The organism is Xanthomonas sp. NCPPB 2586 (genome assembly GCF_041475775.2).
GTDB classification, from domain to species: Bacteria; Pseudomonadota; Gammaproteobacteria; order Xanthomonadales; family Xanthomonadaceae; genus Xanthomonas; species Xanthomonas campestris.
In genome coordinates, this window is the sequence record NZ_CM192981.1 from 1,095,201 (window position 1) to 1,210,543 (window position 115,343).

General features: G+C 65.3%; 83 protein-coding genes, 1 tRNA gene, 1 other RNA gene and 9 pseudogenes (2 of these 94 cut by a window edge). 54 read left to right on the plus strand and 40 right to left on the minus strand.

Going from position 1 to position 115,343, the window contains the following annotated elements:
• Positions 1–2,208 carry the 5' portion of a penicillin-binding protein 1A gene (locus tag ACCQ09_RS04630; RefSeq protein ID WP_040940735.1) on the minus strand. The gene continues 228 nt to the left of window position 1, outside the view, so only the first 2,208 of its 2,436 coding nucleotides appear in the window; it begins with the start codon at positions 2,206–2,208; its stop codon lies beyond the left edge, outside the window.
• 215 nt (positions 2,209–2,423) lie between these two features.
• On the opposite strand from ACCQ09_RS04630, the gene ACCQ09_RS04635 reads away from it, so the two are divergent.
• The 13 genes from ACCQ09_RS04635 (at position 2,424) to tkt (ending at position 18,594) form a co-directional block, all read left to right on the plus strand.
• Entirely contained in the window at positions 2,424–3,482 is a 1,059-nt protein-coding gene (locus tag ACCQ09_RS04635) for a pilus assembly protein PilM (RefSeq protein WP_016944654.1), read from the plus strand.
• A complete protein-coding gene (locus ACCQ09_RS04640) occupies positions 3,482–4,261 on the plus strand; it encodes a PilN domain-containing protein (RefSeq protein ID WP_012437501.1) in 780 nt (259 codons plus the stop codon). Before ACCQ09_RS04635 ends, ACCQ09_RS04640 begins: the two co-directional genes overlap by 1 nt.
• Entirely contained in the window at positions 4,258–4,923 is a 666-nt protein-coding gene (locus ACCQ09_RS04645) for a type IV pilus inner membrane component PilO (protein WP_011038333.1), read from the plus strand. The genes ACCQ09_RS04640 and ACCQ09_RS04645 overlap by 4 nt, the downstream gene beginning before the upstream one ends.
• Positions 4,920–5,453: a pilus assembly protein PilP gene (locus ACCQ09_RS04650; protein WP_011038332.1), complete on the plus strand. Its 534-nt coding sequence runs from the start codon at positions 4,920–4,922 to the stop codon at positions 5,451–5,453. Before ACCQ09_RS04645 ends, ACCQ09_RS04650 begins: the two co-directional genes overlap by 4 nt.
• A 19-nt stretch (positions 5,454–5,472) precedes the next feature.
• The gene (locus ACCQ09_RS04655; protein ID WP_012437503.1) at positions 5,473–7,353 is read left to right on the plus strand and encodes a type IV pilus secretin PilQ; all 1,881 of its coding nucleotides are present in this window, start codon (positions 5,473–5,475) and stop codon (positions 7,351–7,353) included.
• A gap of 152 nt (positions 7,354–7,505) precedes the next feature.
• Positions 7,506–8,525 (plus strand): AAA family ATPase, encoded by a 1,020-nt coding sequence (locus ACCQ09_RS04660; RefSeq protein WP_040940737.1) that lies wholly within the window; start codon positions 7,506–7,508, stop codon positions 8,523–8,525.
• A gap of 20 nt (positions 8,526–8,545) precedes the next feature.
• Entirely contained in the window at positions 8,546–9,517 is a 972-nt protein-coding gene (locus ACCQ09_RS04665) for a DUF58 domain-containing protein (protein WP_040940738.1), read from the plus strand.
• Positions 9,514–9,969 carry a DUF4381 domain-containing protein gene (locus ACCQ09_RS04670; RefSeq protein WP_012437505.1) on the plus strand — a complete coding sequence of 152 codons (456 nt, stop codon included), beginning with the start codon at positions 9,514–9,516 and terminating at the stop codon, positions 9,967–9,969. Before ACCQ09_RS04665 ends, ACCQ09_RS04670 begins: the two co-directional genes overlap by 4 nt.
• Positions 9,966–10,973, plus strand: a complete 1,008-nt coding sequence (locus tag ACCQ09_RS04675) for a vWA domain-containing protein (RefSeq protein WP_012437506.1) — start codon at positions 9,966–9,968, stop codon at positions 10,971–10,973. Before ACCQ09_RS04670 ends, ACCQ09_RS04675 begins: the two co-directional genes overlap by 4 nt.
• Positions 10,964–12,778: a VWA domain-containing protein gene (locus ACCQ09_RS04680; protein ID WP_228427705.1), complete on the plus strand. Its 1,815-nt coding sequence runs from the start codon at positions 10,964–10,966 to the stop codon at positions 12,776–12,778. The genes ACCQ09_RS04675 and ACCQ09_RS04680 overlap by 10 nt, the downstream gene beginning before the upstream one ends.
• On the plus strand, positions 12,775–14,514 hold the full coding sequence (locus tag ACCQ09_RS04685) for a BatD family protein (protein WP_228427703.1): 1,740 nt from the start codon (positions 12,775–12,777) through the stop codon (positions 14,512–14,514). Before ACCQ09_RS04680 ends, ACCQ09_RS04685 begins: the two co-directional genes overlap by 4 nt.
• A 560-nt stretch (positions 14,515–15,074) precedes the next feature.
• On the plus strand, positions 15,075–16,355 hold the full coding sequence (locus tag ACCQ09_RS04690) for a dicarboxylate/amino acid:cation symporter (RefSeq protein WP_170873886.1): 1,281 nt from the start codon (positions 15,075–15,077) through the stop codon (positions 16,353–16,355).
• A 238-nt stretch (positions 16,356–16,593) separates the two neighbouring features.
• On the plus strand, positions 16,594–18,594 hold the full coding sequence (gene tkt, locus ACCQ09_RS04695; RefSeq protein WP_011038323.1) for a transketolase: 2,001 nt from the start codon (positions 16,594–16,596) through the stop codon (positions 18,592–18,594).
• Positions 18,595–18,903: 309 nt separating this feature from the next.
• On the opposite strand, the gene ACCQ09_RS04700 is transcribed toward tkt, so the two are convergent.
• Positions 18,904–19,899, minus strand: a complete 996-nt coding sequence (locus ACCQ09_RS04700) for an alpha/beta fold hydrolase (RefSeq protein WP_011038322.1) — start codon at positions 19,897–19,899, stop codon at positions 18,904–18,906.
• A gap of 593 nt (positions 19,900–20,492) precedes the next feature.
• Between ACCQ09_RS04700 and fhuE the strand changes: the two are divergent.
• A pseudogene (gene fhuE, locus ACCQ09_RS04705) lies at positions 20,493–22,688 on the plus strand (ferric-rhodotorulic acid/ferric-coprogen receptor FhuE).
• Positions 22,689–22,981: 293 nt separating this feature from the next.
• Here fhuE and ACCQ09_RS04710 read toward each other — a convergent pair.
• Positions 22,982–23,893, minus strand: a complete 912-nt coding sequence (locus ACCQ09_RS04710; protein WP_052844646.1) for a LysR family transcriptional regulator — start codon at positions 23,891–23,893, stop codon at positions 22,982–22,984.
• A gap of 103 nt (positions 23,894–23,996) precedes the next feature.
• On the opposite strand from ACCQ09_RS04710, the pseudogene ACCQ09_RS04715 reads away from it, so the two are divergent.
• Positions 23,997–24,759 (plus strand): annotated as a pseudogene (locus ACCQ09_RS04715) (SDR family NAD(P)-dependent oxidoreductase).
• Positions 24,760–25,083: 324 nt separating this feature from the next.
• Here the strand turns inward: ACCQ09_RS04715 and ACCQ09_RS04720 are convergent.
• The 5 genes and pseudogenes from ACCQ09_RS04720 to ACCQ09_RS04740 all read right to left on the minus strand — a co-directional run bounded on the left by ACCQ09_RS04720 (position 25,084) and on the right by ACCQ09_RS04740 (position 33,208).
• The gene (locus ACCQ09_RS04720) at positions 25,084–25,818 is read right to left on the minus strand and encodes a M23 family metallopeptidase (RefSeq protein ID WP_040940743.1); all 735 of its coding nucleotides are present in this window, start codon (positions 25,816–25,818) and stop codon (positions 25,084–25,086) included.
• Positions 25,819–25,821: 3 nt separating this feature from the next.
• Positions 25,822–26,796 (minus strand): L,D-transpeptidase family protein, encoded by a 975-nt coding sequence (locus ACCQ09_RS04725; RefSeq protein WP_040940744.1) that lies wholly within the window; start codon positions 26,794–26,796, stop codon positions 25,822–25,824.
• Positions 26,797–27,098: 302 nt separating this feature from the next.
• A pseudogene (locus ACCQ09_RS04730) lies at positions 27,099–29,813 on the minus strand (TonB-dependent receptor).
• Positions 29,814–29,946: 133 nt separating this feature from the next.
• The gene (locus tag ACCQ09_RS04735; RefSeq protein ID WP_040940745.1) at positions 29,947–31,125 is read right to left on the minus strand and encodes a phosphatidylinositol-specific phospholipase C1-like protein; all 1,179 of its coding nucleotides are present in this window, start codon (positions 31,123–31,125) and stop codon (positions 29,947–29,949) included.
• Positions 31,126–31,258: 133 nt separating this feature from the next.
• On the minus strand, positions 31,259–33,208 hold the full coding sequence (locus ACCQ09_RS04740; RefSeq protein WP_040940746.1) for an acetyl-CoA hydrolase/transferase C-terminal domain-containing protein: 1,950 nt from the start codon (positions 33,206–33,208) through the stop codon (positions 31,259–31,261).
• Between the two features lie 130 nt (positions 33,209–33,338).
• Between ACCQ09_RS04740 and ACCQ09_RS04745 the strand changes: the two genes are divergently transcribed.
• The 3 genes from ACCQ09_RS04745 to ACCQ09_RS04755 are packed head-to-tail and all read left to right on the plus strand — an operon-like array spanning position 33,339 to position 35,583.
• Entirely contained in the window at positions 33,339–33,704 is a 366-nt protein-coding gene (locus ACCQ09_RS04745) for a BlaI/MecI/CopY family transcriptional regulator (protein ID WP_040940747.1), read from the plus strand.
• Positions 33,694–34,995, plus strand: a complete 1,302-nt coding sequence (locus ACCQ09_RS04750; protein WP_040940748.1) for a TonB family protein — start codon at positions 33,694–33,696, stop codon at positions 34,993–34,995. Before ACCQ09_RS04745 ends, ACCQ09_RS04750 begins: the two co-directional genes overlap by 11 nt.
• A gap of 3 nt (positions 34,996–34,998) precedes the next feature.
• On the plus strand, positions 34,999–35,583 hold the full coding sequence (locus ACCQ09_RS04755; RefSeq protein WP_040940749.1) for a hypothetical protein: 585 nt from the start codon (positions 34,999–35,001) through the stop codon (positions 35,581–35,583).
• Between the two features lie 21 nt (positions 35,584–35,604).
• On the opposite strand, the gene ACCQ09_RS04760 is transcribed toward ACCQ09_RS04755, so the two are convergent.
• The 10 genes from ACCQ09_RS04760 to ACCQ09_RS04805 form a co-directional block, all read right to left on the minus strand.
• Positions 35,605–36,162, minus strand: coding sequence for a flavin reductase family protein (locus tag ACCQ09_RS04760; protein WP_040940750.1), 558 nt, complete (start codon positions 36,160–36,162; stop codon positions 35,605–35,607).
• Between the two features lie 48 nt (positions 36,163–36,210).
• The gene (locus ACCQ09_RS04765) at positions 36,211–36,825 is read right to left on the minus strand and encodes a molybdenum ABC transporter ATP-binding protein (RefSeq protein WP_040940751.1); all 615 of its coding nucleotides are present in this window, start codon (positions 36,823–36,825) and stop codon (positions 36,211–36,213) included.
• On the minus strand, positions 36,825–37,511 hold the full coding sequence (modB, locus tag ACCQ09_RS04770) for a molybdate ABC transporter permease subunit (RefSeq protein ID WP_197708549.1): 687 nt from the start codon (positions 37,509–37,511) through the stop codon (positions 36,825–36,827). Before modB ends, ACCQ09_RS04765 begins: the two co-directional genes overlap by 1 nt.
• A 16-nt stretch (positions 37,512–37,527) precedes the next feature.
• On the minus strand, positions 37,528–38,304 hold the full coding sequence (modA, locus tag ACCQ09_RS04775) for a molybdate ABC transporter substrate-binding protein (protein ID WP_011269537.1): 777 nt from the start codon (positions 38,302–38,304) through the stop codon (positions 37,528–37,530).
• A gap of 269 nt (positions 38,305–38,573) precedes the next feature.
• The gene (locus ACCQ09_RS04780; RefSeq protein ID WP_040940753.1) at positions 38,574–39,386 is read right to left on the minus strand and encodes an MBL fold metallo-hydrolase; all 813 of its coding nucleotides are present in this window, start codon (positions 39,384–39,386) and stop codon (positions 38,574–38,576) included.
• Between the two features lie 13 nt (positions 39,387–39,399).
• A complete protein-coding gene (locus ACCQ09_RS04785) occupies positions 39,400–40,212 on the minus strand; it encodes a S1/P1 nuclease (protein WP_040940754.1) in 813 nt (270 codons plus the stop codon).
• A 92-nt stretch (positions 40,213–40,304) separates the two neighbouring features.
• Positions 40,305–40,379, minus strand: a non-coding RNA gene (locus tag ACCQ09_RS04790) — sX9 sRNA.
• 61 nt (positions 40,380–40,440) lie between these two features.
• Entirely contained in the window at positions 40,441–41,055 is a 615-nt protein-coding gene (locus ACCQ09_RS04795) for an OmpW/AlkL family protein (protein WP_011038302.1), read from the minus strand.
• 119 nt (positions 41,056–41,174) lie between these two features.
• Positions 41,175–41,798, minus strand: a complete 624-nt coding sequence (locus tag ACCQ09_RS04800; RefSeq protein WP_014508785.1) for an OmpW/AlkL family protein — start codon at positions 41,796–41,798, stop codon at positions 41,175–41,177.
• 218 nt (positions 41,799–42,016) lie between these two features.
• Complete coding sequence (locus ACCQ09_RS04805) at positions 42,017–42,535, minus strand: SgcJ/EcaC family oxidoreductase (protein WP_047676997.1); 519 nt, start codon at positions 42,533–42,535, stop codon at positions 42,017–42,019.
• Between the two features lie 530 nt (positions 42,536–43,065).
• Here ACCQ09_RS04805 and gap point away from each other — a divergent pair.
• Both gap and ACCQ09_RS04815 read left to right on the plus strand, forming a co-directional pair.
• Positions 43,066–44,067: a type I glyceraldehyde-3-phosphate dehydrogenase gene (gene gap, locus ACCQ09_RS04810; protein WP_011038299.1), complete on the plus strand. Its 1,002-nt coding sequence runs from the start codon at positions 43,066–43,068 to the stop codon at positions 44,065–44,067.
• 211 nt (positions 44,068–44,278) lie between these two features.
• A complete protein-coding gene (locus ACCQ09_RS04815) occupies positions 44,279–44,749 on the plus strand; it encodes a hypothetical protein (protein WP_011038298.1) in 471 nt (156 codons plus the stop codon).
• A gap of 376 nt (positions 44,750–45,125) precedes the next feature.
• Here the strand turns inward: ACCQ09_RS04815 and ACCQ09_RS04820 are convergent, their stop codons facing one another.
• Positions 45,126–45,419: a hypothetical protein gene (locus tag ACCQ09_RS04820; protein WP_228427804.1), complete on the minus strand. Its 294-nt coding sequence runs from the start codon at positions 45,417–45,419 to the stop codon at positions 45,126–45,128.
• Between ACCQ09_RS04820 and ACCQ09_RS04825 the strand changes: the two are divergent.
• The 7 genes and pseudogenes from ACCQ09_RS04825 to ACCQ09_RS04855 all read left to right on the plus strand — a co-directional run.
• Positions 45,418–45,502: pseudogene (locus ACCQ09_RS04825) on the plus strand (hypothetical protein); the annotation flags it as partial. The gene ACCQ09_RS04820 and the pseudogene ACCQ09_RS04825 overlap by 2 nt on opposite strands.
• 63 nt (positions 45,503–45,565) lie before the next feature.
• A pseudogene (locus ACCQ09_RS04830) lies at positions 45,566–45,796 on the plus strand (DUF2339 domain-containing protein); the annotation flags it as partial.
• On the plus strand, positions 45,796–47,160 hold the full coding sequence (locus tag ACCQ09_RS04835; protein ID WP_228427797.1) for a DUF3999 domain-containing protein: 1,365 nt from the start codon (positions 45,796–45,798) through the stop codon (positions 47,158–47,160). The pseudogene ACCQ09_RS04830 and the gene ACCQ09_RS04835, both read left to right, overlap by 1 nt.
• A gap of 313 nt (positions 47,161–47,473) precedes the next feature.
• Positions 47,474–48,649 (plus strand): phosphoglycerate kinase, encoded by a 1,176-nt coding sequence (locus tag ACCQ09_RS04840; protein ID WP_040940758.1) that lies wholly within the window; start codon positions 47,474–47,476, stop codon positions 48,647–48,649.
• Positions 48,646–49,278: pseudogene (locus ACCQ09_RS04845) on the plus strand (HAD family hydrolase); the annotation flags it as partial. The gene ACCQ09_RS04840 and the pseudogene ACCQ09_RS04845, both read left to right, overlap by 4 nt.
• Positions 49,279–49,490: 212 nt before the next feature.
• Entirely contained in the window at positions 49,491–50,957 is a 1,467-nt protein-coding gene (gene pyk / locus ACCQ09_RS04850; RefSeq protein WP_011038293.1) for a pyruvate kinase, read from the plus strand.
• Between the two features lie 464 nt (positions 50,958–51,421).
• A complete protein-coding gene (locus tag ACCQ09_RS04855) occupies positions 51,422–52,426 on the plus strand; it encodes a class I fructose-bisphosphate aldolase (protein WP_012437525.1) in 1,005 nt (334 codons plus the stop codon).
• A gap of 423 nt (positions 52,427–52,849) precedes the next feature.
• On the opposite strand, the gene ACCQ09_RS04860 is transcribed toward ACCQ09_RS04855, so the two are convergent.
• From ACCQ09_RS04860 to cobA, 4 genes are all read right to left on the minus strand, one after another.
• Positions 52,850–53,389, minus strand: coding sequence for an O-acetyl-ADP-ribose deacetylase (locus ACCQ09_RS04860; protein ID WP_012437526.1), 540 nt, complete (start codon positions 53,387–53,389; stop codon positions 52,850–52,852).
• Between the two features lie 506 nt (positions 53,390–53,895).
• Complete coding sequence (locus ACCQ09_RS04865) at positions 53,896–54,402, minus strand: methyltransferase family protein (protein WP_115540914.1); 507 nt, start codon at positions 54,400–54,402, stop codon at positions 53,896–53,898.
• Positions 54,403–54,564: 162 nt separating this feature from the next.
• Positions 54,565–55,524 carry a cysteine synthase A gene (cysK, locus tag ACCQ09_RS04870; protein ID WP_076037085.1) on the minus strand — a complete coding sequence of 320 codons (960 nt, stop codon included), beginning with the start codon at positions 55,522–55,524 and terminating at the stop codon, positions 54,565–54,567.
• 16 nt (positions 55,525–55,540) lie between these two features.
• Positions 55,541–56,752 carry a uroporphyrinogen-III C-methyltransferase gene (gene cobA / locus ACCQ09_RS04875; protein WP_228427701.1) on the minus strand — a complete coding sequence of 404 codons (1,212 nt, stop codon included), beginning with the start codon at positions 56,750–56,752 and terminating at the stop codon, positions 55,541–55,543.
• Positions 56,753–56,915: 163 nt separating this feature from the next.
• Here cobA and ACCQ09_RS04880 point away from each other — a divergent pair, with 163 nt between their 5' ends.
• Positions 56,916–57,896 (plus strand): LysR family transcriptional regulator, encoded by a 981-nt coding sequence (locus ACCQ09_RS04880; protein WP_040940759.1) that lies wholly within the window; start codon positions 56,916–56,918, stop codon positions 57,894–57,896.
• Positions 57,897–57,990: 94 nt separating this feature from the next.
• Entirely contained in the window at positions 57,991–58,272 is a 282-nt protein-coding gene (locus tag ACCQ09_RS04885) for a hypothetical protein (protein ID WP_040940760.1), read from the plus strand.
• Positions 58,273–58,777: 505 nt separating this feature from the next.
• Here ACCQ09_RS04885 and ACCQ09_RS04890 read toward each other — a convergent pair.
• Positions 58,778–59,974 carry a GAF domain-containing sensor histidine kinase gene (locus ACCQ09_RS04890; protein ID WP_029628869.1) on the minus strand — a complete coding sequence of 399 codons (1,197 nt, stop codon included), beginning with the start codon at positions 59,972–59,974 and terminating at the stop codon, positions 58,778–58,780.
• Between the two features lie 179 nt (positions 59,975–60,153).
• Between ACCQ09_RS04890 and ACCQ09_RS04895 the strand changes: the two genes are divergently transcribed.
• The 3 genes from ACCQ09_RS04895 (at position 60,154) to ACCQ09_RS04905 (ending at position 64,372) form a co-directional block, all read left to right on the plus strand.
• Positions 60,154–60,591 (plus strand): DUF2946 family protein, encoded by a 438-nt coding sequence (locus ACCQ09_RS04895; RefSeq protein WP_019237325.1) that lies wholly within the window; start codon positions 60,154–60,156, stop codon positions 60,589–60,591.
• Positions 60,592–60,797: 206 nt separating this feature from the next.
• Complete coding sequence (locus ACCQ09_RS04900; protein WP_040940761.1) at positions 60,798–62,801, plus strand: TonB-dependent receptor; 2,004 nt, start codon at positions 60,798–60,800, stop codon at positions 62,799–62,801.
• A complete protein-coding gene (locus ACCQ09_RS04905) occupies positions 62,801–64,372 on the plus strand; it encodes a PepSY-associated TM helix domain-containing protein (RefSeq protein WP_052844648.1) in 1,572 nt (523 codons plus the stop codon). Before ACCQ09_RS04900 ends, ACCQ09_RS04905 begins: the two co-directional genes overlap by 1 nt.
• 30 nt (positions 64,373–64,402) lie before the next feature.
• On the opposite strand, the gene ACCQ09_RS04910 is transcribed toward ACCQ09_RS04905, so the two are convergent.
• The 3 genes from ACCQ09_RS04910 to ACCQ09_RS04920 form a co-directional block, all read right to left on the minus strand.
• The gene (locus tag ACCQ09_RS04910) at positions 64,403–65,128 is read right to left on the minus strand and encodes a phosphoadenylyl-sulfate reductase (RefSeq protein WP_011038282.1); all 726 of its coding nucleotides are present in this window, start codon (positions 65,126–65,128) and stop codon (positions 64,403–64,405) included.
• Complete coding sequence (cysI, locus tag ACCQ09_RS04915) at positions 65,125–66,831, minus strand: assimilatory sulfite reductase (NADPH) hemoprotein subunit (protein ID WP_040940763.1); 1,707 nt, start codon at positions 66,829–66,831, stop codon at positions 65,125–65,127. Before cysI ends, ACCQ09_RS04910 begins: the two co-directional genes overlap by 4 nt.
• 108 nt (positions 66,832–66,939) lie before the next feature.
• Positions 66,940–68,787: an assimilatory sulfite reductase (NADPH) flavoprotein subunit gene (locus ACCQ09_RS04920; RefSeq protein WP_228427699.1), complete on the minus strand. Its 1,848-nt coding sequence runs from the start codon at positions 68,785–68,787 to the stop codon at positions 66,940–66,942.
• Positions 68,788–68,965: 178 nt separating this feature from the next.
• Here ACCQ09_RS04920 and cysD point away from each other — a divergent pair, with 178 nt between their 5' ends.
• From cysD to ACCQ09_RS04965, 9 genes are all read left to right on the plus strand, one after another.
• Complete coding sequence (gene cysD / locus ACCQ09_RS04925) at positions 68,966–69,874, plus strand: sulfate adenylyltransferase subunit CysD (protein ID WP_011038279.1); 909 nt, start codon at positions 68,966–68,968, stop codon at positions 69,872–69,874.
• A gap of 59 nt (positions 69,875–69,933) precedes the next feature.
• Positions 69,934–71,850 carry a sulfate adenylyltransferase subunit CysN gene (gene cysN, locus ACCQ09_RS04930; protein WP_197708527.1) on the plus strand — a complete coding sequence of 639 codons (1,917 nt, stop codon included), beginning with the start codon at positions 69,934–69,936 and terminating at the stop codon, positions 71,848–71,850.
• A 262-nt stretch (positions 71,851–72,112) separates the two neighbouring features.
• A complete protein-coding gene (locus ACCQ09_RS04935; protein ID WP_040940766.1) occupies positions 72,113–73,198 on the plus strand; it encodes an efflux RND transporter periplasmic adaptor subunit in 1,086 nt (361 codons plus the stop codon).
• Positions 73,195–76,320 (plus strand): efflux RND transporter permease subunit, encoded by a 3,126-nt coding sequence (locus ACCQ09_RS04940; RefSeq protein ID WP_228427697.1) that lies wholly within the window; start codon positions 73,195–73,197, stop codon positions 76,318–76,320. The genes ACCQ09_RS04935 and ACCQ09_RS04940 overlap by 4 nt, the downstream gene beginning before the upstream one ends.
• 398 nt (positions 76,321–76,718) lie before the next feature.
• Positions 76,719–79,394 carry a M1 family metallopeptidase gene (locus ACCQ09_RS04945; RefSeq protein WP_040940767.1) on the plus strand — a complete coding sequence of 892 codons (2,676 nt, stop codon included), beginning with the start codon at positions 76,719–76,721 and terminating at the stop codon, positions 79,392–79,394.
• A gap of 60 nt (positions 79,395–79,454) precedes the next feature.
• Positions 79,455–79,988 (plus strand): GNAT family N-acetyltransferase, encoded by a 534-nt coding sequence (locus tag ACCQ09_RS04950; RefSeq protein WP_040940768.1) that lies wholly within the window; start codon positions 79,455–79,457, stop codon positions 79,986–79,988.
• 102 nt (positions 79,989–80,090) lie between these two features.
• Positions 80,091–81,584, plus strand: a complete 1,494-nt coding sequence (locus ACCQ09_RS04955; RefSeq protein ID WP_011038273.1) for an alanine/glycine:cation symporter family protein — start codon at positions 80,091–80,093, stop codon at positions 81,582–81,584.
• Positions 81,581–82,483: a TrmH family RNA methyltransferase gene (locus tag ACCQ09_RS04960; RefSeq protein ID WP_042594946.1), complete on the plus strand. Its 903-nt coding sequence runs from the start codon at positions 81,581–81,583 to the stop codon at positions 82,481–82,483. The genes ACCQ09_RS04955 and ACCQ09_RS04960 overlap by 4 nt, the downstream gene beginning before the upstream one ends.
• A 20-nt stretch (positions 82,484–82,503) precedes the next feature.
• Entirely contained in the window at positions 82,504–83,994 is a 1,491-nt protein-coding gene (locus tag ACCQ09_RS04965) for a carboxylesterase/lipase family protein (protein ID WP_372386284.1), read from the plus strand.
• Between the two features lie 413 nt (positions 83,995–84,407).
• Here the strand turns inward: ACCQ09_RS04965 and ACCQ09_RS04970 are convergent, their stop codons facing one another.
• Positions 84,408–86,372 (minus strand): glycoside hydrolase family 97 protein, encoded by a 1,965-nt coding sequence (locus ACCQ09_RS04970; RefSeq protein ID WP_040940772.1) that lies wholly within the window; start codon positions 86,370–86,372, stop codon positions 84,408–84,410.
• A gap of 172 nt (positions 86,373–86,544) precedes the next feature.
• Between ACCQ09_RS04970 and ACCQ09_RS04975 the strand changes: the two genes are divergently transcribed.
• The 3 genes and pseudogenes from ACCQ09_RS04975 to ACCQ09_RS04985 all read left to right on the plus strand — a co-directional run bounded on the left by ACCQ09_RS04975 (position 86,545) and on the right by ACCQ09_RS04985 (position 95,461).
• Complete coding sequence (locus ACCQ09_RS04975; protein ID WP_228427693.1) at positions 86,545–90,009, plus strand: glycosyl hydrolase 2 galactose-binding domain-containing protein; 3,465 nt, start codon at positions 86,545–86,547, stop codon at positions 90,007–90,009.
• 137 nt (positions 90,010–90,146) lie between these two features.
• Positions 90,147–93,083 carry a TonB-dependent receptor gene (locus ACCQ09_RS04980; protein ID WP_040940774.1) on the plus strand — a complete coding sequence of 979 codons (2,937 nt, stop codon included), beginning with the start codon at positions 90,147–90,149 and terminating at the stop codon, positions 93,081–93,083.
• Positions 93,084–93,830: 747 nt separating this feature from the next.
• Positions 93,831–95,461: pseudogene (locus tag ACCQ09_RS04985) on the plus strand (glycoside hydrolase family 6 protein).
• Positions 95,462–95,809: 348 nt separating this feature from the next.
• Here the strand turns inward: ACCQ09_RS04985 and ACCQ09_RS04990 are convergent.
• From ACCQ09_RS04990 to ACCQ09_RS05010, 5 genes and pseudogenes are all read right to left on the minus strand, one after another.
• Positions 95,810–96,859 (minus strand): LacI family DNA-binding transcriptional regulator, encoded by a 1,050-nt coding sequence (locus tag ACCQ09_RS04990; RefSeq protein ID WP_040940776.1) that lies wholly within the window; start codon positions 96,857–96,859, stop codon positions 95,810–95,812.
• 51 nt (positions 96,860–96,910) lie between these two features.
• Positions 96,911–98,329: pseudogene (locus ACCQ09_RS04995) on the minus strand (M20/M25/M40 family metallo-hydrolase).
• 114 nt (positions 98,330–98,443) lie between these two features.
• Entirely contained in the window at positions 98,444–98,875 is a 432-nt protein-coding gene (gene mscL / locus ACCQ09_RS05000; protein WP_011038263.1) for a large-conductance mechanosensitive channel protein MscL, read from the minus strand.
• 62 nt (positions 98,876–98,937) lie between these two features.
• A complete protein-coding gene (locus ACCQ09_RS05005) occupies positions 98,938–99,651 on the minus strand; it encodes a fumarylacetoacetate hydrolase family protein (RefSeq protein ID WP_012437544.1) in 714 nt (237 codons plus the stop codon).
• Between the two features lie 92 nt (positions 99,652–99,743).
• Positions 99,744–100,019 carry a hypothetical protein gene (locus ACCQ09_RS05010; RefSeq protein WP_011038261.1) on the minus strand — a complete coding sequence of 92 codons (276 nt, stop codon included), beginning with the start codon at positions 100,017–100,019 and terminating at the stop codon, positions 99,744–99,746.
• A gap of 416 nt (positions 100,020–100,435) precedes the next feature.
• Here ACCQ09_RS05010 and ACCQ09_RS05015 point away from each other — a divergent pair, with 416 nt between their 5' ends.
• A complete protein-coding gene (locus ACCQ09_RS05015) occupies positions 100,436–100,777 on the plus strand; it encodes a Rieske (2Fe-2S) protein (protein ID WP_040942244.1) in 342 nt (113 codons plus the stop codon).
• Positions 100,778–101,122: 345 nt separating this feature from the next.
• On the opposite strand, the gene ACCQ09_RS05020 is transcribed toward ACCQ09_RS05015, so the two are convergent.
• The 4 genes from ACCQ09_RS05020 to thiS form a co-directional block, all read right to left on the minus strand.
• Positions 101,123–102,985 carry an SLC13 family permease gene (locus ACCQ09_RS05020; protein WP_011038259.1) on the minus strand — a complete coding sequence of 621 codons (1,863 nt, stop codon included), beginning with the start codon at positions 102,983–102,985 and terminating at the stop codon, positions 101,123–101,125.
• A gap of 66 nt (positions 102,986–103,051) precedes the next feature.
• A complete protein-coding gene (gene trmB, locus ACCQ09_RS05025; protein ID WP_011038258.1) occupies positions 103,052–103,837 on the minus strand; it encodes a tRNA (guanosine(46)-N7)-methyltransferase TrmB in 786 nt (261 codons plus the stop codon).
• A 145-nt stretch (positions 103,838–103,982) separates the two neighbouring features.
• The gene (locus ACCQ09_RS05030; RefSeq protein ID WP_011038257.1) at positions 103,983–104,777 is read right to left on the minus strand and encodes a thiazole synthase; all 795 of its coding nucleotides are present in this window, start codon (positions 104,775–104,777) and stop codon (positions 103,983–103,985) included.
• A gap of 48 nt (positions 104,778–104,825) precedes the next feature.
• On the minus strand, positions 104,826–105,026 hold the full coding sequence (gene thiS / locus ACCQ09_RS05035) for a sulfur carrier protein ThiS (protein ID WP_016944633.1): 201 nt from the start codon (positions 105,024–105,026) through the stop codon (positions 104,826–104,828).
• Positions 105,027–105,181: 155 nt separating this feature from the next.
• On the opposite strand from thiS, the gene ACCQ09_RS05040 reads away from it, so the two are divergent.
• The 5 genes and pseudogenes from ACCQ09_RS05040 to ACCQ09_RS05060 all read left to right on the plus strand — a co-directional run bounded on the left by ACCQ09_RS05040 (position 105,182) and on the right by ACCQ09_RS05060 (position 109,744).
• Entirely contained in the window at positions 105,182–106,999 is a 1,818-nt protein-coding gene (locus tag ACCQ09_RS05040; RefSeq protein WP_505508610.1) for an autotransporter outer membrane beta-barrel domain-containing protein, read from the plus strand.
• A gap of 122 nt (positions 107,000–107,121) precedes the next feature.
• A tRNA-Gly gene (locus ACCQ09_RS05045) sits at positions 107,122–107,195 on the plus strand.
• Positions 107,196–107,262: 67 nt separating this feature from the next.
• Positions 107,263–108,830: pseudogene (locus ACCQ09_RS05050) on the plus strand (tyrosine-type recombinase/integrase).
• A gap of 117 nt (positions 108,831–108,947) precedes the next feature.
• On the plus strand, positions 108,948–109,181 hold the full coding sequence (locus ACCQ09_RS05055; RefSeq protein ID WP_162866359.1) for a hypothetical protein: 234 nt from the start codon (positions 108,948–108,950) through the stop codon (positions 109,179–109,181).
• Positions 109,178–109,744: a hypothetical protein gene (locus tag ACCQ09_RS05060; protein ID WP_162866360.1), complete on the plus strand. Its 567-nt coding sequence runs from the start codon at positions 109,178–109,180 to the stop codon at positions 109,742–109,744. The genes ACCQ09_RS05055 and ACCQ09_RS05060 overlap by 4 nt, the downstream gene beginning before the upstream one ends.
• A 118-nt stretch (positions 109,745–109,862) precedes the next feature.
• Here ACCQ09_RS05060 and ACCQ09_RS05065 read toward each other — a convergent pair whose 3' ends face one another.
• Genes ACCQ09_RS05065 through ACCQ09_RS05075 form a run of 3 tightly spaced genes read right to left on the minus strand, consistent with a single transcriptional unit; the run spans position 109,863 to position 111,320 of the window.
• Positions 109,863–110,198, minus strand: a complete 336-nt coding sequence (locus tag ACCQ09_RS05065; RefSeq protein WP_040940781.1) for a hypothetical protein — start codon at positions 110,196–110,198, stop codon at positions 109,863–109,865.
• Positions 110,195–110,509, minus strand: coding sequence for a hypothetical protein (locus ACCQ09_RS05070; protein WP_014090899.1), 315 nt, complete (start codon positions 110,507–110,509; stop codon positions 110,195–110,197). Before ACCQ09_RS05070 ends, ACCQ09_RS05065 begins: the two co-directional genes overlap by 4 nt.
• Before the next feature lie 49 nt (positions 110,510–110,558).
• Positions 110,559–111,320: a hypothetical protein gene (locus ACCQ09_RS05075; protein ID WP_040942245.1), complete on the minus strand. Its 762-nt coding sequence runs from the start codon at positions 111,318–111,320 to the stop codon at positions 110,559–110,561.
• A gap of 161 nt (positions 111,321–111,481) precedes the next feature.
• Between ACCQ09_RS05075 and ACCQ09_RS05080 the strand changes: the two genes are divergently transcribed.
• From ACCQ09_RS05080 to dndD, 4 genes are all read left to right on the plus strand, one after another.
• Positions 111,482–111,763: a helix-turn-helix domain-containing protein gene (locus ACCQ09_RS05080; RefSeq protein WP_040940782.1), complete on the plus strand. Its 282-nt coding sequence runs from the start codon at positions 111,482–111,484 to the stop codon at positions 111,761–111,763.
• A 131-nt stretch (positions 111,764–111,894) separates the two neighbouring features.
• A complete protein-coding gene (gene dndC, locus ACCQ09_RS05085) occupies positions 111,895–113,052 on the plus strand; it encodes a DNA phosphorothioation system sulfurtransferase DndC (RefSeq protein WP_228427691.1) in 1,158 nt (385 codons plus the stop codon).
• Between the two features lie 20 nt (positions 113,053–113,072).
• Positions 113,073–113,288: a DNA modification system-associated small protein gene (locus ACCQ09_RS05090; protein ID WP_014090894.1), complete on the plus strand. Its 216-nt coding sequence runs from the start codon at positions 113,073–113,075 to the stop codon at positions 113,286–113,288.
• On the plus strand, positions 113,278–115,343 hold the 5' portion of the coding sequence (dndD, locus tag ACCQ09_RS05095; RefSeq protein ID WP_014090893.1) for a DNA sulfur modification protein DndD. The gene runs 13 nt beyond the window's last position; the window shows 2,066 of its 2,079 coding nt (coding positions 1–2,066); the start codon lies at positions 113,278–113,280; its stop codon lies off the right edge, out of view. Before ACCQ09_RS05090 ends, dndD begins: the two co-directional genes overlap by 11 nt.

The window sequence follows — 115,343 nt, forward strand, 5'->3', positions numbered from 1 at the left end:
CAGCGAGCGGAAGTCGTCGCGACCAACCCACACCGTGGTGGCGTACGGGCCGCCAAAGCCGGAGAACCAGGCGTCGCGGTGATCGTTGGTGGAGCCGGTCTTGCCACCCACATCTTCGCGTCCCAGCACCTTGGCCGCGGTGCCGGTGCCGCGCTGGACCACGTCGCGCATCATCGAGACCAGCTGATACGCAGTGCGCTCGTCGATGGCGCGGGGCGCGATCTTGGTTTCGGCGGTGGCTGCGGGGGTAGTTTCCGCAGGCGTGGCAGGCGTGGCAGGCGTCGCGGCGGCTGGCTCGATCGACTTGGGCAGCGCGGGCGCGCCGAAGTTGAAGCCATCCACCACCTGGCTGACCGGGGCGGCGGTGCCGCCCTGCGTGGCGCAGGTGCGGCAGGCCACAGCGGGCACTTCCTTGAAGACCACATTGCCGTCGCGGTCCTTCACCTCGTCCACGATCCAGGTGTCCACACGCGAGCCGCCATTGGCGAACACCGCGTAACCGCGTGCCACCGACAGCGGTGTCAGCGATGCGGTGCCCAGCGACATCGACAGGTTGGGCGGCAGCTCGGCCTCCTGGAAGCCGAACTGGCTGATGTACTTGCGCGCGAAATCGACGCTGATCGCATCCAGCAAACGCACCGACACCAGATTGCGCGACTGCACCAGCGCCTCACGCAGGCGCATCGGCCCACGGAAGCCGCCGCCATCATTCTGTGGCGACCAGGTCTTGCCGCGGCGGTCGCGGAACACCACCGGTGCATCCAGCACAATCGAGGCCGGGTTGAAGCCCTTCTCGAACGCCGCCGCATACACGAACGGCTTGAAGCTCGAGCCCGGCTGGCGTCGCGCCTGGGTGGCGCGGTTGAACTTGTTGCCGGCAAAACTGAAGCCGCCGACCAGAGCGCGCAACGCGCCACTGTTGGCGTCCAGCGACACCAACGCGGCCTGGCCGCGCGGCAGCTGATCGATGATCCACTCGCCGTCCTTTTCGCCGGCACGGATGCGGGTCAGGTCGCCGCGGGTCAGCAGCTTGGCCGGAGTCTTGTTGGTCCAGCGGCTGGCGCTGGCCGGCAAGGTCAGCTCGGTCTTGTCGCTCTGCACGACGGTCACACCGCCGTCGGCGTTGGTGCGCGCCACGATCACGGCGCGCAGGCCGCCTTGGGTGAACACGCCCGACAGATGCTTGGCCAGGGCCGGCGCATCCGCATCGGCGGCGACATCGAAGTGCTGCTCCACGCCGTGCCAGCCATGGCGGTGGTCGTACAGGCGCAGGCCTTCGGCAACCGCCGCATCGGCGCCGGTCTGCAAGGTGGAATCGATGGTGGTGGTGACGTGGTAGCCCTTGTTGAGCACGTCGCCGCCGTACTTGGCGATCATTTCCTGGCGCACCAGCTCGGCCACGTATGGGGCATAGACCTCCACCGGTGGCTCGTGCGGCTTGGCGTGCATCGGCACCGCCTTGGCCGCGTCGGCCTCGGCCTGGGTGACGAAGCCCAGGTCGGCCATGCGCTGCAGCACGTAGTAGTCGCGGCGTTCGCGCGCGCGCTCGGGGTTGCTGATCGGGTTGCCGCTGGACGGGAACTTGGGGATGCCGGCCAGCGAGGCCATCTCGTCCAGGCTCAGGTCGGCCATCTTCTTGCCGTAGTAGTACTCGGCTGCAGCACCCACGCCGTAAGCGCGGTTACCGAAGAAGCTCTTGTTCAAATACAGCTCGAAGATTTCGTCCTTGGTCAGCTCGCCCTCGATCTTGCGCGCCAGTAGGATCTCGGCCAGCTTGCGGGTGTAGCTGTATTCGGAATTGAGAAAGAACTGCCGCGCCACCTGCTGGGTGATGGTCGAGCCACCCGGCACGCGCTTGGCGTCGGTACTGGCCAGCAGCCAGACCGCGCGGGCGATGCCCTTGTAGTCCACGCCGCCATGCTCGTAGAAGCGCGCATCCTCGGTGGCCAGGAACGCCTGCTTGAGCCGCTCCGGAACCTCCTTCATCTGGATGGGGTAGCGGCGCGTCTCGCCATAGACGGCCATCAGCCGGCCATCGCTCGAGTACACGTACATCGGCTCCTGCAGTTCGACCTGCTTGAGCGATTGCACGTCCGGCAACTTGGAGGAAATGGCGTAGTACAAGCCGCCGGCGGCAATAGCACCAAGCACGGCAAGCACGACGAGCGTGGCCAGGATCCAGCCCAGCCAACGGCGAATACGGAGCATGTAAGAGAGATTCCGATTGCAGATTTCTTGGTCACAGAGTATAGATGACGCCGGGTTTGGCTGGGGCCGAACTCTGGGGATCGCAGAAGACACCACTGGGGTCACGTCATGGAGCCATTGCTTCGTGCGTGAAGGGGTTGTCAACTGTTAAAATTTGATTATTAATGCGAGGACGCAACATATGCGTCCAAGTGCCCGTCGGCAGGGGAGTTTCCGTGGGGCTTTTACCCAAGAGTCAGTCGCCACTTATTGGTGTCGACATCAGTTCCACTGCGGTCAAGCTATTGCAGCTGTCGCGCAGCGGAAATCGTTTTCGCGTGGAACATTACGCTGTGGAACCGTTGCCGCCGAATGCGGTGGTGGAAAAGAACATCGTCGAAGTCGAAGCGGTGGGCGAAGCCATTCGCCGCGCCATCAACCGTTCCGGCAGCAAGGCCAAGAACGCGGCAGCAGCCGTGGCTGGCTCGGCGGTGATCACCAAGCTGATCCCCATGCCGGCGGATCTGGACGATAGCGATCTGGAAGCCCAGGTCGAGCTGGAAGCCACCAACTACATCCCGTACCCGATCGAGGAAGTGAATCTCGATTTCGAGGTGCTCGGCCCGATGCCCAACAGCCCGGACATGGTCCAGGTGCTGCTGGCGGCGTCGCGTTCGGAAAACGTCGAGCTGCGCCAATCGGCGCTGGAGCTCGGCGGCCTGGTCGCCAAGGTGATGGACGTGGAGGCCTTTGCGGTCGAGAACGCCTTCGCACTGGTTGCCAGCGAATTGCCGGTCGCCGCCGATGCGGTGGTGGCGCTGGTGGACATCGGCGCGACCATGACCACGTTGAGCGTGCTGCGCTCAGGGCGCAGCCTCTACAGCCGCGAGCAGGTGTTCGGTGGCAAGCAGCTCACCGACGAAGTAATGCGCCGCTACGGCCTGACCTATGAAGAAGCTGGCCTGGCCAAGCGTCAGGGCGGCCTGCCGGAGAGCTACGAGGTCGAAGTGCTGGAGCCGTTCAAGGAAGCGACGGTGCAGCAGATCAGCCGCCTGTTGCAGTTCTTCTATGCGGGCAGCGAGTTCAATCGCGTCGATTGCATCGTGCTGGCAGGCGGCTGCGCCGCGTTGTCGCGCCTGCCGGAGATGGTGGAAGAACAGCTGGGCGTGACCACCGTGGTCGCCAACCCGCTGGCACAGATGACGCTGGGCCCGAAGGTTCAGGCCCATGCGCTGGCGCTGGATGCGCCTGCATTGATGATCGCCACCGGCCTGGCCCTGAGGAGCTTTGACTGATGGCAAGAATCAATCTATTGCCCTGGCGCGCCGAGCGTCGGAAGGCGCGCGAGCGTGAGTTCTATTCGATGCTCGGCTTCGCCGCGCTCGCTGGCGTGGTGTTGTCGGCGCTGATCTGGTTCTACTACGACGGGCAGATCAGCGGGCAGACCGAGCGCAACGCGTTCCTGACCACCGAGATCGACAAGGTCAAGGCGCAGAACGAAGAGATCAAGGAACTCGACAAGAAGAAAGACCGCCTGCTGGCGCGCAAGAAGGTCATCGAGGAACTGCAGGCCAACCGCTCGCAGATGGTGCACCTGTTCGATTCGCTGGTGCGCACCATTCCCGATGGCGTGGCGCTGACCAACATCAAGCAGGATGGCGACATCCTCACGCTGGAAGGGCGCTCGCAGTCCAACGCGCGCGTCAGTGCCTACATGCGCAACCTGGAAGGCTCGGGCTGGATGACCAATCCGGATCTGTCGATCATCGAGGCCAAGAGCCAGGACAAGGCCGCCGGCCAGCCTGCGGCTTCGTCGATGGACACCAAGACCTTGCCGTACGTGTTCACGTTGAAGGTCAAGCTGGCCAACCCGAACGAGGCCGACAAGAACGGTACCGCGCCGGTTGACGGCCAGGCACCGGGCGCAACCCCGGCGGCCACGCCAGCCGGCGCAGCGCCTGCACCGGCAGCGACACCGGCAACAACGCCTGCGCCGGCCGCACCGGCCGCGCCTGCACCCGCACAAGCGGCACCGGCGCAATCCACTCGGCCGCAGGAGGGGGCGGCGTCATGAGTAAGAAATCATTCAAGCTCAGCGATCTGGACTTCAACAACATCGGCGGTTGGCCGCAGCAGGCGCGCATCGTGTTCTGCGTGGTCGTCGGCCTGTTCATCATGGTGCTGGCCTGGTTCCTGTTGATCAGCAGCAAGCGCGATGAACTCGAAGGCCTGGAAGGCACCGAAACGCAGCTGCGCACCGAGTTCGAGACCCAGCAGGGCCGTGCGGTGAATCTGGAGCCGCTCAAGCAGCAGCTCGCACAGATGGAGCAGGTGCTGCAGCAGATGCTGCGCCAGCTGCCCAGCAAGACCGAAATGCCGGACCTGATCATCGACATCTCGCAGACCGCGCTGTCCAGTGGCCTGTCCAACGAGCTGTTCCAGCCGGGTCCGGAATCGCCGAAGGAGTTCTACGCCGAGAAGCCGATTGCCCTGCGCATGGTGGGCAGCTACCACCAGTTCGGCGCCTTCGTCAGCGGTGTGGCCTCGCTGCCGCGCGTGGTGATCCTGACCATGCACGACATCAACCTCAAGCCCAAGGACGCCAAGGCCGGCATCACCCCACGGGGTGCGCTGGAGCTGTCCGGCACGGTCAAGACCTATCGTTATCTGGACGATGAGGAAATGGCCGAGCAGGAAAAGGCTGCGGCCGACGCGGCGAAGAAGGGCGGCCAATGACCATGAAATTGCTCAAGATCCTGTCCTGCGTGGCGCTAATTGCAGTGTTGCCGGCGTGCACCCGCGGTGTGACCAGCACCCCGGGCGATGCGCCGAATCTGGAAGCGTGGGTGGCCGAAGTGCGTGCGCGTCCTGCGCCGCCGCTGGAGCCGTTGCCGGTGATGCAGCAGTTCGAGACGTTCGAATACGCGGCGCAAGTGATGCGCGACCCGTTCAGCGATGCCTGGGTCAGCGCGGAAGGCGGCAATGGCACGCGTCCGGATCCGAACCGGCGCAAGGAGCCGTTGGAAGCCTTCCCGCTCGATGCCCTCGACATGGTGGGGACCATTGGAGGTGGCTCGGGCCTGATCGCATTGGTCATGGCACCTGACAAGGTGACCTACCGGGTGCGGCCGGGTGTGTATCTGGGGCAGAGCGATGGCCGGGTGACCGGGGTCTACGAAGACCGCATCGAGCTGATTGAACTTGTACCGGACGGTGCGGGTGGATGGCTGGAACGGCCTGCCGCGCTCGCATTGGATGATCAATAAAGTGATAGGGGATAGCACGATGACTTTTTCCAACGCCCAGCGCCTGCGTCCGGTCCGGCGCCAGGCAATGCTCCGGGCCTGCGCGCTGGGGTTCGCGCTGGCGCTGGCGAGCGGCAGTTCGCTTGCCGCCGCCGCGCTGGCCCAGCCTGCGCAGGATCCGGCCAAGACCGCTCCGGCCAGCCTGGCGGTGTCCAAGATCGACTTCAAGCGCGGCGATGACGGCGCAGGCCGCCTGATCCTGCAGTTCGACGGCCAGGGCGCCAGCCCCGACCTGCGCACCCAAGGCGACAACGTGCTGGTCGACATCAGCAACGCCCGCCTGCCTGCCGAACTGCAGCGCCCGCTCAACGTCACCGACTTCGCCACCCCGGTGCAGCGCGTCGAGGTCAAGCCATCCGGTGGCGGCTCGCAGCTGGTGCTGTCGACCAAGGGTGCATTCGACTCGCTGGCTTACCAGACCGGCAACGAATACGTGGTGGAAATCACCCCGCGCAAGGGCCAGCCGGCCGTTGGCGGCGTGAGCGTCAGCGCGGTGACGCAGGCGGCCGCGCAGATCGCCGCGCGCGGCTACAGCGGCCGCCCGGTGACGTTCAACTTCCAGGACGTGCCGGTGCGCACCGTGCTGCAGCTGATCGCCGAGGAATCCAACCTCAACATCGTGGCTTCCGATACGGTGCAGGGCAATGTCACGCTGCGCCTGATGAACGTGCCGTGGGACCAGGCACTGGACATCGTGCTGCGCGCCAAAGGCCTGGACAAGCGCCGCGATGGCGGCGTGGTCTGGGTTGCCCCGCAGCCGGAGCTGGCCAAGTTCGAACAGGACAAGGAAGACGCCCGCATCGCGATTGAAAACCGCGAAGAACTGATCACCGATTATGTGCAGATCAATTACCACAATGCTGCGGTGATCTTCAAAGCGCTGACCGAGGCCAAGGGCATTGGTGGCGGTGGCGGCGGTGGGCAGGGTGGTGGTGGACAGGGCCAGCAAGACAATGGCTTTTTGTCGCCGCGCGGTCGTCTGGTTGCCGACGAACGTACCAACACCTTGATGATCAGCGATGTGCCGAAGAAGGTCGCGCAGATGCGCGAACTGATTTCGCACATCGATCGTCCGGTGGATCAGGTGCTGATCGAAGGCCGCATCGTGATCGCTACCGACACGTTTGCGCGCGATCTTGGCGCAAAGTTCGGCCTGGGCGGCACGCATACCTATGGCGACAATGTCGCGACCATCGGTAGCGGTGCCACCGGTGGCGGCGTGGCCGCCGGCAGAGGCTTGAATGTGAACCTGCCGACAGGTGCATTCACCAGCGGTGCGACTGCACCGAGCCTTGCCTACACATTGCTTGGGTCCAACTTCAACCTCGACCTCGAGCTTTCTGCCCTGCAGCAGGAAGGGCGCGGTGAGGTGATCTCCAATCCCAGAATCGTTACATCTAATCAGCGCGAAGGTGTCATCAAGCAGGGTCGCGAAATCGGTTATGTCACGATTACAGGCGGTACGGCGGGTCAAGCCGCGACACCCAACGTCCAGTTCAAGGAAGTCTTGCTGGAACTGAAGGTGACGCCGACCATCACCAACGACAATCGTGTTTTCTTGAATATGAATGTCAAGAAAGACGAGGTCGATGAATTGATCGAATTGCCAAATTACGGCACGGTTCCCTCCATCAATCGGCGCGAAATCAACACCGCTGTGTTGGTGGACGATGGTCAGACTGTGGTGATTGGCGGTGTCTATGAATTCAGTGACCGCTCCAGCGTCAATAAGGTCCCGTTCCTTGGCGACGTCCCGTTCTTGGGAAATCTCTTCAAGAGCCGCGGCCGCAGCAAGGACAAGGCCGAGCTGCTGATCTTCATTACGCCGAAGGTCCTGCGCGTCGCATCAGCTGTTCGCTGATCCGTACCGCACTGAAGAAGCCGGGCATGCCGTGTGCATGCCCGGCTTTCTTGTGTCCGGAAGACGAGCATCAGGCATGACCCCGGTCACTCACTGAACATCTTCCGCCCGCACAGTGAACCAATCGCGTTCGAATCGGTCACACTGGGTCTATGAACGCACCGCCGCTCCTTCCGCCAGAAGCCGCCGCCGCGCCCGCCGAGGACCGGCTGCATGGTCAATTCACCGCGCTGCGCGAGTCGCTGGCGCAACGCATCGTGGGGCAGTCCGCGTTGGTCGAGCGGCTGCTGATCGCCTTGCTGGCCGACGGCCACCTGTTGGTGGAGGGCGCGCCCGGCCTGGCCAAGACCACCGCCATCCGCGCACTGGCCTCACGGCTGGAAACCGATTTTGCGCGTGTCCAGTTCACGCCGGACCTGCTGCCGGCCGATCTGACCGGCACCGAGATCTGGCGGCCGCAGGAAGGGCGCTTCGAGTTCATGCCCGGGCCGATCTTCCATCCGATTTTGCTCGCCGATGAAATCAACCGTGCGCCGGCCAAGGTGCAGTCGGCGCTGCTGGAAGCGATGGGCGAGCGGCAGGTCACGGTGGGCCGGCATACCTATGCCTTGCCGCAGCTGTTCCTGGTGATGGCCACGCAGAATCCGATCGAGCAGGAGGGCACGTTCCCGCTGCCGGAGGCGCAGTTGGACCGCTTTTTGATGCATGTGCGGATCGGGTATCCGCAGGCCGATGCGGAGGCCGAGATCCTGCGCCTGGCGCGTGAGACCGCACGCGATACGCTGGAGAAGCATGCGACGGTGCCGGACAAGATTCCGCTGGAGGATGTGTTCGCCGCACGCCGCGTGGTGCTGGATGTGCATCTTGCGCCCCAGCTTGAGCGCTACCTGATCGAGATCGTGCTGGCGTCGCGCGATGCGCAGCGTTACGACCCTGCGCTGGCGCGGCGTATCGCCTGGGGCGCAAGCCCGCGTGGCTCGATCGCGCTGGAACGCTGCGCGCGCGCACGTGCGTGGTTGTCCGGCCGCGATTACGTGACCCCGGACGATATCCGCGCCATCGCGCCGGACGTGCTGCGCCATCGCGTGCTGCCCAGCTACGAAGCCACCGCCGAAGGCTGGGATGGCGAACGCCTGGTCGCCGCGCTGTTGGAAAAGATTCCGCTGCCCTGATCGGGTAGCGTCGCTGCGGTATGCCGCCCTTTCGCCCGAAGCCGATCGCCTTGATGCCGTCCTCGCCTTCTGCTGCTGCCCCGTTGTCCGTCGCTGGCGATGGCGTGCGTCCGCAGCTGGCCGAGTTGATTGCGTTGCGCGGTGCCGCTCGCCAGCGGCATCAACCGGGCCGTGGCCGGCATGGGTTGGTGGGTCCGGTGCCGGCGGCAACACGCGGGCGTGGCATGGAATACGCCGAGTCGCGCGAGTACGTGGCCGGCGATGATGCGCGGCATATCGACTGGCGCGTCACCGCACGCACCGGGCGCGCGCACACCAAGTTGTTTCAGGCCGAACGCGAGCGGTTGAGCCTGATCGTGGCCGACACCGCGCCCGCGCTCTTCTTCGGCACACGGGTGCGCTACAAGTCGGTGCAGGCGGCACGCGCCGGTGCCGTGGCGGCCTGGCTGGCGCAGCGGCAGGGCGACCGGATTGCCGCGTTGCGTGGCACCGCCAGCGAAGCGCCGATTGCGCCACGCGCCGGGCAGCGCGGGGTGTTGCCGGTGCTGGATGCCTTGGCGCGCTGGTATGCGCAGCCGCCGGCCGATGATGCCGGGTTGCAGGTCGGGCTCGACCATGCGACACGCCTGTTACGCCCGGGCGCGCGCCTCACCGTGCTCGCCGATGCACGCAGTGCCGCCGCGGTGCCCGAGTCGCGCTGGTCGGGGCTCGCCCTGCATCACGAGGTGGTGGTGATCGTGCTGGTGGATCCACTGGAGCTGGCACCGCCCGCGCGTGCGCTCACCTTCGACGCGGGCGGGCAACGGATCACCGTGGACCTCACCACGCAGGCCGGGCGCGCGCAGTGGAATGCCGAATTCGTCGCGCCGCTGGAACGGTTGTCGACGCTGCTGCAGGCCCGTGGTGTGCGCCTGCACCGTCTGTCCACGGCCGATGCCAGTGATGCCTGGCTGGGCGGCGGCGTCTCTTCAGTGCGGGAGTCATCGCGATGACGCCCGACACCCTTCCGCTGCGCGATGTGCACCTGCCGCCGTCACCGTCGTGGTGGCCGCTGGCCTTGGGCTGGTGGCTGGTGATCGCGGCAATCGTTCTGGTGCTGGGCACGTTGGCTTTGTGGTGGTGGCGTCGCCGCCGGCGCGCCCAACGCTGGGCGGCGACCTTCGACGCTGCGCTGCAGGCGGCCAGCACGCCAGCGCAGCGGCTGGCGGCGCTGTCGGCGTTGCTGCGGCGTGCCGCGCGCACGGTTGACCCACAGGCCGATCGGCTGCAGGGCGATGCTTGGCTGCAATTGCTGGACGGCCGCAAGGGCCATGCGTTTTCGCAGGGCCCCGGCCGTGTGTTGCTGGACGGTGGGTTTCAACGTGACCCGGCAGTGAGCGATCTTGCGGCGGTGGAGCAGCTGGCACGCCAACGCTTCCTTCGCCTGATGCAGGGGCGGCGATGAACTGGCTGCAGTGGTCGCAATGGCAGGATGCGCTGGCGCACTGCGCGTGGCCGTGGGCCTGGTGGTTGATGCCGCTGCCGTTGCTGATGTGGTTCTGGCCGCAGCGCCGCACGCAGGCATCCGCATTGCGCGTGCCGTATGCCCAGCAGCTGCGTGCGATGGTAAGTGCGCCACGCATTCCATCGCTGCGTGCGCCGCGCTGGCTGGCGTGGCTGGGATGGTTTTTGCTGTGTGCCGCGCTGGCGCGTCCGCAACAACTGGGCGATGTGATCCAGCCGCCGCGGGAGGCACGCCAGATGATGCTGGCGGTGGACCTGTCCGGCAGCATGAGCGAACCGGACATGGTGCTGGGCGGCAATGTGGTGGACCGCCTGACCGCGGCCAAGGCGGTGCTCTCGGACTTTCTGGACCGGCGCGAAGGCGACCGGGTGGGCCTGTTGGTATTCGGGCAGCGCGCCTATGCGCTGACGCCGCTGACCGCCGACCTCACCAGCGTGCGCGATCAGCTGGCTGACAGCGTGGTGGGCCTGGCCGGGCGCGAAACCGCAATCGGTGATGCCATTGCCTTGTCGGTCAAGCGTCTGCGCGAGCAGCGCCATGGCCAGCGTGTCGTGGTGCTGCTCACTGACGGCGTCAACACCGCTGGCGTTCTCAACCCGCTGAAGGCGGCCGAGCTTGCCAAGGCCGAGGGCGTGCGCGTGCACACCATCGCGTTCGGTGGCAGCGGGAGCTATTCGTTGTTCGGGGTGCCGATTCCGGCCGGTGGCGGCGACGACATCGACGAAGACGGCCTGCGCAAGATTGCCGAGCAGACCGGTGGGCGCTTCTTCCGTGCCCGCGATACCGAGGAGCTGGCCGGCATCTACGCCGAGCTGGATCGCCTGGAGCCAGTGAAGGCCGCGGGGCCATCGGTGCAGCCGAAAGTCGAGCGTTATTACTGGCCGTTGGGCGCGGCGCTGCTGATTGGGTTGCTGGCCTACGCATTGCCGCGGAGATGGCGATGAACATGCTGAGTACCGCATTGAACACGCTGCATCTGCTGCGTCCGCAACTGCTGTGGGCGCTGGTGTTGATCGTGCCGGCGGCGGTGCTGTGGTTCCTGCGCCAGCGCGATGCGGACGTGTGGCGGCAAAGTGTCGATGCACATCTATTGCCACAGCTGCTGGTGACCGGCGGCCGCCGTGGGTGGTTCGGTTTTGTGCTTGCGGTTGTGGCCTACAGCGTGGCGGTCGTTGCGATGAGTGGGCCCAGTTGGCGGCAAACCGAGCGGCCGGTGTATCAATCCAACCGGCCGTTGGTGGTGGCGTTGGATCTGTCCTCCAGCATCAACGCCAACGATTTGCCGCCCTCGCGGTTGCTGCAGGCACGCGCCAAGCTGGCCACGCTGTTGCGCGAGCGTGCCGGTGGCGATGTGGCGTTGCTGGCATACGCGGGCGAGAGTTTTACCGTGGCGCCGCTGACCGAAGATGCGGCCAACGTGGCCCTGTTTCTGGATGCGTTGTCGCCGTCGGTGATGCCGGTGGATGGCAAGCGTGCGGACCGCGCTATCGAGGCGGCGGTGCAGCTGCTGTCGCAAGCTGGCTTCAAGCAGGGCGACATCCTGGTGATGAGCGACAGTGCCGATGAGTCGGCTGAAAGCGCTGCGCGGGTCGCGCGCTCGCGCGGCTTTAATGTCTCCACCTTGGGGGTGGGCAGCGCGCGTGGCGCGGCCTACCGCGCCGCGTCGGGTGAGATCGCGCAGGCGCGGCTGGACGAAGCGAGCTTGCGCGATCTCGCCGGCCAAGGCGGTGGTCGTTATGCACCGCTTGCCGCTGACGATGCCGACCTGCGTGCGCTGGGCGTGCTGGACCCGGCACAACAACCCGCGGCCGACGCCGCCGCCGCCGCGAACGGCAGCAAAACCTGGCTCGATGAGGGCTACTGGTTGCTGTTCCCGGTGATGGCGCTGGCGTTGTTGGCGTTCCGCCGGCGCGCAGCGGTGATGGTGCTGGCGTTGTTGTGTGTCGGGCCCTTTGTCGAACCGGCGCAGGCGGCGGAAGGGACGTTGTGGCAACGCGCTGACCAGGTGCAGCAGCAACGCCTGGACGCCGGTGTGCAGGCCTACCGCAAGGGCGATTTCGCCGCCGCGCAGAAGGCCTTCGAGGCCGTGCCCACCGACCAGGGCTGGTACAACCTTGGCAATGCGCTGGCCCGTCAGGGGCGCTACGACGATGCGATTGCCGCCTACGACCGTGCGCTGCGGCAACAGCCCCAGCTGCAGGACGCCATCGCCAACCGCGCCGCGGTGGACGCGGCGCGCAAGCGTCAGCAGCAGAACAAGGACGGCAAGGGCAAGCCGCAGCAAGACCAGAACAAGGGCGACAAACAGCAGGATCAGAACAAGGACGGGCAGGGCAAGCCGGAACAAACTCCCGGCAAGGACGGGCAGGATGGCAAGGGCGGCCAGGACGGCAAGCCGTCTTCGCAGCCGCCCAAGGACGGCCAGACGCCGGGCCAGCCGTCGCCAGCGGGGCAGGGCAAGCAAAAACAGCCCGACAGCCCGCCGCAGACGCCGGATGCCCAGGCCCAGCAGCAGGCCGATGCAGCGCAACGCCGCAAGATGGAACAGGCCATGGCGCAGGCCGGTGCCAAGGGCGCGCCCACAAAGGAGCAGCAGGCCGCCGCCGCGGCCGCTGCAGAAACGCCGGAGCAGCGCGAGCAACGGCAGGCGGTGGATGCATGGATCCGGCGCGTGCCGGATGATCCGGGCAGCCTGTTGCGCGCCAAATTCAGGCTGGAACACGAACGCAGGCAACGGGACGGACAATGACGGGCAACGGGCACTGGCGCCGTGTGGCGATATGGCTGCTGAGCAGCAGCGTGGCGATCCTGGCGTTGCCCGCTGGCGCGGTGACGCGCGCCTGGCTAGACCGTGACAGCATCGATGCGGGCGATGCGGTGACCTTGAACATCGAGACCGACCAGCGCGGCGCCGAACCCGATTACGGCCCGTTGCGCGGTGGGTTCGGGCTGGGGGCCAAGAACGCCAACCAGCAGATGCAGGTGACCAATGGTTCGGTGACCATCCGGGCGTTGTTCGGGGTGGTGATCACACCACGCCAGACTGGCGAGATCATCGTGCCGGCGATCCGGGTCGGCAACGAGCGCACCGAGCCGCTTCGGCTGCAGGTGGTGGCTACGGCTGTCGATGCCGGCGCTCCTGGGGCCGCTGGCGCAAGCGCGGCGCGCGGCAACGAAGAAGCGTTCGTCGAAACCCAGGTGGACGACCCACAGCCCTACGTGCAGCAGAGCGTGGGCGTGGTGGTGCGGCTGTACTACGCCACCCAGCTGGCCTCTGGCGAACTGGATCTGCAAGCCCCGGACGGCGCGTCGCTGCAGCGCGTTGGCGATGATGTGAGTTCGGCCAGGGCGGTCAACGGGCGGCAGTACAACGTGGTGGAGCGGCGCTACCTGCTGGTTCCCGAGCGCAGCGGCCGCCTGGTGGTGCCGCCGGCCCGCTTCAACGGGCGCGCGGTGGGTGGGTTCTTCGACGATTACTTCGGGCGCGGCAATGGCGAATTGAACGCGCGCAGCGCCAGCATTCCGCTGCAAGTGCGCGCGCAGCCGGCCAATGCGCCGCAGCCGTGGTTGCCGTTGCGCAGCCTGACGCTGCGCTACACCTCCACGCCGCAGCGGGCTACCGCCGGCGAGGCAGCGCAAATCGTGGTGGAAGCCAGCGCACGCGGCGCCACCCAGGCGCAGTTTCCGGAGCTGCCCACGCCCAGCGTGCCGGACGCGCAAGTGTTTGCCGAACCGGCGCATTACGAGGAGCGGTTTGTCGATGGCTCGCCACAGCTGCGGCTGACGCGGCGTTATTCGATCGTGCCTAATCGTGCAGGCCCACTGTTGATTCCTGGCCTGCAGGTGGCGTGGTGGGATGTGCGCGCGGCAGCGGCGAAGACGGCATCGCTGCCGGACCTCACGCTGGATGTGGCGGCAGGCAGCGGTGCATTCGCAGCGCCCGCAGCGGCGCCTTCGCCAGCCAGCCAGCCAGCTGGCGAGGCCGTGGCACCTGCGCCGGCGGCCAGTACGCTGCGCCTGCAGGGCGCTCCTGCAGCCTCGCGCCCGTGGGGCTGGATCGCGGCGGCGGCGGGTTTCGCGGTGCTGTGGATTGCCACCCTGGTCTGGGCGCTGCGTCGTCGTCGCGTTGGAGCGCGCACGGTGGCCGCCGGTGCTGGTGCTGCTGCGCCGGCGCCCGGCAGGCGCGCCACCCACAGCGTGGCCGACCTGCGCCGTGCGCTCGATACCGGTGGCATGGACGATGTGGCCACGGTGCTGTGCGGCATGGCCGGCGTTGCCGACATCGACAGTGTGCTGGCAGCCTTGAGCGACCCGGCCCAGCGCGCGGCGGTGGCACAGATGCAACGCGCCCGTTGGGGTGGCGATGGCGATGTAACTGCTGCGCGCGCTGCCTTGCGCGAGGCGTTCGCCAATGGCCCGCGCTGGCATCACGCCACGGCAGCAGAGCCGGAGGTGCTGGCGCCGCTATATCCGCCGGCGCGTTGATTGGTTGCGCTGCAGCGGCACGATCGCCGAGACACAACGGCTCAGTCGGGTGTGCACGCCCCGCCGCTGCCAGCGCTGCTGCGTGGTCTTGCGTGATGACTGATTGAGTTTCGGCTGCGTACGGCATAGGTGTGCGGGATGAAGAGCGCGCAGAGCGTTATGGCTGCGGGGCTGCTGCAGGGCCCTTGCCCGCCCACCGTCGCGGGACACGCCGCAAGTACGTCCCTATAGGCTCTTTGGCGGCATCCATGCCGCCAAAGGTCCCGCGACGGTGGGCGGGCAAGGGCCTGGCACGCTGGTCGGTGCGTCGTTTCAACACCGCAAATAGGTCGGTGTAGTGCACACCGGTGCTGCTGCGGGTGCCACTGCGCCTTTGGGTAGCTGCGCCTTTGACGTTGTGCAAGATGAGCGCCGTTTGCTGCCGTTCCAACGTCTGCAGCACATGGTGTCGAGAGGCGGGCCTACCCTAAGGACGGGCGCATGGGGCGCCTTGGGTAGGTGGCCGCGCCGGTGGTGTTTGTTAAGCTCCGGCCTTTGTGTCCAGACCAAGGCCTGTCCCGATGACCGCATCCCCAGCCGCGCGCCGCCCAGGCCTGCCCCTGCATTGGAAGATGGGCATCGGCTTCGCCATCGGCCTGGTGCTGGGTCTGGCCGTGTACTACCTGGCCGGGAGCGACGCCGAGTGGGTACGGCTGGTGACCAAGTACGTCACCACGCCGTTCTCGCAGATCTTCCTCAATCTGATCTTCATGCTGATCGTGCCGCTGCTGTTTTCGGCGCTGGTGGTCGGCATTGCGGAAATGGGCGACATCCGCGCGTTGGGCCGGGTGGGCTGGCGCACGCTGGGCTATACGGTAGTGTTGTCGGGCATTGCGGTGTTGCTGGGCTTGGTCCTGGTCAATGTGCTCAAGCCCGGTGCAGGCGTGGACCCGCAACTGGCCAACCAGTTGATCCAGGAAAATGCTGACCGCACCCGCGAGATCATCTCCAGCTCCGGCAATCAACCGCAGGGCATGGACATGCTGCTTTCCATCGTGCCGAACAACGTGATTGCGGCGGCCTCGAGCAATGGCGCGATCCTGTCGTTGATGTTCTTCGCAGTGATGTTCGGCGTGGGCATGGTGCTCACCGCCGACGAAAAAGTGGCCACGCTCAAGCGTGGCATCGAAGGCATCTTCGAGATCTCGATGACCCTGATCGGGCTGGTGATCCGCCTGGCGCCGTACGCGGTGGCCTGTTTCATGTTCAATCTGGCCGCGTTGTTCGGCTTCGATCTGCTGATTCGCCTGGGCGCTTACGTCGGTGTCGTGGTGCTGGCGCTGGGCCTGCACATGGTGGTGAGCTACGGGCTGGCGGTGAAGTTCGCCGGGCGTTCGCCGATCGGCTTCTTCCGGCAGACGCAGGAGGCCACGCTGATGGCGTTCTCCACCGCCTCCAGCAATGCGACCCTGCCAACCGCCTTGCGCGTGGCCGACGAGATGGGCCTGCCGCCGCGGGTCTCGCGCTTCGTGCTCACCGTAGGCGCCACCGCCAACCAGAACGGCACCGCGCTGTTTGAAGGCGTGACGGTGATCTTCCTGGCGCAGTTCTTCAATGTGGACCTGAGCATCGGCCAGCAATTCATGGTGATGATCGTCTGCATCCTGGGCGGCATCGGCACCGCCGGCGTGCCCTCCGGCTCGCTGCCGGTGGTGGCGCTGATCTGCGCGATGGTCGGGGTCAACCCGGTCGGCATCGGCATGATCCTGGGCGTCAATCACTTCCTGGACATGTGCCGTACCGCGCTGAATGTCACCGGCGATCTGGCGTTGACGACGCTGGTGGCTAAGGGTGAGAAATAGGGAATTGGGAATCGGGAATCGTTAGAGCGGGCTGTTGCGATCGGGGCGCGTACTGCGAAGTCCTGCCGCATCCAGCGGTAGCGGTGGTGTGAGTGGCGTTAGCGGCCAACTTGCAACACTGCATCCGATTCCCGATTCCCGTTTCTCCATTCCCGGCTGCTGATTCCCCTAACACGCTCTGTGGGAGAATACTGGTCTCCGCTTCCAGCGGTGTTCCCCTCCGCTTCCATAGACGCCCATGACCCAGCCCACCCGCCGCCAGCTGGCCAACGCCATCCGTTTCCTCGCCGCCGATGCGGTCGAAGCCGCAAAGTCCGGCCACCCCGGCATGCCCATGGGCATGGCCGATATCGCCGAAGTGCTGTGGAACGATTTCTTCCGGCACAACCCGAACAATCCGCAGTGGTTCAATCGCGACCGTTTCGTGCTGTCCAACGGGCACGGGTCGATGCTGCAGTACGCGCTGCTGCACCTGTCCGGCTACGACCTGCCGATCGAGCAGCTCAAGCAGTTCCGTCAGTTGCACAGCAAGACCGCCGGCCACCCCGAGCGCAGCGAAACGCCTGGGGTGGAAACCACCACCGGGCCGCTTGGGCAGGGCTTTGCCAATGCAGTCGGGTTCGCGCTGGCCGAGAAGTTGCTGGCACAGCGTTATAACCGGCCCGAGCTGGAAATCGTCGACCACCGCACCTGGGTGTTCATGGGCGACGGTTGCATGATGGAGGGCATCTCGCACGAGGCGGCCTCGCTGGCCGGTACCTGGGGCCTGGGTAAGCTGGTCGCGTTCTGGGACAACAACCAGATCTCCATCGACGGCAACACTGCCGGCTGGTTCAGTGACAACACCCCGGCACGCTTCGAAGCCTATGGCTGGCATGTGATCCGTGATGTGGACGGGCACGACGCCGACAAGATCAAGGCGGCCATCGAGGCGGCGCTGGAAAACAGCGACAAGCCCACGCTGATCTGCTGCCGCACCAAGATCGGCTTCGGTGCACCCACCAAGTCGGGCAAGGAATCCTCGCACGGCGCACCGTTGGGCAAGGAAGAGCTGGAAGGCGCGCGCAAGGCGCTGGAATGGCCGTACGGCCCGTTCGAGATTCCCGAAGAGATCTATGCCGGCTGGCGCGCAGGTGGCACCGGCACGCTGCGTCAGGCCGAGTGGGAGCAGCTGTTCGACAAGTACGCCAAGCAGTACGGCGAACAGGCCGACGAGCTGACCCGCCGTTCGCGTGGCGAGTTGCCGGCCGACTTCATCGTCCAGGCCGATGCCTACATCGCCAAGGCGCAGGAAGACGGCCAGACCATCGCCTCGCGCAAGGCATCGCAGCTGGCGATCGAAGCGTTCGCACCGCTGCTGCCGGAACTGGTCGGCGGCTCGGCCGACCTGGCGCATTCCAACCTCACCTTGTGGAAGGCCAGCAAGTCGGTCGCCACCGACGACCCGAACGCCAACTACGTGTATTACGGCGTGCGCGAATTCGGCATGACCGCCATTGCCAACGGCTTGGCGCTGCATGGTGGCTTCATCCCGTTCGACGCCACCTTCCTGGTGTTCAGCGACTACGCGCGTAACGGCGTGCGCATGAGCGCGTTGAATCCGGCGCATGCCATCCATGTGTACACGCACGACTCGATCGGCCTGGGCGAAGACGGCCCGACCCATCAGCCGGTCGAACACCTGGCCTCGCTGCGCTACATCCCCAACAACGATGTGTGGCGCCCGGGCGATGCGGTGGAGTCGGCGGTGAGCTGGAAGGCCGCGATCACTCGCAAGGACGGCCCGAGCTGCCTGGTGTTCAGTCGCCAGAATCTGCAGCACCAGCCGCGCAGCGCCGAGCAGATCAAACTGATCGAACGCGGCGGTTACGTGTTGGCCGATGCCGAAGGCGGCACGCCCGACGTGATCCTGATCGGCACCGGCTCGGAAGTGGGCCTGGCAGTGGAAGCGAAGAAGACGCTGGATGCGGCCGGGCTGAAGACACGCGTGGTGTCGATGCCGTCCACCGACGTGTTCGATCGCCAGGATGCCGCGTACCGCGAGCAGGTGCTGCCCAATGCCGTGCGCAAGCGCGTGGCGGTGGAAGCGGGCGTGACCGGCTTCTGGCGCAAGTATGTCGGCCTAGATGGCGATGTGGTCGGTATCGACACCTTCGGTGCCTCGGCGCCGGCGGATCAGCTGTATGCGTACTTCAAGATCACCGCCGAGCACGTGGTCGAGGCCGCCAAGGCGCTGTAATGCGTTGTGGTGTTGATTGAAAAAAGCCGGCGAAAGCCGGCTTTTTTCTTGGGATGTCTGCGCGATGGGTGATGCTGCGGGCAGGCAGCATGCACCGCCGCGTGCATTCCAAGACGTGGCGGCGTGGCGGATCACTGGCGGTGCATGTTGGCGACGCAGAGGTCGATCTGGCGCACACAGGCGGCGGCCCAGATCCATGCATCACTGCGTGCAGGTCACTCGCTGCATAGCGTTGCAATGCTTAAAAACAAGTGCACCCGATAAAGCCGGGCGCAGAGGTGCAAGCGTCTTGGCCCGGCATTGCCGGGATCAGCGCGCGTCGTTCGCCACTGCCTGCGCACGGACCCGGGTGGTCAACACCTGCAACTGCGTGTCCATCATGGTCGGGTTGGGGTCGTGGCCAGTGCGCGGCAGGATCAGGAACTCTTTGGTCGGCGCTGACAGCGTTTCGAAATACGCTTTGCTGACCGTCAGCGGCGTGACCAGATCCTGGTCGCCTTGCAGCAGGTAGACAGGCATTGCGAAGGCCGGCCCGAGTGCGCGCAGGTTGATCTGCGGCCCCATGCCATTACCCGCCAGCCCGACAAATTGCAGGAAGGAATAGTCCTCGCCGGCCTCGTAGGCCGCGCGATACTCGGGCGTGTCGTACTCGGCAGAAAATCTGAACCAGTCGGCCGGCGCCGGCTCGGTCCGCAACGCTTCGTACTTGCGGCTCACGCGCCGCAGAATCCCGAAATTGCGCGGGTTCGTCCACGGCGGCGGGCCGATCTGTTCGAGCTTGCCGAGCGCATCATGATCGTTGGCTGCCTGCACCAGCTGCATGGTCGCGGCATAGCCGGCCGCCACGTCGTCCTGGTAGTTGACCAACTGCGCGGTGCCGACATACGCATGGAATAGGTCGGAGTTGGCCTTGGCCATGTGGGCGGCCAAGGCCGAGCCCCACGAGCCACCCATCAGGATGACCTTGCGCTTGCCGAGCTGTTGCATCGCATGGCGCGCCACCTCAACACCGTCTTGCGTCAGCCGTTGCATGGTCAGCGCTTCGCCCTCGGCAGGCTTGTTGGCGGCGTAGGTCTTGCCCGAGCCGCGCTGATCCCACTGCACGACGGTGAAGTCGCGCGTCCAACTGCCGAACAGGCGCTGCGCGAATGGAGTATTGGGGTTGCCCGGCCCGCCATGGACGATCAACACCACCGGATTGCGGCAGTCGGCGCCCTCGACCGTCACCCATTGCTGGATCCCGCCGATCTGTACAAGACCTGCCTCATGGACCGGCGCACCGGGCACCCGGCAGGTGTCGGCCAATGCGGATTGTTTTGGTGCTGCCACGCCTACCACGGGCGCGCACAGCGCCAGTAATGCAAACGCCTTCCAAAAGTTGTTCATATGCTCCTTGGTGCGCTGGCGCCCGGCATGCGCTGGGCGACGGTCCGTTGTTCCGCTGGTGCGCGGCATCCGCGTCGAGTGTTGCGCATGGGCGAACTCGGCCGCAATGACTGTGAGTACTGATGTGCCTAGGCGGACGAGCGCGTTGTAAGCAAGCGCGCGCCATGGGCTTTGTTCGCTCGATATCAGCAGGATCACGTGACGCCGCCTGCGGATCTGCAGAGCAGATCCAGTGGAGATACCGCGCCATGGGATCGCGGACTCGACCGACGTGGCGAGTCGCTGGCACCGGCACCGTGCCGGACAGACCCACTCCAGCACGGCACAAACCAGCCTCAGGTAGCGCTTGCTTCTCTCGACAACCTGCCAAAACCAGCTCCGGTTTGCTATTTAAAATGTGAATCATTCCCATTAAAATGATGCGTTGCCGATGGTATGGCACCCGTTCCTCCCCCTTTGTTGCCGGCGCTGCGATCGCCTGCGGCCCAATCCGTCTGCGTTGGAGTCCCCCGATGAACCGTAGTACCCAGATGCGTCTTCCTTCCGTGGGCGCGCGCCGCCATGTCCTGCCGCGCGCGCTGTTCGCGGCACTGTGCACGATGACGGCCGGCCAGGCCCTGGCCGAAGCGCCCGCTGCTGAGGCCGCCGCCGCCGCCGATGCCGAGGTCACCACGCTCGATGGCGTGAACGTCACCGGCGAGCGCGGCTACACGGTGGAGAAGACCACCGCCGGCACGCGCATGAACCTGTCGCTGCGCGAGATTCCGCAGTCGGTCACGGTCATCACCCGCGACCGCATGGACGACCAGAACCTGCAGAGCATCACCGATGTGCTCAACAACGTCACCGGCATTTCGGTGGCACAGAGCGACAGCGAGCGCCTGGAGTTCTACGCGCGCGGTTTCTACATCGACAACTATCAGTTCGATGGCATCCCTGCCTACATGGAGCAGGCCTGGAGCTACGGCGACTCGGCGCTGGACGTGGCCCTGTACGACCGCGTTGAAGTGGTGCGCGGCGCCACCGGCCTGCTCACCGGCTCGGGCAACCCGTCTGCCTCGATCAACCTGGTGCGCAAGCACGCGCTCAGCCGCGAGTTCACCGGCACCGTGTCGGTGGGTGGCGGCGATTTCAACAAGACCCGCAGCGTGGCCGATGTCACCGTGCCGCTCAGCCCCGGCGGCAATGTGCGCGCACGTGTGATCGGCGTCTACCAGGACGGCGAATCAGACATGGACCGCTACAACCTGCGCAAGAAGATCGGCTCGGCGATCATCGATGCCGACCTCACCGATAGCACGCTGCTGAGCGTGGGCTACGAGTACCAGAAGAAGGAATCGGACGACGTCACCTGGGGCGGCTTCCCGCTGTTCTTCAGCGACGGCACGCGCACCAATTACGACCGCTCGTTCAATCCGGCCGCCGATTGGACGTTCTGGGACACGCGTCTGCAGCGCACCTTCGCCAGCCTGCAGCAGGGCTTCGACAACGGCTGGACGCTCAAGGCCAATGTCAGCCATGAGAAGACCGAAGCGGCCAATCATCTGTTCTATCCGTTCTATACGATCTTCGGTTTCGACCGCGCCACCGGCGGCGGTGTCGTGCCGTATTCGGGCAACTGCCTCACCGAGCGCAAGGCCGACGGCGCCGACGTGTACGCGGAAGGCCCGTTCCAGCTGTTTGGCCGCGAGCATCACCTGGTGGCCGGTGCCAGCTATAACCGCCGCGAATTCACCAACAACGGCACCTTCGATTTCCCGGCGCCGCTGGATACTTACTTCGGCTGGAATGGCGCGTACCCGGAACCCAACTGGAGCCCGCGCACGGTGCAGAGCACCGGCACGATCAAGCAAAAAGCCGCCTACGTGGCGGGCCGTTTCTCGCTGGCCGACCCGCTGACGCTGCTGGTGGGCGCGCGCTACACCGACTGGCAGATCGATGGTGGTAACTTCGATGCCGCGCAGGGGCTTGTACCGTTTTCCGACACCTAGACCGAAGTCACCCCGTACGCCGGCCTGGTCTACGACATCAACGACGTGTGGTCCACCTACGTCAGCTACACCGAAATCTTCAACCCGCAGACCTTGCGCGATGCCAACGGCGGCTACCTGGATCCGTTGACCGGCAAGGGCTACGAAGCCGGCGTCAAGGCTGCCTGGTTCGACGACAAGCTCAACGCCTCGCTTGCGGTGTTCCGCATCGAACAAGACAACCTGGGCGTGGCCACCGGCGGCTTCGTTCCCGGTAGCAGTGAATCGGCGTATGAGGCCGCCAACGGCGTGGTCAGCGAAGGCTTCGACTTCGAGATCTCCGGCCGTGTGACCGCCGGTTGGAACACCACCTTTGGTGCCTCGCATTACACCGCGCGCGATGACAGCGGCACGTCGATCAATACGCAGCTGCCGCGCACCACCCTCAAGCTGTTCAACAGCTACACCCCGCAAGGTGCGTGGAGCGATCTGACCGTGGGTGGCGGCGTCAATTGGCAGAACCGTTCGTACTACGTTGACCCCGTGTACGGCGCGTTCCAGCAGAGTGCCTATGCCCTGGTTAGCGCGTTTGCGCGGTATCGCCTGTCACCGCAGTTCTCGGTGCAGCTCAATGTCGACAATCTGCTCGACAAGCGTTACTACGCGCAATTCAATGGCGGCTACGGCGCATGGGGCGCATCGCGCAATGGCATGCTGACCTTCAACTACACGTTCTGACCGACGCACACCTGGGGCGTTTCAACCTCTGATGGGCTTGGCAATCACACAGGCATCTCGCAGGGATGCCTGTGTTTTTTTGTGCGGTGCTGATCTGTAATCTGATCGTTCTCTTGCGACTGCGACGACGTTTTCCACGTAGCAGGAACAAGGATTGTTTGCGTTGAGATTCTGCGAGACGCGAACGCTTGCGACACTGTTGCCACTTAAAGTAGTGCCAGATTGGCATGCCAACGCCCGTCTACATGGCGCGCGCGCCAGCGCTGTAGCGCCACACCCGCGCCGACGCTGATTCAAGGCAAATGCGGCTCCAGATGCGGCGCCATCACTTGCGCAATCCAGTCCATGAACAGACGCACGCGCTGCGGCAGATGCCGGCGCTGCGCATACAGCAGCGTGACCGGCATCGGCTCCGGTGCCATCTGCGCCAACACCTCCACCAACGCGCCACTGTCCAGATGCGCCTGCAGCGGGCTGGCCGGTGCCTGGATGATGCCCAGCCCCGCACGTGCGGCGGCAAGGTAGGCATCGCCGTTGTTCACCGTCACCGGGCCGCGCATCGGCAGCCAGTGGTACTGCGCACCGTCGTGGTATTCGAACCCGGGCGAGCGTTGGCCCAGCGTGGAGACGTAGTGCACCAGATCGTGCTGCGCCAAATCCTCAAGGGTCTGTGGTACGCCACGTTGCGCCAGGTACTGCGCGCTGGCCACGTTGATGATGCGCAGCACGCCCAGCGGCCGGCCGACCAGGCTGGTGTCTTCCACCGTGCCAACCCGCACCACGCAATCGAACCCCTCGCGCACCAGGTCCACGCGGCGATCGGTGCCGCTGATTTCGATCTCCAGCTGCGGATGCTGGGCAAGAAAGGCCGGCAGCGCGGGAATCACGAACTGCCGCGCAATGCCGGCCGACATGTCCACGCGCAGGCGCCCGCGCAACTGGCTGTGGTCGCGCTGGAACATGCCCTGCAATTCGTCCATGTCGTCGAGCAGATCGCGGCTGCGCTGGTAGAACGCGGTGCCGTCGGCGGTGAGTTGCACGCGGCGGGTGGTGCGATGCAGGAGCTGGGTGCCCAGCGAGGCTTCGAGCCGCTGCACGGCGGTGGAGACGCTGGCCTTCGGCAGGCCCAGCGTTTCGGCGGCACGGGTGAAGCTGCCGAGCTCGGCAACGCGCAGGAAGGCGCGAAGCGTGTCCATCGTGTCCATGGATTGGTCGCTGAGAGTGAACGGTGCAATCAGGATGTGGCGATTTATGTCATGCCGCAAGGCTAATAGCCTGCGTCCTGTCCATTCACTCGCGGAGCACGGCATGCACAGCACCACGCCCATCACCCTGATCACCGGCGGCAGCCGCGGCCTGGGCCGCAACGCCGCACACGCACTGGCCGCCGCCGGCCACGACATCGTGCTGACCTATCACCGCCAGGCCGACGACGCGGCCGCGGTGGTGGCCCACATCCAGCAACTGGGCCGCCGCGCGCATGCCCTGCAACTCGATACCGCAGATGTGTCCACGTTTGCCGACTTCGCTGCGCAGCTCAAAGACGTGCTGGCCGGTTGGGAGCGCACCCAGTTCGATGCGTTGGTCAACAACGCCGGCACCGGCTTGCATGCGCCTATCGCCGACACCACCGCGGATCAGTTCGATGCGCTGGTGAAACATCCATCTGAAAGGGCCGTATTTCCTGACCCAGACCCTGTTGCCGTTGATTGCCGACGGCGGGCGCATCCTCAATGTCTCGAGTGGTCTGGCGCGTTTCGCGCTGCCGGGGCCTTCGGCCTACGCCATGATGAAGGGCGGCATCGAAGTGTTCACGCGCTACCTGGCCAAGGAGCTCGGCGCACGTGGCATTTCCGCCAATACTCTGGCCCCGGGCGCGATCGAAACCGACTTCAATGGCGGCAGCGTGCGCGACAACGCGCAGGTGAACGCGATGGTGGCCTCGGTCACCGCATTGGGCCGGCCGGGGCGGCCGGACGATATCGGCCCGGTGGTCGCCGCGCTACTGGCGCCCGGCACGGCGTGGATCAATGCGCAGCGGATCGAGGCATCCGGCGGCATGCTGATCTGAGGATCACTGCCGTGCCTTCACTGCGCTGATGTGCCCTCGCTGCACATCGGCGCAGGTGGGTGCCAGCAGCGGGTTTAGGTGTTGAGTGATGAGGCGGAGCACGGCGCGTTGCGCAGCATTAAAACGCATCGTCGCTTGATGGCCGAGATGCTCTCGATGATCTAGGCCACACATCAACACCTGGATTTGAACGTGTCGCTAATCAGGTATCGCGGACGCCTGCGTGCCGCGCATGAATCGTAGAAATAGTGCATCGCTGCGGCACAGTGCGCAGCAGCGATGCAATTCACTGCACTGATCATGCAATGCGGCCGTGGCAGGCCGTCATTGCAACGACTGATCACCATGCAGCACCGGGTAGGGATTCAGCGCCTCGCCCTTCCACCATTCGCGTTCCGGGCCAAGGCGGTGAATCTCGAAATGCAGATGCGGTGCGGCGGGATCGGCATTGCCGGTGCTGCCGACGTAACCGATCAGCTGCCCGCGCTTGATCACCTGCTTTTCGGCCAGACCGTCCGCATAGCGCTGCAGATGCGCGTAGTAGTAGCAGTACCTGCCGCCGGGCTCGAACTGGTAGACCGTCAGGCCGCCGCGTTTGCTGTCGAACAATTTCTCCACGGTGCCGTCGGCCACCGCGAGCACCGGCGTGCCGGCCGGTGCCAGGATGTCGATCGCATCATGCACGCGGCCTTCGCTGCGCGCGTCGGTGAAGGTGTCCTGCAACTGGCTGCTAGTGATGCCTTGCACCGGGATCAGCAAGGCCACGTTGTTGCTTGCCGATGCCTGCTCTACCTGTGCAGCGGACGGGCCACCGACCGGTGCCGCCATCGCGCTCGCTGCCTGTGCCGGCGCAGCTGCCGCCGCTAGCGGTGTGGCAGCAGCCATCGCCTCAGGTGCTGCTGATGCGGGCGCGCGTTGCGCAGCAGGCGCGGATGCCGTGGCTGGCGTCGCCACCGCTGGCGATGCAGCCACAGGGTCGGCGGCGTGGCGCAGGTCCAGCCACCAATACCCGGCCGCACCGATCAGCACGCCCACGATCAGCATCATCAGCGTCTTCATGGCTTACTCCTGCATCACCACGGGCACCGAGGCGTCCACCACGCTGGCCAGGTTCACCACGTCCCAGTTGGTCAGGCGCACACAGCCATGCGATTCGGTCTTGCCAACGTGGCCCGGTTCCGGTGTGCCGTGCAGGCCGTAATGCGGCTTGGACAGATCAATCCACACGCGGCCCACCGGGTTGTTCGGGCCCGGCGGCAGCGTGGCCTTGCCTTCGCCGGGTTTGGCATCCCAGAACAGTTTGGGGTTGTAGTGGAACTTGGGATCGCGTGAAATGCCCAGGATCTTCCAGCGCCCGATCGGCAGCGGATCGTGCTTGCTGCCCGAAGACACCGGGAACTGCGCGTACACCTTGCCCTCTGCATCGAACAGCCGCAGCGTCGAATCGGATTTGTCGATCACCAGCTTGGCCGGCTTGCTCAGCGCAGGCACACCGTCCACGTTGGGCGCCTGGATCACGCTGCCGGCCTTGCTCAGGTCAACACCCGGATTGAGCTGGCGCAGCAGGTCCGGGTCGGCGTGGAAACGCTCGCCGAGCGCTTCTTCGATGGAGACATAGCCCAGCGCCGGCAACTTCGCCTGCTCGGCGGGGCGGTCGGGAATCGGCTGGAACGGGCCGGCCACGTCGGCATCGGTCAGCGTGTACTGCACCAGTGCCGGCGTGGTGTCGGCCTGCAAGGCCTGCCAGGTGGCGTCATCCAGCTCGCCGGTAACCTTGATGCGGTGTGCGGCCTGGAAACCGGAGATGGCGCGCTTCTGGTTCGAGCCGCGCTGGCCGTCGATCTGGCCGGGCGAAAAATGCGCGCGGTCCAGCAGCACCTGGGCGTGCAGGTCTGAACGCGGTCCGGTGCCTATCGTGGTCGGTGCGCTGATCGGTGCAGGTGCGGCGGCCGGCTGCTGGGCTTGCGCGACCGAGGACAGCGCCGCGCCCAGGGCCAGGGCCAACAAACAGGCGCGAGCATGAAAACGTGAAGGCATGGGTGGTTCCAGAGAAGGCGTGCACGCACCTTGCCGCAGTGGGCTGCGTACCCGCCGTGAAATCCCTGCACCCGGAGTAACTGCCATAAACCACTGAGGCCGGTGACGCGCGCGTGCGGCAATGCGCCAGTTGCCTAAGCACTGCCGCCAAACAACGCGCGCTCAGGTTGATTGCCGCGATCAGTGGCATGCACATGCGACGCGCGGCGGCGCAGCTCTACATTTCCACGCAGACCATTGCCGTGGCCACGGCCCGCACAAAGACGGGAAGACCGGCGCTGCGTCTTCCTATCGCCGCTTGGTCAATAGGTGTATCCCACCGTCAGCATGTACGCCCGCCCGGTCTGCACGTAGGCGCCGTCGGCACCGGGGTCGTAGGCCATGTAGCGTTTCGATGTGCCCTGCGTTTCGTAGAACGTTGCCGCATTGAGCAGGTTCTTCGCCGACACGCCCACATCGACATGGTGGGGCAGGTGATAGGTGGCGTTGAAATCCAGCGACTTCACCGGCTGCAGATAGTAGTTGAGCCGATCGGTGGTCAGCCCCAGCAATTGCAGGCCGGTGTAGTTGTAACTCAGGTCGGTACGCAGATGGCTGTCGTCGTAAAACAGATCCAGGTTGTAGATGCGCTCCGGCGCGCGCGGCAACCAGGTCTTTTCCGGTTGATCCGCCCGTTTGCTGTCGGCTGCGCTGTGCTGCAGGGTGAGATTGGCATTGATGCCGAAGTGGCTCCAGATGCCGGGCAATGCCAGCAGCCGTTTGCTTGCCGCCAGTTCCAGGCCGTAGAGCGTGGCGGTGCCGCCGTTCTGCGGCATGGTCACCGGTACGCCGTTCTCGAAAGTGGTGCCGGTCGGCACCAGCCCGCCGAGCGTGTTGTCGTTGCTGGTCGCCGACTGCGAGGTGTAGATGAAACCGGTGATGCGTTTGTAGTAGGTGGATGCACTGAGCACGCCGCCGTCATGGTCGTAGAACTCGGCAGACAGGTCGGCGTTGTCTGCCTTGCTCGGTTGCAGATCGGGATTGGGTTTGGAGATGCCGACCACGGTCTGGGTGTCGTCGATCGAATACACGGTTTCGCCGGAAATCAGCCCGAATGCCGGCCGGCTGAAACTGCGCCGCAGCGAGGCGCGATACACGGTGAGGTCGTCAGGCCGGTAATTGATGCTGATGCCGGGTAGAACCTGGCCATAGGTGCTGCCTGTCCCGACAAACTCGCCGGTGCTGCCATCGCCACGCGATTGCCAGGAATCTGCCGCGTAGCGAGTCAGTTCGTAGCGCACACCGGGCAGCACGCTCACCGAGCCGATGTGCAGCGCCGCCATCGCATAGCCGGAATAGATTGCTTCGGTGCTGGCGGTGGTGTTGGCGTTGTAATCGTTGGCGGTGTAGACACCGGCGCCGGTGGGGTCGTTGAGGTACTTGTAGGGCAGCGCTTGGGCCAGCATCCAGTTGCGGTCCAGCAGCTTGAACGGCCCGGCGTAGTGGCCGTTGAAGGCGTTGCCGGTAATGCGCCCGGGGATAGCGCTCAGCGGCGGGCCACCGGCCATGGGAAACGCATAATTGGGGCCACCGAAGTACGGGCCGTTGGTGACGAAGTTGCCATCCTTGTGGAAGAACGGATGGTCGTAGGCACCGCGGTCGGCGTGGTCGGCAGACAGGCCCAGTTTGACGCTGTCCAGCAGGTCGCCATCGACCTAGTAGGCGATATCGGTGTGTGCGTTGACGCGGTTGTCGTGGCTGCCGGCATCATGGCCCTGCACCTTCCACAGCAGCGGCGCGTCCAGGTCGTAGAAGAACGCTTTCAACGCAGCGGCGCTGGGGCCGATGCTTGGATACGTCGGGTCGCTCAGATCGAAGGCGAAGCTGCCCGGGGTAAAGCCGTACAGGCTCGCCGACACGTAATCCGGGCGACTGCGGGTGCCGCGCCCGACAGAGGCGCCGTAATCCACATGCAGGCGATCCAGCGTGGTCTTGCCGCCCAGTTGCAAGGTTGCCAGTGTCTCGTCGATGTCGTGCGTGTTGAAGTAGCCGCCACGTACGGCAGTGGGTTGGTTGCGATAGGTTTCCAGGCGCGCGCTGGACTGGTCCTGCTGGCCGGTGACGCCGTAGCTGCCGTAGATGGCACGTGCGTAGAGCGCACTGGTGTCGCCCTGCCAGTCGAGCGAGAGATTGCCGCCGTAGCGTTCGATCTGGCTGGTGTAGAGGCTGTACTTATAGCGGGTGCTGATCAAAGGCCCGGCAGTACGCAGGTCGGTCGCATTGGCCAGCGCCGGATCGGCAGGCACGTATTTGCTGTTGGGCGCAGGCGCCTGCGCCATGTTGTTGTTCTTGCCGTAGTAGGCGGATGCGTAAACACCGAACGCATGGCCATCGCCAAATTTCCAGGCCAGTTCCTGCTGCAGCGTACCGCCGCTGTCCTTGCCGCCCAGCGTGGAGGCCAGCGCGTTGAATTGGCCTTGCGCGGTGGTCTTGGCGTAGAGGTCGCGATCGAAGTCGAAGGCATTGGGCGTGCGCATGTCGATCGCACCACCGATCGAATCGCCCGGCATGTCCGGGGTGGGCGATTTGGACACCTGGACGGACTGGATGCCGAACGGCGCCAGCATGTTCAACGAGATCGCGCGCGTTGAAGAGTCGGTCTCCGGCATGCCGACACCGTTGAGCGTGTAGGCGTTGTAGCTGGCATCCATGCCACGAATGCTCACATACGCATTCTCGCCGGTGGTGGCCTGGCCCAGGTGCATGTCGCTATACGCGGACAACCCTGGCATGTGCGCCACCACATCGGCAATGCCGCCCGAGGGAATGGCATCGATCTGCTGTTTGCGCATCACGCTGTTGACGCTGCTGGACAACCGTTGCTCGTCGAACGAGCCGGGTGTGGCGACGTGCTTGGCCTGCACGGTGACCGCATCCAGGGTCGTGGTGCTGGGTGCAGGCGCCTCGGCGAACACGGGTGCGGACAGTGCCAGCGCAATGGCGCAGGTCAGGCGGTGGGCGGAACGGGGATGCTGCATGCGGTAGCTCACAAGGTGGAAAACGAGAGGGCGCCCGGCCCGATCACGCGGGCACAGGCGATGCATCGCTGACGCTGTCCATTGCGACCGATGCCATGCCACTGCGGTACTGCTGCCGGGCAGGCAGCGCCGGTCAGTGGGTGAGATCGACACCCTCGCAGTGCGCGCGCGGCAGCTGCGGTGCGCAGCGCGCAACCGCATCGCCATCGAAGCGCACCACATAGCCGTTGCTGGCCGGCTCGTGCGCAGGGAAGTCCGTGCTGAGCAATTGCGCCGCGCTGGCCAGCATGGCGTCGCGGCGGCGGGTGTCGCCACGTGCAGGCTCTTTCAGATCGGCATCGGTGCGTGTGCGGACCAGGTAGCCGGCTTGCACCAGGCGGGTGATGTCCTCGGCGGGGCCGTCGTTGCGTTCGGTAAACGCGGCGTCGTCCTGCCCGGGCTCGGCGTTGGTGAAGCACACGCGGCCGCGCAGCGACGGGTGCCCCGGCAGATAGCTGGCGCCGGCCGCGCGTTGATCGAGCAGGAACACCACCTTGCCGCGCGTGGCACGCAATGCTGGCCAACCGTGCGCCAGCACCGCGGCGTTGAGGGTGCGTGCAGTGCCGCGGACAGTATCCGGGCTCACGTACTCACCCGGGCGGAAGACCGAGCGCAGTTCGGCATCCAGCGCATCCATGGCTTTGCGATCGAAAGGTTCCGGCTGCACCGTGGGAAACGACAGCTGCACCGGTGACTGCTTGGTTTCCAGCAGGATGAAGATCGGCAGATGTCCCGGATGTTGCTGCGACCACGCGCGCACTTCCTGTAGGCAGGCAATCAGTGGCTGACAGGTACTGCGCTGGTCCACGTCCTGCACATGCAACACCTTGAAGCCGGGCTTGTTCATGACGCCGGCGGGTGCGCTGGCCGGTGCCGGTGGCAGCCCGGCCTTGGCGATTTGTTCCACGATCGCCGGATGCGCATAGCGCCCGCCGTGCGCATCGGCAAACACATCCAGCTCCAGTTGCCTGACGCCGTCGTCCAACTGTTGTGTCAATGGCGGATGGCGATAGTCCAGCGTCGCGAACGCAGCGGGATCGTGTTGCTTCAACAACGTTGCTTCGCTGGGTGCGAAGCCGGCGTGGTAACTGTTATGGCTTCCGATGTACTGCAGATCGGTGAGCCGCGGCTCTGCCTGCGCCGCCACGCTGGCGAGCAGTAACACGCCAAGCACGGCTGTTTTCAGCCTGATTCTTCGCTTTGCGGGCAACCGCTTCGCTTCTGTGTCATTGCCTGCATTCGGGGCAGAAAACGCATCATGAAAAGGGTGCATGCAGCGGTGCCGGAAAGAAGGTGGTCGCCATCATCCCGGTCGCGCTTGACGCAATGCTTTCCACCGTGTGTCCGTCTTGCGTCAGCGGTCACACGGCCAGCGTCGATGCAGTCGCACTGTCAGGGCTGCGTCATCACTGCTGCCTGGTCTGCTGTAGCGCATAGGCCAGGAGCTTGGCCTGCACTCGGTCGCCCAGGCTGCGCGGTGTGGCCAGGTTCATGCGCTGCAGGCAGGCGGCATCACCTGCAGCGCGCGACAGCAGCGCGCGCATCAGTGTCGCTAGTGCTGCGGTCTTTCCGGTGGTGGCGCTTTTGAGCCAGCCAAGCGCCGGCAACAGGCGTTGCTCGGTGTCGGTGAAGTCGCTGCCGAGTGGGTAGTCAGGCAGGCTGCCATCGCGGCGGAACGGAGCCAACGCCGCTTCCAGCGCCTGCGGCGTGTTGCGCTGCGCGCGTGCGGCCTGCTCAGGAACGTCCCGCAGTTTGCGTGACTGCCTTGCCTGGGCAAGTAACGCGGTCTGAAAGCGCGCATCGCAGATACCAGCCATTTCCAGCACGCAGTCCTGGTCGGTCTTGTGGCGCAGATCGGCGATGCCGTATTCGGTGATGTAGAGATCGCGCAGATGGCGCGGGATGGTGGTGTGCCCGTAGTTCCAGCGCACGTTACTGGCAGCGTCCTTGCCCGACGCGCGGGTGGCACGCAACATCAAGACGCTGCGTGCCTGCGGCAGGGCGTGCGCCATCGCCACAAAGTTGTACTGCCCGCCCACGCCGGAGACCACGCGCCCATCTTCCAGGCCGTCGGAGACCGCCGCGCCCAGGGCGGTGGCCATCATGCACGAGTTGAAGAAACGCGCATCGCGGCGTTGCAGCCGCTCCAGCGCTTCATTGCCGCCGTAGAGCTGGTTGATCTCGCTGATGCGGCGCATGCCAATCGCACCGCGCAGCTGTGGGTCCAGCGCGCGCAGCCAGGCGTAGAACGCCGGCGAGCCAAGATAGAACGCGCCATGCAGGAATTCGCCTTCGTCCGCCAATCGCGCTGCATCGGCAGCGTCGGCGGTGCCGTCGGCCAGGCGCTGCATCAAGCCCAGATCGTCATGGACCTTGCGCCGGATCACACCGCTGTCCACCAGCTGTTTGAAGCCTTCGTTGAGCATTTCGCTGCAGCCGTACAGGCCGATCGTAAAGGGCTCCAGGCCGCCGCTGGCCTGCACTGACGGATGCGATGTCAGCGTTGGATCCAACGCCTGCAACACGCGCCGGTAGGTGGCGTTGTCGGTATGTCGCAACACCAGCGCGTGGCTGAGTGCATCGGCGAGCGTGCCGATGCCGATCTGCAACGTGCCGCCATCGCGAACCAGCGTGCTCGCATACAGGCCGATGGCGTAATCGATGCTGGTGACCGGCTGGCGGGGCAGCCCGAACAGTCGCGGTGACGGGCCGGGTATCTCCAGCACCAGGTCGAAGAACGATGCATCCACAGCCGCAGTGCCGCCGATCCACGGCAGCTCCGCATCCACTTCGGCCACCAGTAGCGGACGTGGCAAGCCAAGTGCGGCGACCGCATCCAGCGTGTCCTGGGTGATGTCGTTGTTGCACGACAGCGACAACCGCGTGCCACCGGGTTCGCGTGCAACTTTCTGCACGATCAGGTTCGGCGCGCGCTGCGCCACCGCAGCAGCGGCATGGGTGTAATTGAGGCTGGTGTAGTCGGCCTGCGCCTGGGTGGAGTGCAGCAGCCCGCCGGACTGCATGTAGAACTCTTCCACCTGCACATGCGCGGGCAAGGCATCGCGCAGCATGGCATCGACATAGGCCAGGCGCGGGAAGTCATCGCCGAAATGCCGCGAAATAAACGGCCCGGCAAAGCGCGCGGCCAGACCGCTGCCCGGCTTGGGCGGATTGAGCGACAACGCGGTGTACAGCGCAAGCGGACGCGATGGTTGGTCCACCACGTGCGCATACAGCGCATTCAAAAGCCGATGCGGTTTGCCGATGCCCAAGGGCGCGCCCACGCGCAGCGGGCCGTCGATGCGTTGCAGGATCCACGCCACTGTGACGCTCAGATCGGTCAGATGTTCAGTCATCCAGCCAGGGTAGCCGAGCTGGATGCAGTGCGTCCGGTGATTTGCAGTGTGTGCCGGGCGAGCCAACCGATCAGGCTTGACAGGATTTGAAATTACATGCGTAATCGAGAAAAATTACGGGTGTAATCGCATGGCGATCAGTGAGTCCGAAGCGATTGTGATGCAGGTGCTATGGGAGCGCGCGCCGCGCACGGCCGAGGATGTGGTGGCCGCCCTGGCCCACACCGGCTGGGCCGAGCCCACCATCAAGACCTTGCTCAACCGGTTGCTCAACAAGGGGGCGGTGGCGGCGCACAAGGATGGGCGCAAGTACCACTACGCGCCGGTGCTGCTGCGCGAGCACTGGGTGCAGCAGCAGAGCGAAGGACTGTTGCAGCGGGTATTCGGCGGCCGCGTCGCGCCGCTGGTGGCGCACTTCAGCGCGCGCGGCAAACTCAGCGCGTCCGATCTGGCAGAACTGAAACAGCTGATCAAGGACCTCGATGATGCTCACTGACCTGAGTGCATTCGCCTGGCGCGTTGCCGTGGCGACCACCATTGCCGTGATCGTGTGCCTGTTGCTGCGCCGGCCGGTGCGCGCGTGGCTAGGCGCGCCGGCGGCGTACGCGGTGTGGAGCTGCGTGCCGCTGGCGATCGTGGCGGCGGCGGTGCCCGGCCCACCTGCCGCCACTGCCGCGTTGTCGATGCCTCTGTTGCGCGCCCTGCCACAGCCGCATGGCACGCCCGTCCTCGCGCCTGGATGGGAAAGCGCGCTGGGCATTGCCTGGCTTGTGGGCGCCGTGGCAATGGCCGGGTGGCTGTGGTGGTGGCAGTCGCACTTTGTGCGCAGCCTCGGGCCACTCCGGGCGCAGGGCAACGCGGTGTGGTCGGCCGGTCATGACCGCGGCCTGCCGGCATCGCTCGGTGTGTGGCGGCCGCGCATCGTGGTGCCGGCCGACTTCGCCACGCGTTACAGCGGCGTGGAGCGTCAATTGATCGTGGCGCACGAGCGGCTGCATCTGCGCCGTGGCGATCTGCAGGCAAACCTGTTCGCCGCCGCGTTGCTGTGCCTGGGCTGGTGCAATCCGTTGGTGCACCTGGCGTGGCGCGCGTTTCGCCTGGATCAGGAGCTGGCCTGCGATGCCGGCGTGCTGGCACGGCATCCACGGTTACGTCGCCGCTATGCCGACGCCATGCTCAAGACCCACTTCGGGAGCGCTGGGGCGGCGACGGTGTGCCACTGGACCACGCCGCATGCGTTGGTGCAGCGCATCGCCGCATTGCGTGCGCTTGCCCCGCGTGGCCGCACGGCCGGTGCAGCACTGCGCCGGTGGAACACGCCCTTGGTGATGCTGCTGGCGCTGCTGGCCAGCGCCGCTGCGTGGGCAGCGATTCCCACGCACACGCCTGCCGTCACACACGCCGAATCAACATCACGTCCACCGCTGGATGACGCAACGTTGACGCCACCGCGATACCCGAAAGATGCGATGGATGCCGGGCTCGAGGGCAGTGTCGAATTGAAGATCCGCATGGATGCGAGTGGCGTGCCGCAACAGATCGTCATCCTGCGCAGCCAGCCTGCCGGTGTGTTCGATGCCGCGGTGCTCGCTGCCGCCAGGCAATGGCGCTTGGTACCCGACAAGGTGCACGGCAGGCCGGTGCCAACCACCGTGACGGTACCGGTGCAGTTTGCGTTGGATCCGCCCGACGAAGTCGCTGTACCACCAGGCACTGATGCGCACGCTGCAGCGGGCGCGCAGCCTGCGCGCTGCGCCGCGTCTGCATGCGCCGCGAAGAAGGGCTGACAGATGCGGCAGTCTCTGGTCTCTGTGGCAGTGATGCTCGTCGCGATCACCGGCTGCGCAAGCCGGCCCGTGCAGATCGCCGAACAGACCCAACGCGAAGCCTCGGTGGATCAGCGCATGCTGGCGGCGCAGCCGCCGGCAGAGGGTGCCGCCGCCAGCACGGCCTATGTGCTGGCGCCGACGCAGCGGTTTCGCATGCCGCGCGCATTGCGTAGCGACACTCCCCAATTGGCGCCCGATACCGCACGGACCAGCCTGCCGCCGACCACGGTGTGCGCACACGTCATTCTCGACGCCAGCGGCACTGTGCAGCGTGTCGATCCGATGTCCGATCGTGACGTGTGCGCTGCCGGCTTGCTGCCAGCCAACGCAGATCTGCTGCAGGAAGTGCGTGCGACCGTGCAGCAGTGGCAGTTCGTGCCTGCGGCGCTGTGCGCTTTCGCTCCCGGTGTTGCGCAGCCGGCCGACATGGACGATTGCACCGGCGCCGAGCGCCAGGAGCCTGTCCCGGTGACGTTGTCGTTTGCCTTCACCTTCGAGATCCGGCAGGGCAAGGTCAGTGTGCAGACCGGCAAGGTCGGGCGCTGACGGCAAGCCGCTTCAACGCGGCTAGAGCATCTCCGGTGTGAACAGGCGCCGCCGCGATACCTCCGCGCCAGAGAGCATGAAACGCCCATCGCCACGGTAATGCACGGTCTTGGGTACCGCGGGCGGGCGCGCCACATGCGCGTGCACCACTTTCCACACGAACAGGTTGTGGCGGTTGATCTGCCGCCCGTCATGCAGGCGGCACTCGAAGCTGGCATAACACTCGGCGATGCCCGGTGCGTCCACCTGCGTGCTTGCCGCTGCAGTCAGCCCGAAGTGCGCGAACTTGTCGATCTGCGCACCACTGCTGTTGCCGATCGCAACCACGGTGTCCAGAAGCTCGGCCGTCGGTAGGTTGATCACGCATTGCTTGCTGCGACGGACCAGTTCAAAACTGTGGTTGCCGGGCGCGATGCAGCACGCAATCAGCGAGGGTGAGAACTCCAGCACCATGTGCCATCCCAGGGTCATGATGTTGCGCTGGCCGCGGTGCGCCGAGCTCACCAGCACCACAGGCCCAGGCTCGAGAAAACGGCGGACCTGGTCGACGGGAAAATCCTGCTTCTGATAGCGTTTCATGCGTGCTCCGCGTGACCTAGCCAACGCGCGTGTGGCGCGTGGGCTGTGCTAGTCCAGCACATGCACGCTGGAGGCGATGCGCTGCACTTCGTCGGGGTTGTGGCTGACATACAGCATCGGCAGGCCGATTTCGTCGCGCACGCGCTGCAGGTAGGGGATCAGCTCCTCGCGTCGTGCCTGATCCAGGGCCGACAGCGGCTCATCGAACAACAGGATCGCCGGCTGCGACAGCAAGGCGCGGCCGATTGCCACGCGTTGCGCCTCGCCACCGGACAGATTGCGCGTGCGCCGCTGCAGCAACGGCGCAATCCCGAGCAAGGCCACCACATCGTCGAAACCGAAGCGCGCCGCAGCGCCTGCGTGGCGCCCGTAATCCAGGTTGCGGCGGACATCCAGGTGTGGAAACAGGCGCGCATCCTGAAACACGTAACCGATGCGCCGGCGGTGAGTGGGCAGATCCACGCCGCGTTGATGGTCGTACAGGCAACGCCCGTCGATACAGATATGCCCGGCCTGCGGGCGCACCAGCCCGGCGATCGCATTGAGCACGGTGGTCTTGCCCGCACCCGATGCACCGACCAGCGCCACCACGCGTTCGTCGTCCTGGATGACGATGCGTCGGTTGAACTGGCCACGTTGCAGCTGCAGATCGATATCCAGCATCAGAGCTCCTCGCACGGATGCGGCCGGCGCACCAGCCACTCGGAGAGCAGTAGCGCGGCCAGCGAGATCGCCAATGCCACGCCGGCCAGCCGCCACACGCCCGATTCCATGCCGGGCACCTGCATCAAGCCATAGATCGCCGACGACAGCGTCTGCGTTTCGCCGGGGATATTGGACACAAATGTGATCGTTGCGCCGAACTCACCCAACGCCTTGGCGAACGCCAGCACCACACCGGCCACCAGGCCCGGCCAGGCCAGCGGCAGGGTGATGCTGAAGAACACTCGCCAGGGGCCGGCACCGAGCGTGGCGGCCGCCGCTTCCAGGCGGCGGTCGGTGGCTTCGATCGACAGCCGGATCGCCCGCACCATCAACGGGAAGCCCATCACCGCGCAGGCCAGCGCCGCGCCGGTCCAGCGGAACGCGAACTGGATGCCCAGGTGTTCAAGCAACCAGCTGCCGACCGGGCCCTGCGTCCCCAGCAGCACCAGCAACGCGTAACCGGTCACCACCGGCGGCATCACCAGCGGCAGGTGCAGCAGCGCGTCCAGCAGCGCCTTGCCCGGGAAGCGCCGCCGCGCCAGCAGCCAGCCGCAGGCGATGCCGGGCGGCAGGCTCGCCAACGCCGCCACGACCGCGACCTTGAGACTCAGGCCAATCGCGGTCAGCTCTTCCGGGGTGAACATCGCCACGCGGACTGCCTCAGTCCTTCAGCGAAAAACCGCGGCGCACGAAGATCGCCTTGGCGGGTGCACTGCCCAGCCACTGCACGAACGCCGCGGCCTTGGGATTGCGGCTGTTTTTCAGCGCTGCCACCGGGTAGACGATGGGGGCATGGCTGTCGGCGGGGAACGTGGCGACCACACGCACCTTGGGCTCGGCGCGGGCATCGGAGCCATACACGATGCCCAGCGGCGCCTCACCGCGCGACACCAGCATCAGCGCGGCACGCACGCTCTCGGACTCGGCCAGATGCGCACTGACACCCTCCCACTGGCCCAGCGCACGCAGCGCGGCGGCGGCGTACTTCCCGGCCGGCACACTCGCGGTCTGGCCCACTGCCAGGCGGCCGTCACTGCCCAATGCCTTGGCGATCGCGCCGGGCTGGCGCAGGTCCACGCGCACCTTGCTGGTTGCCGGCGCGATCAGCACCAGGGTGTTGCCGAGCAGGTTGCGGCGTTGCGCAGGCAGCACCTGCCCACGTTGCTGCAGATAGTCCATCCATTCCAGATCGGCGGAGAAGAACACGTCCGCCGGTGCGCCTTGTTCGATCTGTCGCGCAAGCGCGGAACTTGCGGCATAGGACACGCGGACCGGCGTGCCGGTCGCTTGTTCGTAAGCGGCCGCGGCCTCATCCATCGATTCCTTCAGGCTCTCCGCAGCGAACACCGTCAATGGCGCGGTCTGCGCGCTGGCAAGCACGGGCAGGGCGAGCAGCACGGCGCAAAGGGTGCGGCGCCAGAAACCGGTCATGCGCATCGGGAACTCCGGATGGGGGAAGCCCCTGATCATAACGGCAGGGCGTGCCGCGCCGCGTGCGTGAGGGGGCTGGCGGCTTTCACTGGACGAGCCAGCAACGGTGCTGCCAGACGTGCCGCAGTGATGCAGCCGCGTCTGGAATCCACATGTACCCTCGCGCCATTCGCACCCAGCTGACGATTGCTCGCTACGTGTGTTCGCCGATCTTAGGAACAGAAGAAAACCACCGGCCCGAAAGAAGCATCGCGCGCAGGCCGCACGTACTGCACTCAGCCGCGCCAGCCCGCCTGCAGATTGGCTTGCAATGCCGGACCCATCAACTTGGGTTCGGGCAGGCTGGCGTCGCGCATTTGTCGTTGCGCCACATAAGCGTCCACGTCCACACCATCGCGCACATGGATATTACTGCGGCGCTGCTCGCCGATGGTGGTCGCGTGTGCAATCGCGCGCCCGCCCGGGCCGTAGTCATGGCACACGAACACGCGCGTGGCATCCGGCAAGGCGTACAAGCGCTGGATCGACGCATAGAGTTGACGCGCGTCACCGCCGGGGAAGTCGCAGCGCGCGGTGCCCGCGTCCGGCATGAACAGCGAGTCGCCAGGAAACAGTGCATCGCCCATCAGGTAGGCGATGCTGTCGCTGGTGTGCCCGGGCACTGCAATCACGCGGCAGGCAATCGCGCCCAACGCAAAGCGCTCGTCATCGGCAAACAGATGGTCGAACTGCGCGCCATCGGCACGAAACCCGGCCGGCAACGCGTAGTGCGGCGCCAGCGTCTGCTGGACCTGTGTGATGCCTTCGCCGATTCCGACCCGCGCGTCCGGCCAGTGCTGCTTCAACCATTGCGCGGCGCTGAGATGATCGGCGTGTGCGTGCGTTTCCAACAACCACTGCACCTGCCAGCCATGCTGCTGTACGGCATCGACAATGGCTTGCGCCGCCTGTGTGGTGATCGCGCCGGTGTCGGCAGCGTAGTCCAGCGCCGGGTCGATCACCGCCGCCGCCCGGGTGCGCGTATCGGCAACCACGTAGGTAAAGGTGTTGCTGTCGGCATGGAAGAACGCAAGGACCTGCGGCTGCATCGGTATCTCCGTCTCAGGGGCTGCGCAGCGCCGCATTGAGCAGCGCGGCCAGCCGGTCCCCCGCGACACGCAGCTGGGTCTCGGCAATCGGGCGATAGGTGGCGATATAGGTTGGTGGCAGTACATGCGTGTCGGGATACACGCCGGGCGTAATCGCGATGCGGCACGACGCCTGCGCCCAGGCCGCAACCGGCGGTGGCAGCGCCGGCGAGGTGGGCGCGGTTGCCGGCAAGGCCAGCAGCACTTTCAGATAGGCATCGTCGCTGAGGTGGCGGTCATTGAGCATGCCGCTGTCCCACAACGCGTGCAGATTGCTGCCCTTGCCGGCAACCTGTAGCTGGAAATCGTTGCCACCCTTGTCGTGCGCATAGCCGGCGTGCATCGGCTGATGGATGTCGCCAACAAAATGCACCACGAACTTCAGCGCTTGCCGGCGTGCGGCCAACGGTTGGTTGCGATCGGCCAGCACGGCGGTCTGCTGTTCCAGCGCAGCGATCACGCAGTTGCCATCCGGGCAATCGCGCGGCGGCACATAGCCGCAGTCGTGTTCGCCGAGATTGACGTAATGCCAGGGGCCCGAGCGCTTGCCCAGATCCGGATCATTGGCGCGCAGCTCATCGGCCCAGGTGGCCACACCGGCCAGGCTGGGGTCGGCTTCGCCTGCCAGCAACTGACTGACCTGCGCGCGCGCCTGCGGCGTCAATTCGGTTTCGGCAACACGCGCCACCAGCCGGTGGCCCTGCGGGCCCCAGGCCAGTGCGGTGGTGGGCTGCAGCGCGGCTGCACACACGGAGAGCGTCAACAACAACGGGGAGAAGGTCTTCATCCCCGGAATTGTACGCGTCGCATTTGTAAGGCGGATTGCAGCGTTTGCCCATTCGCGCAGGCACCCGGCCTGCGCGACGCGCGGCTTAGAGCGGCTACAAAACGTAGCGCGCAGTCGTCAGGTGGGTGCGGACGGCGCGGAGGAACCGGGGTGTACGGGGGGTACATGCTGATTCCGAGCACAGGCCGCCCCCGCCCGGCGGGCGCGCAGTCGTTTTGATTGCTGTTCTTAGAAATAGACCAGGTACGACACGCCATAGGTCAGCGGATCGATCTGCGCCTTGCCCAGGCGGGTGCCGTTGAAATCGACGTTGCTGGACGAATCGGTCCAGCGTGCATCCACACGCAGGCCGCTGCGCTCGTTGAAGATGAAGTCCACGCCCACGTGCGCGGTGGCGCCCACAGAATCGTCGAAGCGGATATCGCCACTGCCCAGCGCTTCGTCTGTGTCTTCACCCAGGAAGGTGGTGTAGTTGATGCCCACGCCCACGAAGGGCGACACCGTGCCATAGCCGTTGATGTGGTACTGCAACAGCACGCTCGGCGGCACCGACCAGTAGCTGCCCACCTTGCCGACACCCGCAAGCTCCAGATCGTGCTTGCCCGAGACGGCGGCGTGCACCTCGATGCCGAGGTTGTTGCGCAGGAAATATTCGTAGGTGAACGACAGCGCGGGCGCGCCCTTGATTTCGCCGCGGACGCCAGCGAAGTCGCCGCTTTCGGACTTGGGCGAGACATATCCCGCGCCATAGCCGGTCGTCCAATGGCCGGCCGACTGGGCAAAAGCAGGAGTGGCCGAAGCGGCCAAAGCGATGGCGAGGGCGGTGCGGATAAGCGTGCTCATGGAATCCCCGGTAAGTCGGACAGGCGGTCGACGTGCACCTACCTGTCCGCAACTCCGGCGGTGGATTCACGTCCCTGGGCGTCAAGTGTGCCAGAGAAGCGCCACGCGCGTCGCCGTCCTCAGAACCGGTGCACGTACGCCACGCCGTAGACCAGCGGGTCGATGTTGACCGTGCCGATACGGTTGCCATTGAGGCTGGCGTCGCTGTCGATGTCGATCCAGCGCATGTCCACGCGCAACGCGCCGCGGTCGCTGATCTTCACGTCCAGGCCCGCATGTGCCGCCAGGCCCCAGGAGGCATCCAGGTCCAGGTCATTGCCGGCCAGTGCGCCGCTGGTTTCGGTGCTGAAAAAGCGCGTGTAGTTGATGCCCGCGCCGACAAATGGCGACACCTTGCCCTGGCTGTTGAAGTGGTACTGCAAGCTGACCACCGGCGGCAGGTGCTTGGTGCTGCCCACGCGGCCCAGGCCACGGATGTTGATGTCGTGCTCGAATGGCAGTGCCGCCAGCACCTCGATGCCCCAGTTGTCGGCAATGAAGTATTCGGCGGTGATGGTCGGGCGGATATCGGTGCCGACATCCACGTCGAGCGTGCCGCCGGCCAGGCTGCCGTTATCGGACTTGGGCGCCACCTGATGGGCGCCGACGCCCAGCAACCAGTCACCCTTGGATTGGGCCAGTGCGGGTGCGCTGACCGAGGCGGCAGCCAGGGCTGCGAACAGAACAGTGGAACGCTTGCGCATGATGGTCTCGTGTCGTTGTAGGAGTGAGTGAAGTCTTGAACGTGCGCGCCGTTGCTGCCTTGATCCTGATCAATCAGGTGCAGCGCATGCAGTGACGGCGCGGGTATCTGGTGCAGAAACGCAGGGCATGCGCGCTGCCTGCGCCGGGCGCAGCGTTCGGCGGGGAGGGGGCCGAACGCTGCGGCAATGACGCGACGGACCGCGTCAATCTGGCCGGCTTACTTGGTCTTGCTGACCGACGCGGTGGCGGTATCCACTTCCGGCATGGCCGAGCTGTGGTGGTTGATGATCAGCCACTTGCCGTCGCGCTTTTCGTACACGAAGGTGTAGCGGGCCTGCACATCGCTCTTCTTGCCGTTCTTGTCGGTGAGCGTGAAGGTGTACACACCCGCATCCACCGCGCTGTCGTCATCGAGCAGGCGCACGGTGCGGTAGTTGATGACGCCCTTCGGCTTTTTGGTCAGGAACATCTCGAAGTAGTTTTCGATCTGCTCGCGCGAGGCGCGCACTTCGTTGGAGACCGTCGGCAGCAGCACGCCGTCCGGGGCGTACAGGTCGGCCACCTTGTTCGGGTTGCCGGTGGCCAGGGCCGCGTTCCAGGTGTCGAACAGCGCGGCCACTTCGCGCGCTTCGCCATCGGCGGGCAGCGCAGCCTTGTCGGTGTAGTGCATCACGCCGCCAGCCAGCGCCGGGGTGGCAGCCAGAGCCAGAACCAGAGAGAACAGGGTGCGACGCATGGGGTATCTCCGTTGAGTGATGGGGGGTGCCTCAGTGGGCGAGCCCAGTATCGAAATCCGCGGAGGGTGGAAATTCTGCTGTTCGGCATAGTCGTGAATATGCCGGGCGGCGTATTTTGGAGTGAGCCGTCCGTCTTGGTTGTGGGGCGAATCAGGCGGTTTCTGGGGTGTCGGTCGCAGGGTGGGCTTGGGCGTGGCGACGCGTCGGGTATGCGGCCTCAACTAAAGGACTTGGAATTGCCGCTCCCATCTGGCCTCGGCTGCCCGCACTCCCGCCGAGTCCGTTGGCGGCGCAGCGGTGCGTTCCGTCGTCCTGCGTCAGGCAATGGTGCGCACTGGGCGCGTGCCTGCCGGACCACGGCTTGCGGCCTGCGCACCGGTGCCAGCAGAGCGTGTGTTCTGCGTGATGTGCCGCGGGTCGAACGGTGTGTCGCAGCGCCTGTCCGGGCACCGTCGCCGGGGTGGGACGCTGCTAGAATGAACGCCCCTTTCCATCCGCCGCGTTGTCGCGGCCGCAGGAGCTAGTGAACATGGCAATCAAGGTTGGCATCAACGGATTCGGTCGCATCGGACGCAACGTGCTGCGCTCTGCGGTGCAGAACTTCGCCAATGACATCGAGATCGTGGCCATCAATGACCTGCTCGAGCCCGACTACCTGGCGTACATGCTGCAGTACGACTCGGTGCACGGCCGCTTCAAGGCCGAGGTGTCGGTCGACGGCAACACGCTGATCGTCAACGGCAAGAAGATCCGCCTTACCCAGGAACGCGACCCTGCCAACCTGAAGTGGGATGCGGTCGGCGCCGAGGTGGTGATCGAGTCCACCGGCCTGTTCCTGACCAAGGAAACCGCGCAGAAGCACATCGACGCGGGCGCCAAGAAGGTGATCCTGTCGGCCCCGTCCAAGGACGACACGCCGATGTTCGTCTACGGTGTCAACGACAAGACCTACAAGGGCGAAGCGATCGTTTCCAACGCCTCGTGCACCACCAACTGCCTGGCGCCGTTGGCCAAGGTCATCAACGACAAGTGGGGCATCAAGCGTGGCCTGATGACCACCGTGCACGCCGCGACCGCGACCCAGAAGACCGTGGACGGCCCGTCGAACAAGGATTGGCGCGGTGGCCGCGGCATCCTGGAGAACATCATCCCGTCTTCCACTGGCGCGGCCAAGGCGGTTGGCGTGGTGATCCCGGAACTCAACAAGAAGCTCACCGGCATGAGCTTCCGCGTGCCGACCTCGGACGTGTCGGTGGTCGACTTGACGGTTGAACTGGAAAAGCCAGCCACCTACGCCGAGATCTGCGCCGAAGTGAAGGCGCAGAGCGAAGGCGCGCTGAAGGGCATCCTGGGCTATACCGAAGACAAGGTGGTGGCGACCGACTTCCGCGGCGAGACCTGCACCTCGGTGTTCGACGCCGACGCCGGCATCGCGCTGGATTCCACTTTCGTCAAGCTGGTGTCCTGGTACGACAACGAGTGGGGCTACTCCAACAAGTGCCTGGAAATGGTGCGGGTTGTGGCCAAGTAAGCACTCCCGTCTGATGCTGTCGCAAAGGCCCCAGCTTGCTGGGGCTTTTGTTTTTTGCATCTTTCTTTGCCGGCAGCGCTTGGTGCAGCGCACATATGTGGCCGCCCGAAGTGGACTTTATCGGCATCACGTGCGCTAATTTGCGGGCACGGCGGCCGTTCCCGTGTCGTGTTGAAGGATCGGGGAACTCCATGGATAGAGAGATACAGACATGAATAAGTTTCTTGCGGGCGCGCTGGCGTTCGGCGTTGTTATTGCGTGTGCGGTACCGTCCACCAGCTGGGCAGCCAAGAAGCAGACCGGTACGCCGGCCTGGATGAATGCCGATGGCGAAGTGATCAAGTCGTCCGATGTCGAGGCGGGCTACGGTGAGACCGTCAAGGGCGTCAACGATTACGAGGGCGAAATCACCGGTAAGCCTGCGCCGGGCAGCAAGTTCACGCAGTTGCAGATCGGCATGCCGATGAAGCAGGTCACCGATCTGATCGGTCAGCCGAACGACCAGGGTTCGTACGTGACTGGCAAGGCGTTCATTCCGTTCTTCTTCGGCGGCGACCGCTACCGGTACGAGATGGCCTACAAGGGCCAGGGCCGTCTGGTGTTTGCCGGCAAGTCGATGGATACCGGCGGCAACCTGATCTGGATCATCCATAACAAGAACGACAGCGGTTACCGCGAATAATCATAAAAAAACGCCCGGTCATCCGGGCGTTTTTTTATGCGTGTGGTTGGCGTTTTATGGTGAGGCGCGCGCTAAGGCCCTGATGTCTCTACGCCGCGTGCGGTGCTGCCAATGCGGGGCGGCAGCCTGTATGGTTCGCGCAGCCGGCCGGATGCCGGGGTGGGGGACAGGTGGAATCGATCATCGTAATGGTGGGCCTTGCGGTCCTGGCCCTGCCGGTTGGGCTGGTGATAGCGCTGGTGTGGGTGGGCAGACTGCAGCGGCGGGTCTGGGAGCTGGAGCAGCGGGTTGCGCAGTGGCAAGGCGTTGCGGCGCCGGCAGCTGCGGCACGTGCAGGCGCGCCCGCGCAGGCAGCGCCCAACGCACCGGTTGACGATCAGCCGGTGCCCTCACAGGTCAGCATGCCGACAGAGGCAGTGGCCCCGGTACCGCGCGCCGCCGCACCGGTCCCGCCACCGTCGCACAGCATGGATCCGTCGCTTGCCGCGCGCAGCAGTGCCAGTGTCTCCGAGGTTGCCGCGCGCACGCCGTCGCCGGTTGCTGCAGCGGCGCAGCCAACACAGCCGCCATCCGCACCGACTCCACCGCCGGCGCCAAATGCGATCGAGCGCGCCGCCAGTGCGCTGAAGCGCTGGTTCACCGAAGGCAATGTGCCGGTCAAGGTGGGCATGCTGGTGCTGCTGGCCGGCGTTGCGTCGCTGCTGAAATACGCCAGCGATCAGGGCTGGATGCGCATGCCGGTCGAGCTGCGCCTGGCTGGCATCAGTGCGGTGGCCTTGGCCGGCCTGGTCTTCGGTTGGCGGCAGCGCACGGTGCGGCGTGCTGGGTTGGGTGATCGGCTCGCGTCGCGGGCAACGTGGCCTGTGGCTGGGTGGTGCGCTACTGATGGGACTGGTGCTGGCCAAGCTGGTGCTGGTGGACCGCCAGCATCTGGGCAATCTGCTGGGCATCGGCTCGTTCATGGCCTATGGCCTGTTGTGCACCGTGGTGGGTTATCTGGCACCGGCGCCGCCGCGTCAGGCGCCACTTGCCGAGGAGCGTGTGTGATGCGGATACGAGGGTGGCTGCCGTTGGCAGTGGCTGGCATTGCCGGGGTGGTGCAGGCCGGCGATCTGCGGAGTGATTTCGTCCAGCAATGGCCGCTGCAGGTCGCGCAGTCCGATGCCGGCATGTATCAGCTGACGCTGGATGGGGTGGTGTACCGGGCGGCGCGCGATGCGCAATTGCGCGACGTGGCCGTGCTCGATGCACGCGGCGACGAGATGCCCTCGGCGCTGCTACCCGCGGAAGTAGCGGCGCAGGCGGCGCCACGGCGGCAGCGCGTGCCGGTGTTTGCGTTGCCGGCCGGTGCCGAAGCGGCCAGGGGCGACCTGCAACTGATTGCCGAGCGCGATGCGTCCGGTGCGGTGCGCCGGCTCGAAGGCCGGGTGGCGACAGGCGCGTCCACGCGCGACGGTGCCGGCCCGGGCTGGCTGGTGGATGCCAACGGTGTGCGTGAGGCGCCACGCGCGCTGTGGCTCGACTGGGATGGCACCACGCCGGTGCAGGCGCAGCTGCGCGTGGAAGGCAGCGACGATCTGCGTGACTGGCGCGTGCTCGCAGCCGACGCCACGGTGATGGCGCTTGACAACAACGGCCAGCGTTTGCAGCAGCGGCGCATCGCGCTGGAACAGGGCGCGCGCTATCTGCGCCTGGTGCCGGTCTCCGGCGCGCTGCCTGCGTTGACGCAGGTGGAACTGGAGCTGGAAGGCGCCGCCGCGCCTGCGCAGTGGCAGCAACTCGACCTGCAGGGCACCGCGCAGGAAACGCGGGTGGTCTACACCTTGCCGGGGCGATTCCCGATTGCGCAGGTGGATGTGCAGGGCGCCCGTGCCGAGGTCGTGGAGTGGGTCGTCGAAAGCCGCGATGGCGACCAGGCGCCCTGGCTGCAGCGTGCCGGGCCGTGGCTGGGCTATCGGCTCGGCAGCGCCGCGGCCGCCTCGCCACCGCAGCCAGTGTCCGGCGGCAGCGTCCGCGACCGCCAGTGGCGATTGCTTGCCGCGCAAGGCCGCCGGACCGGTGTGCCGACGCTGCGGGTGGGCTATCAGCCGGAGCGGCTAGTGTTTCTTACCCAGGGCCAAGCGCCGTACGCGCTGGTAGCCGGCAGTGCGCGTGCGCAGCGCACCGACGCGCCCTTGACCTCGATGCTTGCCGCCTTGCGCCAGGAACGCGGTGCGCAATGGCAGCCGGCCACCGCGCGCATCGCCGGCGCGGCGCAGCCGTTGGCAGGCGAGGCGGCGCTGCAACCGGCCGCGGTGCCGCGTGACTGGAAGCGCTGGCTGCTGTGGGCGCTGTTGGTGGGGGGTGCCGTGGTGGTCGGTGGTTTTGCGGTGAGTCTGTTGCGCAGTGCCAGCGCCAACCGCGATGCCTGATGGCGAGGCGCCGTTGCGGGTTTGCCGCTGCGGCGCGAAGGTCCGACAATGGGCGTCCCCCGTCGCCAAGGCAGCCGCATTGCCCGTCGTGTTCGACCGACCACAGTTCGCGCCACCCGCATCTGCGGCGACGGCGTCTGTGAAACGCACCGCGCGTTCTGCGCGGTGGCGCACCGGCAGCCTGCAACGCGTCATCTGTTCCCTTGCCAGCACAGTGCGTGGTCGTCAGCGCGCTGCATGCCTGCAGCTGTTTCGATTCCCCATTCCCCATTCCCCATTCCCCATTCCCCCAACGACTTAGCGAGCTGAGCCCATGTCCATTGTCCGCATGACCGACCTCGATCTTTCCGGCAAGCGCGTGCTGATCCGCCAGGATCTCAACGTGCCGATCGACAACGGCCAGATCACCTCCGAACAGCGCATCACCGCCTCGGTGCCCACCATCAAGCTGGCGCTGGAAAAGGGCGCCGCGGTGATGGTGACCTCGCACCTGGGCCGCCCGAAGGAAGGCACCTGGAGCGAGGAAGATTCGCTGGCGCCGGTGGCCGCGCGACTGACCACCCTGCTGGGCTTGGACGTGTCGCTGGTGCGTGACTGGGTCGAGGGCGTGGACGTGGCGCCGGGCCAGGTGGTGCTGCTGGAAAATTGCCGCATGAACGTGGGCGAGGGCAAGGATGACGAAGCGCTCGCACGCAAGTACGCCGCGCTGTGCGATGTGTTTGTCATGGACGCCTTCGGCACCGCGCATCGTGCGCAGGCCTCCACGCATGGCGTGATCCGGTTCGCGCCGGTGGCAGCCGGTGGCCCGCTGCTGATGGCCGAGCTCGACGCGCTGGCCAAGGCGCTGGACAACCCGGCCAAGCCGCTGCTGGCGATCGTGGCCGGCAGCAAGGTTTCGACCAAGCTGGAACTGCTGGCCAACCTGGTCAACAAGGTGGACCAGTTGATCGTCGGCGGTGGTATCGCCAATACCTTCATCGCCGCGGCCGGCCACGATGTGGGCAAGTCACTCAGCGAACCGGACCTGATCCCGACCGCCAACCAGATCGTCGCCGATGCCAAGGCACGCGGCGCGGAGATTCCGCTGCCAACCGACGTGGTGGTGGCCAAGCAGTTCCTGCCCGATGCCGAGGCGAGCGTGAAGTCGCTCGACCAGGTGGATGCCGACGATCTGATCCTGGACATCGGCCCGCAGACTGCCGCGCACTATGCCGAACTGATTGCCAATGCCGGCACCGTGGTCTGGAACGGCCCGGTCGGCGTATTCGAGTTCGAGCCCTTCAGCCATGGCACCGAGACCCTGGCGCGTGCCATTGCCGCGTCCGAGGCGTTCTCGATCGCCGGTGGTGGTGACACGTTGGCGGCCGTGGACAAATACGCCATCGCCAAGGACGTCACCTACATCTCGACCGGCGGCGGCGCGTTCCTGGAATTTTTGGAAGGCAAGACCCTGCCGGCGGTTGCCGCGCTCGAGGCCCGCGGGCAGTGAGTGCAGCCACACTGTTCTTTGATCTGGACGGCACGCTGGTCGACTCGGAACCCGGCATCGTTGGCAGCATCGTGCATGCCTTCGACGAGGTCGGTCAGCCTCGGCCCTCGCCGCAGACGTTGCGCGCCTGGATCGGCCCGCCGCTGCGCGACAGTTTCAGCGAGCGCTTCCCCGAGGATCCGGACCTGGTGCAGCGCGCGCTGGCCGCTTATCGCGCCCGTTACGACGCGGTGGGCTGGACCGAGCTCAGCGTGTTCGACGGCATCGGCGATGTGGTCACCGGCCTGCACCGTGCCGGCCATCGACTGGCCGTGGTGACATCCAAGAACGAGCGCTACGCGCGCCGCATCGTCGAGCACCTGCCGTTCGGGGTGTGTTTCGAAGACGTCATCGGTGCCAGCGAAGATGGTGCGCGCCGCTTCAAGCCGGACCTGATCGCCGAAGCGCTGCGTCGCCTGCAGATCGACAAGACCGGCTGCGTGATGATCGGCGACCGTCGCATGGATATCGACGGTGCCAACCACCACGGCATCCACAGCATCGGCGTGTTGTGGGGCTTCGGCGACGAAGCCGAACTGCGCGCTGCCGGCGCCGGTGCGCTTGCGCACACACCAGCCGAGTTGAGGGCTGATCCGCGCCTAGCGCGGCGCGTCTTCACTGCCACCGGCGTACGGTGGCGACCCGCAGCGTGCTGCCGTCCGCGGCAACACGCTGCGAAAGCGTACGTACTGTCCCGCACTGTCTGTAAGACATGCCGGAAAAGGAGGGAGGCTATGCCGCAATGCCATCCTCGGTACGTGACGCGTGTGTTAAGTTTCGCGGCTTTTACAGGGAGGCCATCATGAAAGAACGTCAACGCCGCACCAAGATCCTCGCCACGCTGGGACCGGCCACGGATCCGCCTGGTGTGCTGGACGCCTTGTTCAAGGCGGGCGTCAACGTGGTGCGCCTCAACTTCAGCCACGGCGACCCGTCCGGCCAGGCCAAGCGCGCTGCCGAAGTGCGTGCCGCCGCCGTCCGCGTCGGCGCCGAAGTGGGCATCCTGGCCGACCTGCCGGGCCCGAAGATCCGCATCGAGCGCTTTGCCGGAGGCAAGATCAAGCTGACCATGGGCGATCGTTTCGACCTGGTGGCCGATATCAATGCGCCGGCCGGCGATCAGCATCAGGTGGGCGTGAGCTACCTGGGCCTGCCGCAGGATGTCACCGCCGGTGACGTGCTGCTGCTCGACGATGGCCTGGTGCAGCTGCAGGTCACCGACGTGCAGGGCGCGCGCATCGTCACCACCGTGCTCAACGATGGTGTGTTGTCCGACCGCAAGGGCCTCAACAAGCAGGGCGGCGGTCTGTCGCTGGGCGCGTTGACCGAGCGCGACAAGGAGCTGATCGGCATCGTGGCCAAGATCGGCGTGGACTTCATCGCGGTGTCGTTCTGCCGTAACGCGCAGGACATGCACGACGCCCGCCAGATCGCCCAGCAGCACGGCTGCGATGCGCAGTTGGTGTCCAAGATCGAGCGCACCGAAGCGATCGAGAACCTGGTCGAAATCGTCGAAGCCTCCGACGTGGTGATGGTGGCGCGTGGCGATCTGGGCGTGGAAATCGGCGATGCCGAATTGCCGGGCCTGCAGAAGAAGATCATTCGCGAGTCGCTGGCGCAGAACAAGGTGGTGATCACGGCCACCCAGATGCTGCAGTCGATGGTGGAAAGCCCGATCCCGACCCGCGCCGAAGTACTCGACGTGGCCAACGCGGTCATCGACGGCACCGATGCGGTGATGCTCTCGGCCGAAACCGCTGCCGGTGCGTATCCGGTGCGTGCAGTGGAAGCGATGGCGCGCATCTGCCTGGGCGCCGAGCACCAGTTCGAGTTCGATACCGACTTCGAAGCGGCGCAACGCAACCTGCAGCGCGCCGACCAGGCGATCGCAATGGCGACCATGTTCCTGTCCGAGCACATCGGTCTGGGCGGCGTGGTGGCGTTGACCGAATCCGGCGGCACGCCGCGTTACCTGTCGCGCTTCCGTTCCAACATGCCGATCTATGCATTCACCCGTCATGACGGCGCGCGTCGCCAGATGGCGATGATGCGTGGCGTGTTCCCGATCGGTTTCGACAGCCGTGGCCTGACCCCACGCGAAGCCGCGCGCGCAGCGATCCGCCTGCTGGTGGAGAACGAGCGCATGGGGCCTGGCGACCGCGTGGTGTTCACCAGCGGCGAGCACATGGAAACCCATGGCGCCACCAACACGCTGCGTCTGCTGGAAGTGGGCGAAGACGGCCGCGCCAGCGGTCTGGGCGAGCTGTAGAACACCTGGCGGTGTAGGCGTCGTGCATGCAGACATGTGCGACGCGCCCCACGCAGCCTGCAGTGACACGACGGCGGCCATGTGCCGCCGTCGTGCTGTGTGGCCGATGCGCATGGCTCGCTTCCCATGCCGCACCCTGTGCTGTACGTCCCCGCAGCGTGGCTGACGGACATGTGCATGCAATCTCGCGGCCCAGCTGTGGTGAGGCTGCACACGGCATGGGCCGATCAGACGTAAACGCCGCGTTTAATACCCTTCCAGGCCATTGGCGTTTGCATGCCGCGCCCGCCGCATCGACGTGAGATGCGGCATGTGGCCAAAGCGCTGCACGCCACGATGCGAGCCCTGCCACAGATCGCGCAGCACGCTGCAAGGTGTAATCGGTTGCAGGCATTCCGTGAAGGAATGTCTACGACTTTCGTCGCTATACTTTCGTTCTCCCCCGCAGCTGCCACAGGAACTACATGAGCATCGAACAGCTTGCCGAAACCGCCCAGGCCATGGTCGCCCCGGGCAAGGGCATCATCGCCATCGACGAATCGACCAGCACGATCGCCAAGCGCTTTTCCGGCGTCGGCATCGAGAACACCGAAGAAAACCGTCGTGCCTACCGCGAACTGCTGCTGACCACGCCCAAGCTGAGCGATTACATCTCCGGCGCCATCCTGTTCGACGAAACCATCCGTCAGAAGACCAAGGACGGCGTGCCGTTCGCCAAGTACATGGCCGACCACGGCATCATCCCGGGCATCAAGGTCGACAAGGGCGCGCAGCCGCTGGCCGGCATGCCGGGCGAGTTGGTGACCGAAGGTCTGGACGGCCTGCGTGCGCGTCTGGAGGAGTACTACACCCTGGGCGCGCGCTTCGCCAAGTGGCGTGCCGTCATCAACATCGGCGAAGACATTCCGTCCGGCACCTGCATCGAGGCCAATGCGCATGCGCTGGCCCGCTATGCCGCGCTGTGCCAGGAACAAGGCCTGGTGCCGATGGTGGAGCCGGAAGTGATCATGGATGGCGACCACGATATCGAGACCTGCTACGAAGTCACCGAAGCCACGCTGCGCTCGCTGTTCGGCGCGCTGTATGAGCAGAACGTCGTGCTCGAAGGCACCATCCTGAAGGCCTCGATGGTCATCTCCGGCAAGAGCTGCGAAGAGCAGGCCAGCGTCGAAGAAGTGGCCGAGTCCACCGTGATGTGCCTGAAGTCGACCGTGCCGGCAATCCTGCCGGGCATCGTGTTCCTGTCCGGCGGCCAGACCGACGAGCAGTCCACCGCGCACCTCAACGAGATGCACCAGCTGGGCAACCTGCCGTGGCCGCTGAGCTTCTCGTATGGCCGCGCGATGCAGCAGGCTGCACTGAAGCTGTGGTCCAAGGACATGACCGGCAACTACGCCAAGGCGCAGCAGATCATTTACGAGCGCGCCAAGGAAAACGGCCTGGCTGCACTGGGCAAGTGGAAGGGCTGATCCGCCTGAGGCTTGATCACGCATAGCAGGACGCCGGCCGCGAGGCCGGCGTCTTGCGTTTTGGGTTCGCCAATTTGGATGGTCGGCAGCTTTGTCGCGACGCTTGCATGTGCAGCGTGCGCCCGTCGTTGATGCGCGACCGTTGTCCGCACTGACAGACACGCGTGCGAACTACGGCACCTGCACCTGCACGCAAGGTACGTCTCAAGTAAGAATGCGCCTGCACGACGCAAGACACACCGCCGTGCCCCATCTTTAGGAAGCAGTTCGCTTGCACTCGTCTCGCTCACGCCGCAGCTGTTTCCTGCGTGCATGTGCATGGGGCAGCACAAAGTGCATCACAAGCAAGACTGTGCCGCGTACAAAGCAAGACAAGCGCCCTGCGGCGCCTGTCTGGAAGGATCACGCTTGCAGTCGTTGCACTCAGGCAGCAGCAGTTTCCTGCGTGGCGAGCGCCTGCTGGTAGGCCTTGTAGGTCGCTTCGTTATAGGCCACCAGCACGATGTGCTTGGGCACCTTGTGCGAGCGCTGCCAGTCACGGGTTTCAGTCACGGCAATGCGTGCCGCCTGGTACAGCGGGTAGCCGTAGATACCGCAGCTGATGGCCGGAAACGCAATCGAGTGCAGCATCATCTGCTCGGCCAACTTCAGCGACTGCCAATAGCAGTTGGCGAGCTGTTCCGGTTCATTGTGCTTGCCGTCGCGCCATACCGGTCCCACCGTATGGAAGATATGCCGCGCTTTCAGGTCGAAGCCATCGGTGATGCGGATTTCGCCGGTGGGGCAACGCACGCCTGGGCGCACTTCCGGCAATGCCTCGCAGGCTTCCAACAAGCGCGGGCCTGCGGCGCGATGGATCGCACCATCGACGCCACCACCGCCCAGCAGTGATTCGTTGGCCGCGTTGACGATGACATCAACGTCGAGTTGGGTGATGTCGCCTTGCCAGACTTCGATTCTCATAGCGCGATAGTTATGGGATTTGCATGATGAGCGCGTGATGGATCAGGCGCTGCGGGACGCTCACGCTACGGGCCATTCATCTCACACGATGCGACCACATGGCGGGCTGCGCCGGAGGAGTTGCAGCGTGCCAAACGCGCTGTCTGCAACGCGTCGCGATAACGATTGGTCTGGCCTATGAAAGGCATCGAAGCGGCATGCTGAAACGTGCCAGATACGACGGAAGGCAGGCATCAATGCACCGTGGGGACGTGCGGAGTTCAGGCGCTGAAAGAATGCGATGCCGGAGGGCTTACCGTGCGTCGACTGTCGGCGCCATCGCCAACAGCGCGGGCAATCGATTCGCTCAATCGGAACCGGTGTGGCGTGCGCCCGCAGGTTCAAGGCCAATGGCGAGCGCATGCGCAGTGATCGCTACGGGCGTGGCTGAAATGGCCGCGTACGCGCGCCTCTTCGAATGGGATGACAACCACGCGAAGCCGCCGCGGCAACGTGTACCGGTAGGCTCAAAGCCAGCGGCGTACGCGGGCGCAATAATCGCTGTAGGCGCGGCCGAACTCGTCGCGCAGGCGTGCTTCTTCGAACGGGATGACCAACCACTGCAAGGCCAGCCACGGTAGCGGCACCAGCGCCACCGCCCACAGCAGGCCCAGTTGCAGGCACAGGCCGATGTAGCTGAGGACCAGCGCCAGATACATCGGGTTGCGGGTGAAGCGGTACGGGCCGTCCAGCACCAGCCGCGAAGGATGGCCGCTGGGCATGATGGTGGTGCGTCGGCGCGCGAACAGGATGAAGCAGCTCACCGCCAGCGCGAGCCCGGCGCAGGCGATGACGCCGCCGGCCAGCTCGATCCACGCCAACGGCGTGGGGGCGGGCAGCGGCAGCGCAAAGGCCTGCTGTAGCCAGGCGCCCGCGCCCAGGGCAAGCGCGAAATGCGCCGGGGAGGTCATCTTCACCAGCCATGGCGCCCGCCCGCTGCGGGTATCGCTGTGTCCATACGGCCGGTTACTCACGCCTTCTCTCCCTGCGGAACAACCGCCATCGTAACGTTTCCTTGACATCGGCGGGAGGCGGCAGCGCCGCGGCGCGACGCAGATCGCAGGACACTTCATGCCAAAGGCCGCGCTGGCAGGCGCGGCCTTTGGGAAGAAACGCTGACGTCACGCTGCCTGCGATCAGGGCAGGCCGGCCAGCCAATCGTCGTCGGAGCCTTCGTTGATGTCGGCGAACAGGGGCGTGGAGAAGTAGCGCTCGCCGGTATCCGGCAGCATCGCCAGGATCACCGCGCCCGGCACCGCGGTTTCGGCCACCCGCAGGGCAGTGGAGACGGTGCCGCCGCCGGAGATGCCGGTGAAGATGCCTTCTTCCGCGGCAAGCCGCCGAGCCACGCTGATCGCGTCGGTGTCTTCCACGCTGAGGATTTCGTGGGCGATCTCGCGGTTGAGCACCTCCGGCACGAAGTCCGGGGTCCAGCCCTGGATCTTGTGCGGCTTCCAGTCCTGGCCTTGCAGCAGCGCGGCGCCGGCCGGCTCGGTGGCGGTGATGCGCACTTCCGGGCGGGCCACGCGCAGTACTTCGCCCACGCCGGTGAGGGTGCCGCCGGTGCCCCAGCCGGTCACGAAATGGTCCAGCCGGTGGCCGGCGAAGTCGCGCAGGATCTCGGCGGCGGTGGTGTTGCGGTGGTAGGCCGGATTGGCGGGGTTGGCGAACTGGCTGGCCAGGAACCAGCCATGTTGTTCGGCCAGTTCCTTGGCCTTGCGCACCATGCCGCTGCCGCGCTCGGCGGCCGGGGTCAGGATCACCTTGGCGCCGTAGGCGCGCATCAGCTTGCGGCGCTCGATCGAGAACGTTTCCACCATGGTGGCGACGAACTTGTAGCCGCGCGCGGCAGCGACCATGGCCAGCGCCACGCCGGTGTTGCCGGAGGTGGCTTCCACGATGGTGTCGCCGGGCTTGAGCAGGCCGCGTTGTTCGGCGTCCAGGATGATGGCCAGCGCCAGCCGGTCCTTGACCGATCCGCCCGGGTTGAACGACTCGACCTTGACGTACAGGGACACGTGGTCCGGGGCGAGGCGGTTGAGTTTGACCACCGGGGTGCGGCCGATGGTGTCGAGGATGTTGTCGTACAGGGCCATGGGGTCTCCGTCGGAATCAGGCTGCGTGGGCGAGTGTGGGCGCGTGGGGCGTTGCGATGGGTGAGTGCGCGGGCTTGCCGGTGAGCGGCGCGGCGCCGAACCAGTGCAGCGACTGCGACAGCGCAGCGACGTCGCCCAGGATCAACAGTGCGGGCGAGCGCACCGCATGCAAGCGCGCGGTGGCGGCCAGCTGCGACAAGGTGCCGGTGACCACGCGCTGTTCCGGGCGCGAGCCATTTTCGACCAGCGCAAATGGCGTGTCCGCGGCGCGGCCGGCCTGCAGCAGGCGCTGCTGGATGCTGTCCAGACCGGCCACGCCCATGTAGAAGGCCAGCGTCTGCCGCTCCTGGCCCAACGCGTGCCAGTCGAGCGTGTCCAGCGAATCCTTGCAGTGCGCGGTGATCAGGCGCAGCGATTGCGCATGGTCGCGGTGGGTGAGCGGGATGCCTGCGTAGGCGGCACAGGCCACTGCGGCAGTGATGCCGGGCACCACCTGGAAACCGATGCCGTGCGCGTGCAGGAATTCGAGCTCTTCGCCGCCGCGGCCAAACACGAACGGGTCGCCACCTTTCAGGCGCACCACGCGCCGCCCGGCACGCGCATGTTCGAGCATCAGCGCATGGATCTGCTCCTGCCGCGTGCTGTGGCCTTGGGCGGCTTTGCCCACTTCGATGCAGCGCGCCGCGCGCTGTGCAAGGCGCAGGATCTGCGGGCTGACCAGGCGGTCGTACAGGATCACCTCGGCCTGCCGCAGCGCGCGCACCGCATTGCGGGTGAGCAGGCCGGGGTCGCCCGGGCCGGCACCGACCAGCGCCACACTGCCGGGCGTAAGGGTGAGGCGGGGAGCCGCTGACGATGGGGCGCTGGCAGTGGAAGACACCGCAGAAGAGGCGGTGGCGGAAGCTGCTTCATGGGTCAGCAGCCGTTGCGCGCCGGCGGCGCTGCGCAGGGCAGCATTCACTGCCGGCACATCGCTGGCCGCAATGGTCAGCCAGACCGGCTGGTCCGGCAGTGCCAGCCACTGCGGGTCAAAACTGCCCACCAGCCAGCGCATCTGACCGGACTGTGCCCAGCCGCGCAACGCGGGTGTCAGTTCCGGCGCGCCCACCAGCGGCACCGCGCCGGCCTGCAGCAGGCTGGCGGTGGCGCATTCGGCAGCGCGGCCGCCGCCGACCACCAGGACGGCACGGCCACGCAGATCGGCAAGGAGCGGGAACAGGGCAGTCACGGACCGGGGCTTCGAGGGGAGGGCCAGACCGTAACGCCGGGCTTATAGCCGTCGGAAATGACTTCATGCGTCCTAAAAATAGCGTTCGGTTATAAGCTGGCCCGCCGAACTCCTCTACAGTCGAAGCCCTTGTAGCGCCTCGCGCTTTTTTGGACATAAGCCCATGACGCTGACCCAACTTCGCTACCTGGTGGCCATCGCCGATGCCGAGCTGAACATCACGCTGGCCGCGGCGCGTGTGCATGCGACCCAGCCGGGCCTGTCCAAACAGCTCAAGCAGCTGGAGGACGAACTGGGCTTTTTGCTGTTCGTGCGCAAGGGGCGCAGCCTGGATGCGGTGACCCCGGCCGGCGTGGAAGTGATCGAACGTGCCCGCGCGGTGCTGTCCGAAGCCAACAACATCCGCACCTACGCCGCCAACCAGCGCCGCGAAAGCCAGGGCCAGCTGACCTTGACCACCACCCATACCCAGGCGCGCTTCGTGTTGCCGCCCGCGGTGGCGCAGATCAAGCAGGCCTACCCGCAGGTCAGCGTGCATCTGCAGCAGGCGGCCGAGAGCGCGGCGCTGGATCTGCTCAGCCAGGGCGATGCGGACATTGCCGTGGTCAGCACCGCGGGCGGCGAGCCCACGGCCGGCATCGCGGTGCCGCTGTACCGCTGGCGCCGGTTGGTAGTCGTGCCGCACGGGCATGCACTGGACACGCGCGTGGCGCCGGACATGCAGGCGCTGTCTGCGCACCCGCTGATCAGTTACGAATCCTCCACGCGCGCCGGCTCCTCGCTGCAACGGGCGTTTGCGCAGGTGGGCCTGGAGCCGAGCATTGCGCTGACCGCGCTGGATGCGGACCTGATCAAGACCTACGTGCGTGCTGGCCTGGGCGTGGGGCTGGTGGCCGAAATGGCCGTCAGTGCCAACGACGAGGATCTGCGCGCGTGGCCGGCCCCGGCGCCGATCGCCGAGTGCATCGCCTGGGCGGTGCTGCCGCGCGACCGCGTGTTGCGCGATTACGCATTGGACCTGGTGCATGTGTTGGCACCACAGATCGACAAGCGCGACCTGCGCCGGGTGCTGGACGGCAACCAGGCGCCGAACTGGCCGCTGCCGCCGACCTGGGAAGCGCTGACCCAGACCATCACCAGCTGATGCCGGAATAAGGCCGTGTCGCTGCACGCGAACGCGTTGCGGCAGACGCGCGCGGCCGGTGGCATGCTGGCTGCCTCAACCAACGAGGTGCGCCATGACAGCAGTGCTTCGCCCGGCGCTCAGCCGCGTGTGGTCACCCGATGCGGACGGCGGCATGCAGCTGGAGCTGTGGGCGCATGTAGAGGGCCGCGACCAGACCGTGCTGACGGTGTTGGCCGATCCGCAGGACGAATCGCTGTGGGTGGGCGTGCAACTGGGCGAGGCACGTCTGCAACTGCCGTTGGTGGTCCTGCGCCAGGCACTGGAGGCCGCCGATGCCGAGGTGCATTCGGCGGCGTGGTTCGCACGCCAGGATGAGGGCGTGTCGGAGATCTAGCCGGCAAGCAGGAGGCGTTGCCTGCGGGTGTCGCGGCAGCGGGTGGAGTGATTGCGCGGCCAGTTGGCGACGATCGCATCAGGCCGCGGCGGTCCTTACGAATGCTGCACTGCAGCGCACTGGCGGATCGTAATGGCTTTCTAAATCAATGGCCTGCAAACACCGCGCTGGATCAGCACAGCCTTACTGTCGGTGATTTCCCCTCGCGCTGTCAGGGCCGCCAAGGCGGCGTCGGCCAGAGCCATCAAGTTGGGCCTGGCGATGTCGTAAACCCTTATAGCAACCATGCACGACACTCCAGGACGTCTAGGGGTGGACGGCGCAGGGCCGGCCCGGCATCCATCGCTTGGCCGGTCTGTTCGGAAGGTCGTAGAGGTTGCTGGCGCTGTCGTTCGCCATCGCGTGTTGCGCGACTTGAACGACTGGCGCACCCGGGTCCCTGGGGAGAGGCCTGGCGTGCTTGGTGGCGGATTCGGGACGGGAGCCCGGGTCCGCCATTTTTTGTTCAGGCCAGCGGAATGGTGACCGAAAAGCGCGTGCCGCCACTCGGGCGCGGGCGCACTTCGACCTGGCAGCCCAGCGTTTCGGCGGTGCGATGCACGATCCACAAGCCGATGCCCAGGCCGTCGCTGCCCGGGTCGGCCTGGCGGAACGCCTGGAACACGTCTTCGGGGTGCTCCAGATTCAAGCCGATGCCGCTGTCGATGACTTCCACCACCGCGTGGCCGGGACGGCGCCGGCAGCCCACCAGCACCTGGCCGCGTTCGGTGTACTTGACTGCATTGCCGACCAGATTGCCGATCAAGGTGGTCAGCAAGGTGGAATGGCTGCGCACGCGCAGGGAGGTGGGCACATGCCGCAGCGACAGGCACTTGTCCCTGGCCGGCTGGCGCCACACGCCGAGCACCGCGTGGATCACGTCTTCCAGCGCCAGCGGCTGCAGATCCGGGCTGGCCGACTTGCTGGCCGCCGCCAATGCGGCCAGTTCGTCCAGGCTGCGCGCCACGGTGCCGATCGCATCACGTGCGGTGACCAGGGTGGGAATGGTGTCCACGTTGGCATGCCGGCGCATCTTGTCGATGGCATAGGCGGCCGTGCGCAGGGGGGTCTTGAGATCGTGGCCGGCGATGGCCATCAGACGGCTGCGGTAACGGTTGGACTCTTCGGCGATCAACAACGCGCGGCGCAACTCCAGCTGGGCCATGGTCTGGCGCGCCAGCGCGCGCAGTGCATCGACCTGTTCGTCGGTGAGCTGGCGTGGTTGCCGGTCCAGCACGCAGACCGTGCCCAGCGGCAGGCCGTCCGGAGTCTTGAGCAGCGCACCGGCATAGAAATACAGCGGCGATTCGCCGGTCACCAGCGGGTTGCGCGAAAAGCGCGCGTCTTCGCGGGTGTCGGGCACCACCAGTACGTCGTTATCGAGCAGGGCGTGCGCGCACATCGACTTGAACAACGGTGTCTCGCGTTCGCCCATGCCACGCTCGCTCTTGAACCACTGCCGGTCCGCATCCACCAGGCTGATCAGCGCGATCGGGGTCTGGCAGATGATCGAGGCCAGCTTGGTGATGTCCTCGAAGGCGGCCTCGCGCGGGGTGTCGAGGATGCCGTAGCTGCGCAGGGCCTGCAGGCGCAAGGCCTCGCTCGGCGGCTTGGGCGCACACGGCAGGGGCTCGGCCGCTGGATCGGACAGGACAGTACTCATGCGCGCACGGGTCAAAGTGATAGGCGCCAAGCATAGGCTATGGCTGTGCCCGGATTGTGTGCACCGCAGCCCGTCCAGGCGATCGCTGCCGGTGGCGGCCGTGTGTGAAGGGTGCGACATCGCGTCGCGCACCGGCCGCGACCATCGCCGGTTGTGATGCACCGGCTTACACTCGCCGGATGCTCCGTTTTCTCCACCACCACCGCGTGTTGCAGTCGCTTGCCGTGCTGGCGGTTGCGCTGATGTTGGTGGCGCCGCTGATCAGCCGCTGGTGCCAGCTGCCACTGGCGCAGCCGATGTGCACCAGCCAGGCCGGTGACGCTGCGGCATCTGTGCATGGCGCGCACCACCCGATGCCGGGCATGGGCGCAGCGCAGCACCACGCCATGGACGCGCCCGCGTCTCATCACGCGGCGCCTGCGCAGGACGCCGGTGCGCATGCGGACGCGTGTGACTACTGCGTGCTGGCAGCGCGTCTGTTGGGCGCGCTCGCGCTGGTGGTGCTATGCCTGTTGCAACTGCGGCCAAGCAAACCCGCTGCCCCGACGCGGACGCATGCATGGCGCGCGCTGCGCTGGCCGGCGCTGGGCGCACGCGGGCCGCCGCTGCCCGCCTGAGGCTGGGCAACGCGCGAGCGCCCGCTGTTCTTTCCGTATTGGCGTGCGCCACCTGCTGGCGTGCGCGAGGCGTGCTGTGCACGCGATGGCGGCTGCCGCGCTTTCTCTTCCGTTGACCGTGCGGCCCTTGCGGGTGTCGCGTGCGGTGGCGTTGTCCGTGCACGCACGGCAAAGGGTGTGACATGCGAGTGTGGTGGTTGAAAGCGATGTGGTCCGCGCCGTCGTTGGCGATGGCATGCGGGATGGCGGGTCATGCACAGGCGCAGGACGCCGCATTGACCCTGGGCAAGGTGCAGGTGAACGCGCAGACCACGCGCGGGCAGAGTGCGGCGAGCGTGTTGAGTTCGGTGGACGTGATCGGCGGCGCGTTGCTGCACGATCAGCATGTGGACTACAGCTGGGAGCTGCTCATGCGTGCGCCCGGCGTACAGGTCACCCCGTTCCGCATGGGCACCGACGCAGGGCGGTTTTCGTTCCGCGGCTTCAATGGCGAGGGGCGGATCAATGCGGTCAAGCTGCTGATCGACGGGATTCCCAGTAACGACAATGCCGGCGGCATGCCGTACCTGGATGCGGTGTTTCCGCAGGATATTTCGGCTATCGAGATCGTGCGCGGCACCAACGATGCGCGCTACGGGCTGCATGCCATCGCCGGCAGTGTGGACGTGCTGACCCGCACCGGTGGCAACGACGGGCGACTGAGCGTGACCGCCGGCAGCTTCGGCGCGCGCGAAGTGCAGCTCGGCAAGGGTATCGAGCATGGCGCCTGGAGCCAGAATTACGTGCTGGCCTGGCGCGATTCCGACGGTTACCGCGATCACGCCGATGCACGCAAACGCAGCGTGGCCGGTAAATGGTTCTACACCGACCCGGGCGGCGCGTTTCGTGCCGGGCTGACCACCCGTTATTACGACAACCACGCACTGGAGGCCGGATATCTGGATGCGGCCAGCGCACGCGCCGCACCACGCAGCTCGCCCGCGTATGCGCAGGACGATCGTAGCGAACGCACGCTGCGCCAGACCGCGCTGCATGCGGACGGCACGCTCGGCAGTGATGCGCAGTGGAGCGCCAAGGCCTACCGCAACGCGTACCACAACCAGCGCTGGGTGCGTTTTTCCGAAGCCGGCCTGCAACAGGAGCGCGACACCGACGAGACCCACCAGGGCGTGCTGCTGCGCGGCAACTGGCAGCCGGGCTGGCAGGCGCTACCGACCACGCTGGAGGCCGGCCTGGACGCGCAATGGGAGGACAACCAGTCGCAGCGCTACCGCACCGTGGCACGCGTGCGCAGCGCGCAGTTGCGCGACTGGGATTACGACCTGCGCACGCGCGGCGCCTACGTGCAGGCCGTGCTGAAACCGACCGAGCGATTGCAACTGGTGCCCGGCTACCGCATCGACCGCGTCGATGGCGAGCTGCGGGATCTGCGCGCCGGCATCACCGCACCAAGCTACGACTACGGCACCATCAAGCAGCCCAAATTCAGTGCCAGTTACCGGCTTGCCGGGCAGAGCAGCGCCTATGCGAATTGGGGGCGCACCTTCCAGATCGGCACCGGTGATGGGGCGTACCGCCGGCAGCCGGGCAACCTGGGTCCGTCGATCAACGATGGCTGGGAAGCGGGCTTCAAGTTCGCGCCCACCGCCGTGCTCGATGGCCGGCTGGCGTATTGGGAACAACGCGCGTCCGGCGAGGTGGCCACCATTCTGGGTGTGAATGGTGTGGCCGGCGTGGGCGATGTGGCCAACGTCGGGCGTACGCTGCGGCGCGGCTGGGATGCGCAGCTCAACCTGCAGCCGGCCGAGCACTGGCGTGCGTGGCTGTCGTATTCGCGGCAGAAGGCGAGCATCGCCACGCCCGATCCCAGTGCACCGGCCACGCGCGGCCGCGAGATCGAAAACGTGCCGCATTGGCTGGCCACCGCGGGTGTGGAGTGGCAGCTCACCCCGGCGGTGCAACTCAGTGCCTGGGGCAATGCGCAGGGCGACTATTACCTGGAGCGCACCAACACGCTGGGGCGCACTGGTGGCTATGCCCTGCTCAATCTTGGCGCGCGCTGGGCCGTGGATGCGCGCAATACGGTGTCGCTGCAACTGCGTAATGCCACCGACCGCAGCTATGTCTATGCCTGGTACGACAGCGGCAGCTCGGGTTATTCGCCGGGTGACGGCCGTGCGCTGTCGCTGTCCTGGGATTGGAGTTTCTGATGTCAGTCTCTGCGACCCAGCACGTTGCCCCCGTGGCCGCTGCCGACGAGATCGCGCAAGGGCGTCGTTGGCGCGTGTACCGCGCGGTGTGGCGCTGGCATTTCTATGCGGGATTGCTGGTGCTGCCCTTCATTGCCTGGCTGGCGCTGACCGGTGCGGCATTCCTGTATCACGATGCTATCGACCGCACGGCCCATCACGCATTGAAAGTGGTGCCGGTGGGCCCGGCGCGTTTGTCGGCGCAGCAGTTGGTGGATGCCGCGCAGCGTGCGCAGGCGGGGACGGTGTTTCGCTACACCACGCCCGACCGTGCCGATGCCAGCGCCGAGATCGGCGTGCTACGCACCGATGGTGCGCGCGAGGTGGTGTACGTGGACCCGTACAGCGCGCGCGTGCTGGGCATGCTGCCCGAGCATGGCACGCTGGCCTGGACCATTCGCCGGCTGCACAGCCTGGACCTGCTCGGTCCCCTCGCGCGGGGCCTGATCGAAATGGCCGCGGGGTGGGCGATTGTGCTGGTGCTGACCGGCGTGTACCTGTGGTGGCCGCGCGGACGTCGCAGTGGGGTGGTGAGCGTGCGTGGCCGTCCCGCGCAGCGAGTGTTCTGGCGCGACCTGCATGCGGTCACCGGTGCCGGGGTTGGAGCGGTGCTGCTGTTTCTGGCCCTGACCGGCATGCCGTGGTCGTGGCTGTGGGGCGCACAGGTCAATCGCTGGGTCAACGGACACGACTTCGGTTACCCGGCCGGGCTGCGCGTGCAGTTGCCGATGTCGCAACAGCGGCTCACCGACAGCGGCGAGCCGAGCTGGTCATTGCGCCAGGCACGGCTGCCGCAATCGACGCTGCCACCTGACAGGCCGATGCCAATGCCGATGGCCATGGGCGCAGCGGATGCCATGGCACCGGCGATGGCGCATGCCGCTCATGCCGCGCATTCCGAACACAACGAACACGCTGCACATGCCGCACACGTTGCGCGTGCCTCACAAACCGATACCGCGCATGCCGAGCACGCCGCGCATGGTGGCGGCAGCGGTTTGGGCGAAGCGCCAGGTGTCGGTGCACTGGGGCTGGATGCGGCGCTGGCGCGTTTCGATGCGCGTGGCATCGCGGCCGGCTATAGCGTGGCGCTGCCGCGTGGTGCCAGCGGTGTGTATACCGCTTCGGTGTATCCGGACGATCTGCAGCGGCAGCGGGTGATCCACCTGGATCAATACAGCGGCGCGGTGTTGCTGGACATGCGCTACCGCGATTACGGACCGCTGGCGCAGGCGCTGGAATGGGGCATCAACGTGCACCTGGGCCAGCAATACGGCACCGCCAATCAACTGCTTTTGCTGCTGGCGTGTGCGGCCATCGTGTTGCTGTGTGTCAGCGCGGCGGTGATGTGGTGGAAGCGCCGCCCGGTTGGCGGTCTCGGTGTGCCGCCATTGCCGGCCGATCCGCGCACGCTGCGCGGCGTACTGGCGCTGTTGGTGCTGTGCGGGCTGCTGTTCCCGCTGATGGGCGCATCGTTACTGCTGTTGTGGGCGTTCGATCATTACTGGAGCGTGCGCAGGCTGCGGCGGTGAGGCGCTGGCCTGCGCACTGCTGCGCGCGGCTCAGATGTCTTCGTGGATGCCGCACTCGCGCTTGAGCCCAAAGAAGCGCGTGTCTTCTTCGCGCATGCCCGGCTCCCAGCGACGGGTGGTGTGGAAGTCACCGATCGACACATAGCCTTGTTCCCACAGCGGGTGATACGGCAGTGCGTGCGCCTGCAGGTATTGCCAGACGTCGCGGTCGGTCCAGTCGGCGATCGGGCTGATCTTGTAGCGGTCCCCGCGCTTCTGCACGATCGGCGTCTGCGCACGCCCACCGGACTGGCTGCGGCGTAGGCCGGTGAACCAGGTGCCGACGTTGAGTTCGTCCAGTGCGCGGCGCATCGGTTCGACCTTGCGCAGGTTGTTGTACTGGTCGATGCCCACCATGCCCTGTTCCCACAGACGGCCATGGCGTGCCTCCATCCAGGCGCGGCTGACCAGCGGGCGATACACCTGCAGGTTGAGCGAAAGGCGTTCGGTCAATGCATCGGCAAAGCGGTAGGTCTCCGGGAACAGGTAGCCGGTGTCGATCAGGATCACCGGGATGTCCGGGCGCTGCTGGGTGAGCAGGTGCAGCGTCACCGCCGACTGCGCGCCGAAGCTGGACGACAGCGCCGCCTGCTGCGGGCCGTGCTGCAGCGCCCAGGCAACGCGTTCGTCGGCGCGCAGCGTCTCCAGGTGCGCGTTGAGCGCGTCCAGGTCGTCCAGCGAAGGAGCGGCGATCGATGTGGCAGGCAGCGCGGTCATGCGAGCAATTCCAGGTCGAGATGACGGTGGGTGGGGTAGGGCGGCAGGGCGATCAGGCCGCTGCGATGCAGAAAGTCGCCGAAGCCTTCATCGGTGTGTCGGTCGCGCTCTGCTGCGTAACGGGCCAGCAGTGGCTCGAGCGCGGCGAGGATGTCGGCCTCGTTGATGTTTTCGCGGTACAGCGTGTTCAGGCGTTGGCCGCGGCGGTCGCCACCCAGCATGAGGTTGTAGCGGCCCGGTGCCTTGCCGACCAATGCGATTTCAGCCAGATACGGCCGCGAACAGCCGTTCGGGCAACCGGACAGGCGCAGCACGATCGGCGTCTGCGCCAGCCCGTGACGCTCCAGCAGCGGCTGCAGCGCTGCACTGAAATCCGGCAGATAGCGCTCGGCCTCGGCCATGGCCAGCCCGCAGGTTGGCAAGGCCACACAGGCCATTGCGCCGCGCGCCAACGCGGTGGGCGCCAGGTTGCCGGCGTCCAGTCCGTACTGCGCCACCAGTTGGTCGATCTGCGCGCGCCGGTTGGCCGGGACGCCGGCAATCACCAGGTTCTGATTGGGCGTCATGCGGAACTCGCCGACTTGCAACTGCGCGATGGCGCGCAGCCCGCTCAGGTGCGCGGCGGTGTCGGTGTCGGCAATGCGCCCGGCCGGCAGCGACAGCGTCAGATGCCAGTCGCCCTGTTCGCCCTCCACCCAGCCGTAGCGGTCGCCGTTATGCGCGAATGCAAACGGCTGCGCAGGTTGCAAGCTGAATCCCGCGCGGCGTTCGATCTCCGCCACGATGGTGTCCAGGCCGTGGTCGTCGATGGTGTACTTGAAGCGCGCGCGCTTACGCACGGCGCGATTGCCGAGGTCGCGCTGGGTGGTGACCACGGCCGTGGCGATATTCAGCAACTGATCGCGGGTGACGAAGCCGATCACGTTGGCCACGCGCGGCCAGGTCTCCGCATCGCCGTGGCTGGCGCCCATGCCGCCGCCGATGCTCACGTTGTAGCCGAGCAGCTGTCCCTCGCGCAGGATGGCGATGAAGCCCAGGTCGTTGGCGAACACGTCCACATCGTTATGCGGTGGCGCGGCAAAGCCGATCTTGAATTTGCGCGGCAGGTAGCGGTCGCCGTAGATCGGCTCGTCCTCGGCGCCTGAGCCGGACACGCGCTCTTCGTCCAGCCAGATCTCGTAATAGGCACGCGTGTTGGGCAGCAGATGCTCGGACACGCGCGCGGCATCGGCATACAGCGTGGCGTGCGCCTGCGACAGCAGCGGATTGGCCGCCACCTGCACATTGCGATTCACATCGCCGCAGGCGGCCAGCGTGTCGATCAAGGTGGCGTTGATCGCCTGCATCGTGGCCTTGAGCTCGCGCTTGATCACGCCATGGAACTGGAATGCCTGGCGCGTGGTGATGCGCAGCGAATGGTTCGCATAGCGCGTGGCGATGCCATCCAGTGCCAGCCACTGGCTGGGTGAAATTACCCCGCCCGGCGTGCGCGTGCGGATCATGAACTGATACGCCGGCTCAAGCTTTTGCCGCCGCCGCTCATCGCGGATGTCGCGGTCGTCCTGCTGGTAGCTGCCGTGGTACTTGATCAGCGTCTGATCGTCCTCGCGCAACGCCCCGGTGACCGGATCGGCCAGGCTCTGCTCCAGCGACCCGCGCAAGCGGCGGCTGGTGGATTTGATGTCTTCGACGGAGTGGGTCATGGGAATCGGGAGTCGGGAAAGGGGAATCGTGAAAAGCGGCGTGGTCGCTCGCGACAATTCGGGTGCAGGCCGTACCCATTCCCGATTCCCCACTCCCGATTCCCGGCACTAGTAGACATCGCGCGCATAGCGTCCCTCCACCTGCAGGCGGGTGAGATACGCTGCGGCCGCTTCGGCATCGAGTGCGCCGTGGGTGGCGACGATGTCCAGCAGCGCGGCGTGCACGTCCTTGCCCATGCCGATCGCGCCGCACACATACACGTGCGCGCCGCCTTGCAGCCAGGCGTAGACCTCGGCGCCGCGCGCGCGTAGGCGGTGCTGCACGTACATCTTCTCTGCCGCGTCGCGCGAGAACGCCAGTTCCAGTGCATGCAGCTCGCCGCGCTGCAGCGCCTGCTGCCATTCGGCCTGATACAGGAAGTCGGTGTTGAAGTGCTGCGCACCGAAGAACAGCCAGTTGCGTCCCTTGGCGCCGGTTTCGGCACGTTCCTGCACGAATGCGCGGAACGGTGCCACGCCGGTGCCCGGGCCGATCATCAGGATGTCGCGGTCCGGATCTGCCGGCACGCGGAAGCGCTCGTTCGGTTCGATATACACCGGCGCGGTGTCGCCTTCGGCCAGTGCCGCCAGAAATCCGCTGGCCGAGCCCACGTGCCCATGGCCGTGCGCCTGGTAATGCAGTTCATCCACCACCAGGTGCACTTCCTCGCCCACGCGCTTGCGGCTGGAGGCGATGGAATACAGGCGCGGGGTGAGCGGACGCAGGGCAGCCAGCAGGCCGCCGTGGTCCCAATCCGCCGGCCAGCGTCGCAGCACGTCGATCAACTGGTGATCGGAGAGCAGCGACGCCAGGCCGGCAGTCTGGGTCGGGGTGAGCAGCGCCTGCAGATCGTCTGCATAGGCACGCTCGGCGTGCGCAGCCAGGAAGGGCCGCGAGAGCTTGGTCAGCTCGCGCCGCGTGGCAAGCCACTCGTTCAAGGCCAGAGTGTCCTCGCCGATGGTGACCGATGCATGACCATCCAGGCGCAGGCTTTCCAGCACCGCATCGACCAAGGCAGGCGGGTTGCGGTGACGGATGCCGAGCGCATCGCCGGGCTCGTAGCTGAGCCCGCTGCCGTCCAACGAGAACTCCAGGTGGCGCACCCGCTTGATCGCCGGGCCATAGACACGGAAGCCCGGGCCCTTGAAATCGCGCCCGCTGATGATCTGGTTGGCCAGCAACTCGGCGGCGAACGGGTGCTGCTGCGACCACACCGGCGCGGCCGGCTGGCTGCGCAGCGGCGTGACCGTGGCCGATGGCTGGGCACTCTTGAGCTGCTCGCGCGCATGCCGCAGCGCATGCGTGCGCCAGGGAGCGGCGACGCTGTCGATGTCCAGGTCGGCTTCGCCGCGCGGCTGCACGCGGCTGCCGCCGAGTTCGGCCAGGCGCTCGTCGATCCGCCGCGCAATGCCGCAGAAATCGGCGTAGCTGGAATCGCCCAGGCCCAGTACTGCGTACTTGAGCTCCGGCAGCTTGGGCGCGCGGCGCCCGCTCAGGAACTCGACCAGGCCAATCGCATCATCCGGCGGATCGCCTTCGCCCTGGGTGCTGATCACCACGTACAACAGGCGTTCGCTGGCCAGCTCGCGGATGGGGTAGGCGTCGGCACGCAGCAGGCGCACGTTCACGCCGGCGGCCTCGGCCTCGGCGGCCAGCTGCTCGGCCTGCCGCCGGGCATTGCCGGTCTGGCTGCCGTACAGCACGGTCAGGCGCTGGCTCTCGTGCGCCACCGCATGCACCTGGCCACCCGGCAGTACCGCCAGCGAGCGCGGCGGGTGACCCTGCGCCAAGCCGGCGGTATACCCGGACAGCCACCACAGGGACGGGGCATCCAGACCGTCGACCAGACGCTCCAGCAGCGCCTTGCGCTCGTCGGGCAAGGGGCTGGGCGGCACGGCGGGGCTGGCGGCGGTCATTCGGTTCCAGGGAGGGCAATGGATGAACGATGTTAGGGAAGCGTTCGCTCCGCCAGAAAGGATCAGCCGTTATCGCGTTATGCCGGGTGCTTATTTCGGCCCGGCATGGGCCTGCCACACACTGCGCTGCCTTGCCCTTCCATCGGCTGGTCTCGCCGCCGATGCCAACGACACGCTGATGACCCTGCCACCCCTTTCCCATCTCGACCGTCTCGAGGCCGAGAGCATCCACATCCTGCGCGAGGTCGCCGCCGAGTTCCGTGCGCCGGTGATGCTGTATTCGGTCGGCAAGGACAGCTCGGTGCTGCTGCACCTGCTGCTCAAGGCCTTTGCCCCCTCGCCACCGCCGATCCCGCTGCTGCACGTGGATACGCGCTGGAAATTCCGCGAGATGATCGCTTTCCGCGACCGTCGCGCGGCCGAGACCGCGGTGGACCTGCGCGTGCACATCAACCCGGAAGGCGTCGCGCAGGACATCGGCCCGATCAGCCATGGCGCGGCGGTGCACACCGACGTGATGAAGACCCAGGGCCTGAAGCAGGCACTGGAGCAGGGCGGCTTCGATGCGGCGATCGGCGGGGCGCGCCGGGACGAAGAGAAATCGCGCGCCAAGGAGCGCGTGTTCTCGTTCCGCAATGCACGCCATCGCTGGGACCCGAAGAATCAGCGCCCGGAGCTGTGGAATCTCTACAACGCGCGCACCAAACCTGGCGAAAGCGTGCGCGTGTTTCCGCTGTCCAACTGGACCGAGCTGGATATCTGGCTGTACATCTACCGCGAACGCATTCCGGTGGTGCCGTTGTACTTCGCCGCGCCGCGCCCGGTGGTGCAGCGCGACGGCGCCTGGATCATGGTCGACGACGACCGCTTGCCGCTGCACCCCGGCGAAACCCCGCAACTGCGCTCGGTGCGCTTTCGCACGCTGGGCTGCTACCCGCTGACCGGCGCGATTGAATCCACCGCCGACACGCTGGAAGCGGTGATCGCCGAGATGCTGGTCAGCACCAGCTCCGAACGCCAGGGCCGCATGATCGACCACGCACCAGGCGCATCGATGGAGCAGAAGAAACTCGAGGGGTATTTCTGATGGGCAGTGAATCGGGAATCGGGAATGGGGAATCGCAACAGCAGTTCGCCGGGAACGAGATGAGGGAGGAGACCGCTTTTGCGATTCCCGATTCCCCACTCCCCAATCCCAGCGCCATCAGCACCTACCTCCAGCAGCACGAATCCAAACCGCTGCTGCGCTTCATCACCTGCGGCAGCGTGGACGATGGCAAGAGCACGCTGATCGGGCGGTTGTTGTACGACAGCAAGCGGCTGTTCGATGACCAGCTGGCCGCGCTGGAAAGCGACAGCAAGCGCCATGGCACGCAGGGCGAAGGCATCGATTACGCCTTGCTGATGGATGGGCTGGCCGCCGAGCGTGAGCAGGGCATCACCATCGATGTGGCGTACCGCTACTTCGATACCGACCAACGCAAGTTCATCGTTGCCGATTGCCCCGGGCATGAGCAGTACACGCGCAACATGGCCACCGGCGCCTCCACCGCCGATGTGGCGGTGGTGCTGGTGGATGCGCGCAAGGGCGTGCTGGTGCAGACGCGGCGGCACAGCTACATCGTCTCGTTGCTGGGCATTCGCCACGTGGTGCTGGCGGTCAACAAGATGGACCTGGTGGACTACGACGCGCAGGTGTTCGCCACCATCGTCGACAGCTACCGCGCCCTGGCGGCGCAGCTGGGCATTGCCGATGTGCAGTGCATTCCACTGTCGGCACTGGCCGGCGACAACCTGTCCAGCGCGTCCACGCGCATGCCTTGGTACCAGGGGCCGCATCTGCTGCAGCACCTGGACAGCGTGCAGCTGGAGACGCCCGATGCAGTGAGTGGGTTGCGCCTGCCGGTGCAGTGGGTCAATCGCCCCAGCGCGCAGTTCCGTGGCTATGCCGGCACCATTGCTGCCGGCCAGGTACGCACCGGCGATGCGGTGGTGGTGGTGCCGTCCGGGCGCCGCGCGCATGTGGCGAGCGTGCTGGATGCCAATGGCGTGGTCGACAGCGCACGCGCCGGGCAGGCCGTGACGCTGACCTTGCGCGAAGAGATCGACATCAGCCGCGGCGACATCATCGCCGCCGTGGACGACCCGCCGGAAGTGGCCGACCAGTTCGCCGCGCACGTGTTGTGGATGGACGATGCCGCGTTGCTGCCAGGGCGCCCGTACTGGCTCAAGATCGGCACCCGCACGGTCACCGCCAGCATCAGCGAGATCAAGCACAAGGTCGATGTGAACACGCAGGAGCGGCTGGCCGCCAAGCGGCTGGAGCTCAACGAGGTGGGCTACTGCAACCTGTCGCTGGACGAGCCGATCGCCTTTGCCCCGTATGCGCGCAACCGGGTGCTGGGCGGCTTCATCCTGATCGACCGGCAGACCAATGCCACGGTCGCGGCCGGTGCGCTGGAGTTCGCGTTGCGCCGCGCCGGCAACGTGCATTGGCAGCACCTGGATGTGGACCGCGCCGCGCGTGCGCGCATCAAGGGCCAGGCGCCACGTGTGCTGTGGTTCACCGGCCTGTCCGGTGCGGGCAAGTCCACGGTGGCCAACCTGGTGGACAAGCGCCTGCATGCGCTGGGCTATCACACCTTCATCCTGGACGGCGACAACGTGCGCCACGGGCTCAACCGCGATCTGGGCTTCACCGACGAGGACCGCGTGGAGAACATCCGCCGCGTGGCCGAGGTCGCACGGCTGATGGCCGATGCCGGGCTGATCGTGCTGGTGAGCTTCATTTCCCCGTTCCGTGCCGAACGCCAGCTGGCACGCGAGCGTTTCGACTCGGGTGAATTCGTCGAAGTGTTTGTGGACGTGCCTCTGGCGGTCGCCGAGGCACGCGACGTGAAAGGCCTCTACCGCAAGGCCCGCGCCGGGCAGATTCCCAATTTCACCGGGATCGATTCGCCGTACGAGGCGCCCGAGCGCCCGGAAATCCATCTTCACGCCGATGGTGAGAACGTAGAGGCGCTGGCGCGGCATGTCCTGGAATACCTGGGCCTGGAGCGCTGAGGGCAGGCTGCAACAACGCATTAAGCGGTGGTCAGACAGGGCAGCAGCAGGTGCATGGGCGCCGGCACGTACGCAGGTACGGGCCGCTCCGGTACCGGTGATGCCGGTCTGAGCGACGTGCGCGCGCTGTGGTGGCTGCCTGAGCACCGCATCGTGGCGACGAGGACAAGGGTCTTTGGTCATGGTGCAAAGCACGCCCTTTTCGTCAACCGCATGGCGACTGGGTCGTTAAACTTTCGCCGTACCCCGCCAGGATGTTCTGATGCTTGTTCGACCCAGCGCACGTTTTTGCGTGGCGCTTTTGTTGGCCGTCGGGCTGACCAGTTGCGCCCGCCAGACCAGTGCGCCCGCCGCCAGCAAACCGATTCCGGTCGTCGTGCAAGCGGTGAGCGTGCAGCCATGGAATTCGACCGTGCAGTCGATCGCGACCGTGCGTGCGCGCGAGTCGGTGGCGCTGACCGCCGCGGTGAGCGATGTGGTGGAGCAGGTCAACTTCGACAGTGGCGACGAGGTCAAGGCCGGGCAGCTGCTGTTGCGCCTGCGTGGCAATTCGCAGCGGGCCGCGTTGACCGCCGCCCAGGCCACCTTCGAGGAAACCGAGCAGCTGTATCGGCGCCAGCTGAGCCTGGTCGGCCAGCAACTGGTGGCCAAGTCCACCGTGGACACCCAACGTGCGCTGCGCGACGCCGCCGAGGCGCGCGTGCAGCAGATGCGCGCGGAGATCACCGACCGCGAAGTGCGCGCGCCGTTCTCCGGCGTGCTCGGCATCCGCCAGGTCAGCCCCGGGTCGCTGATCACCGCCAGCACCGTGATCACCACGCTCGATGATGTCGAGCGCATGTACGTGGATTTCCAGGTGCCTGAGTCGCAGCTCGGCCTGGTCGAGCTTGGCAACGCGGTCAACGGCAGTGCCGCCGCCTACCCGGGCGCGCAGTTCGAAGGTGAAGTGGCGGCGATCGATTCGCGCATCGATGAGACCACGCGGTCGGTGACCGTGCGGGCGGATTTCCCCAACGACGACCGCCGGCTGCGCCCGGGCATGTTGCTGGATGTGCGGCTGTTCCAGCCGGCGCGGCAGGCGCTGGTGATCCCGGAGATTGCGGTGGTGCAGGTGGGGCGCGAGTCGTATGTGTTCCGGGTCAAGCCGGACAGCAGCGTGGAGCGCGCCGACGTGCGGCTGGGCGAGCGCCGCGATGGCAAGGTGGAAATCCTCGAAGGCGTCAAAGCCGGTGAGCGCATCGTGGTGGATGGCACCGGCAAGTTGCGCCCGGGCCTGAAGATCGACGCGCAGGCCGCGCCGGCAAATGCCAGGGCGACCGCCACCGCCGGCAAGCAGGCCGTGCAATGAAGCTCTCCGACCTGTCCATTACCCGCCCGGTGATGGCGGTGGTGATGAGCCTGTTGCTGATCGTGCTGGGCGTGATGTCCTTCACCCGGCTCACGCTGCGTGAATTGCCGGCGATCGACCCGCCCATCGTCTCGGTGGACGTGGAGTACACCGGCGCCTCGGCGGCAGTGGTGGAAAGCCGCATTACCCAGGTGCTCGAAGACGCACTGGCCGGCATCGAGGGGATCGAAACCATCGAGGCACGCAGCCGCAATGGTTCGTCGGACATCAGCATCGAGTTCGTGCCGACGCGCGATGTGGAAGCGGCTGCCAACGACGTGCGCGACGCGGTCAGCCGCGTGTCCGACCGCATGCCGGATCAGGCGCGCCCGCCGGAGATTTCCAAGGTCGAATCCGACGCCGACCCCATTCTGTGGCTCAACATGAGCTCCAGCACGATGGACACGCTGCAGCTGTCCGACTACGCCGAACGCTATGTCGTTGACCGCTTCTCCAGCCTGGACGGCGTGGCGCAGGTGCGCATCGGCGGGCGGCAGCGCTACGCGATGCGCATCTGGCTGGACCGCGACCAATTAGCCGCGCGCGCACTCACCGTGGCCGATGTGGAAACCGCGCTGCAGAACGAAAACGTCGAGCTGCCGGCCGGCAGCATCGAATCGGCGCAGCGCGACTTCACCTTGCGCGTGGAGCGCAGCTATCTCAAGCCGGAGGACTTCGCCAAGCTGCCGCTGAGCAAGGGCGAGGGCGGCTATGTGGTGCGGCTGGGCGACGTGGCCAAGGTGGAGCTCACCTCGGCCGAACGGCGCGCGTATTTCCAGAGCAATGGCGTACCCAACGTGGGCCTGGGCATCGTGCGCAACTCCACCGCCAACGCGCTGGATGTGGCACGCGAAGCACGCGCGCAGGCCGAAGAAATCCAGAAGACCCTACCGCAGGGCACCAACATCTTCGTTGCCTTCGACACCACCACCTTCATCGATGCGGCGGTGGAGCGCGTCTATCACACGCTGATCGAAGCGGTGGTGCTGGTGCTGGTGGTGATCTGGGTGTTCTTGGGCAGCGCACGCGCGGCCTTGATTCCGGCCGTCACCGTGCCGGTGTGTCTGATCGCTGCGTTCATTGCGCTATACGCGTTCGACTTCTCGATCAACCTGCTCACCCTGCTCGCATTGGTGCTGTGTATCGGCCTGGTGGTCGACGATGCGATCGTGGTGGTGGAAAACATCCAGCGCCGCATCGACCTCGGCGAGCCGCCGCTGGTGGCCGCCAAGTGCGGTACCGGCCAGGTGGCATTCGCGGTGATTGCGACCACCGCGGTGCTGGTGGCGGTGTTTTTGCCGGTGGGCTTTCTGGAAGGCAATACCGGGCGGCTGTTCCGTGAGCTGGCGGTGGCACTGGCGGCAGCGGTGGCGATTTCGGCCTTCGTGGCGCTGACGCTCACGCCAATGATGTCGTCCAAGCTGTTGCGCGCGCACGACCAGGCCAAGCCCAATCGTTTCCATCAGTGGTTCAACAGGCGCATGCAAGCGGTGTCGGCCGCCTACGGGCGATCGCTGGAGCGGCATGTGCAGCGCACCTGGATCTTCGCGCTACTGATGCTGTTGGCGCTGGGCGCCAGCGCGTGGTTGATGAGCCGCATTCCGTCCGAACTGGCTCCGGCCGAGGACCGCGGCAACTTCCAGATCATGATCGACGGCCCGGAAGGTGCGGGCTTCGATTACACGGTTGGCCAGATGCATCAGGTGGAAGACATCCTGCGCCCATACGTGGGCGCGGACAAACCCATCGTGCGTGCCAATCCGCGCGTGCCCGGCGGGTTTGGCAGCAGCGAGGAAATGCACACCGGCCGCGTGAGTGTGTTCCTGCAGGATTGGGAAAAACGTGACCGCCCCACCACCGAGGTTGCCGACGAGCTGCAGCAGAAACTCAACGTGCTGACCGGCGTGCGTGCGCGCACCCAGGTGAGCGGCGGGCTGGTACGCAGCCGCGGCCAACCGTTCCAGATGGTGCTGGGCGGCCCGGATTACGCGGAGATCGCGCAATGGCGCGACCGCATCCTGCAGCGCATGGAATCCAATCCCGGCCTGGTGGGCGCGGATTCGGACTACAAGGAAACCCGCCCGCAGATGCGTGTGAATATCGATCGCCTGCGCGCGGCAGATCTGGGCGTGTCGGTCACTGCGATTGGCGGCGCGCTGGAAGCGTTGATGGGCTCACGCCGCGTGACCACCTTCGTCGACAACGGCGAAGAATACGACGTGATGCTGCAGGCCGGCCGCGAAGGCCGCATGTCGCCCGAAGACCTCACCGCCATCCGCGTGCGCTCGATCCGTGGCGAGCTGATTCCGCTGTCCAACCTGGTCACGCTCAGCGAAGTGGCTGAAGCCGGTACGTTGAACCGCTTCAATCGGCTGCGCGCGATCACCATCAGTGCCGGCCTGGCGCCGGGCTATCCGCTGGGCGATGCCATCGCGTGGGCCCAGCAGACTGCGCAGGAAGAGTTGCCCGAATACGCGCAGGTGGAATGGAAAGGCGAATCGCGTGAGTACCAGCAATCCGGCAGTGCGGTGCTGCTCACCTTCGGCATGGCCTTGCTGGTGGTGTATCTGGTGCTGGCCGCGCAGTTCGAGAGCTTCGCCCATCCGCTGGTGATCATGCTGACGGTGCCGCTGGCGGTGCTGGGCGCGCTGGTCGGCCTGTGGCTCACCGGCGGTACGCTCAATCTGTTCAGTCAGATCGGCATCGTGATGTTGGTGGGCTTGGCGGCCAAGAACGGCATTCTGATCGTGGAGTTTGCCAATCAGCTGCGCGACGAAGGCCGCAGTGTGCATGCGGCCATCGTCGAATCGGCATCGGTGCGCCTGCGCCCGATCCTGATGACTTCCATCGCCACGGTGGTTGGCGCGATTCCGTTAGTGGTGGCCGGCGGGCCTGGCTCGGCCAGCCGCGCCACCATCGGCGTGGTGGTGATCTTTGGTGTGTCGTTGTCCACGCTGCTGTCGCTGTACGTGGTGCCGGCGTTCTACAGCCTGATTGCCCCGTACACCAAGTCGCCCGAAGCACTGGCGCGCGAGCTGGATGCCTTGGAGGCACGCACGCCTTCGGTGGGTGGACACGCGTAATCCAGGTGCCGGCAGCGGGTTTCGCTGCCGGCAATCGCTGCGCTGCCGAGCGATCGTTTGGGCATCCGGTGACGTAACCCAACCAGTGACTGCGTATAGCCTGCTGCGCCACGTGCGAGCAGGCGGCACGCGTGGTGCGCGCAAGCGCCCTGCAATGCAGGCCATCCCATGCATGCATGTGGCCAAGCTGGATGCAATGACTCTTGAGCTTTGGCAGCGCCCCGCGCGTGATGCGCAACCAGCGCTGTGTCGCCGCCAGCCAGCAGCCATCAGCCAACATGCCGACTTTGGCGGTGCGTGGCCGTGATTGCCTGCACCGCCCGTGCAATGACTATGGTCACATGACAGCACTGCCTGGCTGTGGTCGACTTCGGCGGTTACCTTGACCGGAATCGCCCATGCGTCGTCTTGCCTGTCTGCTTGCTCCCTCCGTCCTTGCGCTGTGCTGCGGGAGCGCCCTGGCGCAATCCGCCGGCGAGCCGGTGCCCAATGGCCGCCTGCCCACCTGGGCGGTGCCCGAGCGCTACAGTCTGGCGATCAAGGTGGATCCGGAGCAGGCGCAATTCAGCGGCCGCACCACCATCCGCGTGCAGCTCAAGCAGGCATCGGACCATCTCTGGCTGCACGGCAAGGAGCTGAAGGTCAGCAAGGCCACTGTGAAGCCGGCCAAGGGCAAGGCGCTCACCGCACGCTACGTCGATGCCGATGCGCAGGCCGGCGTGGTGCGCCTGGACTTCGGCCGCACGCTCAAGCCGCAGACGCTCACCGTGGACATCACCTACAGCGCGCCGCTCAATCAGCAGCTGCAGGGCCTGTATCAGGTGAAGTACCAGGGCAAGGCCTATGCGATGACGCAGATGGAGCCGATCAGTGCGCGCTACGCGTTCCCCGGTTTCGATGAGCCCTCGTTCAAGACGCCGTTCGATCTGAGCCTGACCGTGCCCGCCGGCGATCAGGCCTTGGCGAACACCATCGCCACTTCCACCAAGCCGGCCGGCAAGGGCTGGAAGACGGTGAGCTTCGCACCGACGTTGCCGCTGCCCACCTATCTGGTGGCCTACGCGGCCGGCCCGTGGGATGTGGTGGACGTGCCGGCCATGCCGGCCACCCCACAGCGCCCCACGGCCACACCGCTACGTGGCATCGCCGCCCAGGGCCAGGGCCCGCGCATCACCCCCGCGCTGGACCAGACCCCGGCGATTATTGCGGCGCTGGAGGACTACTATGCCTTCGGTTACCCGTTCGACAAACTCGACCTGGTTGCTGCACCGGACTTCAGCGCCGGTGCCATGGAAAACCCGGGGTTTGTGACCTTCCGCGACTGGCTGTTGCTGCTGGACAAGGACTCGCCAGCCGAAAACGTGCAGCGCTCCTTCAACACCAACGCGCACGAGCTGGCGCACCAATGGACCGGCGACACCGTCACCATGGCGTGGTGGGACGATTTGTGGTTGAACGAAGCGTTCGCCACCTGGATGCAGCAGAAGATCACCATGCAGCTGCACCCGGAATACCGCGCCAATCTGGACCGCATCGGCGGTGCGCAGCACGCGATGGACAACGACAGCCTGGTCAGCGCACGCAAGATCCGCCAGCCGATCACCGGCAATGGCGATATCGAAACCGCCTTCGACGGCATCACCTACCAGAAGGGTGCGGCGGTGCTGGCGATGTTCGAGGGTTTCGTCGGCGAGGACGTGTTCCGCGAGGGCATGCGCGCCTACATCGCCAAGCACAAGTTCGGCAGCGCCACCGCCGATGACCTGGTCGATGCGATCGCCGAAGCCGCCGGCAAGGGCGAGGATTTCAAGGCCGCATTCCGCAGCTTCCTGAATCAGCCGGGCGTGCCGTACCTGCAGACGCAGGTGGCGCGCGAGGGCGGCAAGACCGTGGTCAAACTGCAACAGCAGCGCTACCTGCCGCTGGGCTCATCCGGTTCCACCGCGCAGCAGTGGGGCGTGCCGGTGTGCGTGAAGTACGGCAAGGGAAAGAATCAGGTGGGCACCGCCTGCCAACTGCTGGAAAGCGGCAGCGGCAGCATCGTGCTGGAAGGTGCCGGCAAGAACACCTGGGTGTTCCCGAATGCGCGTGGCGCCGGCTACTACCGTTTCAGCCTGCCGAAGAAACAGCTGGCCGCGCTCGGCAAGCAGGTCGCCCAGCTCGACGACAACGAAAAGCTCTCCTACGCCGACGCCATCGATGCGGCGTATCGCCACGGCGATGCCGACACCGAGGTGGTGCTGGCGGCGATGAAGCAACTGGCCGGCGCCGAGTCTGCCGATGTGTCCACCGCGTTGGTGGACCGCTTCGTCTGGATCTGGCGCCACCAGGCCACAACCGATGCGCAGCGCGCCACCCTGCGCAAGGCGGCCGAGCAGGCCTACCTGCCGCGCCTGCGTCAGCTCGGCTACACCCGCCGCGCCAAGGAGTCGATCGACGAAACCACATTGCGTGCGTCCCTGGCCGGCCTGTTCGGCCTGCGGCTACAAACCCCGGAGGTGCGCAGCGCGCTGCTGGCCCAGGGCGATGCGGTGCTGGCAGGTGGCGGCAATGGCCTGAACTTCGCCGCGGCCAATCCCGACCTGCTCGGCACCGTGCTGGCGGTGACCGCGCAGGAGCGCGGCGCCGCGGCCGTGCAGACGCTGATCCAGGCGCTGCGCACGCATGCCGACCCGGCGCAGCGCAACGCGATGATCGCCGCGCTCGGCGCGGTGCAGGATCCGGCGCTGCTCACCCAGGTGCGCGACTTTGCATTGACCGATGCGATCAAGGTCGGCGAGATGAAGAGCCTGCTGACGCGTGGGCATAGCTATGACGCCTCGCATGCCTCGATGTGGCCGTGGTTCACCGCCAACTTCGACCGCATCGTGCAGCGCAGTGGCTCGTTCGATGGTGGCGGCCTGCCGTCGCTGGGCGCGTCCAACGGCTGCAGCGTGGAGGAAGCCGATCGTCTGGATGCGTTCTTCAAGCCGCGCCTGGCCACGCTCAGCGGCGCCGACCGCGGCCTTGCCCAGACCGGCGAGGCGATCCGCCTGTGCGCCGCGCTCAAGCAGGCGCAGACCGCCAAGCGCTGAGCCTGGTGTGCGGCAATGGTGCAGCAGCGTTGCGGCGCTGCTGCACGGTGAGCTCAGTGCATGTTCGATGATCTGCAATTGCAGGGCGAAGGATTTGAGCTGCGCCGCTGGCGCCAGGACGACCTGGACGCCTTGCTGATGCATGCCAACGACCCGTTGGTACCGTGCGGGCTGAGTACGCGCTTTCCGCACCCGTATACGCGTGCCGATGGCGAGGCATTTCTGGCCGGCAAAGTGGTGGATCTGCGCGACCCGGTGCTGGCCATCGTGATCGACGGCCAGGCCTGCGGCAGCATCGCGCTGCGTCGTGCGGCCGGTGGTGCGGACGATGTCGCTGAACTGGGGTACTGGCTGGGCCGCGTGTATTGGGGACGCGGCTGGATGACCCGCAGCGTGCAGACCTATCTCGCGTGGGTCTTGCACGCGTTGCCGCTCACACGCATCGATGCGACCGTACTGGACAGCAACCCGGCCTCTGCCCAGGTATTGCGCAAGAACGGGTTCGTGGCCCAGGGCGTGCGGCGCGGCGCATTGCTGCGCCCCGATGGCACGCACGATCTGCACGTTTTCAGCCGGTTCGCCGCCACACGCTGAGCCTGTGGCGCGCGTGCACGTCGCATCGTGCAGCGCTTTCGGCCAGAATCGGGGCACTCCCCACCTCGCTGGGGTCAACGGTCGGCGCGTCGGGGAGATTGCGTGGAAGCACTCATCAATGGCATCAACGGTATCGTCTGGAGCAAGGCACTGATCTTCATGTGTCTGGGCGCCGGCGTGTACTTCACCATCCGCACCCGCTTCATGCAGGTGCGCGGATTCGTGGAAATGGTCCGCCTCACCGTGGGCGGGCAGAAATCCGATGCCGGCGTGTCGTCGTTCCAGGCCCTGGCGATGTCCATGGCCGGGCGCATTGGCATTGGCAATATCGCCGGCGTGGCCACCGCCATCGCCTTCGGCGGGCCGGGCGCGATCTTCTGGATGTGGGTGATGGGCTTTCTCGGCGCATCCACCTCGTATGTGGAATCGACGCTGGCGCAGATCTACAAGATCAAGGATGCCGATGGCCGCTATCGCGGTGGCCCGGCGTACTACATCGAAAAGGCCATGGGCCTGAAGTGGTATGCGCTCACCTTTGCGGTGGCCACCATCATCGCCACCGGCTTTTTGATGCCCGGCGTGCAGGCCAATGCCATCGCCGACAGCGCCATCAACGCCTGCCGCGGCACCAGCCTGTGCGGCGCAATGGACGGGCAGTGGATGGGCCTGCCGATGCGCGATGCCGCCAAGCTGGGCATCGGCATCCTGGTGGCCTGCATGCTGGCGGTGATCATCTTCGGCGGCGTCAAGCGCATCGCCAACTTCGCCGAGGTCGTGGTGCCGTTCATGGCCATGGGCTACATCCTGATGGCGCTGGTCATCATGGTGCTCAACGCCGAACGCGTGCCGGACATGTTCGCCACCATCTTCAGCAGCGCCTTCGGCAGCCATGCCGCGTTCGGTGCGTTGCTGGGCCTGGCAGTGGAATGGGGCGTCAAGCGCGGCATCTACGCCAACGAAGCCGGGCAGGGCACCGGCCCGCACGCCGCCGCCGCGGCCGAGGTCTCGCACCCGGCCAAGCAGGGCTACGTGCAGGCATTTGCGATCTACTTCGACACGATGATGGTGTGCACCGCCACCGCCTTCCTGATCCTCACCACCGGCAAGTACAACGTGTATTCGCCCGATGGCGCCAAGCCGGGTCTGTATGCGGGCCTGGTCGGCGTGGAAGAGGGCCCGGGCTATGCGCAGGCCGCGGTGGAATCGGTGCTGCCGGGCTGGGGTGCGGGCTTTGTGGCGATCGCGCTGTTCTTCTTCGCGTTCACCACGATCATGGCCTATTACTACATGGCCGAAACCAATCTGAGCTACATCAACGGCAACCGCCGGCGTCCGCTCACCGTGCTGCTGCTGCGCCTGGGCATCCTGGGCATGGTGATCTTCGGCGCGTTTCATAATGCGCAGCTGGCATGGGCGCTGGGCGACATCGGCGTCGGCGTCATGGCCTGGCTCAACATCATCGCCATCCTGATCCTGCACAAGCCGGCGATGCTAGCCTTGAAGGATTACGAACGGCAGAAACGCCAGGGGCTGGATCCCGTGTTCGATCCTGTCTCGCTCGGCATCAAGAACGCGGATTTCTGGACACAACGATGAAACAGCATGATGGGCGTGGCGCACGGCCGCCGCGCGACACCGCCGGCAGCGGCGCAGCGCCGCTCAATCCGTGGGGCCGTGCGGCGCCACGCGCACCCGCGCCGTCTGCACCGGCGCCACGCACCAGCGCTGCGGCGCCGGCCGCGGCCAGCGCCAACAATGCGCGCGAGCTGCGGCTGTACGGCATCAATGCGATCCAGGCGGTGTTCAAGGCGCGCCCGCAGGCGCTGCGCAAGATCTACCTGACCGAAGCGCGTATCCCGCAGTTCAAGGCCTTGCTGGCCTGGTGCGTGGCGCAGCGCCTGGGCTACCGCGTGGTGGAAGAGGCCGACCTCACCAAGCTGGCGTCCAGCACGCATCACGAAGGCATCGTGGCCGAGGTGTTGCGGGTGCCGCCGCAGCCGCTGCAGGACTGGCTGGCGGCCTTGCCGCAAGGCCCGGTGCTGGCGCTGTGGCTGGATGGGGTGGGCAACCCGCACAACTTCGGCGCCATCCTGCGCTCGTCGGCGCACTTCGGTGTGGCCGGCCTGTTGTTGCCGGCCGGCTCCACGCTGGGGTTGTCCGGTGCCGCCGCGCGCGTGGCCGAGGGCGGCGCTGAAGCGGTGCCGTTGGTGCAGCTTCCCGACACCGCGCAGGCGATGGCGCAGCTGCGGCAGGCCGGCTTTGCGGTGGCCGCCACGCTGGTGGACGGCGGGCAGGATGTGTTTGCCACCGCGTTGCCGCAGCGTCTCGTCTACGTGATGGGGGCGGAAAGCGAAGGCATGGACCGACAGTTCGCCAGCGCCTGCGATCTGCAGTTATCCATCCACGGCAGCGGCCTGGTGGAAAGCCTCAACGTGGCCTCCGCCACCGCTGTCTTCCAAGCCGCCTGGCGCGCACGCGCGCTGACAGGAGCATAAGCATGCGCACGCGTGTCTGGATGTTTGCCGCAAGTTGCGCGTTGGCCGTTGCCGGCAACGCTGCTGCCCTCTCGCCGGTCGCGCCGTCGCAGGTGCAGACCGACCACGGCCCGGTGCGCGGTCAATGGCAGGACGATGGCAGCGCGGTGTTTCGCGCGATTCCGTTTGCCGCCCCGCCGTTGGGTGCGCTGCGTTGGCGGCCGCCGCAACCGGCACCGGCCTGGACAGAGGTGCGCGATGCCACAGTCGCTGCCACCCCGTGCGTGCAGCCTGCATTGGGCTGGAACAACGCCATGGCCAAGCGCGGCACCGAAGACTGCCTGTATGTAGAGGTGCAGACGCCCGCGTTGCGGCCAGCCAAGCCGCTGCCGGTGTTCGTGTGGATCCATGGCGGCGCCAATGTGGCCGGTGGCGCCGATGGGCATCTGCCGACCAACCTGGTGGCGCAGGACATGCTGGTGGTGACGCTGCAATATCGCCTGGGTGCGTTCGGCTTTCTGTCGCTGCCGGAACTGCGCGATGGCGACAATGCCGCCGCCGGCAACTACGCCTTGCTCGACCAGATCGCCGCGTTGCAGTGGGTGCGTGACAACATCGCCCAGTTCGGTGGCGACCCGGCGCGTGTCACCATCGCCGGGCAATCGGCCGGTGGCCAGGACGTGGGCCTGCTGATGCTCAGCCCGTTGGCACGCGGCCTGTTTTCTGCGGCGATCGAACAGAGCGGCACCGCCGGCTTCGGCTTGCCGGCGCGGTCGCTGCAAGACAACCGTGCAATGGGTGTCAGCATCGCCGCGCGTGCCGGCATCGACGATGCAGCGACGCGGCTGGCACAGCTGCGCGCGCTGCCGGCCGAGCGTGTGATCCAGGCCGCGCAAGGCGTGGACGTGCCCGCGCTGGATGACGATGGCTATCTCTGGTTGCAGGCGGTGGTGGACGGGCGCGTGTTGCCGCGTGCGCCAGCGGCGCTGCTGGCCGATGGCAAACAGGCCAAGGTGCCGCTGTTGATCGGGTATGTGGTGCAGGAGCTCACCTATGGCGGCGAGCAGGGCGCGCAGGCACGTGTGCGCCGCGACTACCCGGCGCAGGCCGACGCCGTGCTGCAACGGCAGCAACGTGCGCAGGCAAAGCGCACCGCGCGCGAAGGCAGCCCCGCCGTGCAGCTGTCGACCGATCTCACCTTCCGCTGCCCTGCGGTCACCGTCGCGCAGCGGCAGGCAGCACTCGGCGCGCCGGTGTGGCATTACGTGTTCGATACCGCCGCACCCGGTGGCCAGGTGACCCATAGTGCCGAGTTGCCATTCCTGTTCAAGGGCCTGCCGATCGGTACGCCGCCGGTGAACCTGCAGCGTTATTGGGCGGCGTTCGTACAGGGTGGCAATCCCAACGCGACCGGCTTGCCGGCCTGGCCGGCGTTCGCGCCGACACATGCGGCGCTGCGCTTCGATGCCAGCGGCGTGCAGCCCATCAAGGACGCGCGCCCGGCAGCGTGCGCCGGGATCGATCTGCCGTAATCGGTCGCATCACCGCCTGCGCTGCGGGCGGTGATGCGCGGTTGTTGCGGGTGAGGCTGCAGCCAGCCATGACGGCAAGCTGCATGTGAAACAAGACGAGTCATCGTGTTCTGCAACGTACTGAAGCAATGACGCCACTGCATTTTTCGCATGGTCGCAAACAGCGATCAGTGCCCGCGCTGCCTGATGCAGAGTTCGCAAGCCTGCATCTGCGCCGAGGCCATACGCCGATACAACGCTTGTCAGCGTTCGTTGCATTGAGAAAAATTTCGCGCATAGCTGATACTTCCGCGTCGCAATCCCTCGCGGCCGAAATCAGCGCGGCAGCAACGCGACTGCGATGCCGGCGCGCGCCAGCGTGCACGTGGCGAAGTGCGCACACGTGCCTGGTTCACGATAGTGCCGCGGCACGCCTACTTCTTGTGCAGCCTGATCGCCGCGCCGCCGCTTGCCGCCAGCTGTAGCTGCAAGCTGTCATTGCGGGTCAGCTTGCGTGTTTCGATGTTCACCTCGGTGGGCGCTGCGCCATCGGCATAGATCGTCGCTGTCCAGGTGCCCTTGCCCAGGAACGTCAACGGCACCTGCAGCGTGCGCGCTTGTTCGTTGGTCATCGCACCCACGTACCAGTCCTTGCCGCTGCGGCGCGCCAGCACGATGTGCTCGCCAATTGCGCCTTCGATCGCGCGGGTTTCGTCCCAGCTGGCAGGCACATCGCGCAGGAACTGCGCTGCGGGTATGTTCTCGTATTGCTCGGGGCTGTCGGACACCACCGCAAACGGACTTTCGTACACCACGTACATCGCCAGCTGCTGCGCGCGCGTGGTCATCACCTGTGGCGCGATGTGCTGCGGCTTGAACTCTGCAGGGCGCACGTTGCGGAAGCCGCCAGGGGTGTAGTCCATCGGCCCGAGCAGCATGCGGGTGAAGGGCAGGGTGAGGTTGTGGGTGGCGGTGATGCGCGTGGTCCACTTGTTGTACTCGGCACCGAGCACGCCTTCCTGCGTAAGGTAGTTGGGATAGGTGCGGATGAGGCCGGTGGGGTGGTAGGCACCATGCAGATCCACTAGCAGTTTGTGTTCGGCGGCCTTGGCGAGCAGGCGGTGGTAGAAGTCCACCATCTGCTGGTCGTCGCGGTCCATGAAGTCGACTTTGATGCCCTTGATGCCGAGTTGCTGATACCACGCAAGCGCCTCGTCCATGTGCGCATCCAGTGCGCGCCAATGCGCCCATAGCCACAGGCCGACACCACGTTGGCGCCCATATGTCACCAGGCCGGGCAGGTCGAGTTGTTCCACCGGGCGGCGAATGTCCGCATCGCTGTTGTATTGCCCATCGCCGGTACTGCCGTGATACCAGCCGTCATCGATCAGCATGTATTCCAGCTTCAACTGATGCGCGTGGTCGATATAGCGCTGGATGGTGGCGGTATTCATGCCGGGCTGTGCAACGCCACTGGCCAGGCTGCCCGACCACCAATCCCACGCCGATTTACCGGGGCGCACCCAACTGGCATCGAAGGCAGGTGGCGGATTCAATAGCGTGATCAGATTGGAGTCGATCAGCGATGCCGGCGTGTCGCCGAGCATGATCACGCGCCACGGTGTGGCGAAGTCGCGGCCCTGCGCATCGATGCTCACCGCCAGCGCGGGTTGATCCAGCCGTGGCGACAGCTTTGCCGACACGCCCAGCCCGCCATCGGCCCGGCCGGTGAGATACAAGCCGGCGTAATCGCGCAGATTGGCCTCGCCAATCGCCAGTGTCGTGCCCTGTGCATCGGTCTGGCACACCAGTGGCAGTTCGAGCAGGTTGTGCGGGCGCAGTTTCGATGCGGCGATGGCGTCGTATTCGCCCTCGTGGCTGGTGCCGAAGCGGCCAAGGTTCAAGGTCCAGCACGGGTAATCACGTGGAAACGCGAAGCTGGTGAGTTCGTTGCGGATCTCGAGCTTGCCCGCCTTGGGCAGCACATAACGTAGTGCGACACCGTCATCGTAGGCACGTAGTTCGATCTCAAGACGGTGCTGTGCGGCATCGACCAGTTGCACGCGCAGCTGCCGATAGTGGTCGCGTGCCTGGCGGGTTTTTCCCACCGTCAGCGTCACGCGGCTGTCGTGATCTTCACTGCTGCTGCCCTGCACGGTCATGCCGTGGCCGAGCTTGTTGTTGCGGCCGAGATCCAGTCCAAGCGGTGCATCGTCGAGCACTACTTTGTTGCGGTACAGCACGCGATAGGTGGGAATGCCGCCCTCGCTCAGCGTGAACTCCACTTGCGTGCGTGCAGTGGGTGATTGCACGCGCAATGGCTGCGCAACAGCAGGAATAACGCTCGAAGACAGCAGCAGCGCCGCTGCCGGTAATGCGGACTGGATCAGGTTTCGCATGATTCCCTCCTCCTGGGTGCGCCAACCCTAACGCAGAACGGTTGTTGTCGATATCCTCCTGGGGTAACGTTACCTCGCACCGTGGCAACCGAAACAGGGGCGGCAGTTACGGGCAACATCGCGTCAGCGATGTTCACCGTTGCTTGGCAGTAGAGCTTGGGAGAGGCCTCTAATGCTGATGGTTCGCAAGGCGTTCCGCCGTGGAGCGCTGTGGCTGTTGTGTGGTTGCGTGGGCTGGACTGCAGTGGAGGCTGCACCCGCCAAGGTCGATCCGCCCGGTCCTTATGACGTGCGCGTGCTCGCAGGCGGCGTTGGCTTGAGCAAGACGCTGGCCGCTGATGCACCGATGCTGGCGGCCGACGCAGACTGGAGTGTGTCCGGTTGGGTGCGTCCTGCCATGGACGTGCCCGGTACCGTGCGCATTGCAGGTCTAGGTGATGCGCGCGGCGACGGGCGCTTCTTCGTGATCGACAACGGCCGTCTTGGTTTTGCCCAAGGCGATAGCGTGCTGCGCAGCAAACACGCGCTGCCGGTAGCTACGTGGACGCAGATTGCAGCGGTGGCGCAAGGTGCACGGCTGACGCTGTATGCCAATGGACGCCAGGTGGCCAGTGGCACGCGCGTGTCACGTGCGGTGGCGCCGGCGCTGGTCTTTGGCCCACGTGTGCCGGCCGATGCCGCGTCGCTGCACTTCGGTGGCGACATCGCCAATTTCACTGCGCGCGCCGGTGCGCTCGATGCAGCAGCTATTGCGCAGCAGGCACGGCACGCGCCGAATGAAATATTGCAGCGCTTCGAAGATGCGTCGCCAGGCTGGCGCGTGCAGACCAAACAGATGGCTGGGCAGCTCGAACCGCAACCGGCCGCCACGCTGCCACGCAGCGCCGCACCGTTCTCCGCACCGGTGGCCAAGCCCGTCACCAATGCGCCCGCATTGCAGCCGCTGGATGCGCTGTCATGGCGCGTGGGCGGCTGGCAGCTGGCCGCTGCGCCTGACCTCGGCACGCGTGGTGGTGCCGAGCTGTCGCGTGGCGCTGCACCTTCCAGTAGCGCATGGCATGTGGCCACCGTGCCGGGCACGGTACTCACCACGCTGGTCGATCGCGGTGTGTATCCAGATCCGGATATCGGCCTCAACAACATGGCCATTCCCGAATCGCTGAGCCGCCAGGACTGGTGGTACCGCAGCACCTTCGAGCTGCCTGCCAGCACGCAGGGCAAGCGCCTGGAACTGGTGTTCAACGGCATCAATTACGCCGGCGAGATCTGGGTCAACGGCGTGCAGGTGGGGCGTACGCGTGGCGCATTCGCGCGTGGGCGGTTCGATGTCAGCAGCTACCTCACGCCCGGCCGCAATGCGATTGCCGTGCGTGTTTCGCCGCCGCCGCATCCGGGCATTGCGCACGAGCAGTCGATGACCGCCGGCGTTGGCGAGAACGGTGGCATGCAGGCACTGGATGGGCCCACCTTCATTGCCAGCGAAGGCTGGGACTGGATCCCGGCGGTGCGCGACCGTAATGCCGGGCTCTGGCAGGATGTACAGCTGCATGCCACCGGCCCGCTCGCGGTCGGCGACACGCACGTGGTCACCGCCAAACTGGCGCCCGGCCATCGCCGCGCCGAGCTGGAAATTGCCGTGCCATTGCGCAACACCAGCGGCACTGCGGTGCAGGGCACAGTGCAGCTTGCCTTCGGTGATGTGCGTATCCAGCGTGAGGTCAACGTGCCTGCGGGCGGCACCACGCTCACACTCACTGCCGCCGACACGCCGGAGCTGGTGGTGACCAATCCACGGCTGTGGTGGCCGAATGGGTATGGCGAGCCCTCGCTGTACACCTTGCAGGTCGGTGTCGCAGCGGGCGGTGTGCAGTCGGATCTGCAGCAACTGCGGTTCGGTATTCGCGAGGTCACTTACGAGCTGTCGTTGTTCGACGAACGTGGCGCACTGCGTCGTGTGCTGGTGGATCTCAATCAGGCCCGGCAGCGTGGCGAGCGCATCGTCGATGTGCGGCACGCCGCCATTCGCCCGGTGCCCGGTGGCAATGCGCAATCGCTGTATCCCGGCGCACTCGCGTCGCCAGCGGTGACGCAGCTGGATGACAGTACGTTGGCCCCGCATCTGGTGCTGCGCATCAACGGTGTGCGGATTGCGATCAAGGGCGGTAATTGGGGTATGGACGATTGGCGCAAGCGCGTCTCACGCGAGCGCCTGGAGCCGTACTTCCGCCTGCAGCGCGATGCGCACTTCAACGTGGTGCGCAATTGGGTGGGGCAGAACACCGGAGCGAGCTTCTTCGACCTGGCCGACGAATACGGCATGTTGGTGTTGAACGACTTCTGGCAATCCACGCAGAACTACAACATGGAGCCGGCCGACGCGGCGCTGTTCCTGGCCAATGCCGCCGAGGTCATCACGCGCTTCCGCAACCACCCTTCGATTGTGCTGTGGTTCGGCCGCAACGAAGGCGTTCCCGCGCCGATCCTCAACGAGGGCCTGGACGCGCTGGTCGCCGCGCTCGATGGCACACGCTGGTACACCGCCAGTTCCAACGAAGTGAATCTGCAAGGCAGCGGCCCGTACAACTATCGCGAGCCGGTGGCGTACTTCAACAAGCTGGCACAGGGCTTCTCGGTGGAAGTGGGTACACCGTCGTTCTCCACCCTGGAGTCCTTCAAGGCGTCGGTACCTGCGGTGCAGGATCAATGGCCGATCAGTGACAGCTGGGCGTATCACGACTGGCATCAGTCCGGCAACGGCGATACCGCCAGCTTCATGCGCTCACTCAGCGACAAGCTTGGCGCACCAACCAGTCTGGAGGATTTCGAACGCAAGGCGCAGCTGCTCAATTACGAAACCCATCGCGCCATCTTCGAAGGGTTCAACGCGCAGTTGTGGACGAAGAACAGCGGCCGGCTGCTGTGGATGAGCCACCCGGCGTGGCCCAGCAACATGTGGCAGATCTACAGCCACGATTACGACACCCACGCCGCATACTACGGCGTGCGCAATGCTGCCGAGCCACTGCATGTGCAGATGAATCTGCCCGGCCACGAAGTCGTGGTGGTCAACAACACGACCACACCGGTGCGCGGCCTGCGTGTGCGTGCGGAGACCTATGCGGCCGACGGCCGCCTGCTGCAACAACGCGAGCAGGCGGTGGATGCAGCAGCGGTGGCGGTGTCTGCACCCGTGCTGCAGCTGGCGCCACTGCTTGCGGACGCAAAGGAACTGGGCTTTGTGCGGCTGCAGTTGCTGGAGCACGACGGCACGGTACGCTCGCGTAATTTCTACTGGGTGGCGCGCGATGCCGCTGCCATGCGCGGCCTGGACGCATTGGCGCCGGTGCCACTGGAGCTCACTACGCAGCTGCAGGCCGGCGATGCGCCGGTGCTGAATGCCACTGTGCGGAATCCCTCGCAGCACGTGGCCCTGGGCGCCAAGCTCACCTTGGTGGATGCGCAAGGCCAGCGCATCTTGCCGGCCTACTACAGCGACAACTATCTCAATCTTGCGCCTGGCGAGAGCCGCACCGTGGAGATTCGCGGGCCGGCCGAGGCCAGCTTGCGCGCCGCGCGCGTGCAGTTGCGCGGGTGGAATCTTGCACCGTCTTCGGGCACCGCCAGCGGCAGTCCCTAGCGGCGTCCTTGCAGTTGCTATGCCGTGCCCCGCACGGAGCTCGCACTGGCGCGTTGAACGCGTCAGACACACCGTGCCGCCCCCCGGCGGCACCATTCGAAATGGTCGTGGAGTGTTGTCATCCCTGGGAGGGGACCATGAACAAGTTGCTGTCGAATACACGTCATACACCGCTGGCCGCCGCGCTCGCGGCCGCACTGACCTTGCTGGCTGGTGGCGCGCAAGCGCAGGACGCCAGTGCCGGCGCAGGTGTCACCGAGTTGGACAAGGTCATGGTCAAGGGTGTGCGTGGCGCGCAGGCCGAAGCCATCGAGAACAAGCGCACTGCCGCGCAAATCATCGATTCAATTTCGGCTGAAGACATCGGCAAGCTGCCCGACGTCACCATCACCGATTCGCTGCAGCGTGTACCCGGCGTACAGATCCGGCGCTCCGCCGGCGAGGGCTCACAGCTCAACATCCGCGGCATGCCGCAGGTGCAGACCACGATGAATGGTGAGCTGTATCTGAGCGCAGGTGGTGGCGATCAATTCGGCCAACCGAACATCGGCCGCGCACAGCCGGATTTTGTCGACATCCCGCCGACACTATTCAGCGGCGTGGACGTAATCAAGTCGCCCACTGCCGCCGATCTGGATGGCGGCATCAGCGGCACGGTCTCGCTGAAGACGCGTCGCCCGTTCGATCTGCCCGAAGGCTGGACCTTCAGCGGTCAGGCCGAAGGTTCCTACGGCGACCGCGTGGAAGAACTCAACGAGTTGTACTCGGGCCTGGCCAGCTTCCGCACCGAACGTTGGGGCGCCCTGCTGGCGGTGTCGTATTCCGATGCCACCCTGGAAAACAAGCACCCCAGCGTGTATTCCAACGGCGCGCAAAAATCCACCGAGCAGAACGTGGGCTTCGACTTCAACGGCGATGGCCGCATCGGCAGCAATACCGATCCGTCCAACCTGCCGCGTGATTATTTCTATAACTGGGTCGCCACCGAACTGGATAACCGCAGCACCGACCGCCAACGCACCGGCGTCAACGGCTCGTTTCAGTTCAACATCAACGACTCGTGGACGGTGCTGGCCGACGCGGCCTATACCAAGCTCGAAGACCAGGACACCTCGGTGGCCGCGCAGCTGCATACCGGCTGGGCCACCAATCAGCTGCAGCCGGGATCGGTGGTCGATTCCAACGGCGTGCTCGAATACGGCCAGTTCCGCTACAACCGCTTCCAGGCACATTCGATGGCCGGCGTGGCCGATTCGGATTCGCTCAACACCAACCTGGAGCTGCGCTTCGATGACGGCGGCCCGTTCCGTGCATCGTTCCGCTGGGTGCATGGCGATGCACAGCGCACCTACGACGAAGCGCGTGCCGATGCGGTGGTGACTCGCGGCGATCAGATCACCCGCGCTGGCGGCGTGACGCAATGGGCAAACGCCAATGGCTTGCCAACCGTGGATGCCTCGGTGGATTTCCGCGGCACCTACCCGGCGGTCAACCTCGGCACCGATGTGTCCAACCCGGACAACTGGCAGCTGATGTCGACCTGGGCGCAGGGCAACAAGATCGAAGCGACGATGGATGCATTCCGTGCCGATGGCACCTTCGAGTTCGACGAAGGTGTGGTACGCGGCTTCCAGTTCGGCATCCGCTACGGCGAGCGCGAGGTCAAGCTGGACACCTATCGCTACCTGTCGCCGGTGTCGACCACATGCGCAGACCCCAACCGCTCGCTGTACTACTTCAAGGACCCGCTGATCTCCGACACCTGCAGCGGCGTGTCCGAAGCGCGCCTGCTGCCGTTTAATTCCATCCCCGGCTACTGGGCGTACTTCAACGACTTCGATCCGCTCAAGGTTACCGGCCTGGGAAGCCAGGGGCTGCCGGCGATCAATCCGCAGGTCATGAAGGACCCGGTGGGGTATATCAACAGCCTGTATCCGGGCAACGTGGCCTACCAGCAGGCCGCCGATTCGTACAAGGTCACCGAAAAAAGCACGGCGGCGTATTTCCTGGCGAATCTGGAAGGCGGCACCGGCAGTGCGGTGCCGTGGACGGCCAATATCGGCGCACGCATCGTGCAGACCAAGCTGGCGATCGATCAGTATCTGAGCAGCGGCAACGTGTTTATCGGCAATGTCGAATGGAACGGTGTCAGCCCGGCGATTGGTACCAACCGTTTGAATCGCCAATACACCGACGTGCTGCCCACCGCCAACCTGTCGCTGGACATCACCGACGCGCAGAAACTGCGTTTCGCCTACAACAAGGCGGTGGCACGTCAGGATCTCCCCGATCTCGGTCGTGGTCTGGTGAGCTTCTACGCCGTCAACGGCACGCCACCGCGTAACCCTGCGCTGCCCTCCGATGCGGTGCTGTTTCTCAATGGCCGTTCCGGCAACCCGGATCTGGATCCGTACCGCGCCACCAACTACAACGCATCGTGGGAATGGTATTTCTCCGATGCGTCGTTGGTCAGCGTGGGCGCGTTCCTGATCGACGTGAAGTCGTTCCCCACCACGGTGACCAACATCGAGCCGCAGCCCGATGCCGACGGTGTGGTGCGGCTTGGCGGCCCGGTGGAGCGCATCGTCAATGGCGGTGGCGGCAAGATCAAGGGCTTCGAAATCGGCTATCAACAGGCCTTCGATTTCCTGCCCGGCTGGCTGAGCGGTTTCGGCACCAACATCAACTACACCTTCTCCGATGCCGATACCGACAACACCGATATCGAAGGCAACACGCTGCCGATCGGCGACAACTCCAAGCACCAGGCCAATGCGGTGCTGTGGTATCAAAAGGACAAGTTGCAGGCGCGCGTGGCCTACAACTGGCGCAGCAAGCGTTTCAGCCAGGTCAATAGCGGTGCGTGGGGCGATGAGCTGGCGATCTGGAACGACGACGTCGGTTATCTGGATGCCTCCTTCAGCTACGACGTCAACGACCACCTGACGCTGTACGCACAGGCCACCAACCTCACCGGCGAGAGCGAGCGGCGTTACGCGCAGTGGACCAACCACTATTACGACCAGAACATCTTCGAGCGTCGTTATTACGCGGGCCTGCGTTTGCGTTTCTGATCCGGCTGCACCCCATGCGGCATGGCGCGCATCCGCGTCGTGCTGCATGTTCTTCTAGCGAGACTCTCCACGCGATCATTGCGCGTTCTTCCCGTCGCCGTTTTCATGCGGCGCTGCAGTACGCCTGACGGAAACGTCGGGCACCCTCCCATTCGGCCGCATCGTCGGGAAGCGATGTGGCCGTTTTTTGTGCGTGCTGGCACATCCATTTGTGTCGTAATGCCTGGACTGCACCGATGGGTGTAGCGGGTATTCGGATCTGGTCCGAACGCAATCTTTGGCGATTGCGCCGCTCACAGCTGCGGCGTAGTTTGCGCATGGCGAGCTTGGTCACGCCGCTCGCAAGCACAGCAGTCAATGCTGCTCGCTCACTCGCTCCCTGGAGATCATCCACTCATCACGCAAGTGCCGGAACGCGCTTATCGGCCCGGTACCCTGCCCCTGATACACGCTGAGCGTTATGCGTTTTCGTCTGGATCAAGGCCATCTGGCCCTGCCTCCTTGCGTACGCGTTGCTGATGTCTTGCCCTCGTACGCCGTTGCGGATGTGCGCTGGCGGAGCGTGTCCGATCGCCTTCCAAGGAGTCTTCGATGGGTGCCTTTACAGGAATGGGAGTAGGCCAATACCACCACGGTCGTGCTGAAAGAACATCCGCAATCCCTGAGAACCAACCACGGAAAAAGGTGAATACCATGCGTTCCAATCAAGGCATCCGTCGCAATATCAAGCGCACACTGGCGTTGTCATTGCTGGTTGCAAACCCTTTGCTGATCGCGGCGGTGTCCGCGCAATCGCATGTCGATAATCCCTTCGTAGGCGCAACCGGCTATGTGAATCCGGATTACGCAAAGAAGGTGGATGCATCGATTGCGAAAGTGAAAGTGTGCCGCTCAAGGCGAAAATGGGTGTGGTCAAAAATACTCCCACGGCGGTCTGGCTCGATCGCATCGATGCGATTGCCGGCGGCTCAAAGAACGCCGGGCGCCTCGGTTTGCGCGCGCATCTGGACGCGGCGCTGGCGCAAAAGAAGGCCAACACACCCATCACCGCCAGCTTCGTCATTTACGATCTGCCCGGGCGCGACTGCCATGCATTGGCATCCAATGGTGAACTGCCGCTCACTCCCGCAGCGCTGGAGCGCTACAAGAAAGACTACATCGACGTGATTGCCGGCATCTTTGCCGATCCGAAGTACAAGGACATCCGCATCGTCAATGTCATCGAGCCGGATAGCCTGCCCAACCTTGTCACCAACTTGAACGACATGCGCTGCGCGTTGGCCAATTCCACCGGCATCTACGAGGCCGGCATCAAGTATGCGATCGACAAGCTGCACGCAATTCCCAATACCTACAATTATCTGGATATCGGCCATTCCGGCTGGCTGGGTTGGGATAGCAATCGCGGCCCGACCATTGCGCTGTACACGCGCGTGGTGCAGGGCACTGCCGCGGGCCTGTCCAGCGTCGATGGCTTTGTGACCAACACCGCCAATACCACGCCGTTGAACGAGCCCAATTTGCCCAACCCCGAGTTGAGCGTGAATGGCCAGCCGATTAAATCGGCCAAGTACTACGAATGGAATCCGTATTTCGACGAGACCGATTTCACCCAGGCGCTGTATAGCGGATTCGTCGGTGCGGGCTGGCCGGGCACGATCGGCTTCATCATCGATACCGGGCGCAATGGCTGGGGCGGGCCGAATCGTCCGACTGCGGCAGTCGGCAGCGACATCACGACCTATGTGAATTCCGGGCGCATCGATCGCCGGCTCCATCGTGGCAATTGGTGCAATCAGAGCAACGCAGGGATCGGTATGCCGCCCGCTGCAGCGCCCGGTGCGCATCTGGATGCCTACGCATGGGTCAAGCCACCGGGTGAGTCGGATGGTTCCAGCACGCTGATTCCGAATAATGAAGGCAAGGGCTTCGACCGGATGTGCGACCCCACCTACACCACGGCCGACGGCGTGCTCAGTGGTGCGATGCCGGGCGCGCCGATTTCCGGCGCCTGGTTCCACAACCAGTTCGTTGCGCTGGTCAACAACGCCTATCCGGACATCGCGACCGCCAGCGCCGCATCTGTTGCACTGCCACCGCGCCAGGTGCCGGCTGCAACCCGTGGGCTCACCGCTACGGTGGGAGATAGCACTGTCAAGCTGAGCTGGTCAGCCGTGAGCGGCGCAGCTAGCTACACGGTGCAGCGCCGCGCCGGCACCACGGGCGCATTGACGACGGTGAGCAGCAACGTCATCTCAACCGCCTATGTAGACCGCGCGGTCGTCAATGGTGCCGTGTACACGTACGTGGTGACGGCCAACAACGCGGCAGGTGCGAGCGCGCCATCGGCTTTGGTGATCGCCCGGCCGAACAAGTAGCCGTCTTGCTCTTCTCAGTGCAATGAGTTGATCGCAACGCAGTCTGCGGTGATGGCGGTCGTGAACACGACGGCCGCCATCAGTGAGCCCCGCAGCCCTACACATCGTGTCATGCAGCTGTTTTCGCGCTTTGCCTGCATGGGCGTCGTGTGTCAGTACGAAATTGCGAACTTCGCTCTGATCGTCTGAGCCGGATTGCTGTGCTTCCCATCACTGGCATAGGCCGGTGGCTGCAGTTCGCCCGGTCGCAAGCCCGGGCACCCTCCCATTTGGCCGCATCGGCGGGAAGCGATGCGGTTTTTTTTTGTGCGTTGCACGTGCAGCCATACGTTTGCAACCATCACCACATCACACCACCGGCGCCGCCGTCGAACCGCGTTTCACCAGCGTGTACTTCATCACCTGATGCACGCCTTGCACTGGTGCGCCCTTGCGTCGTTCGCGAATGGCTTCGGCCAGCAGCGAGACCGCTGCGCGGCCCATGGCGGTGACTGGCTGATGCACGGTGGTGAGTTCGGGCCAGATGGTGGTCGCCACCGGCGTGTCGTCGAAGCCGGCCACCGACACATCCTCGGGCACGCGTAGGCCCAGCCCATGCGCCACCGCTACGGTGGCTGCTGCCATGTCGTCGTTGCTGCAGAAGATCGCCGTGGGCGGTGCGGGTTCTGCGAGCAATACGCGCGCGGCGAGCAGGCCCGAGTGATAGGTGAACAACCCCTCGGCGATCAGCGCCTCATCGATCTCCAGCCCCGCCGCTTGCAGGCTGTCGGCGTAGCCACTGGCACGCAGCGCGCTGGGTGTGTGTTTGGGGTCGCCCTTGATCAAGGCGATGCGGCGATGGCCAAGCGCGATCAGATGATCGACGAGCGCGCGCGCGGCCTGGTAGTCGTCGATGCGCACCGAGCTGATCTGCGCCATCGGTGCGCCACTGGCCACCGCCACCACCGGGATGCCGCGTGCATCGAGTTCGGCAATGGTCTGGCGTGAATCGCACAACGGTGGCGGCAGGATCACGCCATCCACGCCGGCGGCGAGCAGGCGTTCGGTGGCAGCGCGCTGGCTGCGGATGGCGCCGCATTTCTCCACCAGCACCTGGCTGCCATTGAGACTGCTCTGTTCGAGCAGGCCGAGCATGAATTGATTGAGGTACGCCGCGCTCGGGTTGCTGTACAGCACGCCGATGCGCAGCAATCCACTGGTGCGCAGCGAGCGAGCGGCCAGATTCGGCCGGTAGCCCAAGGCCTGCACGGAGGCCTCCACCCGCACCCGCATGTCTTCGCCCACATGCGGGTGGCGGTTGATGACGCGCGAGGCCGTCATCGGCGAGACGCCTGCGTGTTTGGCGACATCCAGCAGGGTTGCTGCCGTGGTCGCAGTGCGTTGCCGCTTGGCCGCCATCGTGTGTGCTCGTCCTGGAGTTGAAGCGCACCGCTGGCAGTGCGCCTCAGCTTACTCGTTCGGCGGCTGCACAGACTTTGCGCGGCTGTCGAAATCGCCATCGGCTTCGGCGGCCAGATACGCGAACACGGTGTAGGCGGCCACGTTCTGCGCGAGCGCCTTCGGGTCGATCTTGTCCAGCGTGTCGTCTGCGGTGTGGTGCAGATCGAAGTAGTCGGTGCCGTCCTGCGCCAGCCACGCCCAGGCACCGCCCTTGGCAGAGATCGGCCCCACATCCGGGCCAGGGCCGCCCTTGCTGGGCTCATACGCGATGCCCAGCGGCTTCAGCACTTCGGCAATCTGCTAGGTGGCCGCGCGCGATTGTTCCGGCGCCGCCGAACCGGTGTTGAAGGCGTAGATGCGCCCGGCACCGAAGTCGCTTTCAGCGCCAATCTGATGCAGCGCCATGTCCTTGGCGTCCTTGCCATGCGCAGCCGCATACGCCTTGCCGCCGTACAGGCCCTGCTCTTCGTTGGCGAAGGCCACCACGCGAATCGTGCGCTTGGGCGCCTGCTTGAGCTGGCCGATCAGATGGCCGGCGGCCATGGTGATCGCCACGCCCGCGCCGTCGTCAATGGCGCCGGTGCCCAGGTCCCACGAATCCAGATGCCCGCCGATCACCACCACTTCCTTCGGCTTGCTACGCCCGGTGATCTCACCGATCACGTTGTACGAAGTGGCCGTGCCATCCCAGCCGCAATCCAGCGCCAGCCGCACGCGGGTGCTACCCAGGGCTGCCAGGCGTGCCAACTGGTTGGCATCGGGCACTGACAATGCCGCTGCGGGTACCGGGGTCAGGCCTTCATCGAAACGGGTGATGCCGGTGTGCGGTACGCGATGCGAGTCGGTGCCGGCCGAGCGCATCACAAAGCCGATGGCGCCTTTGCGGATTGCTTCGGAAGGGCCCTTGCTGCGCACTGCGCCGCCGTTGCCGTAGTCCTTGCCGTCGCGCGCCTTGACCATCTGGTAGTCGACAAAGGCAATCTTGCCGGCCAGGGAACCCGCCGGCGCCGCCTGCAGTGCAGCCAGATTCTCGAAGCGCACGATCTCGCCTTCCACGGTGCCGCCCGGGCTGCCGCCCAGCGCAGTGATATGCAAGGGCTGCGCATGTGCGCCGATGACGGCGGCCTGCTCGCTGCGGCGCTCCCACTTGGGGAAAGTGACCGGCTCGGTCCAGACCTTGTCAAAGCCCAAGGACTTGAACTTCGCCTTGGCCCAGGCCACCGCGCGTGGATCCGCTTCACCGCCGGCAATGCGCGGGCCCACTTCGGTGGTCAACGATTCCACCACTGCAAAGCCGGTGCTGTCGGCCAGCGCCTGCTCGCGCAACTGCGCGGCGGTGCGCAACGCGTTATCGGGAATGCTGGTGGGCGCGGCAAGCGCTGCGGAGGTGGCAAGCAGGGCGGAGATGGCGACAGCGAGGCGACGCATGCAGGACGGCTCCAACGACAAGGGGGACCCCGAGCTTATCAGCGCGAGGTTCCCCGTCTGCGTGCGAAAAGTCATCCTCGTGTGCGAAGTGCGCGCAAGGATGTGGCCGCTTGTTTACGGCACGGTCGGATTCTTGAGCGTGTCGTTCTTGAGCGAGTCGCGGATCTCGCGCAGGAGCAGCACTTCTTCGCTCGGGCCCTTGGGAGCATCCGGCTTGCGCTGGCTGAGGCGGTTGATCAGTTTGACCACCAGGAAGATCGCAAAGGCAATGATCACGAACTGCACGACGGTGTTGATGAAGTCACCGTAGCCGATCACCACGGCAGGAATTTCCTTGCCGGTGGCATCCACGCCCGCCGGTTTGAGCACCCACGCCAGCCGCGAAAAATCCACGTTGCCGATGGCCCAGCCGATCGGCGGCATGATGATCTTTTCCACCAGCGCGGTGACGATCTTGCCGAACGCCGCGCCGATGACCACACCGACCGCCAGGTCGATGACATTGCCACGCATCGCGAATTGCTTGAATTCGCTGACCATTCCCATAGTGCACTCCAGATGGGGGACGCGGACCCACTGCCGCTGCAGCGATCGTAGCCCGGCCGATGTCAGCCCGCGATGATGCCGTGGCGTTCGGCCACGTTTTCCAGGCGCGCACTGAAGTGATCGCCCGGCAACAACGGGCCGACGCCTGCCGGCGTGCCCATGAAGATCAGATCGCCCGCGCGCAATGCATAGAGCTTGGACAGCTCGTGCAGGATCTCCGGCACATTCCAGATCATCTGGTCCAGCAACGATTGCTGGCGCACTTCGCCGTTGACTTCCAGCGACAGGTTCAATGCATCCAGTGCACCCACTTCGCCGGCATGCACCAGCTCGCTGATCGGTGCGGAATGATCGAAGCCCTTGGCGATGTCCCAGGGCAGGCCCTTGGCCTTGGCCGCGGCCTGCAGATCACGACGGGTCAGGTCCAGGCCCACGCCGTAGCCATAGATCAGGGCCTCGGCCTGGTCCACAGGCAGTTCACCGGCGGGTGCATCGCTGCCCAAGGCCACCACCAGCTCCACCTCGTGGTGCAGCTCCTTGGTGCCGGGCGGGTAGGGGATGTGGTCGCCATGACCCACCACGATGGCGTCGGCCGGTTTCATGAAGAACGTGGGCTGGCCACGTTCGGCCTTGGACGCCGGCGCGGTGGCGCCCATTTCGCGGGCGTGATCGGCAAAGTTGCGGCCGACGCAATAGATGCGGTGCACCGGAAAACTACCGCCACCCACCACCGGAATGCGCGGGACATCGGCAGCGGGAATCACATCGTGGGTCATGCACGCATCCTCGAAGACAGGACGCGTGAGTCTAGCTGCTTGGCGGTGCAGGCGAAAACAACTGGCGCCTCAGGCGCGCTGCAGCGTGCGGCTCAGTGCGAGAGCGGAAGGGCCGGCTTGCGCACTACGTGGTACTCGGCCTCCACCACGCGGGCGTGCTGCGGCGCGCGGCGGTTGGACTTGCTCAACAATTTCCAGGCCACGCCACCAAGGATCATTGCAGCGCCCACGAACACGCTGAAGAAGATCAGCACGGCCAGGATAGCCAGGCCGGCGAGGCCAGCGGCAACGCGCACCAACGGGTGACGCGGCTTGCGCGGCGCAAACAGGTGGTGGAGGTTGCCGAATTGGAAGATGCGTGCGGGCATGGCGGTGGGCTGCCGGAGGAAACGAGGGGGCAGTATCGTTGCGGTTTCATGTCATTGAGTGAAAAGTTCGTTAAATCGAGTGCCGTTCTGTTAAGCCCATCACATTGGTTGTGTTGGGAACCACGCGCTTCGCGTGTTGTTGTTGGGCTTGCACGCGGTTGTGTCTGCTAACTGCGACGGCTTAGCTGTGATCGGCTAGTTGCAGTTGGTTGCGGAAGTTGCAGCGTGTAGTGGGGAAGTTGCCTTGCGGTCTGTCTGATAGCCAGGCGCGTTGGTTGTTAGGAATGCGCGATGGCCGAAGCCGCGCGGAGCCGCAGTTGCGCGGACGCCGCCGCGTTGAAATGGCGCAATGCGCCTGGGCGCAGTCTCCATGGAGCGGCATGGCACAATCAGGTCTGTTCGCAGCGATCGATCCCATGTCGTCACTACCGCCCACCGCGCCGATTCCGTTGGCGCAGATTCCCGATGCCGGATTTTTAGAAGTCGAAGCACTGTGGGATGGCGGGCCGGAATCGGTGGTGTTGTACCGCGACGGTGCACAGGTCCGCGCCTGGTTGAACGTGTGCCCGCACGCTGGCCGCCGGCTGGATTGGGCGCCCGGCCAGTTTCTCAAGACCAAGGAAGGCCAGCTGGTGTGCGCCGCGCACGGCGCGGCGTTCGAGCTGGATGCCGGCGAATGCGTCAGCGGGCCGTGTCGCGGTCAATCGCTGGTGGCGGTGCCGGTGCGCATCGATGGCGAGCAGTTGCTGCTGGGGTGAGCTGGCGTGGGCGTAGATGGGCTTCATGCGGCATCGCGAGGGCAGTCGTCGCTATGCTGCAGACCGCACGTTTCAAGACTGTTGGACTGCAAGACTGCTGGAGGTAGTGCGCGCAGTGCACCGGCATCCGCCACGCACTGCCAGTGCCAGTCACGCCTATCCGCGTGTTGCGATGCCGCCGCCGGTCAGATGCTCACTGCAAAGAGTGCCCATTGATCGCAGCGCCACTGCAATGGATTGCATGCATCGACCGCAGCGCACCGCACGTATTCGTAAAGTCGGCACGACGGCGCGCCATCACTCAGCGCAGAGGCGCGACGCTCCCCCTCTACCGCCACAACGCGCTCAGCGCGCCGCCCACCAGAACATCAGGTTGATCATCGTCACCATCACCACGATGTAGATCAGTGACAGCGGTGCGCCCACGCGCCACAGCTCGCGCGGCTGGTAGTTGGCCGGGCCGGTCACCATCGAGATCACCGGGTTGGAGGCGGTCATCAGGTTGTTGGATGCCGACAACGCTACGATCAAGGCGAACGCCGTGGGGTTGCCGTTGGCCGCGAGCGCCAGGTTGACCGCGATCGGCACCATCACGATGGTCGCGCCGACATGGCTGATCACCAGTGAAAAAGCGGTCGTCAACAAGGCCAGGCTGATCTCCAGCGCCCACACCGGCATGCCTTCCGGCAGGCGGTCGATGGTGTGGCCGGCCACCCACGCCGCGGTGCCGCTGCTGTCCATCGCCCAGCCGAGCGGAATCAGCCCGGCCATCATGAAGATGGTCTTCCAGTTGATCGAGGCGTAGGCCTCGTCCATGCGCAGCACGCCGGTCACCAGCATGCAGGCCACGCCGGTCATCAAGGTCAGTGCCACCGGCAACTTGGAGGTCAGCGCAATCAGGATGGTGAAGGCGAAGATCGCCATCGCGATCTTGAACTTGTGCGGGCGCTGTTCGCCCTTCGGGAAGTCGGTGACCGGCACGAAGTCGCGGCTTTCCGCGGCCTGCGCCAGGTCCTGCCAGATGCTGTGAAACACCAGCATGTCGCCGGCGCGCAGTGCCACGTTGCGCACGTCCTCGCGAATCACCTGCTTGTCGCGGTTGATCGCCAGCAGGCTGATGCCGCTTTGCTTGCGCAGCCGCAGCTCGGCGGCGTTCTTGCCGATCAGGCGCGAGTTGGGCGGAATCACCGCCTCGGAAATGCCGGCCAGGCTTGGGTTGAACAGATCGCCCAGGTTGCGCAGGCGCGAGGACATGCGCAGGAAATGGTTCTGCGCAAAGTCGGTCACGTCCTGGCGCTTGCCCATCGCACCCAGCACGCTGCCGACCCAGATGCGCATGTCGGCCGGCGGGGCCAGGCGGGTGTCGTTGCCGGTCTTCAGCGCCAACAGCAGCGGCGCATCGTGAATGGCTTCGGCCTCGCCCAGGGTCATGCCCACCAGTGGGCTTTCGGCGGTGACGGTGAGCTCGAACACATCGCCGTCGATGCCGTAGGTCTTGGCGAAATAGCTCTCGGTGCGCGAAGGCGTGACGCCCTCATTGATCAGGCGCTCTTCCTCGATCAACTTGCGGTCGCCGTAAAACCGGAAATACAGCAAGGCGGCAACCAGCAGCGCCAGGCCGATCGGCAGCGGCGCAAACATGGTCAACGGCTCGATGCTGGCCATGCCCGAGGGCAGATTGTTGTTGGCCGACACCAACAAATCGTTGAGCAGGATCAGCGGCGAATTGCCCACCATGGTGAGCGCACCGCCCATCACGATCGCCGCGGCGATCGGCAACAGCATGCGTTGCAAGGTGAGCCCGGTGCGTGCGGCCAGCCGCGAGGCGACCGGCAGGTAGAGCGCCATCACCGAGGGGTTCTGCATGAAAGACGAATTCAGGCCGGAAATGCCCAGCGTCATCATCATCAGCCTCTGCTCGCTGCCGTGCGAACGCCGCAGCAACCAGGTGGCCAGGCGGTTCAAGGCGCCGGTGCGCTCCAGCCCCGCACCCAGGATGGTGGTGGCGATGATGCTCATCACCGCGTTACCGGAGAAGCCGCCAAACAGTTCCTCCGGCGCCACCAGCCCGGTGACGCCCAACACCACCAACACGATCAACGCCACCACGTCGGCGCGGATGCGCTCGAACAGGAACATCGCCATCGTAAAGCCGACCAGCCCGAGGACGAGCTTCATGTCGTTGGTCAGCGTTAGCGCGGTGTCCATGAGGTGCCGGGAATGGGGAGTCGGGAATGGGGAATGGCAAGAACGGATGGCGCTGACGCGTGCAGGTTATCCGGGCGCCGCTGGCGCCTGCCCTGGCGATTCCCGATTCTCCATTCCCGATTCCCGGTCATACAGCAAATCCCACACGCCATGGCCCAGCTTCTGGCCACGGGTCTCGAAATGGGTTTGTGGGCGCCAGGCGGGGCGTGCGACGTGGCCGCGTGGGCCGGCGCGATTCACCAGGCCTTCTGTGGCGTCGAGCACGTCCCACATCTGTTCGGCGTAGTCGGCCCAGTCGGTGGCCGCGTGCAAGCGGCCGCCATCGCGCAGCTTGCGCACCAGCAACTGCGCGAACGCCGGCTGCACCAGGCGGCGCTTGTTGTGGCGCTTCTTGTGCCACGGGTCCGGGAAATAGATGCGCACTTCATCCAGCGCGCCGTCGGCGATCTCGCGCTCGAGCACTTCCACTGCATCGTGGTGATACAGGCGCACATGCGTGGCGCCGTCATCGTCCAGCGCATTGAGCAGCCGCCCGACACCGGGGGCATGCACCTCGATGCCGATGTAGTCGCGCGCAGGGTCGTGCTGGGCTGCGAAGCGCAAGGCCGCACCATTGCCGAAACCGATCTCCAGCACCTTGGGTGCGGGGCGGCCGAACACGGCGTCCAGGTCACGCGGGGCGCCGGTGTAGTCCAGACCGAAGCGCGGCCACAGCTCGTCGAACGCGCGCTGCTGCGCCGGCGTAAAGCGGCCCTGGCGCAACACGAAGCTGCGCACCTGGCGGCGACCTTCTTCGATGGTGAAGGGCTTGGGCGGCATCTTGGCGCCGTCGCTGGTGAAAGGATCAGTCATGAAAAATCAGCCATCGGCGAACAACGCCCCTGTCCCACCGGGAGAGGGGTGTGAGTAAATGAAAAATGCAAGCCAAGCAGGCGTCGCGCGCCGCAGCCCGCGCCAGGCGCAGACCGCGCATGCAAGGCCATCTCGGCACGCCTGCTCATCCGATCACGCCATCGACCGGGCTCGATGCCGAGGCGTAGCGCTTGCGCGGAATCCGGCCAGCCAGGAACGCCTCGCGGCCGGCTTCGATCGCCTTGCGCATCGCGCTGGCCATCAGGATCGGGTCGCGTGCACCGGCAATGGCGGTGTTCATCAGCACGCCGTCGCAGCCCAGTTCCATCGCAATGGCGGCATCGGAGGCGGTGCCCACGCCGGCGTCGACGATGATCGGCACCTTGGCGTTTTCGATGATTTCCAGCAGGTTGTACTTATTCTGGATGCCCAGGCCCGAGCCGATCGGCGCGGCCAGCGGCATCACCGCCACGCAGCCGATCTCTTCCAGCCGCTTGGCCAGGATCGGGTCATCGGAGGTGTACACCATGACCTCGAAACCGTCGGCGACCAGTTGTTCGGCGGCCTTGAGCGTCTGCACCACGTCCGGATAGAGCGTGCGCTCGTCGCCCAGCACTTCCAGCTTGGTGAGGTTGTGGCCATCCAGCAGCTCGCGGGCCAGCCGGCAGGTGCGCACCGCGTCTTCGGCGGTGTAGCAGCCGGCGGTGTTGGGCAGCAGGGTGTAGCGGTCCGGCGGCAGCACGTCGAGCAGGCTGGGCGCGTTGGGGTCCTGGCCAATGTTCACCCGGCGAATGGCCACGGTGACGATCTGCGCGGCAGCGGCCTCGGTGGCCAGGCGGGTTTCGTCCAGGTCCTTGAACTTGCCGGTGCCGGTCAGCAGGCGCGAACGGTAGGGCTTGCCGGCGATCACCAGCGCATCGGAGGGGGCGGAAAGTGTCATGCGGCGATTATCACCGATCGGGCGTGGATGCGCCGGCCATCACCGCGATCAACCGCCGCCCAGTGCATGCACGATTTCCACCACGTCGCCCTCGCGCAGCGCATGGGTGGCGTGCAACCCGCGCGGGACGATTTCGCCATTGACCTCCACCGCAACGCGGCGCTGCGACAGACCTTCAAGTTCCAGCAGCGCGGACAACAGCACGTTGTCGGGAAGCGTGCGTGGAGTGCCGTTGAGTTGAATGTTCATGTCATCATTGTTGCATCGCGTGCCGCCAGGGCGCGCGTTTTGCGTTATGCGGCAATGCAGCGTGAGCGTGGACGGCGAGGGTGAAACGATGTGCCATTCGCCGGCGTACGTATGCAGGCCGGTCCGGTTCCACTCTACCTTGAGCAGGCATTCCCATGGCTTCAACCCTTCGCCCGATCCGTTCCCTGATGGCCGTGGCCATCGCGCTGGCGGCCAGCCCGGCCATGGCCGACTCGGCCTTCGATCAAACCGTGTTCTTCGGTGACAGCCTCACCGACAGCGGTTACTACAACCCGCTGCTGCCGGCCGCCTCGCGCGCGGTCACCGGCAAGTTCACCACCAACCCGGGCTGGGTGTGGGCCGAATACGTGGGCGACCACTTCGGCACCAATGCGGCGCCCAACGGCAATGGCCAGACCGGCGACAACTATGCTGCCGGCGGCGCGCGCATCCAGGCCAGTTCGGTCAGCGCGCTCGGCGCAGCACCGTCGGTGACCAGCCAGGTCAATACCTATTTGGCGGCCAACGGTGGTCAGGCCAACCCGAATGCGCTGTACACCGTGTGGGGCGGCGCCAATGACCTGCTCGCTGCAGCCACCGCGCCTGCCCAGGCGCAGGCCATCATCGGCAGCGCCGTGACCGCGCAGGTGGGCGCGGTTGGCGCGCTGCAGGCCGCTGGCGCACGTTATGTGATGGTGCCGACCATTCCGGATGTGGGCATCACCCCGCGCTTCCGCGCCGGCGGTGCCGCCGCCATGGCGCAGGGCACGGCCGCTGCCACCGCCTACAACACCGCACTGTTCAACGGCCTGCAGTCGGCCGGCCTGCGGGTGATCCCGGTCGATACCTTCCACATCCTGCAGGAAGTGGTTGCCGACCCGGGCACTTACGGTTTCAGCAACGTCACCGGCACCGCCTGCAACCCGGCGCTGGCGCTGCCGGCCTGCAACCCGACCAGCCTGGTCGCCGCGAACGCGCCCAACACCTATGTGTTCGCCGACGGCATCCACCCCACCACGTCCACCCACCAGATCCTGGGCCAGTACGCCATCTCGCTGTTGGAAGCGCCGCGCCTGCAGCAGGTGCTGACGCGCTCCGCCCAGGCCGGCGGCCGCGCACGTGCCGACCAGGTGGCCTGGCACCTTGATGGCAAGCCCGAGGCCGATGGCCTGCGTTGGTGGGGGAGCGTGCGTGGCGACATTCAGCGCTACGACGATGCGGACCTGTACGACGGCATGGCGCCGGCCGGCCTGTTCGGCGTGGATTGGACCGCCGGTGACCTGGTGTTCGGCGGCTTTGCCGGCTTCGGCCGCATGGATGCCGACTTCGGCAACCGCAACGGCAGCTTCAAGCAGGATGACACCACGCTGGGCGGTTTCGTCGGCTGGTACACCGGCCCGGTCTGGGTCAACGCCCAGGTCAGCTACAGCTGGCTGAGCTACGACGTGGACCGCGAAGTCCAGCTGGGGCCGGCCACCCGCGTGCACAGCGGCTCGCCGGACGGCAGTAACCTCACTGCCGCGGTCAATGCCGGCTATTCGCTGGGCGAAGGCAACGTCAAGTACGGCCCGGTGGTCGGCCTGACCTGGCAGAAGCTCAAGCTCGACGGCTACACCGAAAGCAACGCAAGCTCCACCGCGCTGGGCTATGCCGACCAGGACATCGACTCGCTGGTGGGCCGCATCGGCTTCCAGGTGCGCCTGGATGGCGCGCCGGTCAAGCCGTACCTGCAGGCCACCTACGACCACGAGTTCAAGGACGGCACCGAAGCCAGCGCCTGGCTGCAGTCGATGCCGGAAGTGGGCATGTACACCGTCCCGGGCCAGAACTTCGACCGCAACTACGCGACCGTCGTGCTGGGCGCCCGCACCGGCATCTGGGGCCTGCAGAGCAACATCGGCCTGAGCACCACCACCGCCCAGCGCAGCGCCCGCGACGCCACCGTGTTCGTGAACTTTAGCGGCAACTTCTGACCGTACCCGCTGCACCCGCAGCGTCAAGGCTGTCTACGACAAGGGCCGGGTAACCGGCCCTTGTCATGTGCGACACGCATTGCGCCCAAGGCCTGCCGGCGCATAAACTCTGCCCACGCCACGCGGGCGTAGCTCAATGGTAGAGCTGTAGCTTCCCAAGCTACTGACGTGGGTTCGATTCCCATCGCCCGCTCCAGAGCTTCTACTCAGTCCGTAACTACTTGATTGAGTTGGATATTCAGACCGATTGATGATTCCGAGCGATGCCCCTTGAGGTATCAATCGAGGTATCAATCTTGCCCAAGCCTCTGATGATGTCGCGCTCAGCCGGCCTGTATGCGCGCTTCTTTGTTCCCACCGATCTTCGAGCCTCCATCGGCTCGCGTTACCTTGTCCGATCGCTGGGAAACCGTCGTGGGGACCACGCCAGGCTGGCGGCGGCCACGATGGGGATGGCACTATCGATGGCATTCGATGCCATGCGGAAAGGGATGACCGTGGATCTGGAAGAACTGCTGGAAAAGGTTCGCAATGGGGACATCAAAGAGCTGACGCTGAAAGATGTGACGCTGCCGGATGGCACGCGCATCGCTCAGGCGCAGCTGGACAACCCTGCCGATGCCGGGCTCTTCGGAGACCTCATGGTGCGGGCGCGGCAGACAGAGCCCACCGAGGTCATTGCGGCGAGGGTGGCCAAGCGTCGGCAACAGTTGCGCGAGGGCAGTCAACGCATTTCCGGCGGCGCACCGAAGGCGCTGATGCTGTCCAAGGCGATGGCCGATCATTTGAGGGACTTGGCCGGGGCCCGTCTGCATCAGAAGACCGTGTTGGAAAGCCGCCATACCTTGCGCCTGTTTGCCGGAATCATCGGCAAGGACGTCCCCGTGGCCTCGCTGACCCAGGATCACGTGCGGGCCTTCTTCGAGGGCGTGCGCTACTGGCCTTCGAATGCAACCAAGCGGCCGGCCTATCGGGACCTGTCGGTGCCCGAGGTCATCAAGCTGGCGAAGAAGAACCAGGAGCCGGAACCGGCGGCGTGGACCATGGCGAAGCACCGGCAACGGCTAAGCGTGTTCCTGGTGTCGCTGGTCGAGGGCAACACCTGGCGGTGAACCCACTGGCAGGCATCCGAGCGATTTCCACGCCTGACTCGGAAGACACGGGCTCGCCTTTCACGGACGCCGAGTTGAAGGCCATCTTTGACCCGGTGGAGTTCCCGAAGTGGGCGTCGAAATACCCGCATCGGTGGTTCGGGCCGATCCTTGGGCTCTACTCCGGCGCTCGCGTCAACGAGATCGCACAGCTCCGGCTTGAGGACATCGACACCATCGACGGCGTGCCCGGCTTCTTCGTCCGGAAGATCGGGAAGAAGCAGAGCATCAAGAACAAGCACAGCCGGCGGTTTATTCCGCTGGCCCGGCCGGTTATCGAGGCCGGGTTCCTCACCTACGTGGAGGAGGCAAGGGAAGCTGGGGTCGAGCGGCTATTCCCGGACCTGCCCAACTCGACCGGGCTGGGCTACGGACGGCAGCTCAGCCGCCAGTTCTCGGTCTACATCAAGCGGCAAGGCGTCTCGGAGAAGGGGCAGGGATTCCACGGGTTCCGCCACACCATCGCTTCAAAGCTTGACGAGGCGGGGGTGTCGGCTTCGGCAATTGGGGCGCTTACGGGCCATGGCACTGGCCAGACCGTCCTGGAGAAGTTCTACATCGACAGGCGGAGCCTGCCTGACCGAGTGGCGACACTCGCGAAGTTGGGTGAACTTGCCACACTGCCTAGCTACGAGCCAGGACACTTTAAAGGCAGTCTGAACCTGCCTGTCATTCGTTAAGGATCGTTGTTTGGGCGGTGTCGTAAGGGGTAGCTAACAGGCATTGAAAAATATAGCAATGCGTGCTAAGTTGGCGCTAAGGGGCGAACTGTAAGCGTCTCACATGAGGATGGGTATATGACCGCTTCCAACAAAACCTTCGGCTTGATGTCTTCTCGTGTCGCTTTCAAGGGTGAGGCATTTGTTGAGCGTATTGCTGCTTCCACCCGTGAGGTGACGGGGGCGGCCGCTCGCAGGCCACTTCCGATTGCTGCTGAATGGCTGAATGAGAGCGAACTGACTGCGGTCAAAAAGGCAGTTGGGCCTGTTCGTCTTCAAATCACAGACAGCATCTTCTCAAAGCTTGGATGATTCAACTGAGCATGGATGCTGCCGATTGGAAAAAAGTCCCTGGGAAGTTGCCTGAGAGTGGAAGTATTCTCTGGTGCTATTTCGAGTATAGGACCGCCACTGGCGTGCAAGTGAAGCATGCACAGCGTCATCCCGTGCTCGTGCTCGCTAATGCTGTCGATGGCGAAGGAAATGAGTTTCTTATAGTTGCAGGCGGCACTAGTGTGATTGGTCCTAGTGGCCAAAAACGTCACATAGGTGCCGGTGATTTCGTGGTCTGGAAGAGATCTGCGGGCACTGGATACAAGAAACATGGCGTCGAAGACCAGCTTGTTTCTGACACGAAGTTTTCTCTGGTTGATAAGGATGTGCTGGCTTTGCCTTATACAGAGCGCTGGTTTTATACGCCACCCGGTTGCTCCAGTCCAAGGATTGGAAAAGTATTGTTTGATAACAGGGAGACGAGTGGGGCATTCAAGAGCGCTGCAGCTGCGGCAAAGCTCGCTGAGACACTCGCGGCTCGACAAAATCAAGTTAAAGAAAAAGAAACGGAAGATGACACTGGGCAGGTGGATTGCGGTTGACGCGCTGCGCTCAGATATAACGTGGGAGCCGGTGAGTAGATCGTAGGAAGAATATTTCGCTTCATTTTGCCTGCGAAGAAGGCCCAACTAGGGGCCTTCTTCGCTCCTGTGAACGCTTTCAGGCTTGGGTCAGCTGTGCGTAAAGCACGAAAAGGAACATCGGCATCCCACTCAGCACGGCGAAGGCCCCAAATGCGGCCATCAGGGTGAGGATGGTCATGGCCCACCACTGCCACCACGCAAAGCCCTCGTCCCGCGTATGGGACATGCGGGCCTCTGCTGGATAGAGGCGAGCCGCCTTCCGGTTTCCGCGCTGGGCCATCATCGGCCCAACGACGAACCCAAAAGGTCCCAGGAGAAGCAATGCTCCCGAATACCACCAAAAGAACCGGTCCCGTGGGGTCATGAGCTTGCGCCGAGCGGGCACCCGCTGGTCAAGCAGAGGGGCGCTCATTTGGCGTAGGCCCTCCAGGTGCCGTCGGCCTTCGCATATCGAAGATTTTTACTGACGGGGATCGGCACCTGCCGGCCCTCGATGTTCAGCACCGCTTGGCCGCGCGTGTCGCACCGATAGCCGTCGGCGCCTTGCGCTTCCACGCAGCCGGTCAGTTCGAAGTTTTGGACGTCGGTCACTTGGCCGGCGCCGCTTTCCTTCAGCAGCTGCACAAAGGCCTCCTTGGCGTTGTCAGATGAAGGCTTGCCGCCGCAGGCGGTCAGGCCCAGGGCCACGGTCGATGCGACCAGGCCGATCCATGCGTTTTTCATGTCGTTCCTTTTTGCTGGGTAAAGGGAGGGGGGAGGGCGAAGCGGGCTCTTACTTGTCGCGGTTCCCGTCGGGCCTGAAGGCAGCAATCCAGAGCCTGGTGTCTTTGAAGGGCGTCAGCATTCCGGACGGGCCCGGGTGCAGATCAGCGGTCTGGAGGAATCCCGAGACCCAGGCCACGCGAAGGGCCACGTCGACGGCCCGGTCAGCCACGCCGGGGCGGGAAACGTTGACGACAAAGGGTTGGGCCGGCGGGTTGGGGCCTACGGAGCGCTGGGCGCCCGTGTTCGGCTTGCTAGGCGGCACCCGGATGCCGCTGAGCGAGTCCCGGCCTTTCCACAGCGCTGCGTTGTTGAGCTCGGCCACTTCGCCCAGGTCGTCCGTTTCAGTCACTGCTGCATCGAAGCAAGTGCGGAAGGTCTCAACGCTCGACGCGGTCGGACTGGTCCAGATGCGGGCCTCCGCTGTCCAGCAGGGCAGGGAAGCGCCCCATTCGGTGAACGTGAGCGCCACCCGGGGCCAGTCCAACTTCCCGAGCTGGGCCTGCTGGTGGTTGTCGCCCTTGAATAGCCCGGGCAGCTTTCCGGCGCCGCTGATAGGCGTGTAGATCGAGCCCGTCCCCTGGCTGCCGGCCTTAGTGCCGGCGTTCGGCTGGATGCCGACCATCCGCTGGCCTGCGTCCTTCAAACTGCCGCCGATCTGGCGCAGGAAGCCGGGCTTCTGCGCCGGCACGTCCTGGGCGTGGGTGGTGAACGGCGAGACGAGTGTCAACGCCAGGAGCGCTGCGAACGCTCCTTGTCCTGAAAGTTCCATGTCGCCTCTGCTGGGTGTGGTTATATCTGCCATATTGGCAGATAAGTGCGTTAGGATGCTACTCGGTGCAGACTTGGGGGTCAGCCCTTAGTTAGATCTCCATGCCCGCATCTCTGCCCACAAGTTCCGTCTTTGGTCGTCGCCTACGTGCGGCCAGGCGCGTGGCGGGCTTGTCGCAAGTCGAACTGGGAGCGCTGCTGGGGATGAACGAGAAAGCTGCCTCGTCACGACTCTCCCGCTACGAGCGGGGGGAGCGAGAGCCTGACCACGAGACGTTAGCTGCCTTGAGCGATGTCTTGGGGGTTCCGGAGGCCTACTTCCACGCCGGATCTGATGTCCTGGCCGAAGTCATCCTCTTGGTTGCTCGGCTGCCCGAGGAGCGGCAACAAGCCGTGCTAGATCTCGTCAAGCGCCATCTGACTTCTGACGGCACTTCGGACTAGCTCGGTGTGCCTTGAGCTGGCCGCAGCGCGCTCACCCAGGCCTAGTCGATACAAAGCCTTTCACGATGGCGGGGCCTTTTTTTGCGGCCTAGCCCGGCTTGGTTGCATCAAGCCTATGAGACAATCTGATGATGAGCATTGCACGTCCCCGCCCCCAGATGGACCCCGCGCTGGGGAAGAAAATTCAGCGCATTCAGCAGGAAATTCGAGAGGAATACCTGGCCGATCATCAACACCCCTGGGTCATTGGCTTTTCCGGTGGCAAAGACAGCACCCTTGTTACGCATCTGGTCTTCGATGTCCTGATGTCTCTTGCTCCCCATGAGCGGACGCGAGAGGTTCATATCGTGTCCAATGACACCCTCGTGGAAAGCCCGCTGGTCGTCACCCACGTTGCCACGGTCCAGTCTGAAATCGACCACGCCGCCAATGCTTGGCGGATGCCGGTTCGAGTGGTGACCACACGCCCCGAAACGGATTCCACCTTCTGGGTGAACCTGATTGGTAGGGGCTACCCGCCCCCGAACAGGTCGTTTCGCTGGTGCACGGACCGGATGAAAATCCAGCCGACGAGCCAATACATTCGCTCGCAAGCGGACATGGCAGGGCAGGTGATCCTTCTTCTGGGCGTCCGACGCTCGGAGAGCTCCACGCGCGCCGCTACGGTTGCCCGTTACGACAATGGCGAACGGCTAAATCGGCATAACGACCTTCTCAACTGTATGGTCTTCCGCCCCATCGTGGAGCTGTCCACGGACGAGGTTTGGGAATATTTAGCCTTCACTCCCCCGCCGTGGGGAGGGTCGCACAGCGCGCTGATCCAGCTATACATGGACGCGGGCGCGGCCGAGTGCCCGACTGTGTTATCCCAGGATGATGCGCCAGGCTGTGGAACCTCGAACTCTCGGTTTGGCTGCTGGACATGCACAGTGGTGGAGAAGGACAAGAGCCTGATGGGGTTTGTCGAGGCGGGCTATGGCGAATTCACTCCCTTGGTCGACTTCCGAGATTGGCTGGCTGGGATCCGGAATGACCCCGAGCGCCGCCTGGCTCGCCGAAGAAATGGCAAGTTGACCATCACCAACGAGGGGGTCTTCATTCCAGGCCCCTTCACTCTGGAAACGCGTCGGGAGGTTCTAGACCGAGTTCTGGCGCTCGAGCGGGAGACCAAGAGCAAGATCATTGAGGAGTCAGAGGTCATCCGAATCCGAGAGATTTGGGCCGAAGACGCCAGCATGTTTGCCACCAGGTCCGTGGATGAAGCACGGGCCGTTGCAGGTTCCAAGTAAGGACACAGGGGGAGATTTAGATGCCACGTGATGTCGTAACGCTTTTCGCCCAAGAGGCGGGCAACAAGTTAATTCGTAAACACTGCCGTCAGATCGGCTTGCCAGTGAACGACCTCCGCAGGCTCGTTGAAGAGGTTGTCGACAAGAGCACGATGCAGCGCCGTCATGGCCTCTGGGAGGCCTTCGACGAAGTGCTGGGTGAGACGTATGAAGAGGAGGCCGACAATGCACCTTGAGTCGATCAGTCTGCGAGACTGGAAGGCTTTCGAGTCTGCTACCTTTGAGTTTCCTACGCCCGGCAAGACGAAAAACGTCGTTGTCATCGGCGGCCGCAACGGGTTTGGTAAGACATCGCTGTTTGAGGCATTGGCATTGGGCCTGTTTGGCCGCGATGGCTTGCGATTGGTACTGCGCGCGGGCGTTGCCAGCGACGAACAAGGGCGGGCACAGTCATTCAAAGAGTTCATGGAGCGCGCCCTCTTCGGTAATGCGCTTGCAAATGGCCGTTCTTCTTGCCGTATCGAGCTGAAGTTCATCGATGATGGCGGCGATCCGATTTGGATTGAGAGGACTTGGTATTTCAACGACCAAGGCAAGCTGAAAGCTGGAGAGTCAGCCGAGCAACTCAAGATTTTCCAAGGCATTGGTCGACGGGTCATTGGGCCCGGTCGAACCGAGCATGACGTTGAAGGCTGGTATCGAGACTGGGTTTCCAAGACCTTCATTCCCACGTCGTTGGCAGGGTTCTTCCTCTTCGACGGCGAGTCAGCCGCCGTGTATGCCGAACGAGACATGGGTTCCCAGGTGCGGGAGGGCATCGAAGGGCTGCTTGGCTTGAACTGGCTCAAGCAGTTGCAAAAGGACCTTCGCACCTATGCAAACACCAAGCGCAGCCAGGTCCCGAAAGGGGTCAGCAATGAGGCCATCGCCGAGCTGGATTCGGCGGTCGGCAGCATGGAAGAAGAGCTGGCGCGCTACGAAGAGCGGCTGCAGGCCATTGAGAACGAAATCCGCGACAGCGAAACATTGCGCGATTCGTTGACGCGAGAACTTGGCTACGGGGCAGGCACCAGAGCCCAGCTAGAAGAGCTCACCCGTGAGCAGGCCGACTATGAAAAGCGCTACAACTCTGCACAGGACCAGCTGGTCACCGCAGCGCAGTCAGATCTACCGCTCGCGCTTGCTGGCGGCCTATTGCTTTCAAAGGTTGAGGGCCGCCTTGACCAAGAGGCGCGTCTGGACCAGTGGGAAGCTGCGCTTTCTCAACGTGACGACCGTACCGCCAGCGTCCTTGAGTTCTTGAACGAGCAGTTGCCGACGGTGGAGCCCGAGCTTCTTGAGCGCCAGGTGGCTGGCGTCCGCGCGGCCGTGGAAAAGGCTTTGGAGCGGTTGTGGTTCCCGCCCCCGGGCGATGTGGCCGATTCTTTCAGGCATGCGCACGCCCGCGGCCCAATGCTCCAGCGAGTCTTGGATCGTCTTCGCGATGCAAAGGCGGTCTCCTCAGCAAGCATCGTGGAGCTGCTTGAGACCATGGAGAGCAGCTCAGCCAAGCTGCGTGAAGTCTCTGCTGTCATCCGTTCGACGGAGGGAGCCACGCCTCAGGTCGAAGAAAAGCGCGACCAGCTAAACGAAGTGAACACAAAGGTGGGCCTGATGCGCGAAGAGCGCGGATCGCTGACCAATATGGTCAAGTCTCGTGGAGCCGACTTGGAACAGAAGCGGCGCGAGCTGGGTCGCTTGACTGGACATCTGGACCAATCAGAGCGGCCGGCGCAGTTGGCTGGTCGTGCTGAAAAGGTCGCGGAGATGCTGGGGAATTTGGTTGAAGAAGCGTGGCCCTTGCAGTCCGACGCCGTGGCGGAGGCGATGACCCGTGGCATTCGTGCCATGGCTCACCGCAGTGACTACTTGCGGGACGTCACAATCAATGAGGACGGCGCTGTTGAACTGGCCTCTCCAGACGGCCGAGATCTACGTCAATACGACCTGTCGGCCGGCGAAAAGCAAATCTTCACCCAAGCACTTTTTTCAGCCATCGCTGAAGTGTCCGAGCGCACCTTCCCATTAGTTGTGGACACCCCGTTGGGTCGTCTGGACGAGAACCATCGACTGAACGTGCTGAAACACATCACCAGCCGCAAAGGGCAGGTCATCCTGATCTCTACGGATACAGAAGTGGTTGGTCAGTTCCTTGCCGCGATACGCGCCAAGGTGTCCAAGTTCTACATTATCCGAAACAAGGTAGAGGGTGGCGTGGCTCGTAGCTGGTGCGAGGAAGGCTATTTTGACGG

Bases quoted from the DNA above. Each gene is read 5' to 3' on its own strand.
- ACCQ09_RS04910 (WP_011038282.1), bottom strand. From the start codon at position 65,128: ATGACCGCGCTGCCTGCCACATCGATCGCCGCTCCTTCGCTGGACGAC.
- cysK (WP_076037085.1), bottom strand. From the start codon at position 55,524: ATGGCCCTGTACGACAACATCCTCGACACCATCGGCCGCACCCCGGTG.
- ACCQ09_RS04970 (WP_040940772.1), bottom strand. From the start codon at position 86,372: ATGCGAAACCTGATCCAGTCCGCATTACCGGCAGCGGCGCTGCTGCTG.
- ACCQ09_RS04895 (WP_019237325.1), top strand. From the start codon at position 60,154: ATGCTCCGTTTTCTCCACCACCACCGCGTGTTGCAGTCGCTTGCCGTG.
- ACCQ09_RS04725 (WP_040940744.1), bottom strand. From the start codon at position 26,796: ATGCCTTCACGTTTTCATGCTCGCGCCTGTTTGTTGGCCCTGGCCCTG.
- ACCQ09_RS04755 (WP_040940749.1), top strand. From the start codon at position 34,999: ATGCGGCAGTCTCTGGTCTCTGTGGCAGTGATGCTCGTCGCGATCACC.
- ACCQ09_RS05020 (WP_011038259.1), bottom strand. From the start codon at position 102,985: ATGGACACCGCGCTAACGCTGACCAACGACATGAAGCTCGTCCTCGGG.
- ACCQ09_RS05075 (WP_040942245.1), bottom strand. From the start codon at position 111,320: ATGGAACTTTCAGGACAAGGAGCGTTCGCAGCGCTCCTGGCGTTGACA.
- ACCQ09_RS04840 (WP_040940758.1), top strand. From the start codon at position 47,474: ATGTCCATTGTCCGCATGACCGACCTCGATCTTTCCGGCAAGCGCGTG.
- ACCQ09_RS04720 (WP_040940743.1), bottom strand. From the start codon at position 25,818: ATGAAGACGCTGATGATGCTGATCGTGGGCGTGCTGATCGGTGCGGCC.
- ACCQ09_RS04650 (WP_011038332.1), top strand. From the start codon at position 4,920: ATGACCATGAAATTGCTCAAGATCCTGTCCTGCGTGGCGCTAATTGCA.
- ACCQ09_RS04800 (WP_014508785.1), bottom strand. From the start codon at position 41,798: ATGCGCAAGCGTTCCACTGTTCTGTTCGCAGCCCTGGCTGCCGCCTCG.
- ACCQ09_RS05040 (WP_505508610.1), top strand. From the start codon at position 105,182: ATGGCTTCAACCCTTCGCCCGATCCGTTCCCTGATGGCCGTGGCCATC.
- ACCQ09_RS05015 (WP_040942244.1), top strand. From the start codon at position 100,436: ATGTCGTCACTACCGCCCACCGCGCCGATTCCGTTGGCGCAGATTCCC.
- ACCQ09_RS05090 (WP_014090894.1), top strand. From the start codon at position 113,073: ATGCCACGTGATGTCGTAACGCTTTTCGCCCAAGAGGCGGGCAACAAG.
- ACCQ09_RS04965 (WP_372386284.1), top strand. From the start codon at position 82,504: ATGTTTGCCGCAAGTTGCGCGTTGGCCGTTGCCGGCAACGCTGCTGCC.
- ACCQ09_RS04655 (WP_012437503.1), top strand. From the start codon at position 5,473: ATGACTTTTTCCAACGCCCAGCGCCTGCGTCCGGTCCGGCGCCAGGCA.
- ACCQ09_RS04905 (WP_052844648.1), top strand. From the start codon at position 62,801: ATGTCAGTCTCTGCGACCCAGCACGTTGCCCCCGTGGCCGCTGCCGAC.
- ACCQ09_RS04710 (WP_052844646.1), bottom strand. From the start codon at position 23,893: ATGGACACGATGGACACGCTTCGCGCCTTCCTGCGCGTTGCCGAGCTC.
- ACCQ09_RS05055 (WP_162866359.1), top strand. From the start codon at position 108,948: ATGACCGCTTCCAACAAAACCTTCGGCTTGATGTCTTCTCGTGTCGCT.
- ACCQ09_RS04885 (WP_040940760.1), top strand. From the start codon at position 57,991: ATGACAGCAGTGCTTCGCCCGGCGCTCAGCCGCGTGTGGTCACCCGAT.
- ACCQ09_RS04735 (WP_040940745.1), bottom strand. From the start codon at position 31,125: ATGCACCCTTTTCATGATGCGTTTTCTGCCCCGAATGCAGGCAATGAC.
- gap (WP_011038299.1), top strand. From the start codon at position 43,066: ATGGCAATCAAGGTTGGCATCAACGGATTCGGTCGCATCGGACGCAAC.
- thiS (WP_016944633.1), bottom strand. From the start codon at position 105,026: ATGAACATTCAACTCAACGGCACTCCACGCACGCTTCCCGACAACGTG.
- ACCQ09_RS05030 (WP_011038257.1), bottom strand. From the start codon at position 104,777: ATGACACTTTCCGCCCCCTCCGATGCGCTGGTGATCGCCGGCAAGCCC.
- ACCQ09_RS04685 (WP_228427703.1), top strand. From the start codon at position 12,775: ATGACGGGCAACGGGCACTGGCGCCGTGTGGCGATATGGCTGCTGAGC.
- ACCQ09_RS04805 (WP_047676997.1), bottom strand. From the start codon at position 42,535: ATGCGTCGCACCCTGTTCTCTCTGGTTCTGGCTCTGGCTGCCACCCCG.
- ACCQ09_RS04640 (WP_012437501.1), top strand. From the start codon at position 3,482: ATGGCAAGAATCAATCTATTGCCCTGGCGCGCCGAGCGTCGGAAGGCG.
- ACCQ09_RS04890 (WP_029628869.1), bottom strand. From the start codon at position 59,974: ATGAGTACTGTCCTGTCCGATCCAGCGGCCGAGCCCCTGCCGTGTGCG.
- ACCQ09_RS05010 (WP_011038261.1), bottom strand. From the start codon at position 100,019: ATGCCCGCACGCATCTTCCAATTCGGCAACCTCCACCACCTGTTTGCG.
- ACCQ09_RS04940 (WP_228427697.1), top strand. From the start codon at position 73,195: ATGAAGCTCTCCGACCTGTCCATTACCCGCCCGGTGATGGCGGTGGTG.
- mscL (WP_011038263.1), bottom strand. From the start codon at position 98,875: ATGGGAATGGTCAGCGAATTCAAGCAATTCGCGATGCGTGGCAATGTC.
- ACCQ09_RS04835 (WP_228427797.1), top strand. From the start codon at position 45,796: ATGCGGATACGAGGGTGGCTGCCGTTGGCAGTGGCTGGCATTGCCGGG.
- ACCQ09_RS04935 (WP_040940766.1), top strand. From the start codon at position 72,113: ATGCTTGTTCGACCCAGCGCACGTTTTTGCGTGGCGCTTTTGTTGGCC.
- ACCQ09_RS04660 (WP_040940737.1), top strand. From the start codon at position 7,506: ATGAACGCACCGCCGCTCCTTCCGCCAGAAGCCGCCGCCGCGCCCGCC.
- ACCQ09_RS04815 (WP_011038298.1), top strand. From the start codon at position 44,279: ATGAATAAGTTTCTTGCGGGCGCGCTGGCGTTCGGCGTTGTTATTGCG.
- ACCQ09_RS05070 (WP_014090899.1), bottom strand. From the start codon at position 110,509: ATGAAAAACGCATGGATCGGCCTGGTCGCATCGACCGTGGCCCTGGGC.
- ACCQ09_RS04665 (WP_040940738.1), top strand. From the start codon at position 8,546: ATGCCGCCCTTTCGCCCGAAGCCGATCGCCTTGATGCCGTCCTCGCCT.
- ACCQ09_RS04675 (WP_012437506.1), top strand. From the start codon at position 9,966: ATGAACTGGCTGCAGTGGTCGCAATGGCAGGATGCGCTGGCGCACTGC.
- cysD (WP_011038279.1), top strand. From the start codon at position 68,966: ATGACCCTGCCACCCCTTTCCCATCTCGACCGTCTCGAGGCCGAGAGC.
- ACCQ09_RS04785 (WP_040940754.1), bottom strand. From the start codon at position 40,212: ATGAAGACCTTCTCCCCGTTGTTGTTGACGCTCTCCGTGTGTGCAGCC.
- ACCQ09_RS04960 (WP_042594946.1), top strand. From the start codon at position 81,581: ATGAAACAGCATGATGGGCGTGGCGCACGGCCGCCGCGCGACACCGCC.
- ACCQ09_RS04945 (WP_040940767.1), top strand. From the start codon at position 76,719: ATGCGTCGTCTTGCCTGTCTGCTTGCTCCCTCCGTCCTTGCGCTGTGC.
- cysI (WP_040940763.1), bottom strand. From the start codon at position 66,831: ATGACCCACTCCGTCGAAGACATCAAATCCACCAGCCGCCGCTTGCGC.
- ACCQ09_RS04860 (WP_012437526.1), bottom strand. From the start codon at position 53,389: ATGAGAATCGAAGTCTGGCAAGGCGACATCACCCAACTCGACGTTGAT.
- ACCQ09_RS04990 (WP_040940776.1), bottom strand. From the start codon at position 96,859: ATGGCGGCCAAGCGGCAACGCACTGCGACCACGGCAGCAACCCTGCTG.
- ACCQ09_RS04855 (WP_012437525.1), top strand. From the start codon at position 51,422: ATGAGCATCGAACAGCTTGCCGAAACCGCCCAGGCCATGGTCGCCCCG.
- ACCQ09_RS04670 (WP_012437505.1), top strand. From the start codon at position 9,514: ATGACGCCCGACACCCTTCCGCTGCGCGATGTGCACCTGCCGCCGTCA.
- ACCQ09_RS04740 (WP_040940746.1), bottom strand. From the start codon at position 33,208: ATGACTGAACATCTGACCGATCTGAGCGTCACAGTGGCGTGGATCCTG.
- trmB (WP_011038258.1), bottom strand. From the start codon at position 103,837: ATGACTGATCCTTTCACCAGCGACGGCGCCAAGATGCCGCCCAAGCCC.
- ACCQ09_RS04690 (WP_170873886.1), top strand. From the start codon at position 15,075: ATGACCGCATCCCCAGCCGCGCGCCGCCCAGGCCTGCCCCTGCATTGG.
- tkt (WP_011038323.1), top strand. From the start codon at position 16,594: ATGACCCAGCCCACCCGCCGCCAGCTGGCCAACGCCATCCGTTTCCTC.
- ACCQ09_RS04980 (WP_040940774.1), top strand. From the start codon at position 90,147: ATGAACAAGTTGCTGTCGAATACACGTCATACACCGCTGGCCGCCGCG.
- ACCQ09_RS04820 (WP_228427804.1), bottom strand. From the start codon at position 45,419: ATGCCCACCTTGACCGGCACATTGCCTTCGGTGAACCAGCGCTTCAGC.
- ACCQ09_RS05005 (WP_012437544.1), bottom strand. From the start codon at position 99,651: ATGACCCACGATGTGATTCCCGCTGCCGATGTCCCGCGCATTCCGGTG.
- cysN (WP_197708527.1), top strand. From the start codon at position 69,934: ATGAGGGAGGAGACCGCTTTTGCGATTCCCGATTCCCCACTCCCCAAT.
- ACCQ09_RS04750 (WP_040940748.1), top strand. From the start codon at position 33,694: ATGCTCACTGACCTGAGTGCATTCGCCTGGCGCGTTGCCGTGGCGACC.
- ACCQ09_RS04975 (WP_228427693.1), top strand. From the start codon at position 86,545: ATGCTGATGGTTCGCAAGGCGTTCCGCCGTGGAGCGCTGTGGCTGTTG.
- ACCQ09_RS04680 (WP_228427705.1), top strand. From the start codon at position 10,964: ATGGCGATGAACATGCTGAGTACCGCATTGAACACGCTGCATCTGCTG.
- ACCQ09_RS04900 (WP_040940761.1), top strand. From the start codon at position 60,798: ATGTGGTCCGCGCCGTCGTTGGCGATGGCATGCGGGATGGCGGGTCAT.
- modA (WP_011269537.1), bottom strand. From the start codon at position 38,304: ATGCGCATGACCGGTTTCTGGCGCCGCACCCTTTGCGCCGTGCTGCTC.
- modB (WP_197708549.1), bottom strand. From the start codon at position 37,511: ATGTTCACCCCGGAAGAGCTGACCGCGATTGGCCTGAGTCTCAAGGTC.
- ACCQ09_RS05065 (WP_040940781.1), bottom strand. From the start codon at position 110,198: ATGAGCGCCCCTCTGCTTGACCAGCGGGTGCCCGCTCGGCGCAAGCTC.
- ACCQ09_RS04880 (WP_040940759.1), top strand. From the start codon at position 56,916: ATGACGCTGACCCAACTTCGCTACCTGGTGGCCATCGCCGATGCCGAG.
- ACCQ09_RS05060 (WP_162866360.1), top strand. From the start codon at position 109,178: ATGATTCAACTGAGCATGGATGCTGCCGATTGGAAAAAAGTCCCTGGG.
- ACCQ09_RS04920 (WP_228427699.1), bottom strand. From the start codon at position 68,787: ATGACCGCCGCCAGCCCCGCCGTGCCGCCCAGCCCCTTGCCCGACGAG.
- ACCQ09_RS04950 (WP_040940768.1), top strand. From the start codon at position 79,455: ATGTTCGATGATCTGCAATTGCAGGGCGAAGGATTTGAGCTGCGCCGC.
- ACCQ09_RS04745 (WP_040940747.1), top strand. From the start codon at position 33,339: ATGGCGATCAGTGAGTCCGAAGCGATTGTGATGCAGGTGCTATGGGAG.
- ACCQ09_RS04645 (WP_011038333.1), top strand. From the start codon at position 4,258: ATGAGTAAGAAATCATTCAAGCTCAGCGATCTGGACTTCAACAACATC.
- ACCQ09_RS04765 (WP_040940751.1), bottom strand. From the start codon at position 36,825: ATGCTGGATATCGATCTGCAGCTGCAACGTGGCCAGTTCAACCGACGC.
- ACCQ09_RS04780 (WP_040940753.1), bottom strand. From the start codon at position 39,386: ATGCAGCCGCAGGTCCTTGCGTTCTTCCATGCCGACAGCAACACCTTT.
- ACCQ09_RS04795 (WP_011038302.1), bottom strand. From the start codon at position 41,055: ATGAGCACGCTTATCCGCACCGCCCTCGCCATCGCTTTGGCCGCTTCG.
- ACCQ09_RS04760 (WP_040940750.1), bottom strand. From the start codon at position 36,162: ATGAAACGCTATCAGAAGCAGGATTTTCCCGTCGACCAGGTCCGCCGT.
- pyk (WP_011038293.1), top strand. From the start codon at position 49,491: ATGAAAGAACGTCAACGCCGCACCAAGATCCTCGCCACGCTGGGACCG.
- dndC (WP_228427691.1), top strand. From the start codon at position 111,895: ATGAGCATTGCACGTCCCCGCCCCCAGATGGACCCCGCGCTGGGGAAG.